Annotated in this window: 103 protein-coding genes, 5 tRNA genes and 1 pseudogene (1 of these 109 running past the window's edge); 60 read left to right on the top strand and 49 right to left on the bottom strand. The window is 60.7% G+C overall.

Annotated features, from left to right (window positions below; translation table 11 throughout):
- From lon to BM131_RS00500, 9 genes are all read left to right on the top strand, one after another.
- A protein-coding gene (lon, locus tag BM131_RS00540) for an endopeptidase La (protein WP_090184076.1) crosses the window boundary here: on the top strand, positions 1-738 show its 3' end. Its footprint begins 1,671 nt before the window's first position; 738 of the gene's 2,409 nt are visible here — the last part of the coding sequence; its start codon lies off the left edge, out of view; it ends in the stop codon at positions 736-738.
- 163 nt (positions 739-901) lie between these two features.
- On the top strand, positions 902-1,351 hold the full coding sequence (locus BM131_RS00535; protein WP_245754090.1) for an HU family DNA-binding protein: 450 nt from the start codon (positions 902-904) through the stop codon (positions 1,349-1,351).
- A gap of 12 nt (positions 1,352-1,363) precedes the next feature.
- A tRNA-Val gene (locus tag BM131_RS00530) sits at positions 1,364-1,438 on the top strand.
- A 55-nt stretch (positions 1,439-1,493) separates the two neighbouring features.
- A complete protein-coding gene (locus BM131_RS00525) occupies positions 1,494-2,054 on the top strand; it encodes a histidine phosphatase family protein (RefSeq protein ID WP_090184074.1) in 561 nt (186 codons plus the stop codon).
- A gap of 28 nt (positions 2,055-2,082) precedes the next feature.
- Positions 2,083-2,158: transfer RNA gene (locus BM131_RS00520), tRNA-Val, on the top strand.
- A gap of 443 nt (positions 2,159-2,601) precedes the next feature.
- Positions 2,602-3,825, top strand: a complete 1,224-nt coding sequence (locus BM131_RS00515; RefSeq protein WP_139222563.1) for a GAF domain-containing sensor histidine kinase — start codon at positions 2,602-2,604, stop codon at positions 3,823-3,825.
- A 216-nt stretch (positions 3,826-4,041) separates the two neighbouring features.
- Positions 4,042-5,628, top strand: a complete 1,587-nt coding sequence (locus tag BM131_RS00510; RefSeq protein WP_090184068.1) for an AMP-binding protein — start codon at positions 4,042-4,044, stop codon at positions 5,626-5,628.
- 192 nt (positions 5,629-5,820) lie between these two features.
- Positions 5,821-5,897 (top strand) — tRNA-Asp (locus BM131_RS00505).
- Positions 5,898-5,932: 35 nt separating this feature from the next.
- A tRNA-Asp gene (locus BM131_RS00500) sits at positions 5,933-6,009 on the top strand.
- Between the two features lie 207 nt (positions 6,010-6,216).
- Here BM131_RS00500 and BM131_RS00495 read toward each other — a convergent pair.
- Positions 6,217-7,599 (bottom strand): M20/M25/M40 family metallo-hydrolase, encoded by a 1,383-nt coding sequence (locus BM131_RS00495; protein ID WP_090184066.1) that lies wholly within the window; start codon positions 7,597-7,599, stop codon positions 6,217-6,219.
- A gap of 271 nt (positions 7,600-7,870) precedes the next feature.
- On the opposite strand from BM131_RS00495, the gene hemA reads away from it, so the two are divergent.
- The 3 genes from hemA (at position 7,871) to ispG (ending at position 11,640) form a co-directional block, all read left to right on the top strand.
- Entirely contained in the window at positions 7,871-9,094 is a 1,224-nt protein-coding gene (hemA, locus tag BM131_RS00490; protein WP_090184063.1) for a 5-aminolevulinate synthase, read from the top strand.
- A 128-nt stretch (positions 9,095-9,222) separates the two neighbouring features.
- Positions 9,223-10,437, top strand: coding sequence for a helix-turn-helix domain-containing protein (locus BM131_RS00485; RefSeq protein WP_090184060.1), 1,215 nt, complete (start codon positions 9,223-9,225; stop codon positions 10,435-10,437).
- 72 nt (positions 10,438-10,509) lie between these two features.
- The gene (ispG, locus tag BM131_RS00480) at positions 10,510-11,640 is read left to right on the top strand and encodes a flavodoxin-dependent (E)-4-hydroxy-3-methylbut-2-enyl-diphosphate synthase (RefSeq protein ID WP_090184056.1); all 1,131 of its coding nucleotides are present in this window, start codon (positions 10,510-10,512) and stop codon (positions 11,638-11,640) included.
- Between the two features lie 79 nt (positions 11,641-11,719).
- Here the strand turns inward: ispG and BM131_RS00475 are convergent, their stop codons facing one another.
- Together BM131_RS00475 and BM131_RS00470 are read right to left on the bottom strand one after the other, a co-directional pair.
- Positions 11,720-12,511 (bottom strand): MBL fold metallo-hydrolase, encoded by a 792-nt coding sequence (locus tag BM131_RS00475; protein WP_090184053.1) that lies wholly within the window; start codon positions 12,509-12,511, stop codon positions 11,720-11,722.
- Positions 12,512-12,581: 70 nt separating this feature from the next.
- Positions 12,582-13,310, bottom strand: a complete 729-nt coding sequence (locus tag BM131_RS00470) for a DsbA family protein (RefSeq protein WP_090184051.1) — start codon at positions 13,308-13,310, stop codon at positions 12,582-12,584.
- Positions 13,311-13,442: 132 nt separating this feature from the next.
- Between BM131_RS00470 and BM131_RS00465 the strand changes: the two genes are divergently transcribed.
- From BM131_RS00465 to BM131_RS00445, 5 genes are all read left to right on the top strand, one after another.
- Entirely contained in the window at positions 13,443-14,585 is a 1,143-nt protein-coding gene (locus BM131_RS00465) for a pyridoxal phosphate-dependent aminotransferase (protein ID WP_090184048.1), read from the top strand.
- The gene (locus tag BM131_RS00460; RefSeq protein WP_090184046.1) at positions 14,582-15,775 is read left to right on the top strand and encodes an N-acetylmuramoyl-L-alanine amidase; all 1,194 of its coding nucleotides are present in this window, start codon (positions 14,582-14,584) and stop codon (positions 15,773-15,775) included. The genes BM131_RS00465 and BM131_RS00460 overlap by 4 nt, the downstream gene beginning before the upstream one ends.
- 134 nt (positions 15,776-15,909) lie before the next feature.
- Complete coding sequence (locus tag BM131_RS00455) at positions 15,910-18,429, top strand: penicillin-binding protein 1A (protein WP_090184044.1); 2,520 nt, start codon at positions 15,910-15,912, stop codon at positions 18,427-18,429.
- 94 nt (positions 18,430-18,523) lie between these two features.
- Positions 18,524-19,651, top strand: coding sequence for a peptide chain release factor 2 (prfB, locus tag BM131_RS00450; RefSeq protein ID WP_090184041.1), 1,128 nt, complete (start codon positions 18,524-18,526; stop codon positions 19,649-19,651).
- A 45-nt stretch (positions 19,652-19,696) separates the two neighbouring features.
- Positions 19,697-21,082 (top strand): amidase, encoded by a 1,386-nt coding sequence (locus tag BM131_RS00445; RefSeq protein ID WP_090184573.1) that lies wholly within the window; start codon positions 19,697-19,699, stop codon positions 21,080-21,082.
- Here BM131_RS00445 and BM131_RS00440 read toward each other — a convergent pair.
- The 5 genes from BM131_RS00440 to bcp form a co-directional block, all read right to left on the bottom strand.
- Entirely contained in the window at positions 21,069-22,550 is a 1,482-nt protein-coding gene (locus BM131_RS00440; protein WP_245754089.1) for an MFS transporter, read from the bottom strand. The two genes, BM131_RS00445 and BM131_RS00440, sit on opposite strands and share 14 nt — an antisense overlap.
- A 2-nt stretch (positions 22,551-22,552) precedes the next feature.
- Entirely contained in the window at positions 22,553-23,077 is a 525-nt protein-coding gene (locus BM131_RS00435; protein WP_090184038.1) for a bactofilin family protein, read from the bottom strand.
- Entirely contained in the window at positions 23,067-24,377 is a 1,311-nt protein-coding gene (locus BM131_RS00430; RefSeq protein WP_090184036.1) for a M23 family metallopeptidase, read from the bottom strand. Before BM131_RS00430 ends, BM131_RS00435 begins: the two co-directional genes overlap by 11 nt.
- Positions 24,378-24,544: 167 nt before the next feature.
- Positions 24,545-25,354 carry a ferritin-like domain-containing protein gene (locus BM131_RS00425; protein WP_090184033.1) on the bottom strand — a complete coding sequence of 270 codons (810 nt, stop codon included), beginning with the start codon at positions 25,352-25,354 and terminating at the stop codon, positions 24,545-24,547.
- A 91-nt stretch (positions 25,355-25,445) separates the two neighbouring features.
- Positions 25,446-25,928: a thioredoxin-dependent thiol peroxidase gene (gene bcp, locus BM131_RS00420; protein WP_090184030.1), complete on the bottom strand. Its 483-nt coding sequence runs from the start codon at positions 25,926-25,928 to the stop codon at positions 25,446-25,448.
- A 94-nt stretch (positions 25,929-26,022) separates the two neighbouring features.
- Here bcp and BM131_RS00415 point away from each other — a divergent pair, with 94 nt between their 5' ends.
- From BM131_RS00415 to uvrA, 6 genes are all read left to right on the top strand, one after another.
- Positions 26,023-29,343 carry a YhdP family protein gene (locus BM131_RS00415; RefSeq protein ID WP_090184028.1) on the top strand — a complete coding sequence of 1,107 codons (3,321 nt, stop codon included), beginning with the start codon at positions 26,023-26,025 and terminating at the stop codon, positions 29,341-29,343.
- Entirely contained in the window at positions 29,340-30,398 is a 1,059-nt protein-coding gene (gene queA / locus BM131_RS00410; protein WP_090184026.1) for a tRNA preQ1(34) S-adenosylmethionine ribosyltransferase-isomerase QueA, read from the top strand. The genes BM131_RS00415 and queA overlap by 4 nt, the downstream gene beginning before the upstream one ends.
- A 92-nt stretch (positions 30,399-30,490) precedes the next feature.
- Positions 30,491-31,768 carry an MFS transporter gene (locus tag BM131_RS00405; RefSeq protein WP_090184023.1) on the top strand — a complete coding sequence of 426 codons (1,278 nt, stop codon included), beginning with the start codon at positions 30,491-30,493 and terminating at the stop codon, positions 31,766-31,768.
- 66 nt (positions 31,769-31,834) lie between these two features.
- The gene (locus tag BM131_RS00400; protein WP_090184020.1) at positions 31,835-32,416 is read left to right on the top strand and encodes a DUF924 family protein; all 582 of its coding nucleotides are present in this window, start codon (positions 31,835-31,837) and stop codon (positions 32,414-32,416) included.
- Between the two features lie 75 nt (positions 32,417-32,491).
- A complete protein-coding gene (gene lpdA / locus BM131_RS00395) occupies positions 32,492-33,892 on the top strand; it encodes a dihydrolipoyl dehydrogenase (RefSeq protein WP_090184018.1) in 1,401 nt (466 codons plus the stop codon).
- Positions 33,893-34,177: 285 nt separating this feature from the next.
- A complete protein-coding gene (uvrA, locus tag BM131_RS00390; protein WP_090184015.1) occupies positions 34,178-37,057 on the top strand; it encodes an excinuclease ABC subunit UvrA in 2,880 nt (959 codons plus the stop codon).
- A gap of 69 nt (positions 37,058-37,126) precedes the next feature.
- Here the strand turns inward: uvrA and BM131_RS00385 are convergent, their stop codons facing one another.
- The 5 genes from BM131_RS00385 to BM131_RS00360 all read right to left on the bottom strand — a co-directional run bounded on the left by BM131_RS00385 (position 37,127) and on the right by BM131_RS00360 (position 42,931).
- Positions 37,127-37,894 carry a hypothetical protein gene (locus BM131_RS00385; RefSeq protein ID WP_090184013.1) on the bottom strand — a complete coding sequence of 256 codons (768 nt, stop codon included), beginning with the start codon at positions 37,892-37,894 and terminating at the stop codon, positions 37,127-37,129.
- A gap of 174 nt (positions 37,895-38,068) precedes the next feature.
- Positions 38,069-38,938 carry a 3-hydroxyisobutyrate dehydrogenase gene (gene mmsB / locus BM131_RS00380; protein WP_090184010.1) on the bottom strand — a complete coding sequence of 290 codons (870 nt, stop codon included), beginning with the start codon at positions 38,936-38,938 and terminating at the stop codon, positions 38,069-38,071.
- Complete coding sequence (locus tag BM131_RS00375) at positions 38,935-39,975, bottom strand: enoyl-CoA hydratase/isomerase family protein (protein ID WP_090184008.1); 1,041 nt, start codon at positions 39,973-39,975, stop codon at positions 38,935-38,937. The genes mmsB and BM131_RS00375 overlap by 4 nt, the downstream gene beginning before the upstream one ends.
- On the bottom strand, positions 39,972-41,111 hold the full coding sequence (locus BM131_RS00370) for an acyl-CoA dehydrogenase family protein (protein WP_090184005.1): 1,140 nt from the start codon (positions 41,109-41,111) through the stop codon (positions 39,972-39,974). The genes BM131_RS00375 and BM131_RS00370 overlap by 4 nt, the downstream gene beginning before the upstream one ends.
- 320 nt (positions 41,112-41,431) lie before the next feature.
- A complete protein-coding gene (locus BM131_RS00360) occupies positions 41,432-42,931 on the bottom strand; it encodes a CoA-acylating methylmalonate-semialdehyde dehydrogenase (RefSeq protein ID WP_090183999.1) in 1,500 nt (499 codons plus the stop codon).
- Between the two features lie 97 nt (positions 42,932-43,028).
- Between BM131_RS00360 and BM131_RS00355 the strand changes: the two genes are divergently transcribed.
- The 3 genes from BM131_RS00355 to coaD all read left to right on the top strand — a co-directional run bounded on the left by BM131_RS00355 (position 43,029) and on the right by coaD (position 44,978).
- Positions 43,029-43,925 (top strand): LysR family transcriptional regulator, encoded by an 897-nt coding sequence (locus BM131_RS00355; RefSeq protein ID WP_090184567.1) that lies wholly within the window; start codon positions 43,029-43,031, stop codon positions 43,923-43,925.
- Positions 43,926-43,961: 36 nt separating this feature from the next.
- Positions 43,962-44,396, top strand: coding sequence for a CBS domain-containing protein (locus BM131_RS00350; RefSeq protein WP_090183998.1), 435 nt, complete (start codon positions 43,962-43,964; stop codon positions 44,394-44,396).
- Between the two features lie 84 nt (positions 44,397-44,480).
- Positions 44,481-44,978: a pantetheine-phosphate adenylyltransferase gene (gene coaD, locus BM131_RS00345; protein WP_090183995.1), complete on the top strand. Its 498-nt coding sequence runs from the start codon at positions 44,481-44,483 to the stop codon at positions 44,976-44,978.
- Positions 44,979-45,045: 67 nt separating this feature from the next.
- On the opposite strand, the gene BM131_RS20170 is transcribed toward coaD, so the two are convergent.
- From BM131_RS20170 to BM131_RS20165, 3 genes are all read right to left on the bottom strand, one after another.
- Entirely contained in the window at positions 45,046-45,204 is a 159-nt protein-coding gene (locus tag BM131_RS20170) for a hypothetical protein (RefSeq protein WP_175499112.1), read from the bottom strand.
- A gap of 225 nt (positions 45,205-45,429) precedes the next feature.
- A complete protein-coding gene (gap, locus tag BM131_RS00340; RefSeq protein WP_090183993.1) occupies positions 45,430-46,431 on the bottom strand; it encodes a type I glyceraldehyde-3-phosphate dehydrogenase in 1,002 nt (333 codons plus the stop codon).
- A 74-nt stretch (positions 46,432-46,505) separates the two neighbouring features.
- On the bottom strand, positions 46,506-46,649 hold the full coding sequence (locus tag BM131_RS20165) for a hypothetical protein (RefSeq protein WP_175499111.1): 144 nt from the start codon (positions 46,647-46,649) through the stop codon (positions 46,506-46,508).
- A gap of 127 nt (positions 46,650-46,776) precedes the next feature.
- Between BM131_RS20165 and BM131_RS00335 the strand changes: the two genes are divergently transcribed.
- The 3 genes from BM131_RS00335 to BM131_RS00325 are packed head-to-tail and all read left to right on the top strand — an operon-like array spanning position 46,777 to position 48,865.
- Positions 46,777-47,724: a DUF808 domain-containing protein gene (locus BM131_RS00335; RefSeq protein ID WP_090183990.1), complete on the top strand. Its 948-nt coding sequence runs from the start codon at positions 46,777-46,779 to the stop codon at positions 47,722-47,724.
- Positions 47,721-48,104, top strand: coding sequence for a DoxX family protein (locus BM131_RS00330; RefSeq protein ID WP_090183988.1), 384 nt, complete (start codon positions 47,721-47,723; stop codon positions 48,102-48,104). Before BM131_RS00335 ends, BM131_RS00330 begins: the two co-directional genes overlap by 4 nt.
- The gene (locus BM131_RS00325) at positions 48,101-48,865 is read left to right on the top strand and encodes a potassium channel family protein (RefSeq protein ID WP_090184564.1); all 765 of its coding nucleotides are present in this window, start codon (positions 48,101-48,103) and stop codon (positions 48,863-48,865) included. The genes BM131_RS00330 and BM131_RS00325 overlap by 4 nt, the downstream gene beginning before the upstream one ends.
- A gap of 168 nt (positions 48,866-49,033) precedes the next feature.
- Here BM131_RS00325 and tkt read toward each other — a convergent pair whose 3' ends face one another.
- On the bottom strand, positions 49,034-51,049 hold the full coding sequence (gene tkt, locus BM131_RS00320; RefSeq protein ID WP_090183986.1) for a transketolase: 2,016 nt from the start codon (positions 51,047-51,049) through the stop codon (positions 49,034-49,036).
- Between the two features lie 177 nt (positions 51,050-51,226).
- Here tkt and BM131_RS00315 point away from each other — a divergent pair, with 177 nt between their 5' ends.
- The 3 genes from BM131_RS00315 to BM131_RS00305 are packed head-to-tail and all read left to right on the top strand — an operon-like array spanning position 51,227 to position 52,476.
- Complete coding sequence (locus tag BM131_RS00315; RefSeq protein WP_090183983.1) at positions 51,227-51,703, top strand: hypothetical protein; 477 nt, start codon at positions 51,227-51,229, stop codon at positions 51,701-51,703.
- A 3-nt stretch (positions 51,704-51,706) separates the two neighbouring features.
- The gene (locus BM131_RS00310; protein ID WP_090183981.1) at positions 51,707-52,090 is read left to right on the top strand and encodes a cell division protein ZapA; all 384 of its coding nucleotides are present in this window, start codon (positions 51,707-51,709) and stop codon (positions 52,088-52,090) included.
- An 11-nt stretch (positions 52,091-52,101) separates the two neighbouring features.
- A complete protein-coding gene (locus tag BM131_RS00305) occupies positions 52,102-52,476 on the top strand; it encodes an MliC family protein (RefSeq protein ID WP_175499110.1) in 375 nt (124 codons plus the stop codon).
- A gap of 72 nt (positions 52,477-52,548) precedes the next feature.
- Here the strand turns inward: BM131_RS00305 and grxD are convergent, their stop codons facing one another.
- From grxD to BM131_RS00285, 4 genes are all read right to left on the bottom strand, one after another.
- A complete protein-coding gene (gene grxD / locus BM131_RS00300; protein ID WP_090183973.1) occupies positions 52,549-52,908 on the bottom strand; it encodes a Grx4 family monothiol glutaredoxin in 360 nt (119 codons plus the stop codon).
- Between the two features lie 81 nt (positions 52,909-52,989).
- Positions 52,990-53,226 carry a BolA/IbaG family iron-sulfur metabolism protein gene (locus BM131_RS00295; protein ID WP_090183970.1) on the bottom strand — a complete coding sequence of 79 codons (237 nt, stop codon included), beginning with the start codon at positions 53,224-53,226 and terminating at the stop codon, positions 52,990-52,992.
- A 131-nt stretch (positions 53,227-53,357) separates the two neighbouring features.
- On the bottom strand, positions 53,358-55,517 hold the full coding sequence (gene purL / locus BM131_RS00290) for a phosphoribosylformylglycinamidine synthase subunit PurL (RefSeq protein ID WP_090183967.1): 2,160 nt from the start codon (positions 55,515-55,517) through the stop codon (positions 53,358-53,360).
- Positions 55,518-55,843: 326 nt separating this feature from the next.
- Positions 55,844-56,764 (bottom strand): LysR family transcriptional regulator, encoded by a 921-nt coding sequence (locus BM131_RS00285; protein ID WP_090183965.1) that lies wholly within the window; start codon positions 56,762-56,764, stop codon positions 55,844-55,846.
- A gap of 159 nt (positions 56,765-56,923) precedes the next feature.
- Here BM131_RS00285 and BM131_RS00280 point away from each other — a divergent pair, with 159 nt between their 5' ends.
- The 12 genes from BM131_RS00280 (at position 56,924) to BM131_RS00225 (ending at position 69,525) form a co-directional block, all read left to right on the top strand.
- Positions 56,924-60,334, top strand: coding sequence for an indolepyruvate ferredoxin oxidoreductase family protein (locus tag BM131_RS00280; protein WP_090183962.1), 3,411 nt, complete (start codon positions 56,924-56,926; stop codon positions 60,332-60,334).
- Between the two features lie 78 nt (positions 60,335-60,412).
- Complete coding sequence (locus tag BM131_RS00275; RefSeq protein ID WP_090183960.1) at positions 60,413-61,339, top strand: lysophospholipid acyltransferase family protein; 927 nt, start codon at positions 60,413-60,415, stop codon at positions 61,337-61,339.
- Positions 61,290-62,102, top strand: a complete 813-nt coding sequence (gene murI, locus BM131_RS00270) for a glutamate racemase (RefSeq protein WP_090183957.1) — start codon at positions 61,290-61,292, stop codon at positions 62,100-62,102. Before BM131_RS00275 ends, murI begins: the two co-directional genes overlap by 50 nt.
- A gap of 63 nt (positions 62,103-62,165) precedes the next feature.
- A complete protein-coding gene (gene argC / locus BM131_RS00265) occupies positions 62,166-63,194 on the top strand; it encodes an N-acetyl-gamma-glutamyl-phosphate reductase (RefSeq protein WP_090183954.1) in 1,029 nt (342 codons plus the stop codon).
- Positions 63,191-63,649, top strand: coding sequence for a cytochrome c maturation protein CcmE (ccmE, locus tag BM131_RS00260; RefSeq protein WP_090183951.1), 459 nt, complete (start codon positions 63,191-63,193; stop codon positions 63,647-63,649). Before argC ends, ccmE begins: the two co-directional genes overlap by 4 nt.
- Positions 63,650-63,695: 46 nt before the next feature.
- Complete coding sequence (locus BM131_RS00255; RefSeq protein WP_090183949.1) at positions 63,696-64,307, top strand: holin-associated N-acetylmuramidase; 612 nt, start codon at positions 63,696-63,698, stop codon at positions 64,305-64,307.
- The gene (locus BM131_RS00250; protein WP_175499109.1) at positions 64,298-64,837 is read left to right on the top strand and encodes a holin family protein; all 540 of its coding nucleotides are present in this window, start codon (positions 64,298-64,300) and stop codon (positions 64,835-64,837) included. Before BM131_RS00255 ends, BM131_RS00250 begins: the two co-directional genes overlap by 10 nt.
- Before the next feature lie 4 nt (positions 64,838-64,841).
- A complete protein-coding gene (locus tag BM131_RS00245) occupies positions 64,842-65,030 on the top strand; it encodes a hemolysin XhlA family protein (protein ID WP_090183947.1) in 189 nt (62 codons plus the stop codon).
- A 71-nt stretch (positions 65,031-65,101) separates the two neighbouring features.
- Positions 65,102-67,069, top strand: coding sequence for a heme lyase CcmF/NrfE family subunit (locus BM131_RS00240; RefSeq protein WP_090183944.1), 1,968 nt, complete (start codon positions 65,102-65,104; stop codon positions 67,067-67,069).
- Complete coding sequence (locus BM131_RS00235) at positions 67,066-67,506, top strand: cytochrome c-type biogenesis protein (protein ID WP_090183941.1); 441 nt, start codon at positions 67,066-67,068, stop codon at positions 67,504-67,506. Before BM131_RS00240 ends, BM131_RS00235 begins: the two co-directional genes overlap by 4 nt.
- A 67-nt stretch (positions 67,507-67,573) precedes the next feature.
- A complete protein-coding gene (locus tag BM131_RS00230) occupies positions 67,574-68,350 on the top strand; it encodes an enoyl-CoA hydratase-related protein (RefSeq protein WP_090183939.1) in 777 nt (258 codons plus the stop codon).
- A gap of 65 nt (positions 68,351-68,415) precedes the next feature.
- On the top strand, positions 68,416-69,525 hold the full coding sequence (locus BM131_RS00225; protein WP_090183936.1) for an alkene reductase: 1,110 nt from the start codon (positions 68,416-68,418) through the stop codon (positions 69,523-69,525).
- Positions 69,526-69,573: 48 nt separating this feature from the next.
- Here the strand turns inward: BM131_RS00225 and BM131_RS00220 are convergent, their stop codons facing one another.
- From BM131_RS00220 to gltX, 3 genes are all read right to left on the bottom strand, one after another.
- Complete coding sequence (locus tag BM131_RS00220; RefSeq protein ID WP_090183933.1) at positions 69,574-70,101, bottom strand: DUF2087 domain-containing protein; 528 nt, start codon at positions 70,099-70,101, stop codon at positions 69,574-69,576.
- Between the two features lie 244 nt (positions 70,102-70,345).
- Complete coding sequence (locus tag BM131_RS00215) at positions 70,346-71,641, bottom strand: citrate synthase (RefSeq protein WP_090183931.1); 1,296 nt, start codon at positions 71,639-71,641, stop codon at positions 70,346-70,348.
- A 92-nt stretch (positions 71,642-71,733) separates the two neighbouring features.
- On the bottom strand, positions 71,734-73,137 hold the full coding sequence (gene gltX / locus BM131_RS00210) for a glutamate--tRNA ligase (protein ID WP_090183928.1): 1,404 nt from the start codon (positions 73,135-73,137) through the stop codon (positions 71,734-71,736).
- Between the two features lie 91 nt (positions 73,138-73,228).
- Here gltX and BM131_RS00205 point away from each other — a divergent pair, with 91 nt between their 5' ends.
- Positions 73,229-75,274, top strand: a complete 2,046-nt coding sequence (locus BM131_RS00205) for a ComEC/Rec2 family competence protein (RefSeq protein WP_090183925.1) — start codon at positions 73,229-73,231, stop codon at positions 75,272-75,274.
- Positions 75,275-75,284: 10 nt separating this feature from the next.
- Here BM131_RS00205 and lexA read toward each other — a convergent pair whose 3' ends face one another.
- The 7 genes from lexA to BM131_RS00170 form a co-directional block, all read right to left on the bottom strand.
- Positions 75,285-75,983: a transcriptional repressor LexA gene (gene lexA, locus BM131_RS00200; RefSeq protein WP_090183923.1), complete on the bottom strand. Its 699-nt coding sequence runs from the start codon at positions 75,981-75,983 to the stop codon at positions 75,285-75,287.
- 77 nt (positions 75,984-76,060) lie between these two features.
- Positions 76,061-77,233, bottom strand: coding sequence for a molybdopterin molybdotransferase MoeA (locus BM131_RS00195; protein ID WP_090183920.1), 1,173 nt, complete (start codon positions 77,231-77,233; stop codon positions 76,061-76,063).
- Positions 77,230-77,715, bottom strand: coding sequence for a cyclic pyranopterin monophosphate synthase MoaC (moaC, locus tag BM131_RS00190; RefSeq protein ID WP_090184559.1), 486 nt, complete (start codon positions 77,713-77,715; stop codon positions 77,230-77,232). The genes BM131_RS00195 and moaC overlap by 4 nt, the downstream gene beginning before the upstream one ends.
- Before the next feature lies 1 nt (position 77,716).
- A complete protein-coding gene (trpC, locus tag BM131_RS00185; protein ID WP_090183917.1) occupies positions 77,717-78,529 on the bottom strand; it encodes an indole-3-glycerol phosphate synthase TrpC in 813 nt (270 codons plus the stop codon).
- A complete protein-coding gene (locus tag BM131_RS00180) occupies positions 78,526-79,182 on the bottom strand; it encodes a uracil-DNA glycosylase (protein ID WP_090183914.1) in 657 nt (218 codons plus the stop codon). Before BM131_RS00180 ends, trpC begins: the two co-directional genes overlap by 4 nt.
- Complete coding sequence (gene trpD / locus BM131_RS00175) at positions 79,179-80,195, bottom strand: anthranilate phosphoribosyltransferase (protein WP_090183909.1); 1,017 nt, start codon at positions 80,193-80,195, stop codon at positions 79,179-79,181. The genes BM131_RS00180 and trpD overlap by 4 nt, the downstream gene beginning before the upstream one ends.
- The gene (locus BM131_RS00170; protein ID WP_090183907.1) at positions 80,192-80,773 is read right to left on the bottom strand and encodes an anthranilate synthase component II; all 582 of its coding nucleotides are present in this window, start codon (positions 80,771-80,773) and stop codon (positions 80,192-80,194) included. Before BM131_RS00170 ends, trpD begins: the two co-directional genes overlap by 4 nt.
- Before the next feature lie 168 nt (positions 80,774-80,941).
- Between BM131_RS00170 and BM131_RS00165 the strand changes: the two genes are divergently transcribed.
- From BM131_RS00165 to trpE, 4 genes are all read left to right on the top strand, one after another.
- Entirely contained in the window at positions 80,942-82,471 is a 1,530-nt protein-coding gene (locus BM131_RS00165) for a divergent polysaccharide deacetylase family protein (protein ID WP_090183904.1), read from the top strand.
- A gap of 10 nt (positions 82,472-82,481) precedes the next feature.
- A complete protein-coding gene (locus tag BM131_RS00160; RefSeq protein ID WP_090183902.1) occupies positions 82,482-83,660 on the top strand; it encodes an aminotransferase in 1,179 nt (392 codons plus the stop codon).
- Positions 83,661-83,750: 90 nt separating this feature from the next.
- Positions 83,751-85,592 (top strand): peptidyl-prolyl cis-trans isomerase, encoded by a 1,842-nt coding sequence (locus tag BM131_RS00155; RefSeq protein WP_090183899.1) that lies wholly within the window; start codon positions 83,751-83,753, stop codon positions 85,590-85,592.
- 42 nt (positions 85,593-85,634) lie between these two features.
- Positions 85,635-87,143 carry an anthranilate synthase component I gene (gene trpE / locus BM131_RS00150; protein WP_090183896.1) on the top strand — a complete coding sequence of 503 codons (1,509 nt, stop codon included), beginning with the start codon at positions 85,635-85,637 and terminating at the stop codon, positions 87,141-87,143.
- A 70-nt stretch (positions 87,144-87,213) separates the two neighbouring features.
- Here trpE and BM131_RS00145 read toward each other — a convergent pair whose 3' ends face one another.
- The 4 genes from BM131_RS00145 to fabI are packed head-to-tail and all read right to left on the bottom strand — an operon-like array spanning position 87,214 to position 89,693.
- Positions 87,214-87,711, bottom strand: coding sequence for a DUF2127 domain-containing protein (locus BM131_RS00145; protein WP_090183893.1), 498 nt, complete (start codon positions 87,709-87,711; stop codon positions 87,214-87,216).
- A 3-nt stretch (positions 87,712-87,714) separates the two neighbouring features.
- Entirely contained in the window at positions 87,715-88,260 is a 546-nt protein-coding gene (gene gpt, locus BM131_RS00140) for a xanthine phosphoribosyltransferase (protein ID WP_090183890.1), read from the bottom strand.
- Between the two features lie 15 nt (positions 88,261-88,275).
- Positions 88,276-88,890, bottom strand: a complete 615-nt coding sequence (locus BM131_RS00135; RefSeq protein ID WP_090183887.1) for a LysE family translocator — start codon at positions 88,888-88,890, stop codon at positions 88,276-88,278.
- A complete protein-coding gene (gene fabI, locus BM131_RS00130) occupies positions 88,887-89,693 on the bottom strand; it encodes an enoyl-ACP reductase FabI (RefSeq protein WP_090183885.1) in 807 nt (268 codons plus the stop codon). Before fabI ends, BM131_RS00135 begins: the two co-directional genes overlap by 4 nt.
- Before the next feature lie 138 nt (positions 89,694-89,831).
- Here fabI and pdxH point away from each other — a divergent pair, with 138 nt between their 5' ends.
- The 5 genes from pdxH (at position 89,832) to BM131_RS00105 (ending at position 95,822) form a co-directional block, all read left to right on the top strand.
- Complete coding sequence (gene pdxH, locus BM131_RS00125) at positions 89,832-90,443, top strand: pyridoxamine 5'-phosphate oxidase (RefSeq protein WP_090183882.1); 612 nt, start codon at positions 89,832-89,834, stop codon at positions 90,441-90,443.
- Positions 90,444-90,509: 66 nt separating this feature from the next.
- The gene (locus BM131_RS00120) at positions 90,510-91,034 is read left to right on the top strand and encodes a cold-shock protein (RefSeq protein WP_090183881.1); all 525 of its coding nucleotides are present in this window, start codon (positions 90,510-90,512) and stop codon (positions 91,032-91,034) included.
- Positions 91,010-91,498, top strand: coding sequence for a DUF192 domain-containing protein (locus tag BM131_RS00115; RefSeq protein WP_245754088.1), 489 nt, complete (start codon positions 91,010-91,012; stop codon positions 91,496-91,498). The genes BM131_RS00120 and BM131_RS00115 overlap by 25 nt, the downstream gene beginning before the upstream one ends.
- Before the next feature lie 48 nt (positions 91,499-91,546).
- Positions 91,547-91,623, top strand: a tRNA-Pro gene (locus BM131_RS00110).
- A 542-nt stretch (positions 91,624-92,165) separates the two neighbouring features.
- Positions 92,166-95,822, top strand: coding sequence for a vitamin B12-dependent ribonucleotide reductase (locus BM131_RS00105; RefSeq protein WP_090183878.1), 3,657 nt, complete (start codon positions 92,166-92,168; stop codon positions 95,820-95,822).
- 612 nt (positions 95,823-96,434) lie between these two features.
- Here BM131_RS00105 and BM131_RS00100 read toward each other — a convergent pair.
- From BM131_RS00100 to BM131_RS00090, 3 genes are all read right to left on the bottom strand, one after another.
- Positions 96,435-96,797 carry a response regulator gene (locus BM131_RS00100; protein WP_090183875.1) on the bottom strand — a complete coding sequence of 121 codons (363 nt, stop codon included), beginning with the start codon at positions 96,795-96,797 and terminating at the stop codon, positions 96,435-96,437.
- Complete coding sequence (locus tag BM131_RS00095; protein ID WP_090183872.1) at positions 96,790-97,842, bottom strand: HWE histidine kinase domain-containing protein; 1,053 nt, start codon at positions 97,840-97,842, stop codon at positions 96,790-96,792. Before BM131_RS00095 ends, BM131_RS00100 begins: the two co-directional genes overlap by 8 nt.
- Before the next feature lie 315 nt (positions 97,843-98,157).
- Positions 98,158-98,910: a lysophospholipid acyltransferase family protein gene (locus BM131_RS00090; RefSeq protein ID WP_245754087.1), complete on the bottom strand. Its 753-nt coding sequence runs from the start codon at positions 98,908-98,910 to the stop codon at positions 98,158-98,160.
- 635 nt (positions 98,911-99,545) lie between these two features.
- On the opposite strand from BM131_RS00090, the gene BM131_RS00085 reads away from it, so the two are divergent.
- Complete coding sequence (locus BM131_RS00085) at positions 99,546-100,022, top strand: cell wall hydrolase (protein ID WP_090183870.1); 477 nt, start codon at positions 99,546-99,548, stop codon at positions 100,020-100,022.
- A gap of 377 nt (positions 100,023-100,399) precedes the next feature.
- Here BM131_RS00085 and BM131_RS00080 read toward each other — a convergent pair whose 3' ends face one another.
- Both BM131_RS00080 and BM131_RS00075 read right to left on the bottom strand, forming a co-directional pair.
- Positions 100,400-101,602, bottom strand: a complete 1,203-nt coding sequence (locus tag BM131_RS00080; protein WP_245754086.1) for a PQQ-dependent sugar dehydrogenase — start codon at positions 101,600-101,602, stop codon at positions 100,400-100,402.
- Positions 101,603-101,831: 229 nt separating this feature from the next.
- The gene (locus tag BM131_RS00075; RefSeq protein ID WP_090183865.1) at positions 101,832-102,203 is read right to left on the bottom strand and encodes a c-type cytochrome; all 372 of its coding nucleotides are present in this window, start codon (positions 102,201-102,203) and stop codon (positions 101,832-101,834) included.
- A gap of 614 nt (positions 102,204-102,817) precedes the next feature.
- Between BM131_RS00075 and BM131_RS00065 the strand changes: the two genes are divergently transcribed.
- The 3 genes from BM131_RS00065 to BM131_RS00055 are packed head-to-tail and all read left to right on the top strand — an operon-like array spanning position 102,818 to position 105,598.
- Positions 102,818-103,690: a pyridoxal-phosphate dependent enzyme gene (locus BM131_RS00065; RefSeq protein WP_411914379.1), complete on the top strand. Its 873-nt coding sequence runs from the start codon at positions 102,818-102,820 to the stop codon at positions 103,688-103,690.
- Positions 103,683-104,849: a M24 family metallopeptidase gene (locus tag BM131_RS00060; protein WP_090183857.1), complete on the top strand. Its 1,167-nt coding sequence runs from the start codon at positions 103,683-103,685 to the stop codon at positions 104,847-104,849. The genes BM131_RS00065 and BM131_RS00060 overlap by 8 nt, the downstream gene beginning before the upstream one ends.
- A complete protein-coding gene (locus BM131_RS00055) occupies positions 104,846-105,598 on the top strand; it encodes a maleate cis-trans isomerase family protein (RefSeq protein WP_090183854.1) in 753 nt (250 codons plus the stop codon). The genes BM131_RS00060 and BM131_RS00055 overlap by 4 nt, the downstream gene beginning before the upstream one ends.
- Before the next feature lie 181 nt (positions 105,599-105,779).
- Here BM131_RS00055 and BM131_RS00050 read toward each other — a convergent pair whose 3' ends face one another.
- Positions 105,780-106,331 carry a 2OG-Fe(II) oxygenase gene (locus BM131_RS00050; RefSeq protein WP_090183852.1) on the bottom strand — a complete coding sequence of 184 codons (552 nt, stop codon included), beginning with the start codon at positions 106,329-106,331 and terminating at the stop codon, positions 105,780-105,782.
- Positions 106,332-107,212: 881 nt separating this feature from the next.
- Between BM131_RS00050 and BM131_RS00045 the strand changes: the two genes are divergently transcribed.
- Complete coding sequence (locus BM131_RS00045) at positions 107,213-108,430, top strand: MFS transporter (RefSeq protein ID WP_090183849.1); 1,218 nt, start codon at positions 107,213-107,215, stop codon at positions 108,428-108,430.
- A 136-nt stretch (positions 108,431-108,566) separates the two neighbouring features.
- On the opposite strand, the gene BM131_RS00040 is transcribed toward BM131_RS00045, so the two are convergent.
- From BM131_RS00040 to BM131_RS00015, 7 genes are all read right to left on the bottom strand, one after another.
- On the bottom strand, positions 108,567-109,070 hold the full coding sequence (locus tag BM131_RS00040) for an aggregation factor core (RefSeq protein WP_245754085.1): 504 nt from the start codon (positions 109,068-109,070) through the stop codon (positions 108,567-108,569).
- A 143-nt stretch (positions 109,071-109,213) separates the two neighbouring features.
- Positions 109,214-109,576, bottom strand: a complete 363-nt coding sequence (locus BM131_RS00035; RefSeq protein WP_090183846.1) for a VOC family protein — start codon at positions 109,574-109,576, stop codon at positions 109,214-109,216.
- Positions 109,569-109,808 (bottom strand): hypothetical protein, encoded by a 240-nt coding sequence (locus tag BM131_RS19885; RefSeq protein ID WP_139222562.1) that lies wholly within the window; start codon positions 109,806-109,808, stop codon positions 109,569-109,571. The genes BM131_RS00035 and BM131_RS19885 overlap by 8 nt, the downstream gene beginning before the upstream one ends.
- 991 nt (positions 109,809-110,799) lie before the next feature.
- Entirely contained in the window at positions 110,800-111,831 is a 1,032-nt protein-coding gene (locus tag BM131_RS00030; protein WP_090183844.1) for a Hint domain-containing protein, read from the bottom strand.
- 332 nt (positions 111,832-112,163) lie between these two features.
- Entirely contained in the window at positions 112,164-112,958 is a 795-nt protein-coding gene (locus tag BM131_RS00025) for an SDR family NAD(P)-dependent oxidoreductase (RefSeq protein WP_090183842.1), read from the bottom strand.
- Between the two features lie 176 nt (positions 112,959-113,134).
- A complete protein-coding gene (locus tag BM131_RS00020) occupies positions 113,135-113,437 on the bottom strand; it encodes a DUF1330 domain-containing protein (RefSeq protein ID WP_090183841.1) in 303 nt (100 codons plus the stop codon).
- A gap of 13 nt (positions 113,438-113,450) precedes the next feature.
- Complete coding sequence (locus BM131_RS00015) at positions 113,451-114,467, bottom strand: zinc-binding alcohol dehydrogenase family protein (RefSeq protein ID WP_090184548.1); 1,017 nt, start codon at positions 114,465-114,467, stop codon at positions 113,451-113,453.
- A 117-nt stretch (positions 114,468-114,584) separates the two neighbouring features.
- On the opposite strand from BM131_RS00015, the pseudogene BM131_RS00010 reads away from it, so the two are divergent.
- Positions 114,585-115,097 (top strand): annotated as a pseudogene (locus BM131_RS00010) (LysR family transcriptional regulator); the annotation flags it as partial.
- Here BM131_RS00010 and BM131_RS00005 read toward each other — a convergent pair.
- The coding region (locus tag BM131_RS00005) for a transposase (RefSeq protein ID WP_139222572.1) at positions 115,055-115,343 on the bottom strand (289 nt) is incomplete at its 5' end. The pseudogene BM131_RS00010 and the gene BM131_RS00005 sit on opposite strands and share 43 nt — an antisense overlap.

The following is a 115,343-nucleotide window of genomic DNA, read 5'->3' as shown; positions in this document are numbered from 1 at the left end:
GTCAAGAAAGAGGTCGAAGCCGTCGCTGTGACAGCCGACAACCTTGATGACTATCTGGGCGTGCGCAAGCATCGCTACGGGCTCGCGGAAAAGGACGATCAGATCGGTGTTGTGACCGGGCTGGCGTGGACCTCTGTCGGCGGTGAATTGCTGTCGATCGAAGCACTGCGTCTGCCGGGCAAGGGCCGGATGAAAACGACCGGCAAGCTGGGCGATGTGATGAAGGAATCCATCGAGGCGGCAAGCTCTTACGTGCGCTCCATCAGCCCCAGCATCGGGGTGAAACCGACGAAGTTCGACACGACGGACATCCACGTCCACGTGCCGGATGGTGCAACGCCCAAGGACGGGCCTAGCGCAGGTCTTGCGATGGTGACGTCCATCGTGTCGGTCCTGACGCAAATCCCGGTCCGCAAGGATATCGCCATGACCGGCGAGGTGTCTTTGCGCGGTAATGCGATGCCGATTGGCGGATTGAAGGAAAAATTGCTGGCCGCCCTGCGCGGCGGGATCAAGACCGTCCTGATCCCCGAGGAGAATGAAAAAGACCTCGTGGATATTCCCGATAACGTGAAGGAAGGTCTGACGATCATCCCGGTGTCCCATGTGTCGCAAGTGTTGAAGCACGCCCTTGTGCGTCAGCCGGACGCGATTGAATGGGACGAGGCGGCAGAAGAAGCCGCCGCCGCAGCCGCCCTTGTTGCCCGCAATCAGGGCGTCGGGGCCGGCGTTCACTAAGACGCGCCTAAACCTGTGAAAGGCGCGCCCCTGCGGCGCGCCTTTTGCATCTGAGGCATAGATTTGCCACGATTAATCGCTATTGATGAGGAAATACCGCCCTATGTGGCGGCCCCGGATTCGAAATGACACGATCCGGGTTCACGCCTTAGAAGGAAGCGACATGACCGATAAACCCACAAAATCTACTGACGGCACTGTTCAGCTCTCGGCCGCTGCGCCCAAGGTTCAGATCACGCCCGCAGCTGGTGCGAAGGCACCTGCGCCGCGCGTTGTGGGTGCGAACGTCGATATGCCCGCCGGCGAGTCGATCAAGAAATCCGCCTTTATTGACCGCGTCATCGCGCGCGGCGATTTGAAAAAGCGCGACGCTAAGCCCGCGATTGAAGCAGCCTTGGCTGAGCTGGCAGATCTGCTCGCTGCGGGCGAGGAATTGGTGCTGCCGCCCATGGGCAAGCTGAAGGCCGTCAAGGTCAAGGATTTGGGCGAGGGTGCGCAAATGATGACCCTTAAGCTGCGCACGATGAAAGACGGCGCAGGCCTTGGCGCTGGCAATGCGGGCGGTGCACAAAATGCAAAATCCGGGGTTGCAGATGCGGGCGACGACAGCTAAATCACGCCACACGGGTGATTAGCTCAGTGGTAGAGCGCTTCGTTCACATCGAAGATGTCAGGAGTTCAAATCTCTTATCACCCACCAGAATTTCGGGGTGTCACCGCAGGGTGGCACCCTTTTTCTTTGGGGGAATACGTCCATGCATGACCTATATATTCTGCGCCACGGCGAAACGACGTGGAACCGAGAGGGCCGGATGCAGGGGCACCTGAACGCCCCGCTGACCGATCTGGGGCAGGCGCAGGCAGCAGCGCAGGGCGCCGTGCTGGCGCAGCGCGATTTGCGCGGCTTTGCCTTTTATTCGTCGCCGCTGGCGCGTGCGGTGCAGACCGCCGGGTTGGCGCTGGGGGGCGTGGCGACAGAAATCCACACCGACGCCCGCCTGCGTGAAATCGATGTTGGCGCATGGCAAGGCAAGCTGCGCCACAGCTTTGCCGCACCAAACGCGGTCGAGGGGCCGGATGGCGATTTGTCGGTCTATGCCAGCGCGCCGGGCGAAGGCTTGGCCGGCGTCGCAGCGCGGGCGCGGGCGTTTTTGGCCGATCTGGACGGTCCAGCGGTGATCGTTTGCCACGGAATCATCAGTCGATTTTTGCGCTGCGCCGCGCTTGGACTGGACGATGCGGCCTGGGATACATTGCCGGGCGGGCAGGGGAATGTATTTTACTTGCACAAAGGCCGCGCAGAGGAGTTGCACTAGCGCAAAAACCGCCTTACATGGGCGCTGCGGGTGGTTAGCTCAGTTGGTAGAGCGTTTCGTTTACACCGAAAATGTCGGGGGTTCGAGCCCCTCACCACCCACCATAAAACCAAGGGCTTAGGCCGGGTTTTGTGGTTTTTCCCTGTGAAATCGTTACTGAAATCCCGGATCGCCATACTGCGTAACGTATATGCAGGATGCTGGCTTTAGACGTTTGGCGTTTGGTCTGCGTTTTAACACTGGCTTAGATGCGCCTTTCTGCGTTCTGACAGGTCTAGCTTTCAGATACGCTCAGTCGGCCGGGTCGGTATGTGACTGCGTTTGCGTCCGCGTGCGCGAACGCAGAATCAACAATCTGTCCAGCCTCAGGCACATCCGTCTTGTGCGATTAGACCTAAAAACCTGCTCTGCCGCATCTTCGCGCGCGTTAGCATAAGGTATTGTCCAGGCGGGTAAGCTCTGCCCTATTTCTGCCACACTTTCAACTTGAGGTGGTGTTGTGGGAATTTTCTCGCCCCGCTGGGGTGAGTCGGAGGGCGTTGGCACCTTGGCTAAAACATACTCCTTCGAAGCGCTTGGACTGTTGCATTGCGACATGGACGAAAGCTTTGTTAATATTTTAAATCTCGCGTCCTGCGCGTTGGACGCGCCCTTGGCGCATATCGCTGTGCTTGAAAAACAAGCGGGCCTTCAGTTTATTTCTGCGTCTATCGGCTCTTTATTCGCGCCAAATGAAAGATGCGAAATAGCGATAGAGGATACGATTTGTCAGTACGTCCAAGAGACCTGCGATACGGTGGTCATCCCTGATTTACTGGCCGATCCGCGAACGCGCGACAACGAGATGATTCAGCAAAATGGATTGCGGTCTTATATTGGCAGCCCAATCCATACGATGACCGGCAAGGTGATCGGCTCACTTTGCTGTATGGCGAAAACGCCGCGGGACTGGTCCGATAAGGACATCCAAATGCTTGAAAGCCTATCAAAGTGTGTTGATGATATCGTCATCGCGCGGACGCTCGCCTTGGAAGACCAAGCCGCGCGCAAGCAGTTGAAGGATATTGCCGCCGCGCGCGGGGCATATATTGCCCATGTCGGACACGAAATACGCACGCCTTTAACTGGAATTCTGGGATCTATCGGGATCCTGAAAGGTGTACCGCTCGACGAAAAGCCGGCGCGCCTTGTAAAGATCCTAGATAAATCGGCCCACAAGCTTCTTGAATTTGTAAATGATGTGCTTGATCTGGCCAGGCTGGATGCGGGGCCGTCAGATATAGCCGAGGAAGTGGCCCGCATCGGTGATTTCATGAAAGATCAACTGAAAGAATTTTCAATTCAGGCGGGGGAAAAAGGACTGACACTTCGTTTAGAAGATCGGCTTCAGAATGCCTGCTATCGGTTTGATGCGACCGCGCTTGCGCGCATCGTTCAGAACATCGTGTCGAACGCGGTAAAGTTTACGAACGTCGGGTCTATCGATGTGACCTTAGATCAGGATTCCTACGGGCAAGTCGTGATTGACGTGTCCGATACAGGAATTGGGATTGCCCCTGAATACCACAGCAAAATCTTTGAAGAGTTCGAGCAGGCGGACGAAGCGGCAGCGCGTCGGTTCGGTGGCACGGGTCTTGGAATGGCGATCGTGAAACGGACGGTTGATCGATTAAATGGCACAATCACGATCGACAGTGCGCGCGGGGTCGGGACAAAGATCTCGGTTTCTTTACCGCTCTCGACGGCTGGGGCGGATTGCGACGCTGCTTAGGCAGGAGTTGTTTTCAATTATCACCGTCGTCCGTGGTGCCGCTGAAAAGGTCCGGTGACTGGTGGGAGTAAAAATACGTGCGGAAGCAGCAGTTTCAGCTGGGCTAGATTTCGTTCGCCCCCCAAATGGTGGGGCTTCGCGCCCCGCACCATCCACCATATCCCCCCGCGGGCAATAGCGCTTGACCAGACTGCGCGCGCCGCGTGATGATCGGGGATGTTGACACTTTATCCCACCATCACTCAAACCCGTGCTGCCTTTGCGTGGGACATCCCCGCGCGCTTTAATATCGGCGTGGACTGCTGCGATAGGGTGGCGGCGAACGCGCCCGATTCTCCCGCGATTATCGACGCGCGAACTGGCTGCGTGACAAGCTTTGCCCAGCTGCGCGGTCTGTCGAACCAGCTGGCCCACGCGCTCTCGGGGCTGGCGGGGCAGGGCGACCGGATCGGGGTGTTGCTGCCGCAAAGGGTAGAGACGGCGGCGGCCCATATCGCGATCCTTAAGATGGGCGCGATCAGTATTCCACTGTTCAAACTGTTCGGGCCGGATGCGCTGCGCCACCGGCTTGGGGCGGCTGGGGCGAAGGTTGTGATTACTGACGCGCAGGGCGCGGCGCTGCTTGAACAGCTGCGTGGCGATCTGCCTGATCTTGTACGGGTGGTGTCGGTTGACGACGACTTTGCAGATTTCGTCGCAGGCCAGCCGCAGGTGTTTACGCCCTGTGATACCAGCCCCGACGATCCGGCGATCCTGATCTTTACTTCGGGCACGACGGGCCCGCCCAAGGGTGCCTTGCTGGGCCACCGCGTGCTGCTAGGCCATCTGCCGGGCGTCGAGATGAGCCACAATGGCTTTCCGCAGTCCGGCGACGTGATCTGGACGCCTGCGGACTGGGCCTGGATCGGCGGCTTGCTGGATGTGCTGCTGCCAGCGCTGCATCACGGTGTCCCCGTGGTGGCGAGCCGGTTTGATCGGTTCAGCGCAGATGCGGCCTATGACGTGATCCGGACGTACCGTGTGCGCAATACCTTCCTTCCGCCGACCGCGCTTAAGATCATGCGCCAGTCTGACCCGCCCGAGGGTATCGCACTCCGTTCTGTTGCAAGCGGCGGCGAAACCCTTGGCGCAGAGCTGATTGCATGGGGCCAGCGCGTGCTGGGCTGTACGATCAACGAATTCTACGGCCAGACAGAGTGCAACATGATCGTCAGCTCTTGCGCCGCCATAGCGCCGGCAGAGCCGGGGGTGATGGGCTTTGCTGTCCCCGGGCATGACGTGCAGATCATCGACGCCGCAGGTGCGCCCTGCGCGGCGGGGCAAGAGGGCGATATTGCCGTGCGCCAGCCCGATCCAGTGATGTTTCTGCGCTATTGGAACGATCCGGTGGCCACGGCGGCCAAGTTTCGCGCAGGCTGGCTGCTAACCGGCGACCGCGGCGTCGTAACGCCTTCTGGCCGGATCAAATTTGTGGGCCGGGACGATGACGTCATCAGCAGCGCCGGCTACCGGATTGGCCCGGCCGAGATTGAAGACTGCCTTCTGTCCCATCCGGCCGTGCAAATGGCCGGTGTGGTCGGCCAACCCGACGATCTGCGCGGGCAGATAATCGTCGCTTTCGTGCAGCTGGCGGCGGGGCACGCCGCGACCGATGATCTGTCAGAAGCCTTGCGCCATCACGTCCGCACCAATCTGGCTGCCCACGACACCCCGCGCCATATCCGTTTTGTAGGCAGCCTGCCGATGACCACGACAGGTAAACTGATCCGGGCCGAGCTGCGGCGCAGGTGTGCGGGGTCCTAATTTCTTCTGGTCCCTAAATACCTCGGGGGAGGCGCAGCCGGGGGCAGCGGCCCCACTGACGCCAGCCACACAATACCTGCCGCAAAATTTAATCGCGCCGCATCGCAATTTTTGTCCTTCCAGCGCTTGACGGGGTCGGGGGGCTTGCATAGAAGCGCGACACGTTCAGTGCAGATGCTGAACGGGTCAAAGGCGGTTGTAGCTCAGTTGGTTAGAGTACCGGCCTGTCACGCCGGGGGTCGCGGGTTCGAGCCCCGTCAACCGCGCCATTGACCCTGATTTGTCTGCTATGTCGTTGAAATGCGCGGTTGTAGCTCAGTTGGTTAGAGTACCGGCCTGTCACGCCGGGGGTCGCGGGTTCGAGCCCCGTCAACCGCGCCATTTCACCCTTTCGTAACAGTTTGATACGGTATCTGATTTTTCCAGCGAGAAGTCAGCCTTCGCCATATGCCGTCCGGGCGCGCTGCGGCGATACATATTTTTCTGCGAAAAATCAGGGGGCCAGCCCCCGTCCGCGCTGCGGACTCCCCCGAGGTATTTCCGACCAGAAGAAGGGCACGGCGCAGGGGGATGCGCCGTGCGTTTGGATCAGGCTGTCATGGCGCGCAGGATTCGCGCCCAGCTGCGGGTGCCTTTGTGGAACGACGACAGGTCGTATTTTTCATTTGGCGAATGGATCTGGTCATCATCTTTGCCAAAGCCGATCAGCATCGCGTCCATATCCAGATATTGCTTGAAGTAGGCCGCAATCGGGATCGAGCCGCCACACCCGACATAGGCCGCCGCTTGCGGCCATTCGTCCGACAGCGCGCTGCGGGCTTGGGTGAACGCGGGGTGATCCGTGCTCATCTGTCCAGCAGCTGAGGCACCGTGGCTGTGGAATTCCACGCGGCAGTCGGCGGGAATCATATCTTGCACCATCTTGCGAAAGCTTTCGCGGATCGCGTGGGGATCTTGGGTGCCGACAAGGCGAAAGCTGATCTTGGCGCTGGCCTGCGCAGGCAGCACGGTTTTAAAGCCGTCGCCAGTGTAGCCTGCGGTCATGCCGTTCACTTCGCAGGTGGGGCGGGACCAGATCATTTCCAGCGGACGGCGGCCCTGCTCGCCTGCGGGGATCTTGAGGCCGACTTCGCCCAAGAACGCTTCGGCGTCGAAGTTTAGATCGTCCCAGCTGGCCGCCAGCGCGTTCGACAGTTCCGGCACGCCGTCATAAAAGCCCGGCACCGTGATGCGGCCTGTGTCGTCGTGCAAGGACGCGATGACCTTGGCCAGCACGCGGGCAGGGTTCATGGCGATGCCGCCATACATGCCCGAATGCAGGTCCTTGGACGGGCCGTGGATCGTGACCTCTTCGCCCAAAAGACCGCGCAACTGGGTGATGATGGCGGGGGTTTCCTCGCCATACATGCCGGTATCGCAAATCAACGCGATGTCGGATTTCAGGATGTCGGCGTGGGATTTCAGGAAAGGGATCAGCGATGGAGAGCCGGATTCCTCTTCGCCTTCAAAGAACAGCGTGATGTTGGCGGGCAGGGTGCCGTGGACGGCTTTCCACGCGCGGCAGGCCTCGACGAAGGTCATCAGCTGGCCTTTGTCGTCGGACGATCCGCGGCCGCGAATAACCGGGCCTTTGGCGGTTTGTTCGATCGCGGGATCGAACGGGTCGCGGTCCCACAGGTTCAGCGGATCGACGGGCTGCACATCGTAGTGGCCGTAGAACAGCACGTTGGGACCTGTCCCGCCTGAATGAGCGACGACCATCGGGTGCCCGTCCGTGGGGTATTTGCGGGCTTCAAAGCCTATGGATTGCAGATCGTCTACCAGCCAGTCGGCGGCGCGGTCGCAATCGGATTTAAACGCAGGGTCGGTCGAGATGGACGGGATGCGCAGCAGGTCCAGCAGGCGGGCGGTTGCGGCATCCAGATCATCGTCGATCTTTTGCAAAACAGGGGCGAGGGTCGCGTCGGTCATGGGGGCAGGGCCTTAATTTAGACAAATTTGTGCCAAGGTTCTGCCCCTTTCCCGGTAAGGTCAAGCAGGTGACATCCCCTTGCGCAGCGCTTTGCGGGCGCGGCGGGGCACCTATTTGCGCTAGATCAAAGCGGCGACTTTTTAAGGCTTTAAGGTACGGTGACAACAGGTCGCGTGTTGATCGCCGGGCATTGGGCCTATATGCATGCGGAAATCAAGATACGTCCCGCTGCTGGTTGCCGGAGGTATCGCACTTTCGAAAGGATAACCGGTGAACTACGACGCAGCCCTCTCGACCGCGATCAATCGGCTTCATGACGAGGGGCGTTACCGTACCTTCATCGACATCGAGCGCACGCGGGGCCAGTTCCCCCATGCGGTCTGGAACAAGCCCGACGGCAGCAAGGCACCGGTCACGGTGTGGTGCGGCAACGATTATCTGGGCATGGGCCAGCACCCGGTTGTGCTGACGGCCATGCACGAGGCGCTGGACGCCACCGGTGCAGGCTCTGGCGGGACGCGCAACATTTCGGGCACCACGGTTTATCACAAGCAGCTAGAGGCCGAACTGGCCGATCTGCATGGCAAAGAGGCGGCGCTGCTGTTCACCAGCGCCTATATCGCCAATGACGCAACGCTGAGCACGCTGCCAAAGCTGTTCCCCGGTCTGATCATCTATTCCGACGCGCTGAACCACGCGTCCATGATTGAAGGCGTGCGCCGCAATGGCGGGGCCAAGCGGATTTTCCGCCACAACGATCTGGCGCATCTGCGCGAGCTTTTGGCCGCCGATGATCCCGAGACGCCCAAGCTGATCGCCTTCGAATCGATCTATTCGATGGATGGCGACTTTGGCCCCATCGGTGAAATCTGCGATCTGGCCGAAGAATTCGGTGCCCTGACCTATATCGACGAAGTCCATGCCGTCGGCATGTACGGCCCGCGCGGGGCAGGGGTGGCAGAGCGTGACGGCCTGATGGACCGGATCGACATCATCAACGGCACGCTGGCCAAGGCTTACGGCGTGATGGGCGGCTATATCGCGGCATCGGCTAAGATGTGTGACGCGGTGCGGTCCTATGCGCCGGGCTTTATCTTTACCACGTCCCTACCGCCTGCTGTGGCAGCGGGTGCGGCGGCCAGCGTCAAGCATCTGAAAACCGATCAGGGCCTGCGTGATGCGCAGCAAACACAGGCTAAGATCTTGAAATTGCGCCTTAAGGGGCTTGGCTTGCCGATCATTGATCACGGCAGCCATATCGTGCCGCTGATGGTGGGCGATCCCAAGCACACCAAGCTGATGTCCGATATGTTGTTGGACCGGTTCGGGATCTACGTGCAGCCGATCAATTTCCCGACCGTCCCGCGCGGCACAGAGCGGCTGCGCTTTACGCCCTCTCCCGTGCATGGGCCCAAGGAAATGGACGCCCTTGTGACCGCGTTGGATAACCTTTGGTCGCATTGTGCGCTGAATCGCGCCGATATGGCGGGCTAACTTTTCTGCAAGTGCACAACACAGAACCGTGTGATACATGGTGATTAATCAATCTTTAAGAGATGATTCGACTAAGGTGGGATCGTAATCTACGGTTGAACTCGGGGCAGGCACACGGCGGAACGATAATGATCGTAAAAAGCTTTCGGCGCGCAAAGGCGGTCGCGGACGTTGAAACTAAAGGTTTCGACGCTTTCGACATGCGTCTTGGTGATATGATGCGCGGCGAACGTGCGACGATGGGCAAAAGCCTGCTTGATGTGCAGCGCGAGCTGAAGATCAAGGCGGCCTATATTTCCGCGATCGAAAATGCTGACCCCTCGGCCTTTGATACACCCGGATTCATTGCCGGATATGTGCGGTCCTATGCGCGCTATCTGAAAATGGACCCCGATTCTGCGTTTGAAACATTTTGCCGCGAAAGCGGGTTCAGCACGGCGCACGGCATGTCCGCGGCGGCGTCGTCGGCCAAGCCTGCCAGATTTCAGGCGCAGCGCACACCGATGGGCAAGGATATCTTTTCCGCCTCGGCCACGCCCTTTATCCCCCATGGGGACCGCATGTTTTCTGGCATCGAACCGGGCGCTGTCGGATCGTTGCTGGTGCTGGTTGCCCTGATCGGCGGACTTGGCTACGGCGGCTATTCCGTCCTGCAAGAGGTGCAAAAAGTGCGTCTAGCCCCCGTGGATCAGACCCCCGTTGTGCTGTCTGACCTCGACCCTTTGGCGGGTGCATCGCAGATCGCAGACGCTGGCACCGACTCTCCTGATTTCGCCGCCCCCACGCCAGAGGCGCTGGACCGTTTGTATCGCCCGCAGGCGTTGGACGTCCCGGTGCTGGTCGCACGCGATGCGCCGATTTCGACATTGCTGCCGGGCACATCCAGCACGCTAGGCACGCTGGCCGTGGATCACAGCCTGCGTCAGGCGCTGGCCGATACGACCGCTGCGCCGCCGCTGCCGGGTGACGCTGCTGCGCAGCCTGCCATCCAAGTCAGCGAAGGCCCGGTGCCAGAGGTCCAGCTTGTCGCTGTGCGCCCTGCCTGGGTGCGCGTGCGCACGGCTGACAATTCAATTATCTTCGAAGGCATCATGAACGCCGGCGACACCTTTGCGCTGCCCGCGACAGAAGAGCCCGCGACCCTGCGCGTTGGCGAAAGCGGCGCGGTTTATTTCGCGGTCAACGGTCAGCACTACGGCCCCGCTGGCCCGAACGGCACTGTGACGTCGAACCTTGCGCTGTCCGTTGACAACCTGACGCAGAAATTTGCGGTGGCTGATCTGAACAGCGACGGCGACCTGCGCGCCATTGTGAACGTCGCAGAAGCCGTCGTCACCGAATAACCGCCGCAAGGCGGTTGCTGGCAGGCGGGCAAGGACCTAGTTAAGGGCAAAGTCCCTTTTCGAAAGACCGTCATGTCGGACCTGCATTCCATTCGCCCTTGGCGCCATATCGAACGCCGCAAAAGCCGCCAGATCATGGTGGGCAACGTCCCTGTTGGGGGCGGCGCGCCGATTACGGTGCAGACGATGACCAACACCCTGACCACCGACGTCAAAGGCACCATCGCGCAAATTCAGGCGGCGGTGGATGCGGGCTGCGATATTGTCCGCGTGTCGGTCCCGGACGAAGCCTCGGCCAAGGCGCTGAAGCTGATCGTGCCAGAGGTCAGCGTGCCAATCGTCGCGGACATCCATTTCCACTACAAACGCGGGATCGAGGCGGCAGAGGCGGGCGCGGCCTGTCTGCGGATCAACCCCGGCAACATCGGCGACGAAAAGCGCGTGAAAGAGGTCATCAAGGCCGCGCGCGATCACAACTGCAGCATCCGCATTGGCGTGAACGCCGGATCGCTGGAACGGCACCTGCTGGACAAATACGGCGAGCCGACGCCCGATGCGATGGTTGAAAGCGGCATGGATCATATTAAGATCCTGCAAGACAATGATTTCCACGAGTTTAAGATCAGCTGCAAAGCATCGGATGTTTTCATGGCTGCCGCCGCCTATCAGCAGCTGGCCGATCTGACCGACGCACCAATCCATCTGGGTATCACCGAAGCAGGGGGTCTGATTTCCGGCACCGTCAAATCCGCCATCGGCATGGGCAACCTGCTGTGGGCTGGCATCGGTGACACGATCCGCGTGTCCTTGTCCGCCGATCCCGTGCAAGAGGTCAAGATGGGGTTCGAGATCCTCAAATCCCTTGGCCTGCGCCACCGGGGCGTGAACATCATCTCTTGCCCGTCCTGCGCCCGCCAAGGCTTTGACGTGATCAAAACGGTTGAGGCGCTAGAGCTGCGGCTAGAGCATATCAAGACCCCGATGAGCCTTAGCATTATCGGCTGCGTTGTGAACGGCCCCGGCGAGGCGCTGATGACCGACGTGGGCTTTACCGGCGGCGGCAACGGGTCCGGCATGGTCTATCTGGCGGGCAAGCAAAGCCACAAGCTGGGCAATGACGCGATGATCGAACACATCGTCGAACAGGTTGAAAAGAAAGCGGCAGAGCTGGAAGCATCTAAGGTTAAGGCTGAAACCGCCTAATCCCTGCCAGTGTAGCAATTAAAAAAGGGGGCGCTGGTTTTCACCAGCGCCCCCTTTGTCGTTCTAAGTCTGACGCGACTTAGCCCGGCATCACGTCGCCTGCATACCACGGTGCGATGACCACGGTCGCTGTGTCGCCAACCAGTGCCGCGAACTCTTCTGGGTTCTGCGTGCCGCCATCTTGGCCGCGGTAGTGGTAGGGGTAGACGTATGTTGGCATGAATTCAGCCACGGCGGATGCGGCGGAGTCTTTGTCCATCGTGAAGGGCAGGTTCATGCTGATGAACGCCACGTCGATGTTTTCCAGCGCGCGCATTTCTGGCGTGTCTTCAGTGTCGCCAGAGACATAGACGCGCAGGCCGTCAAAGCTCAGGACATAGCCGTTGTCGCGGCCCTGCGGGTGATACTTCATCCGGTCTTCGGTAATGTTGTAGGCGGGGATCGCATCGATCGCCATGCCGTTGTATTCGCCGCTGACGCCATTGGCCATCTCGGTCGCTTTGGCCTTCAGATCGTCGGGCAGCATCGCAAAGACGGCAGGGTTGGTGATGATCTGTGTGTTTTCACCCACGATCGCCGCCAGCGTTTCGGCGTTGTAGTGATCGCCATGCTCGTGCGTGACAAGGATCAGGTCCGGTGTGCCGTGATCGGCATACAAGGACGCATCGCCAATCGGATCGACATACAAGGTGCCAACGGGCGTTGTCATGACGATGGACGCATGGTCGATCGGATAGACGGTGACGTCGCCAGCGTTGGTGGCATAGACGTCACCGGCATGGGCAGCAGCCATTGCGGCATAAGGCAGCAGCGTGACAGCGCCCGCTGCGGCAGCAGAGGTCGCAAGGAAGTGGCGGCGTGTGGTGGTCATGGGACTCTCCCGTTGGTTGGCGTTGTCGCTAACCTAGGACAAGTCCGCATGCCGACCAGTCAAATCGGCGTTAGCCGCGCAATTGATCCACAAGTTGCTGCATCTGATCGACCGGCACATAACCGCGCACCATCTGGTCCTGAATGACAAAGGTCGGTGTGCCAGAGATATCAAGCGCCTGGCCAAGCGCCCGGTTCGCTGTGATCCTGCGCGCAACCTCTGGGTCGCTCATCTTGGCGATGATGGCTTCGCCGTCCATATCAAGGCTATCGGCCAGACGGCTCAGGCTTTCTGCGGTGATCTCTCCGTTATAGTTCATCAGCGTCTCGTGGACCGCCTCGTAGGCGTCATCGCCGCCGATCATATGCGCCGCAATCGCGAACTGAGAGCCAAGCACCGACTGTTCGCCCAGGATCGGGAATTCTTTCACGATAAAGCGGATGTTGCCGTCGGCGGACAGCAGGCTTTCGACCTCTGGAAAGGCTTTTTTGCAGTATCCGCAGCGGTAATCCATGAATTCGACCACGGTGATATCGCCGTCCGGGTTGCCGCCGACCCAGCTGAACCCGTCGTTCAGCAGGGCGTCGGTTTGCGACACCAGCATATCCTGATCGGCTTGCGCGGCGGCGGCGTCTTCGCGCTGTTGCAGCACGCCGACGGCTTCCATGATCACCTCTGGATTGGCCATCAGATAGGCGCGCACCCGTTCGCCAAAGGCTGCGTCATCCTGCGTCTGTGCAAGCGCGGGCAGGGACAGCGACATGGTCAGGGCGGCGGCGGTTGTCAGCGTGCGGAACATGGGGGTCACTTTCTATCGGTTCGCATTGATTATGCGCAGATCGGGGCAGGACTGCCAAGGCGGCATGGCGCAGGCGGTTGACGCACCCCCGCCTTGGCGGGCACAAGTTGCCAAAAGCAGTAGGGGCATAAGATGCGCAGCTCAACCCGGGGGAATGTTGATCCCTTTATCGTGATGGACGTCATGGAAGCCGCCCGCGCCGCAGAGGACGCAGGCCGGTCGATCATTCACATGGAAGTCGGCCAGCCTGGCACTGGCGCACCCATCGCGGCGCTAGAGGCGCTCAAGGCTGATCTGGAAACGCCGCTGGGCTATACCGTCGGCCTTGGCCTGCCAGCGCTGCGCCGCCGCATCGCCCAGCATTACGGCGATATCTATGACGTCGATCTTGATCCGGGCCGGGTTGTGGTCACGGCCGGGGCCTCTGGCGCCTTTGTGCTGGCGTTTTCGGCGCTATTCGACAATGGCGAGCGGGTCGGGCTGGGGCTGCCCTGCTATCCCAGCTATCGCCAGATTCTAAAGGCAATGGGCTTGCAGCCGGTCGAGATTGAAACCCGCGCCCGCGGCCGCTATCAGCCGCAGCCCGAAGACATCGCCGCTCACGATCTGGCAGGTTTGATCGTTGCCTCCCCCGCGAACCCCACGGGCACTATGCTGAATAAGGGCGAGCTGACCGCGCTGGCCGACGCCTGCTCTTCCCGCGATGCGGCCTTGATCTCGGACGAGATTTATCACGGCATCGGTTACGGCACGCGGGCGGTTTCCGCGCTTGAGGTCACGCAGGACACCTATGTGATCAACAGCTTTTCCAAGTATTTCAGCATGACCGGCTGGCGTTGCGGCTGGATGGTTGTGCCGCAGGATCACGTTCGCACGGTGGAACGTCTGGCGCAGAACATGTTCATCTGCGCGTCCCACGCCAGCCAGCGCCTTGCGTTGCACGCGATGGATTGCCGGGACGAGCTGGACGCGAACCTGAGCGTCTACCAGGCGAACCGCACGCTGTTGCTGGACGGTCTGGCGCAGGCGGGCTTTGACACTATCGCGCCGCCGGACGGCGCGTTCTATATCTACGCCGATATCTCAGCCCATTCGGATGACAGCCGGGCCATGGCCGCCGATATTCTGGACAAGGCAGGCGTTGCTGTGACGCCGGGGCTGGATTTCGATCCGATCCACGGCCACCGCTGGCTGCGCTTTTCCTATGCCGGACGCACCGCCGACATGGCCGAAGGGCTAGAGCGTCTGCGCCGCTACATGGCCGCACGCGGATGATCCGTACACTGGCGCTTTGCCTGTTGCTGGCCGCACCTGCGGCGGCGCAGGATTTTTCAGCGCTTGCCCGTATTGATCCGGCGACCAGCCGGATCGCGGACGAAGGGCAGGGGCTGCGCGTCGACCTACAGCTAAGCCAGACCGTGCCGTACCGCGTGTTCACGCTGGCCGATCCGATGCGCGTGGTCGTCGACTTTCGCGAAATCGACTTTGGCGGCCTGATCCCCGAAGATTTGTGGCAATACGGGATCGCGACGGACGTCAGCTTTGGCCCATTGCGCCCCGGCTGGTCGCGTCTGATCGTGACCTTGGGCAGCCCGCTCGCCGTGGCGCAGGCGGGGCTGACGGTGGACGACCAAACCGGGGCTGCGCGGCTTAGTCTGCGTATGATGCCCACGGATGCGGCAAGCTTTGCCGCCAGCGCGGGCGCGCCGGATGCACCGGACACCCCTGATGTCAGCCTTGACGCGCCCATCCAGCGCAGCGGGCCGCTGGTTGTCGCCATCGACCCCGGCCACGGCGGCGTTGACCCCGGTGCCACGCGCGGCAAAATCCACGAGGCGGATTTGATGCTGCAACTGGGGATCGAGGTTGCCGAGGCGATCAACCGCAGCGGCACCCTGCGCGCCGTGCTGACCCGCAACGCCGACGACTTTGTCCCGCTTGAAGAACGCATGACCATCGCCCGCGCCGCTGGCGCTGGCGTCATGCTGTCGCTGCACGCGGATGCGCTGGACGATGATGTCACCCGCGGGGCCTCTGCCTATACCCTCAACGCCGAAGGGCAGGACCGCGCCGCGCAGCGCATGGCAGAGCGGCACGAGCGCGGCGATCTGCTGACCGGGCTCGACCTGACCGGGCAGGATGACCGCGTCGCCACCGTGTTGATGGATATGGCCCGCGCCGAAACCACGCCCGCGTCCCGCCGTCTGGCGGACGCGCTGATCACGGGTCTGCGCAGCACTGGCGCTGGCGTCAACAGCCGCCCGCGCCGTGAAGGACGCCTTGCCGTGCTGAACGCCGCCGACTTTCCGTCTGTCCTGCTCGAGGCTGGATTTCTGTCCAACGCCGCCGACCGCACCGCCTTGTCCACGCCGCAGGGCCGCGCGCCTATCGTGGCGGGCATCACCGCCGCCCTGCAAGATTGGGCCAAAGCCGAGGCTGCCCGCGCACCGCTCAAGCGGCAATAACGGATTATTAAGACGGCTGGCGCTAATGTGACCCCGATTTAGGGAGGTATTCACGCAAACTGCGCTGTTCTGCTTTTGACGCCAGCCGGGGGCCGCCCTATAAGCGGGCCAATCCGACAGAAGGGTCTTCGGCCATGCTCCGCTTTATCATGTCATTTTTCGGCGGCATCTTTTCGATGCTGTGCCTTGGGCTTGCTATGGCGGCGCTGGGTCTTGGCGGCATTTTCTATATGTATGGCCGCGACTTGCCATCCTATGACACGCTGGCGCAATACACGCCGAAAACCATTAGCCGGATTTATTCGGGCGAAGGGCAGATCATCGACGAATTCGCCGTCGAACGCCGTCTGTTCACCCCCGCCGAAGACATCCCCGACATGGTGAAACAAGCGTTCATCAGCGCCGAGGATAAGAATTTTTACACCCACGGCGGCTACGACGCAGGCGGTATGGCGGCCGCTTTGGTCGCAGCAGTCAAATCGCGCGGCGAAGACGTGCGCGGCGCATCGACCATCACCCAGCAGGTGATGAAGAACTTCCTGCTCGACGGTTCCCGCTCGGTCGAGCGTAAGATCAAGGAAATCATCCTCGCCACCCGGATCGAGGGGGCGATGCCCAAGGACAAGATCCTAGAGCTTTACCTGAACGAGATTTTTCTTGGCAAAAACAGCTATGGCGTCACTGCTGCCTCGCTGACCTATTTCAACAAATCCCTGTCAGATCTGACCGTGGAAGAGGCCGCTTATCTGGCCGTGCTGCCTAAGGCCCCGTCCGACTACGACCCGGTGCGCCAATACGACCGGTCCATCGCGCGGCGCGACTTTGTCCTGCGCGAAATGTGGGAAAACGGCTATATCGAGGACGCGGCCTACGAGACCGCAAAAGCCACGCCGCTGCGCACCGTGCAATCGGGGGACTACGAAAGCTTTCGGTCCGAACTGCCGCCGCGCGACTATTTCACCGACGAAATTCGCCGCCAGCTCAGCCAGAACTTCGGCGAGGATGAATTCTTTTCTGGCGGTCTTGCGATCCGCGCGACGGTTGACGCTGACCTGCAGGTCGAGGCTGCTCATGCGCTGCAGCGCGCGCTGGAAAGCTATGACCGCGGGCAGGGGACATGGCGCGGTACGGGCAAGACGATTGATGCGTCCTTGCTTGGCACCGAAGCCGATTGGCGCAAGGCCTTGGCCGAAACCGAAGTCCCCCGCGACATCACGCTGGAAAACGAATGGTTCCCCGCCGTTGTGCTAGAGGTTGGCGACGCCAACATGCGCGTCGGCATTGAGGGGGTCGAGGAAACCGAAGCCGAACCCCATACCGTACCGCGCGACGATATCGCCTGGATGAAGGGCAGCTTTGCCGACAATTTCACGGCCGGCGATGTCGTGCTGATCCGCCGCATGACGCAGGACAGCGACGGCGCGTTCATCCGCTGGACGCTGCGCCAAGTGCCGCAAGTGCAAGGTGCGTTCATGGCGATGGACGTGAACACGGGCCGCGTTTTGGCCATGCAGGGTGGCTTTTCCTATCAGGCGTCGGTGTTCAACCGCGCCACACAGGCAAAGCGTCAGCCAGGCTCTAGCTTTAAACCTTTTGTTTTCGCCGCCGCGCTAGATTCGGGTTATTCCCCCGCAACGGTCGTCGTCGACGCCCCGATTGAAATTAACACACCCCAAGGCGTCTGGCGCCCGCAGAACTATTCCAACAAATTCTACGGCCCGACCCCGCTGCGGACCGGTATTGAACAATCGCGCAACCTGATGACAGTGCGTTTGGCGCAAGAGGTCGGCATCGACATTGTCGCCAACTACGCCGAGAAATTCGGCGTCTACGATCACATGAACCGTGTGCTGGCCGCGTCCCTCGGCTCGGATGAGACGACATTGTTCAAGATGGTCGCCGCCTACGCCATGTTCGCCAATGGCGGCGAGCGGGTAGAACCGACCTTGGTCGACCGGGTGCAGGACCGCTATGGCAACACCGTTTATCGTCACGACCAGCGCGTCTGCGAAGACTGCCAACTGGCCAGCCTGCCCAGCGGTGAAGCCCCGCGCATCACCAGCAATCGCCAGCGCGTGATGAACGAAATCACGGCCTATCAGCTGACGTCCATGATGGAAGGCGTCGTTAAACGCGGCACCGCCAAGAACGCGATCAATCTGCCTGTGCCCATCGCGGGTAAAACCGGTACGACGAACGACGAAAAAGACGCGTGGTTTGTTGGCTTTTCGTCCAACATCGTCGCGGGCTGCTACATCGGTTTCGACAACCCGCGTCCTATGGGTAAATCGGCGTCCGGCGGCGGCATTTGTGCGCCGGTGTTCAACGCCTTTATGGGCAAGGCGATCAAGAAATACGGCGGCGGCGCGTTCCATGTGCCGGCCGACTGCCAATTCATCAACATCGACCGCTTTTCCGGCGCGCGTCTGGGTGATGGGGCCAGCGGCGACAACGTGATTGCTGAATGCTTCCGTCCGGGCGAAGAGCCGATCTTTGGCATCACCTTCGATGGTGGTTTCGCCATGGCGGCCGATTTGCCGCTGGTCGACGAAGTGCCCCGCGCTGCGCGTCAGGTCACCACCAGCAGGGGCGGCACCGCGACGGTCGGGCCCAAGGCCACCTTTGGCACGCTGTCCTCGGGCGGGCTTTACTAGCCATTCCCTTGCCGTAAGCGCGGCGGCGGGTTAGACCCGCCCCGCAGCCGCCCGTGTCTGGGCGATGCAATTTGCCCGTCGAAGGATCAAGCCCATGCGCGCCGAAACTCAGAACACCATCGAAGCGATCAAAAAGTCGCTGACCCTGCTGGCGCAGCGGCTGGATTATGACACCGCGCCGCACCGGCTCGAAGAATTTGACGCCCGCGTCGAAGACCCGACCCTGTGGGACGATCCCGCACACGCGCAAAAGCTGATGCGCGAACGGCAGATGCTGGTCGATTCGATGGGCAGCTATGAAGGTATCCGTCAGGAACTAGCCGACAACGTCGAGCTGATCGAGATGGGCGAAATGGAAGACGACGCCGAGATCGTGACAGAGGCCGAAGCCGCCCTTGCCGCGCTGAAAGTCAAAGCCGCTGAAAAAGAGCTGGAAGCGCTGCTGAACGGCGAGGCGGACGGCAACGATACCTTCCTTGAAATCAACGCCGGCGCTGGCGGCACCGAGTCGTGTGACTGGGCCAATATGCTGGCGCGGATGTATGTCCGCTGGGCAGAAAAGAAGGGCTATAAGGTCGAGCTGCAGTCCGAAAGCGCGGGCGAAGAAGTCGGCATCAAATCCGCCGCCTACAAAATTTCCGGCCCTAATGCTTACGGCTGGCTGAAATCCGAATCCGGCGTGCACCGCCTCGTCCGCATTTCGCCTTACGATTCTGCGGCCAAGCGGCACACGTCCTTTAGCTCTGTCTGGGTCTATCCCGTGGTGGACGACAATATCGAGATTGAAGTGCAGGACAAAGATATCCGCATCGACACCTACAGGTCGTCCGGCGCGGGCGGTCAGCACGTGAACACGACCGACTCGGCCGTGCGGATCACGCACCACCCCACGGGTATCGTCGTGACGTCGTCGGAAAAATCCCAGCACCAGAACCGAGATATCGCCATGAAGGCGCTGAAGTCGCGTCTGTATCAGATGGAACTGGATAAGCGGAACGCAGCCATCAACGAGGCGCATGACAACAAAGGTGACGCAGGCTGGGGCAACCAGATCCGGTCCTACGTGCTGCAGCCTTACCAGATGGTGAAAGACCTGCGTACCCGGTACGAGACGTCAGACACCTCTGGCGTGCTGGACGGCGATCTGGATGCGCTGATGGCGGCGACGCTGGCGATGGACGTCAGCGGCAAAAGCCGGGCAGAGGCGAACCTCGAGGACTAAAGACGCACGCTTGCCAGCGGGCAGGCGGCAGTGTCTGATACGGTCATGAATGATTTTCTTGACCAACCCGCCTTTGCCATTTCCGCAGCCTTGGACAAGGGCGATCTGACGGCGACCGCCTTGATGGCGGCGACGCTGGACCGGATCGCCGCGCGCAATCCCGACCTGAATGCTATCGTGTCCCTGCGGGATGCGGATGCTCTGATGCGCGATGCCGCAGCCGCAGACGCGGGCCCGCGCAAGGGCTGGCTGCACGGCATGCCGCTGGCGGTCAAGGATCTGTCAAACGCTGCGGGCTTGCCCACGACGATGGGATCGCCCGCGCTGAAGGACCGGATCGCACCCACCAGCGATATCATGGTGCAGCGGATGCAGGACGCTGGGGCTATTGTCATCGGCAAGACGAATACGCCTGAATTCGGCCTTGGCAGCCATACGTTTAACCCCGTCTTTGGCGCGACGCAGAATGCGCTGATGCCGGGGCACAGCGCGGGCGGCAGCTCTGGCGGGGCGGCGGTTGCGCTGGCGTCGGGGATGATCGCTGTCGCTGATGGGTCTGACATGATGGGCAGCTTGCGTAATCCAGCAGGCTGGAACGGCGTTTATGGCATGCGGCCCACATGGGGGCGTGTGCCGTCAGAGCCGCTTGGCGATTTGATGCTGCACCCTTTGTCGACCAATGGTCCCATGGCGCGCCATCCGCGTGATTTGGCGCTGCTGCTGGACACCATGGCCGGGCCTGATCCGCGCCAGCCGCATGGGCTCGATCACACCCCGTTGGCCCCACTGCTCGACACGGATTTGCGCGGGAAAAGGATTGGCTGGCTGGGCGATTGGGGCGGCGCCTACCCGGTAGAGGACGGCGTCGCGGATCACTGCGCCGCGCAGGTCGCACGCTTTACCGATCTGGGGTGCCATGTCACGGACGTCGCGCCGCCCTTCAGCGCGGCGGCGCTTTGGGACAGCTGGACCACGCTGCGCAGCTACGCTGTCGCAGCCTCCCTCGGTCCGCTTTACGACCAGCCAGCGATGCGCGCCGCGCTGAAGGATACCGCTATTTGGGAAATCGAGCGGGGACGGGCGCTAAGCGGCACCCAGATCCAGCGCGCTAGCCTGATCCGGTCCGACTGGTTCCGGGCCGCGGCGAAGCTATTCAATGACTTTGATGCCCTCGTGCTGCCCACAGCGCAATGCTGGCCGTTCCCGATTGACTGGGCTTATCCGCAGGATATCGCAGGGCAAAAGATGGACAGCTATCACCGCTGGATGGAGGTTGTCGTGCCCGTCAGCCTGATCGGCCTGCCATCCGTCGCCGTACCGTTGCCACTGTCAAAAGGGCGGCCCATGGGCCTGCAACTGATAGGGCGGTCGCGGGATGATCTGGGGTTATTGCAGCTGGCGACAGGCTGGCACGCGCTTAACGCCGCCTGATGCCGTAAGCGGCGGCCAGCGCGGCGATGGCGGCAAAGCCTGCTGCGACCCAGACGATGGCGGCAAAGGCGCTGCCCATTGCGGCCGTATGCGCATCCCCCGCCGCACGTTCGCCAAAGCTGGCAGGCCCGCCCGACAGGTTATAAGCGATCGTCGCGACAGAGCTCATGGCGGCCACGGCGGTTAGCCCGCCGATGCGGCTGATCGCGTTGTTGATGCCTGACGCGATGCCTGATTGCCCGTCACCCGCCGCGACCATAACAGCGGTGGATAGGGGGGCGACAACCATGCTCATGCCGAAGCCGACGATGCCCATGGCGGGCAGGACGCCGAACCAGAAATCCCGCCCGTCCACGACCAGCGCCAAGACCGCATAACCAATGGCCACCACGCAGGCCCCCACGGCGATCACCGGACCCGGCCCGCGCCGGTCTGCAAGCCGGCCAAAGCGGGTGGATAGCAGGGCGATGAAACCCGACAGCGGGCCAAAGGCAAAGATCGTCTTGAACTCTGACAGGCCCCAGCCAACGACGGTCAGCATGGGCAGGAAAAACAGGATCGCGCTCATCCCGAAATACAACAGGAACGTTGCAAGGTTCGCCGCGCTGAAGGCCGGGTTGGCAAACAGGCGTAGCGGCATCATCGGCTGCGGCGTGCGCCCTTCGTGCAGGATAAAGGCCGTCAGCGCGATCGCACCGGCGATGCCGGTCACAATGGTGATGCGGATGTCATTGGACGCCTCTAGGTGCGTCAGCGTCCACGCCAGCAGGCCGAGGCCCGCGACAGCCAGCGCTGCGCCTATGGCGTCAATCGGCTCTCCGCTCCGGCGGGCATCTTTGACGACGCCGCGCCGGACCAGGACTAGCGCAACGATGCCCAGCGGCAGGTTGATCGCAAAGATATAGCGCCAAGCGTCCTCTCCGAAGGTGGAGAGGATCAAGCCGCCAATCAGGGGCCCGGCGGCGGTGGTCAAGCCAGATGCTGCCGCCCACATGCCAATGGCGCGGCCCCGCACATCGCGCGGATAGGCGCGGCTGATCATGGCCAGCGCACCCGGAATCATCAGCGATGCGCCCACCCCCTGCGCCAGCCGCGCGGCGATCAGTGTGTCAGGGGTCGGGGCAAGGGCGCAGGCGAGCGAGGTCAGCAGGAACAGCCCCACGCCAAGGCTGAACACCCGCGCCAGACCAAAGCGGTCGCCGAATGCGCCGCCCGTCAGGATCAGCGCGGACAGGGCCACCATGTAAGCGTTGTTGATCCACGTGGCCTGATCCAGCGTCGCCCCCAGCGTGCTGCGGATCGCCGGGATCGCAATGCTGACGACGGTGCCATCAATGAACCCCATCGACGAGGCAAGCACCGCAGCCGCAAGGATCAGCGGGCGGCGGTGTTCCGTGCTAAAGTCCGGCACGAAAACGGGCCGCGCCTTTTCAGACGTGGCCCGCTGGGCTGTATCATGTTCGGGCAAGCTTAGCCCTTTGTGGGCTCTGCACCTGCGGCGCTGGCACCGCTGCTGCCTGTGGGCATCTTGGCCTTGCCGCCAGTGGTCAGCGGATCGTCCTGACGCTGCACGGAGCCTTCGAAGTGGGCACCCGATTCGATAGCGATCGTCTTGTGGATGATGTCACCTTCCACGCGGGCGGTGGATGTCAGACGTACCTTCAGACCGCGCACGCGGCCGATGATGCGGCCGTGGATCACGACGTCGTCGGCCATGACTTCACCCTTAACGGTGGCGCCTTCGCCGATGGTCAGCAGGTGGGCGCGGATGTCGCCATCGACCTGACCTTCGATCTGGATGTCGCCAGTCGTCTTCATATTACCAGTAACCAGCAGGTCTGCGGACAGAATCGACGCAGGCGGCTTGGCCTTGGGCGCGCTCGCTTTGAAGTCGCTGCTGCTGCCGCTTGGGGCCGGGATTGGCGACGTGGCAGGCTGAGCAGGCGTTTCAGTGGCCTTGGGACCAGGTTCGTTGATTTTGGATTTAGAAAACATCTTGTCCAGCTCTTATGTAATTCATCGGGTTTACGGGGTTGCCGCCGACACGCACCTCATAGTGAAGGTGTGGCCCGGTCGAGCGTCCAGAATTTCCCATATCACCAATCCGGTCCCCGCGCGAGACCCTTTGGCCGACCGACACGCGCATCGCGTTCAAATGTGCGTAGCGGGTTTCGATGCCAAACTCGTGCTGGATCTTGATCAGGCGGCCATAACCGGACGACCAGCCAGCGGATACGATGACGCCGTCGGCGGTGGCATAAACGGGGGTGCCGACAGGGGCAGCAAAATCGGTGCCCGCGTGCAGGCGGCCCCAACGCTGACCAAAGCCAGAGGTGAAGCGGAAAGAGGCTTTGACAGGCACGTCAAACGGCGCTTTTTCGGCAGCAATGCGGTACAGGTTGATCTCGTCCAGACGGCTTAGGATACCATTGGCGCGTGCTGCGTCCGGGTCAGGTCCGCCGCCCATGGTCGAAAACGACAGCGGCGTCAGCGGGCCGCCAGAGCCGGAATAGCCGCGGCGCACCTGGCTTAGCATGTTGTCGGGGTTCATGCCGGCGGCGCGGAACATCTTTTCCAGCGGCTCGACCGACACGGTCATCGCGTCTTCTAGCTGGCGAAAGATATCATCGTTGCGCTCGTGCAGCAGGCGCAGTTCGTTTTCGGTCTCTGCGGCATGATCCAGCGCGAATTGGGCGTCTTGGGCGATCTTGTCACGCTCTGCGGCAGTTTCCGCCAGCGCGGTCGCCAGCAAATCGACAGTGCCTTCTTGCACAGCGGTCTGGGCGGCGGGGGTGGGGGTGTCTGCACCTTCGGCGGTCAGTGCGGCCAGTTCGGTGGCCTGCGCCTTACGGGTCTGCATCGTGTCACGCAGCGTGGACTGCACAACCTCTAGCCCGGTCTCAAGCTCGCGGCGCTTGTCTTCGGTGGCCAGCAGGTCGGATTGCATCGTGGAAATCTGGGCAAGGGCGGCGCTGAACCGGGACTGGGCAGCGACAGCTTCGGCAGCGCGGGCATCACGTTCGGACGACAGGGCGTTCAAGCGCGCCTCATAGATCATCTGGTCGCGTTGTGCCTGGGCGCGAAAGTTGCCCGATCCAATGCTATCCATCAGCAGGATCGCGGTCGAAATAATCGTCCAGCCCACAATCGCCGTCGCAGCGGTCCAGCCAATCAGCTGATGCGACGGCCGCAAGCGGATAAAGCGGGTTTCTGTGTCGGACCGAAGAAAGAGTCGTTTTTCAGGAAATCGTGCTTCTAGGCGCGTATGAATGGCCTGCGTCAGTCGTGATCTCACTAGTATTATCCCTGTCCCGTCCCGTAACACCGCAGCAAGGTTCCACACCCTTTTGCCGCCGCGGTACCCGTCGTCTAGCCACCCTGCGGCGTGGGTGCAACATTTTTGAAAAATTATGGAACAATTTGCCGGGTTTGGGCGAGATCACGCCGAAACCCGGCGGCTCGTCACCGAGTCTCGCTCAGCGGCCAGTAAAAGTCCGGCGGAATGCCCGCTTCGGCCCTTTTTTCTTCGTTAAAAGGCGGCTTCAGACTGCCGTGAAAATAGCCCCGGACAAGCTTGTGAAACACAACAACGGGGTCCAAGTCATGGCGGCCACACAGAAAATGGAACCATTTGGACCCATAGGCGACGTGGTGGACCTCTTCGGCGTAAATCACCTCTAGGGCATCGACGACCTGCGAATCGCCTGCCTTGCGAAAGATTTCAATCATACCGGGAGTCACATCTAGCCCGCGCGCCTCTAGCACCATCGGCACCACGGCAAGCCGCCCCATAAAGTCGTCCTTGGTGTCTTCGGCGGCTTGCCACATGCCCGCATGGGCGGGCAGCGCGCCATAAAAGCTGCCATGCGCCTCAAGACAGTCGCACAGTAGGTTGAAATGCTTCGATTCTTCGTCGGCCGCTTTGACCCAGTCGTCAAAGAATCCAATCGGCAAGGGCACATCCGCAAAACGCGCAATGATATCCCAGTGCAGATCGACCGCATTCAGCTCGATATGCGCTACCGCATGCAGCATGGCGATCCGCCCCTCTGGGCTGCTGGGCTTGCGCCGCGGCACATCGCGCGGTTTTAGCAATTCTGGCTTGGCGGGCCGCGCCGGATGCAGCGGCGGCTGCGCTGTGCCCACCTCGGGCCGCGCGCCGCCTGTCCGCGCAGCGCGCCAAGCTGCCGCATGCGCATGTGACAACGCCGTCTTCGCCCGCCCGTCAGCTGTGCTCAAAACCTCGACCGCCATCTGTGCCAGCGATTTCATCGCGCGGTCCCCCTTCTTCTGGTCGAAAATACCTCGGGGGTATGGGGGCTGGCCCCCATGTCAGGCACCGCATCTAACATGGCCCAAAGCATCAAAGTGCGACTGCCGCCGCCAGCACCGCGTCCACATGCCCCGGCACCTTTACCTTATGCCAGACCTGCGCGATTTTGCCGCCCGGGCCGATCAGAAAGGTTGTACGCTGGATGCCGAAATACGTCTTTCCGTACATCTGCTTTTCCGCCCATACGCCATAGCGTTCGCAAACATCGCCGTGTTCGTCCGACAGCAATGCAATGCCCAGTTCGCGCTTGGCGACAAACTTGTCATGCTTGGCCACCGGGTCCTTTGATACGCCCAGCACAACCGCCCCGGCCGCCGCGAAATCGCCTGCCGCGGCGGTGAAATCCAGCGCCTCTGTCGTGCAGCCGGGGGTGTCGTCGCGTGGATAGAAGTACAGCACAACGCTGCGCCCGGCGTAGTCCGACAGGTTGACCTGCGCGCCGCCGTCGCGCGGCAGTGTGAAATCCGGGGCGGTATCGCCTTGGCTGGGGTGCGGGCTAGACTCTGATGGCATGGTATTCCTCGCGCGGGTTTGGGATATGCGTTTACTTGTTTCGTTTTAGCCTGTGGTGGGCAAAGATAAAGCCAAAGGCAGGCCAAGGCAGGATATGACGCAGACCGATCAGCCACCGCAGCCACCGCAGCCCCAGCGGCGCAAGCGCGGCGACCGCCGGGGCAAGGGGTTTCATGCCTTTCGCACCTTGCTGTTGCTTCTGGTACTGCCGGTCGTCTTTGCCGTGATCGCGCTGGTGATGATGTTCGACCGCGACATTACTGCGCCGTCTTGGGTGACGGATTTGGTGGCAGAGCGGGCCAGCACCATGCTTGGCGGGGGCAGCATCGACTTTGGCGATATCACGCTGCGCGTGGGGCCGGACCTGCATCCGCGTGTGCGATTGTATCAAATGCAGGTGGCCGATGCGGCGGGCACGCCGCTGGCGCAGATCGACACGGTTGATGCCACAATCAGCCCGCGCGGGCTTTTGTTCGACCGCGCCGCATTGGTGCAGAGCGTGGCCCTGTCTGGCACGGCGATTGACCTGACCCGCGATGCGCAGGGCCAGATGCGGCTCACATTTATGCTGCCGGAGGCGGGCAATGGCGCTTTGCTGGCGGACGGCCTTGTCGGGCTGGTGCGCCAGATCGACACGCTGCGTGACCGGCCAGTTCTGGCGGCGTTGGAAAGCCTGACGCTGGACGGCCTTGACGTCACCTACCGGGACGAGCGGGCAGACCGGACCTGGACCGCAACGGGCGGCAGCTTTGCCTTTGGCATCGACGCGCAGAATACAACGGCGACTGCGCAGTTGCAGGTTGCGGGCGATAGCGGTGTGTCGGGGCTTGGGCTGCGGCTGGACAGTCCGCGCGGCAGTGACGCCGCCGCGATTGCGATGACTATAACTGACGCGCAGGCCCGCGATCTGGCCAGCCAATCCGCTGCGCTGCGTTTCCTTGGTGCGCTTGATGCGCCGATGTCGGCCAGCCTGCGCACGGGGCTGAACGCGCAGGGCGAACTTGGCCCTTTGAACGCGACACTGACGATCGGTGCAGGCGCGTTGCAACCGGGTCCGCAAACCGCGCCGCTGCGCTTTGATGGCGTCACGGCCGCGCTTAGCTATGATCCGCAGGCGCAGCGGCTGGAATTTAGTAACGTCAGCATCGCGTCTGAATGGGGCAGCTTGCAGGCGCGGGGGCAGGCATTGGCCCGCGATTTTGATCGCGGCCTGCCGGATGCGCTGGTGGGGCAGTTTACCCTGACCGATATCGCGCTGAATCCCGCGGGGCTGTATCCGGCGCCGATCACGCTGGATCAGGCTGACATTGACCTGCGCCTGCGGCTTGACCCGTTCCGGCTGGATATGGGGCAGATCAGCCTGTCCGACCCGTCCTTGACCCTGACCGCCAGCGGCGCGCTGAATGCCACGCCGGACGGCTGGAATGCTGCCGTCGATCTGCAAAGCCCTGCGCTCAGCGCCGCGGACGTTCTGCGCCTGTGGCCTGATGGCATTCGCCCCGGCACGCGGCGCTGGTTCACCAATAATATCTTGGCCGGCGATCTGTCGGACGTCGTTGCAGGTTGGCGGATGCGCCCCGGCGAAAGGGCGACGCTCGCCGCAGGGTTTGCCTTTGACGGCGCCTCTGTCCGGTTCCTGAAACAAGAGCCGCCGATTGTGGATGGCGCGGGTTATGCCACCCTGGCGGATGACGCCTTCGTGCTGCGTTTGGACAAGGGCCAAGTCATCGCGCCGCAGGGCGGGGCGCTGGATGTGGCGGGATCGGTGCTGCAAATCCCCAATATCCGCATCAAATCGGCACCGATGGTGCTGGATGTCGCGACAAGTGGCAGCATCACCGGCACGCTGGCCATTTTGGACCAACCGCCGTTCCAATACCTGACCAAGGCGAACTTGCCCGTCACGCTGGCCGATGGGCGCGCTTCGGTGCACGCCCATGTGACCTTGCCGCTGAAGCCTAAGATTGCACCGGACGAGATTGCTTTTGACGCCACAGCAAACCTGTCCCGCGTGCGCAGCAGCACGCTGGTCAAAGGGCGGACCTTGGCGGCCAGCGATCTGGCAGTCAGCGTGGACCGCACGGGGATGCAGATCCGCGGCTCAGCAACGTTGGACGGTGTGCCGCTCAATGGTCAATTCGCGCAGGAATTTGGCCCAAGCCGGGGCCCCACACAGATCACGGGCCGCGTGAACATCACCCCGCAAGCGCTTGAAACCTTTGGTATTGCGCTGCCTGCGCGCACGGTCACCGGGGCTGGGACCGGGCAGCTTGCTGTGACGCTGGCCAAGGGCGCGGCCCCGCGCTTTACCCTGACGTCCGATCTGGTTGGGCTGGGCCTGTCGGTGCCCGCCATCGGCTATACCAAATCGCGCGGCAGTTCCGGCACGCTAGAGGTCAAAGGCACCCTTGGCGCCAATCCGGCGGTCGAGCGGTTGTCGCTGCGCGCGCCCGGTCTGCAGGCGACAGGTGCCGTCAGCCTGACCACTGGCAACCAGCTGGATGCCGCGCGCCTGTCCCGTGTCGTCGTCGGCGATTGGTTCGACGGCGCTGTCACCCTGCGCGGACGCGGCAGAGGCCGCGGCATCGGAGTCGAAGTGCTGGGCGGCGCGCTGAACCTGAGCCGCGCCAGCTTTGGCGGCAGCAGTGGCGGCGCGGGCGGCGGATCGGGGCAGGGCCTGCCGATTTCCGTCCGGCTGGACAGCTTGACCATCGCGCAAGGGCTGCAGCTGACCAGCTTTCGCGGCAATTTCGATACCACGGGCGGCTTTGGCGGCGACTTTACCGGTCTGTTCAACGGCCAAGCCGGGATCGCGGGCAGCGTGTCGCCATCGCGCGGGCGCAGCGCGGTGCGTATCCGGTCGGACGACGCGGGCGCGGTGCTGCGCGCGGGCAAGTTTTTGGACGGCGCATTTGGCGGAACGCTGGATCTGACCTTGGTGCCTGCGGGGGACGCGGGCACATTCGACGGCACGCTGGGCCTGCGGCAACTGCGGGTGCGCGACGCGCCCGCAATTGCCGAATTGCTGGACGCCATCAGCGTCGTGGGTCTGCTGCAACAGCTGGATGGGCAAGGCCTCGCCTTTGACGAGGTGGACGCCCAATTCCGCCTGACCCCCAGCCAGATCGTCGTGACGCAATCAAGCGCGGTGGGGCCGGGGCTTGGCATTTCGCTAGATGGAATCTACACGCTCGGCAGTCGGGCTGTGGATTTTCAGGGGGTGGTGTCCCCCTTCTATCTGCTGAACGGGATCGGCAGCTTTTTGACCCGCAAGGGCGAGGGGTTGATCGGGTTCAACTTTACGGTGCGCGGCACACCCGGTGCACCGCAAGTGGGGGTGAATCCGTTGTCGGTCTTTACCCCCGGCATGTTCCGCGAAATCTTTCGCCGCCCTGTGCCAGAGGTAAGTCCATGAAACTGTCCGATTTTGATTTCGACCTGCCGGAAGGCCTGATCGCAACCCGCCCCGCACGGCCGCGCACGTCGGCCCGGCTGTTGGTGGCGACCCCGGACAGCATCACCGATGCGGTGGTGTCCGATCTGGGCGACTGGCTGCGTCCCGGCGACCGGATGATCCTGAACGACACCAAGGTGATCCCCGCCCGCCTAGAAGGGCTGCGCCACCGCAGCGGCGAGGCAGGTGATACCGCCGCCCGGATCGAGGTGACGTTGCTGCAACCCACTCCGGATGCCCATTGGATGGCGCTGCTGAAGCCGCTGAAAAAGGTGCGCGACGGCGAAGAGATTGTGTTCGGCGATGATCTGCGCGCCACTGTGGTCGGGCGCAGCGATGGGCAGGCAGAGCTGCAATTCAACCTGACGGGCGACGACTTTGATGCAGCCCTGCTGCAGGTCGGCGCGATGCCGCTGCCCCCTTATATCGCGGCGCTGCGCCCGGCGGATGCGGCAGATAAGGAAGACTACCAAACCGCTTGGGCCCGCCATACCGGCGCTGTCGCAGCCCCCACCGCATCACTGCATTTCGATGCCGCATTGCTGGACCAACTGGCCGCAAAGGGTGTGCAGTTTACCCATGTGACGCTGCATGTCGGCGCAGGCACGTTCCTGCCGGTCAAGGTGGATGACGTCAGCGAGCATAAGATGCACAGCGAATGGGGGCAGGTGACGCAGGCCGCCGCTGACCAGATCAACGCAACACGCGCCGCAGGTGGGCGCATCATTCCCGTTGGCACCACCGCCCTACGTCTGATCGAAACCGCCGCAACCGATGATGGCGTTCAGGCGTGGGAGGGGCCGACGGATATCTTTATCACGCCCGGTTTCAAATTCCGCGCCGCTGATGCGCTGATGACCAACTTTCACCTGCCCAAATCGACGCTGATGATGTTGGTGAGCGCACTGATGGGGCAGTCGCGGATACGTGATGTTTACAAACACGCGATATCCAGCCGATACCGCTTCTTTTCCTATGGTGATGCTTCGCTTTTGCTGCCACAGGGCGACGCTTGAACAATAGCGACACAAGGTGTCGTTTTCAGTCCTGACATCGGCCCAAGTGGACCGATAGACGGCGACTAGATCTGGCCCGAAAGGCACCCGCGATGATACAAGTTCTTGGCAGCTCTTGGGCGCTTTTCCTTGGCATGTTCATGCTGATGATCGGCAACGGCCTGCAAGGTACCCTTCTTGGCCTGCGCGGAGAGATTGAGGGCTTTAGCACCCTGCAACTGTCGATCGTCATGTCGGGCTATTTCGTCGGCTTTCTTTTCGCGTCCAAAATGGCACCCGAAATGATCCGCCGCGTCGGTCACGTGCGGGTCTTTGCCGCGCTGGGGTCCACGATTTCCGCAGTGCTGATCATGTATCCGGTGCTGGCCGATCCGATCGCTTGGACGCTGGGCCGCGTTGTCATTGGCTTTTGTTTCTGCGGCGTTTACGTGACTGCCGAAAGCTGGCTGAACGATGCGTCCAGCAATGAGACCCGCGGCCAAGCGCTATCGCTTTATATGATCGTGCAGATGGCGGGCATCGTGACGGCCCAATTCATCATCACGCGCGGCGATGTATCAGGCTTTGTGCTGTTCATCGTGCCCTCTGTGCTGGTGTCGATGGCCTTTGCGCCCATCCTTTTGTCGATCAAACCAACGCCCGCCTTTGGCCGCACCAAGCCGATGAAAGTCGTGCAGTTGATCCGCACCTCGCCTTTGGCAGCGGTCGGTATGTTCCTGCTGGGCGGCGTGTTTTCGGCGCAGTTCGGCATGTCGGCGGTTTACGGTGCGCGGGCAGGTTTCAGCGTCGGAGAGATTTCTTTGTTCGTGTCGGCCATCTATCTGGCGGCGCTTGTGGCGCAGTATCCGATTGGCTGGATGTCAGACCGCCTTGACCGCCGCATCTTGATCATCGCGGTGGCGCTGATTGGCGGGGTCGGGTGCCTGGCCGGTGCGTTCTGGCCAGCGTCCTATACGCTCGCCGTGGTATCCGGCGCACTTGTCGGCGGCACGTCGAACCCGCTGTATGCGCTGCTGATCGCCTATACCAACGACTACTTGGAAAAAGAGGATATGGCCGCGGCATCCGGTGGTTTGCTGTTCATTAACGGTGTCGGTGCGATCATGGGTCCGCTGACGCTGGGCTATATGCTCGATACTATGGGGCCGCGCGGATATTGGGTGTTCCTTGGCGTGCTGATGTTTGCCGTCGGGATGTACGGTATATTTCGGATGACCCGCCGCAGCCGCGCCGATATCGGCAATGATAATGTGACCACCTATGCCAACTTCCCCATGACCACCTCGCCGATCTTGGCCGAGATGGCGCAAGAGGTCTATTTGGACGCCGAAGAAACAGGAGAGGCCGCACTGGCCGAACCTGCGGAATAACACTTGTCTTAGGGTCAACCGTCTGTTTGTCTGAGGCTAATCGCGCCAGACAAAAAGGGCCATATTGTGAAAACCGCTCAGGATGTGTTGGCCTTTTGGCTAGATGAATGTGGCCCTGCCGACTGGTATCGGCAGGATGATGCGCTGGATGCGCGCATCCGTGACCAGTTTTTGGCGACATGGAATCGCGCGGCGGATGGCCACCTTGGCCTTTGGCTGACCTGCCCAAGCGAGACGCTGGCCTATATCATTCTGACCGATCAGTTCCCGCGCAATATGTTCCGGGGTCAAGGCGACGCCTTTGCCACCGACGCGGTGGCGCGGGCGGCGGCCAAGATGGCAATTGATCGCGATTGGGATATGCAAATCGATGCGCCCGCGCGGCAATTCTTTTACCTGCCGCTGATGCATTCGGAAAACCTGACCGATCAGGACTGCGCCGTGCGCCTGTTCCACACCCGGATGCCGGATGCGGGCGGCAGTAATCTGACGCACGCCCGCGCGCACCGCGCGATTATTCGCGACTTTGGCCGTTTCCCCTATCGTAATGACGCGCTGGACCGCGCGACCACAGCGGCAGAGGCGCAGTTTTTATCGGGTGGCGGTTATGGCGCGGCGCTGCGCCAGTTGCAGGCCGCAGACGCCTGATTGCGACCTCTGGCCATTCGGCTTATAATAGTTCAGTATTAAACCAGTTTTCAACGGACCCGCAGGAGAGACCGCATGGCCGCCCAAAACTTTGATGTGATCGTGATTGGTGCCGGCCCCGGCGGCTATGTTGCAGCTATTCGTGCAGCGCAACTGGGCCAGAAGGTTGTGATCGTTGAACGTGAAAATCTGGGCGGCATCTGCCTGAACTGGGGCTGCATCCCGACAAAGGCGCTGCTGCGCTCGTCCGAGGTGTTCCACCTGATGCACCGCGCCAAGGAATTTGGCCTGTCGGTGGAAAAGCCGGACTTTGACCTGACCGCCGTCGTCGCGCGGTCGCGTAAAGTCGCAGGCCAGTTGTCGGGCGGCATCGGCCACCTGATGAAGAAAAACAAAATCTCTGTCGTGATGGGCGAGGCCAAAATCACCGCCAAGGGCAAGGTTTCGGTCAAGACCGAGAAGGGCAGCGAAGAGCTGACTGCGAAGAACATCGTTCTTGCCACCGGTGCCCGCGCGCGCAACCTGCCGGGACTAGAGGCCGACGGCGATCTGGTCTGGGCCTACCGCGATGCGCTGCAGGCCAAGCGGATGCCAAAGGATCTGCTGGTCATCGGATCGGGCGCGATTGGCATCGAATTTGCCAGCTTCTTTAACACGATGGGGTCGAATACGACCGTCGTCGAAGTTATGGACCGCATCCTGCCCGTCGAGGACGCCGAGATTTCTGCCTTTGCCAAGAAGCAGTTCGTCAAGCAGGGCATGACGATCATGGAAAAGGCCATCGTTAAGCAGCTGGACCGCGACCCTAAGGCGGGCAAGGTCACGGCGCATATCGAAGTTGGCGGCAAGATCGAAAAGAAGGTCTTTGATACCGTGATTTCTGCCGTGGGTATCGTCGGCAACGTCGAAAACCTTGGTCTGGAAGAACTGGGCGTCAAGATCGACCGCACCCATGTCGTGACCGATGAATACTGCCGGACCGGGGTCGAGGGGCTTTATGCCATCGGCGACATCGCCGGCGCGCCTTGGCTGGCGCATAAAGCGTCCCACGAAGGCGTCATGGTCGCAGAGCTGATCGCGGGCGGCCACCCGCATGCGGTGAAGCCCGAAAGCATCGCTGGCTGCACCTATTGCTATCCGCAGGTCGCGTCCGTCGGATACACCGAAGCGAAAGCAAAGGAGCTGGGTTTTGACGTCAAAGTCGGGAAATTCCCCTTCATCGGCAACGGCAAAGCGATCGCCTTGGGCGAGCCTGAGGGCATGATCAAGACGGTGTTCGACGCAAAAACCGGCGAGCTGCTGGGGGCCCACATGGTCGGCGCGGAAGTCACCGAGCTGATCCAAGGCTATGTGATCGGCCGCCAGCTAGAGACGACCGAAGAAGACCTGATGAACACGGTCTTCCCGCATCCAACGCTGTCCGAAATGATGCACGAAAGCGTGCTGGATGCTTACGGGCGTGTGATCCACATGTAAGCGTTTTAGGGCGAGGGTGCTGGGGGCGCTGCCCCCGGCCTGCGGCCTTCCCCCGGAATATTTGGGACGAGAAGAAGGAGGACTGTCTGCGCAAGCGGGCGGTCCTTTTTATTGCGCGGTGGAGGGGGCGCTGCCCCCGCCGCTGGCGCGGCCCCCCGGAGTATTTTGGGCAAGATGAAAGGGGAACGGGACCGAAATGGGGTATGTTCATCGTTTGTTCATTTTTGGGGCTGGCAATTGGGTTTTGGCTTGCTATCTGATGGGGGACACCGCCTTGGGGGCAAAATGGCCGAGCTGAAGAACATCGAAGTGCGCGGCGCGCGCGAACATAACCTGAAGAACATCGACGTGGATATTCCGCGCGACAAGCTGGTGGTGATCACCGGTCTGTCGGGGTCGGGCAAATCCTCGCTCGCGTTTGACACCATCTATGCCGAAGGGCAGCGGCGCTATGTGGAGTCGCTGTCGGCCTATGCGCGGCAGTTCCTTGATATGATGGAAAAGCCTGATGTGGATCACATCAGTGGCCTGTCGCCTGCGATTTCGATTGAGCAAAAGACGACGTCAAAGAACCCGCGCTCTACCGTTGGCACGATCACCGAAATTTACGACTATTTGCGTCTGCTGTTCGCGCGCGCTGGCACGCCGTATTCGCCGGCCACGGGCCTGCCGATTGAGGCGCAGCAGGTGCAGGATATGGTCGACCGCGTCATGGCGATGCCAGAGGGCACGCGCGGTTATATGTTGGCCCCGATCATTCGCGACCGCAAAGGCGAGTATCGCAAGGAATTCCTGGATCTGCGTAAGCAGGGTTTTCAGCGGGTCAAGGTGGACGGCCAATTTTATGAACTGGACGAGCCGCCAACGCTGGATAAGAAATTCCGCCATGACATCGACGTCGTGGTCGACCGTATCGTGGTGCGCGAGGGGCTAGAGACGCGGTTGGCGGACAGCTTCCGCACCGCGCTTGACCTTGCAGACGGCATCACCGTGCTGGAAATTGCCGCCCCTGCGGGGGAGGAGGGCGCGCCAGTGGTCGAGCCAGAGCGCGTGACCTTCTCCGAGAATTTCGCCTGTCCGGTGTCTGGATTTACCATTCCCGAAATCGAGCCGCGACTGTTTTCGTTCAACGCGCCCGTGGGCGCTTGCCCGGCCTGTGATGGCCTTGGGGTCGAGCTGTTCTTTGACGAGCAATTGGTCGTGCCGGATGTGACGCTGAAGATCGCTGATGGTGCGCTGGCACCTTGGCGCAAGGGCAAGAGTCCCTATTTCCTGCAGACGATCGAGGCGATTGCAAAGCACTACGGCTTTAACAAAAACGCGCGGTGGAAGGATCTTGATCCCAAGCACCAAGAGGTGTTTCTGCGCGGGTCTGGCAAAGAAGAGATCAAATTCCGTTATGATGAAGGCGGGCGGGTCTATCAGGTGTCGCGTCCGTTCGAGGGTGTCATTCCCAATATGGAACGCCGCTACCGCGAGACGGACAGCAATTGGATTCGCGAGGAATTCGAGGGATTTCAGAACAACCGCCCTTGCGGCACTTGCCACGGGTTCCGTCTGCGCGAAGAGGCGTTGGCGATCAAGATCGGCGGCTTGCACGTCGGCCATGTTGTGCAGATGTCGATTGCCGAAGCCTATGACTGGTGCCTTGCGGTGCCGGACCAGCTGAGCAAGCAGAAGAACGAGATCGCCAATGCGATCCTGAAGGAAATCCGCGAACGGCTAGGTTTCCTGAACAATGTCGGCCTGAATTACCTGACGATGGCGCGGAATGCGGGCACGTTGTCGGGGGGCGAAAGCCAGCGGATCAGGCTCGCCAGCCAGATCGGATCGGGCTTGCAAGGTGTGCTGTATGTGTTGGACGAACCTAGCATCGGTCTGCACCAGCGCGACAATGACCGCCTGCTGACGACGCTGAAAAACCTGCGTGATCAGGGCAATACGGTGATCGTCGTCGAACACGACGAAGAGGCGATCCGCGAGGCGGATTACGTCTTTGACATCGGGCCGGGGGCCGGGGTGCATGGCGGCAATGTCGTGGCCGAGGGGACACCGGCCGAGATTATGGCCAATGAAAACTCGATCACCGGGATGTATCTGACGGGCAAACGCGAAATCGCGGTGCCCGCCGTGCGGCGCAAGGGGAACGGTAAGAAGCTGACGGTGGTAAAAGCCACCGGCAACAACCTGCACGACGTTACCGCCGATTTTCCGCTGGGCAAATTCGTCTGCGTGACCGGCGTATCGGGCGGCGGCAAGTCCACGCTGACGATCGAGACGCTGTTCAAGAACGCCGCGATGAAGCTGAACGGTGCGCGGCAAGCGCCCGCACCCTGCGAGACGATCAAAGGGTTCGAGCATCTGGACAAGGTCATTGACATTGACCAGCGTGCCATTGGCCGCACGCCGCGGTCGAACCCCGCGACCTATACCGGTGCCTTTACCCCGATCCGCGACTGGTTCGCGGGCCTGCCAGAGGCGAAGACACGCGGCTATAAACCGGGGCGTTTTTCGTTCAACGTCAAGGGTGGGCGCTGCGAGGCCTGTCAGGGCGACGGCGTTATCAAGATCGAAATGCACTTTCTGCCCGACGTCTATGTCACCTGCGAAACCTGCAAGGGTCAGCGTTATAACCGAGAGACCCTTGAGGTCAAATTCAAGGGTAAGAGCATCGCCGATGTCCTTGATATGACTGTGGAAGACGCGCAGGAGTTCTTTCAGGCGGTGCCGTCTATCCGGACGAAGATGGACGCGCTGGTGCGGGTTGGTCTGGGCTATATCAAGGTCGGCCAGCAGGCGACGACCCTGTCCGGCGGCGAGGCGCAGCGCGTCAAGCTGAGCAAGGAGTTGGCGCGTCAGTCCACGGGCCGCACGCTTTACATCCTTGATGAGCCGACGACCGGTCTGCATTTCGAAGACGTGCGCAAACTGCTGGAAGTGCTGCACGAGCTGGTGGATCAGGGCAACTCGGTCATCGTGATCGAGCATAACCTTGATGTCATTAAGACGGCGGACCACCTGATCGATATCGGCCCCGAGGGCGGCGATGGCGGTGGGCGGATCGTGGCCGAGGGCACACCGGAAGAGGTCGCCGAAGTCGAAGAGAGCCACACAGGGCGATATCTAAAGCCGATGCTGCAGCCCAAGCGGGTCGCTGCGGAATAAAAAACCGCCGCTGCGTTTTGGCGCAGCGGCGGGATGCCTCCGGCGGAGGTATTTAGGACCAGAAGAAGGTCAGACCGCGCCCAAGATCCGGATCAGTTGCAGCAGGTCATAGCTTTGGTCGGGCAGGGCGATGATCTGGTTGTCGAGGACGGCGTAATTCTGACCATCGCCCAGTGCGGGCAGATTGTAGCGGTTGATGAGCTGCTCTTGCGTCAGGGCCGCATCGGGCAGGACCGTGATGCTGTCTGCAAGCGTTGGGCGGGCCGCCAGCGTATTGATCGTCATCAGCTTTTCGTAGTCTTCCGCGCTCAGCAAAACGGGGCGACCGTCGATCACGGCATAACGTTTGCCTTCAGGCTCTGCCGGCAGGTCGAAGATCTGGCGGATCTGGGCAGAGGTCAGCGCTGTGTCGCGCGGTGCATCTGGGGCGGGAACAGCTGGGGTATAGGCGGTCCAGCGGTCGTCAAAGACGCCGCGTAGCGCATCCTGATCATAGCCTGCCCAGTCCTGATAGGTGACACCCTTTTTCGCAAGGCCAGGTGGCACGCAGGGTGGGTCTTTTTTCGCAAGGCCCGGCGGGCAGTTGGCGATGGTCCGATAGTCGTCGTCTGTAAACTGCGCGGCGTCCATATCGGGGGTCAGATAGATCAGGCCGCTGGCTGCGGCGATGCCGGTTGCGATGCGGGCCAGATCAGCGTTGCCGCCTCGGGCATTATCATTGCCGCGCGCAGGTTCTGCGCGGTCATACTTTTTGCCGTTTCCGTTTCCGCGACCATTGCCATTGTTGCCATGCCCGTCGCCATGGTTTTTGGGCGGATTGCGCATTTCCGCCGCCATGGCCTTGGCCTTGGCCTTTACCCTTCGCCTCGGCCACGAATGGCATGGCTGTCAGGGCCGCGATGGCGGTGAATGTGACGATATTTTTCATCTGTCGGTCTTTCCAGTGATCCGGTTCACAGGAAAAACGCAAAGCCCGGCGCGCCGTTCCGTGCGCGCCGGACCTGTCGGCGGTTATCCGCGCTTGCGGGCGGAAAAGCGCGGCAGCATGGCGGAAAAATCGCGTCCTGCGCCATCCTCGCGGTTCACAAACTGATCGTAAAGCGCGCGCGCGGCTTCCCCCAGCGGGGTGTCGGCGTCTGCAGACTTGGCGGCCGCCTGCGCGAGGGTCAGGTCCTTGAGCATCAGATCAGCCGCAAAGCCCGGCTTGTAGTCGTTGTCCGCGGGGGAGGTTGGCCCGATGCCGGGGGCGGGGCAATAGGCGTTCATGCTCCAGCTGGAGCCGGACGATGTGCTGACCACGTCGAACATCGCTTGGCGATCTAGGCCAAGGCGGTCGGCCAGATTGAACGCCTCGCAGGTGGCGATCATGGTCACGCCAAGGATCATGTTGTTGCAGATTTTGGCCGCTTGGCCATTCCCTGCGGGGCCGCAATGGACAACTTTTTGGCCCATGATATCGAACAGCGGTTTGCAGATATCAAAGGCCTCTTGCGAACCGCCTGCCATGAAGGTGAGGGTACCGTTTGTTGCGCCGCCGATGCCGCCTGATACGGGGGCATCAATCGCCAATAGTCCAGCATCTTCAGCGGCTTGCGCGACGTTCCTCGCGCTGTCCACATCCACGGTGGAACAGTCCAGATGCACCGCGCCCGGTTTCATCGCGGCGTGAATTTCAGCGGCAACGCTGCTTAGAATTGCGCCGTTCGGTAGCATGGTGATCACGACGTCAGCGCCGCTTGCCGCCGCAGCTGCGCTATCCGCCATTGTCATGCCGTCTGGCTTGGCGTGGGTGTCGAAACCGGTCACGGCGTGGCCCGCTTTGATCAGGTTCGCGGCCATGGGCGCGCCCATGTTGCCAAGGCCGATGAATGCGATGTTCATAAAGAAGTCTCCGGGTATAGGGCGTCGGGGCCAAGGGGCGCGGTCAGGGCCGCGATGTCGTCTGCGGGCACGTCCCAACTGGTGTGTCGCCATTTTGGGCTGCGGTCGCGGTCAATGATCGCGGCGCGGATGCCTTCAAGCAGGTCGGACCCCTGCTGACTGCGAAACGTGTAGCGAAATTCGTGGGTCAGGGCCGTGTGAATGGTAGGGTCCGCACGCACCGCTCGCACGATCTGCAACGTGCAGGCCATAGAAAGGGGCGAGTTCCGCTCCATCAAATCAAGCGCATTGGTGATCGGCGCGGGCGGCACTGCTGCGGGTTGTTGGCGAATGCCGGGCAGATCACCCGCGGCAAAGACGTTGTCGATATCGCTGCGCCAAGCGGCCAGTTTGCTTTGCGGTGCGGGCAGGGCGGCGGCCTGCACGGCGCTGGCATCACCGTCTGTGCACAGGGCAGCGATCAGGTCCGGCCAAGCATCCTGCGGGATCATGACATCGGCAAACCCGGCATAGACCGCGTCCCCGGCGTCCATCCGGTATCCTGTCAGCCCAAGGAATTCGCCCAGCCGCCCCGGTGCGCGCGCCAAAAGCAGCGTAGAGCCGACGTCGGGCACCAGCCCAATGCCGCATTCGGGCAGGGCGACGCGGGTGCTGTCGTCCACAACGCGGTGGCTGCAATGGCCGCCGATGCCAACACCGCCGCCCATGACAAAGCCCTGCATCAGCGCGACGATCGGTTTGTCATAGCCTGCAATCATCGCGTTCAGGCGGTATTCATCGCGCCAAAACCGACGCGCAGGGCCATAATCGCCGGCGGTACCTGTGGCATAGATCTGCGCAATATCGCCGCCAGCGCAGAACGCTTTGGGGCCGGCGGCGTCGATGATGACAAGGGCTATGGCGTCGTCGCTGCGCCATTTCACCAGCGCATCTTCGATCTGGATCACCATGTCCCACGTCAGCGCGTTCAGCGCCTTTTCCCGCGTGAGGGTGATGCGGCCTGCGCGGCCTTCGGTGCGGATATCAACGTCGCTCATGCTGATACCATGTCGCGGGCGACGATCATGCGCATAATCTCGTTCGTGCCTTCTAGGATTTGGTGAACCCGCAAATCGCGGACGATTTTTTCGATCCCGTAGTCCGCCAGATAGCCGTAGCCGCCGTGGAGTTGCAGGCATTGATCGGCAACCTGTGACCCTGTTTCGGTCACGAGCTTTTTGGCCATGGCGCAAAAACGGGTCGCGTCAGGTGCGCCGGTGTCCAGCTTCCATGCGGCCTGCCGCAAAAAGATGCGCGCCGATTGCATGGCGATTTCCATATCGGCAAGGCGGAATTGCAACGCCTGAAACTGGTCAATGGATTTACCAAAGGCCTTGCGGTCGGCCATATAAGCGCGGGTTTGATCCAGCGCAGATTGCGCGGCCCCCAGCGAACAGGCGGCGATGTTAAGCCGTCCGCCGTCAAGGCCCTTCATCGCATATGTGAAACCTTTGCCCAGCTCACCTAGCAAGTCACCCGCAGGAATGTTGCAATCGTCCAACTGGACCTGCCGCGTGGGCTGACTGCGCCAGCCCATCTTATCCTCTAGCCCGCCAAAGCTGAGCCCGTCTGATCCATCCATCACGACAAAGGCGCTGATGCCTTTGGGCCCTGCGTCGCCGCTGCGGGCCATGACGATATAAGCGTCCGAATACCCCGCGCCAGAGATGAAGGCCTTGGTTCCCGTCAGGGCGTATCCCGCGTCCGTCGGCACCGCTTTCGTCTTTAGCGCGGCGGCGTCCGATCCGCTGGCCGGTTCGGTCAGGCAATAGGACAACACAGTGTCCATGCTTAGCGCGTCGGGCAGCAGCCGGGCCTTCATGTCGTCGCTGCCGAACTGGTCGATCATGCGCGCGCACATGTTGTGGATCGACAGGAAAGCGGCGACCGACGGGCAGGACATTGATAGCGCCTCGAATACCAGCGTGGCGTCTAGGCGGCTGAGGTCGGTGCCGCCGGACTCTTCGGACACATAAAGCCCGCCAAAGCCCAGCTCTGCCAGCTTGGGCCACAGATCGCGGGGAATGGTGCCGTCTTTTTCCCATTGCCGGGCGAAGGGCGCGATATGCTCTGCTCCGCAGGCCTGCGCCATGTCAAAAATCGCTGATTGCTCTTGGCTGAGTGCAAAATCCATCGTTCCCCCCGAGTTGCCGCGCGCGTGAATTGAACGTGCGTTCAGAAAAGGATGCCGAAGGGTCAGCGGTTTGTCAAAAAGATAAAGCCCGCATCCGAACTTGGGACGGATGCGGGCCGCACCGGGACAGGGGCTGCATTGGGGGCAACCCGGATCTGGCCGGATATCAGGCGGGTTTGGGGCCGCCTTTCGCAGATATTCACGGCGTCCGGGCAGAATGGTTTCACGCGGTTTAACAAAATGTTTGTCATTTCCCCTGAACGTGAAAAAGGCGCACCCAGTGAAGGGTGCGCCTTTGATTTAGTTTTATAAATGGGGGGTTAGTCCATTGGTTTGAAGTTCAGCGCAGCGCCGTCCTTGATGCCCGACGGCCAACGGGATGTGACCGTTTTGGTGCGGGTGTAGAACTTGAACGCATCCGGGCCGTGCTGGTTCAGGTCGCCAAAGACGGATTTCTTCCAGCCGCCAAAGGTGTGATAGGCCAGCGGCACGGGGATCGGCACGTTGATGCCGATCATGCCGACGTTGACACGGTTGGCAAAGTCGCGGGCGGCGTCGCCGTCGCGGGTATAGATCGCGGTGCCGTTGCCCATTTCGTGGTCCATGGCCAGCGCCAGCGCCTCTTCGTAGTCCTGCGCGCGGACAACGGACAGGACGGGGCCAAAGATTTCCTTTTGGTAGATGTCCATATCGGTGGTGACGCGGTCGAACAGGTGCGGTCCGACAAAGAAGCCTTCCTCGTAGCCTTGAAGGCTAAAGTCGCGGCCGTCGACGACCAGTTCTGCGCCTTGCGCAATGCCGGATTCAACCATCTTAAGGATGTTCGCCTTGGCCGCAGCGGTAACAACGGGGCCGTAGTCCACGTCATTGCCGCCAGTGTAGGGGCCGACCTTGAGCGCGTCGATGCGGGGCTTAAGCTTTTCGATCAGTTTGTCGGCTGTTTCCTCGCCCACGGGCACGGCGACGGAGATCGCCATGCAACGCTCGCCTGCTGCGCCGTAGCCTGCGCCGATCAGCGCGTCGGCAGCCTGATCCATGTCCGCGTCGGGCATGATGATCATGTGGTTCTTGGCACCGCCAAAGCACTGCACGCGCTTGCCCTGCGAACAACCGCGGCCATAGATATATTCGGCGATCGGGGTCGAGCCGACAAAGCCGATCGACTGGATCACGTCATGATCGATAATCGCATCAACAGCTTCTTTGTCACCGTTGACGACCTGCAGGATACCCTTGGGCAGACCGGCTTCTTCCATCAGTTCGGCTAACATCAGGGGGACCGACGGGTCACGCTCGGATGGCTTGAGGATGAAGGCGTTGCCGCAGGCGATGGCCGGGGCGAACATCCACATCGGGATCATGGCGGGGAAGTTGAACGGCGTGATGCCAGCGCAAACACCCAGTGCCTGACGCATGGAATACATGTCGATGCCGGGGCCAGCGCCGTCGGTGAATTCACCCTTCAGCAACTGCGGCGCACCGATGCAATATTCGACAACTTCAAGGCCACGCTGCACGTCGCCAGCGGCGTCGGGCAGGGTCTTGCCGTGCTCGCGCGACAGCGCCTCGGCCAGTTTGTCCATGTCGCGGTGCAGAAGTTCGACGAACTTCATCATCACGCGGGCGCGGCGCTGCGGGTTGACGGCGGCCCACTTCGGCTGGGCGGCAGCGGCGAATTGAACGGCTTGGTCCATCTCGGCAGCGTTGGCCAGCGGCACGCGGGCCTGCACTTCGCCAGTGGCAGGGTTAAAGACATCGGCAAAGCGGCCGGACGTGCCAGCAACATGGGCACCGTTCATGTAATGGGTCAGGTCTTGCATAGAATCCTCCTGTGATTGCCTGCACCTTAGTCTTGCGTTTTTGCGGGCAACAGGGCCAAGATGACAAAGTTGATTTGCAAAAATGCAAGGGTGCGGCGTGCAAAACTGGGATGACATGCGGGTGTTTTTGGCCGTGGCGCGGGCGGAAAGCCTGTCCGGCGCGGCCCCGGTGCTGCGCATGGACCCGGCTACGCTGGGCCGCCGCATCGCGCGGCTGGAGCAATCGGTCGGCGCGGCTTTGTTCGTGAAATCACCGCAGGGCTATGCGCTGACCGACCTTGGCGCGCGCATGGCAGAAGAGGCCGCACAGGCCGAGGCGGCGTTGCTGCGCGCCGCGGACCTTGGGCAAAGCCCCAGCAGCGGCCTTGCGGGGCAGATCCGCATCGGCGCGCCTGATGGCTGCGCGAACTACCTGCTGCCGCAGGTCTGCGCCGCGATCCAAGCGGCCAATCCCGAGCTTGAGGTGCAGATCCTGGCCTTGCCCCGCGTCGTGAACTTGTCACGGCGAGAGGCGGATATGGCCGTCACCGTTAGCCCGCCTGAGGCCGGGCGCCTGACCGTGCAAAAGATTGTCGATTATAAATTGCACCTTGCGCAGCATGTCGATCTGCCAGTTCCCACAGGGTTGTCAGACCTCAAGGGCAGGGCGGTTGTCGGGTATATCCCGGATATGATTTTCGATTCTGCGCTGGATTATCTGGGCGCGCTGGCCGCAAACGGGGTGCAGCTGGCCAGCAATTCGGTCAGCGTTCAGCTGCAAATGCTGCGGGCACGGGCGGGCATCGGCATCACGCATGATTTCGCGCTGCCCTTCGCGCCAGAGGTGCGCCGCGTACTGACGGAAGAGCTGTCACTGGTGCGCTCTTTCTACCTTGTGCGCCACACCGCCGACCGCCGATCTGACCGGTTGCAGCGCTTTGCAACGGCGCTGAGTGATGGCCTGCGGGCAGAGGTGCATCGTCTGGAATCATTGACAGGCACGCCTGCGGTCTGAAACGCTGGTAAAACGCGCTGTAACGGGAGGATAGCCATGCTTGTACAACAGATTCTCAGCTCCAAGGCCTCGGGAGAGATGTTTTGGGTGAAGCCGGGGGATCGCGTCTCTGATGCGGCCAAAATCATGTCGGACAATCGGATCGGCACCGTGATCGTCAGTGAAGATGGGAAAGCCCTGCTTGGCATTCTGTCGGAACGCGACATCGTACGCCAGATCGGCAAAGGCGGTGCCAATTGTCTGGACGATCAGGTGGACTCGTTGATGACCAGTAAAATCATTACCTGCACGCCGGTGGATCAGTCCGATGTCGTGCTGGAAATGATGACCAACGGCCGGTTCCGCCACCTACCTGTGATGAAAGACGGCGCGATGATTGGCCTGATTTCAATCGGTGACGTGGTAAAGGCACGGCTGTCGCAACTGGCGATGGAGAATAACGCCCTAGAGGGAATGATCGCCGGGCATTGACGCAGCGGTGCGCCGGGTCGGCCTTGCAACCTGCCGTGAAATGCGGTTCTGCTGCGGTTGCGACATAATCTTGCGAGGCCGACCATGCGTATTGGGCTGTATCCCGGCACCTTTGATCCCGTCACCCACGGGCATATTGATATCGTGCGGCGGGCCTGTTCGCTGGTCGATAAACTGGTGATCGGGGTCGCGATTAACCGCGACAAAGGACCGCTGTTTGATCTGGATGAACGGGTCGAGATGGTCCGGTCTGAGGTCGTGCCACTGGGCGAGCCGCTGGGCACAGAAATCATCGTGCATCCCTTTGAAAACCTGCTGATTCATTGCGCCAAGGACGTTGGCGCAGGCGTCATTATTCGCGGCCTGCGGGCCGTGGCTGACTTTGAATATGAATTTCAGATGGTGGGAATGAACCGGTCGCTGGATAACTCTGTCGAGACGGTTTTCCTGATGGCTGATGCCAAAAACCAAGCGATTGCCAGCAAGCTAGTCAAGGAAATCGCCCGTCTGGATGGCGATGTGTCCAAGTTCGTCACACCGACGGTCGACGCCGCTTTGCAGCGCAAATACGGCAAGGTCTGACCCGGACACGAAAAAGGCGGCAACTGCGCATGGCAGTCGCCGCCTTTAGGCGCGATTAATCATGTGATTAGCCGTAGACGGCTTGGCGTGCGATTTGCGCTGCGTTGTCGCGGTCGATGTTCAGGTCCAGCGCAACATCAAGCGGCATCGATTTGATCTCGTGCTTGGTGCGGGCGTAAACGGCACGCTTTGAAATCGTCTGGCGAATAGTGTCGATCAGGGTCATGTCATGCTCCTTTCGGGGGCGTGGTGGGTGTCTGTTCTGCTAACCTATTTAAAGATGCTGCAGCGCAGCACAACTGACACAACCGAAGACCCGCCTTGCGCCTTGTGCAAGGCAACTGTCATAAATTCGCCTTATTTACAGGCGCGCCGCACGGCACGCCCGGTGTTCAAACGCAAAAGGGCCGCCCAGAATGGACGGCCCTTCGCGCAACGCAAGATGCGTCTTTTAGATCAGTTTACCCATGGCGACAGCCGTGTCGGACATCCGGTTCGAGAAACCCCACTCGTTATCGTACCATGTCAGGATGCGAACCATGTTGCCCGAAAGCACTTTGGTCTGGTCCATGTGGAAGGTGGACGAGGCCGGGTCGTGGTTGAAGTCGGTGCTGACCATCGGCAGGTCTGTGTAGGCAAGAATGCCTTTCATCGGGCCATCAGCAGCGGCGCGGATCGCGTCGTTGATTTCCTCAATGGTGGTGTCGCGGCTGGATTCGAAGGTCAGGTCGACGACCGACACATTCGGGGTCGGCACGCGGATCGCGACGCCGTCCAGTTTGCCGTTCAGCTCTGGCAGAACAAGGCCAACAGCCTTGGCTGCGCCCGTGGACGTCGGGATCATCGACAGGGCAGCAGCGCGGCCACGGTACAGGTCTTTGTGCATCGTATCCAGCGTCGGCTGGTCGCCGGTGTAGCTGTGGATCGTTGTCATAAAGCCTTTGTTGATGCCGACAGTGTCGTTCAGCACCTTGGCGACAGGGGACAGGCAGTTCGTGGTGCAGGACGCGTTGGATACGATAATGTCGTCCTTGGTCAGAGTGCCCTCGTTGACGCCAAACACGATGGTCTTGTCAGCGTTCGCGCCGGGGGCGGAAATCAGAACCCGCTTAGAGCCGTTTTCAAGGTGCGCCTGGCAGGCTTCCTTGGACGTAAAGATACCGGTGCATTCCAGCACAACATCCACGTCGCCCCAAGGCAGGTCAGCAGGATTGCGCATCGCGGTGACGCGCATCGGCCCGCGGCCTGCGTCGATTGTGTCTTCGGTGGTGGTCACAGTGCCCGGAAAACGGCCATGGACCGAATCAAAGCGCAGCAGGTGGGCGTTGGTTTCAACCGGGCCCAGATCGTTGATCGCGATGACCTCGATATCGGTGCGGCCGGATTCGATGATCGCGCGCAGCACGTTGCGCCCGATACGTCCAAATCCGTTGATTGCGACTTTTACGGCCATGATGTCATCCTTTATTAAGTGACAGAAGTTGGCGCGAACATTGCAATTTTCGCGCAAAGGTCAAGAGCTGGACGTCATCGCCAAAAGGCGAGCCATTCCAGCATGTCATAGAATTTGCGCGCCAAAAATAGCGGTGCGTCCAGATCAAGCACGAAAAAATCCAGCGCAAAGAAAGCTGCGATAAAGGTTACAAGGCCAATGGCGAGCGCGTTTGTCATGGCGGCTGTGTAATCGCGAACGGCAGCGCTGCCTAGTCATGACCCGCAATCCAAGATAGCCAAAGGGTTGCGGGGTGCGCCTGTCGGCCTAGGTTCGCAAAGACGTGATCAAAAGAAGGAAGATATCATGAGCGGCTTGCTGGCCTTGCTGGACGACGTTGCAGCAATTGCAAAGGTGGCTGCGGCCAGCGTGGACGATGTGATCGGGCAGGCGGCCAAGGCCGGGTCCAAAGCCGCTGGCGCCGTGATCGACGATGCCGCCGTCAGTCCCAAATATGTGCATGGCTTCGCGCCTGCGCGCGAATTGCCTATCGTGTGGAAGATCGCGAAGGGGTCATTTTTCAACAAACTGGTCATCTTGCTGCCCATCGCGCTGTTGCTGTCGGCCTTTGCCCCTTGGGCGATTACGCCGCTGCTGATGCTGGGCGGCGCGTATTTATGTTTCGAGGGTGCGGAAAAGATCGTGCATGCCTTTTCGCACAGCGACGCCCATTCCAAAGCGACAGGCGATCCAGAGCATCTTGAGGAATCAAAAGTCCAAGGCGCGATCAAGACCGACTTTATCCTCAGCGCCGAGATCATGACGATCTCGCTCGCGGCGATCACGATCGATAATATCTGGGTGCAGGCTGCTGTGCTGGCTGTGGTCGGCATCGCGATCACTGTCGCAGTTTACGGCGCTGTCGCGGCCATTGTGAAGGCTGACGATCTGGGCCTGCTGATGGCAAATAGCGGCCGCCTTGGTGTGACCCGCGCCTTGGGGCGCGGCATTGTGCACTGGATGCCGACATTCCTGTTCGTGCTGACATGGGTCGGCACCGCCGCGATGCTGTGGGTCGGCGGGCAGATCATCGTTCACGGGCTGGGCCAACTGGGCTGGCACACGCCAGAGGAAATCATTCACGGCTGGGCTGTGACCGTTGGCCACATGGTGCCAGAAAACTACATGGGCGCAGCTGAATGGATCACGACGGCGTTTTGCGACGGCGTGCTTGGATTTATGCTGGGCTTGCTGATCATCCCGCTGGTGACCTATGTCATTGCGCCGCTTTACCGCACCCTGCGCCCCGCATGACCAATCTGGCGCTGCTTGGCGCACGCCTGCTGATCGGGGCCTTACTGATCGGCGGCGCTGTGCAAAAGGCGCTGTCCCCCGGTGATGCGGGCGGAATGCTGGTGGGGCTGGGCCTGCCTTTCGCACTGGTCTGGCCCGCGCTGATCTATGATGCGCTTGCCGGGCTGGCGCTTTGGCTCGGTGTCGCTGTGCGGCCCGTTGCCCTGTCAGCGGCGGCCTATTGTGCCCTCACCAGCTTTTTCCATCTCAATGTTTTCCAGGCGACAGGGGATGCATGGCAAATGACGATCTTTGTGAAAAACTGGGCCATTGCAGGGGGCTGCCTTGCCCTTATGGTGGCCGGCTCTGGCGCATGGGCGCTGCGGGCGGATCGGCCATGAAGGCTTTGGTGGCAGAACTCTATAGTGGCTCCTCTGATCGGGCGGTCAACTTCCGCTACGCCTTGGTGGCCTTCGATCTGATCACCGTGATCTTTGTCATCGTCACTTCGTTCTTCGAGCCGAGCACGCTGGTTCTAGCCCTCGATTTGACTTTCGGCGCGGTCATTCTCGCGGATTTCATCGCGCGGGGATGGATCGAGGATCAGCGCCTGCGCGCCTTGCTGCGTTTCACCACATGGGCCGATATTGCCGCGATCATCAGCTTCCTCGCGCCCATCGTGACGGGCCAAGCGCTCGCCTTCCTGCGCGTGCTGCGCACCCTACGCCTGCTGCGTAGCTACGAGCTGCTGTCCCGCTTGCGGCACGACAGCAAGTGGTTCCGCGAACGCGAGGATATCATCCTCGCTGTGACCAACCTGATCGTGTTCTTGTTCATCATGACGGGCCTAATCTACGCCAGCCAGGTCAACATCAACGACCAAATCAACAACTACGCCGACGCCTTTTACTTCACGGTCACGACGCTGACGACGACAGGCTTCGGCGATATCACACTCAATACGACATGGGGCCGGATGCTGGCCGTCGCGGTGATGATCTTCGGGGTCTCACTCTTCTTGCAAATGCTGCAAGTCCTATTCCGCCCGCCCAAAGTGCGCCACGAATGCCCGACCTGCGGCCTGATCCTGCATGACGCCGATGCGGTCCACTGCAAGCACTGCGGCGAGACTCTTCACATCCAGACCGAAGGCGCGATCTAGCTCTAACCTCTCCCTTCACGCCCCTTCTTCTGGTCAAAAATACCTCGGGGGTGCGGGGGCAGCGCCCCCGCGGATCGGCCCGGCGCAGCCGGGTCGATCCCCAAACCAACCCTACAAACGCAAAAGGGCGCGCCGCAGCACGCCCCCTCGCATCATGATCCGATAAAGTCAGAGCAGGTTTTTCGCCTGCGCCACCACGTTCTCAGCCGTGATACCGAACTTTTCGTACAGCACTTCTGCCGGGGCAGAGGCACCAAAGCCCTCCATACCGACAAAGGCCGCCTTCTTGGCATTGCCGCGCTCGCCCATCAGGATCATGTCCCAGGACTGGCGCACGCCAGCTTCAATGGCGACGCGCACGGGGCCTGCGGGCAGGACCTTGCGGCGGGTGGCTTCGTCCTGCGCCAGGAAGATATCCATGCAGGGCATGGACACAACGCGGGTGCCGATACCTTCGGCTTGCAGGGCGTCACGGGCCTTCAGCGCGATCTCAACCTCAGAGCCTGTGGCGATCAGGATGACCTGACGCTTGCCCTCGGCGTCTGCCAACACATAGCCGCCTTGGGCGGTCATGTTCTTGTTGGTGTGGGCCGTGCGTACGGTTGGCAGGTTCTGACGCGACAGGGCTAGCACAGACGGCGTGCCCGTGGCGGTCAAGGCCAGCTCCCACGCTTCTGCCGTCTCAACGCTATCCGCAGGACGGAAGACGTTGGTGTTCGGCGTGGCGCGCAGCATCGACAGATGCTCGACCGGCTGGTGGGTCGGGCCGTCTTCGCCAAGGCCGATGGAATCGTGCGTCATGACGTAGACCGCAGGCACGCCCATTAGGGCGGACAGGCGCATCGCGCCGCGGGCGTAGTCTGTAAAGCACATGAACGTGCCGCCGTAGGCGCGTGCGCCGCCGTGCAGCGCCATGCCGTTCATCGCAGCGGCCATGCCGTGCTCTCGGATACCGTAGTGGATGTAACGGCCCTTGCGGTTGTCCGGGGTGAACACGCCCATGTCGGCCGTCTTGGTGTTGTTGGACCCGGTCAAGTCAGCGGAGCCGCCGATGGTTTCGGGCATGATCGGGTTGATCACGGCCAATACGTTCTCGCTCGACTTGCGCGTCGCGACGGATTTGGCTTCTTCGCTGGCCTGCTTTTTGAAGGCGCGGATGGTGGATGCCAGCTTTTTCGGGGCCTCGCCGCCTTGGGCGCGGGCAAATTCAGCCTGCTTGGCCGCCGACAGCTTTTCGACGCGGGCCTGCCATTCGGCGTGTGCGGTCTTGCCGCGCTGCGCGGTGGCTTCCCACTGGGCTTTGACGTCGGCGGGGACTTCAAACGGGCCGGTGGTCCAGCCGTAAGCAGCCTTTGCGGCTTTCATCTGGTCTGCATCGGTCAGTGCGCCGTGACCCTTAGAGGTATCCTGCGCCGCGTGACCCAGTGCGATGTGGGTCTTGCAGGCGATCATGGACGGGCGCTTGTCGGCCTTGGCGGCCACGATAGCGGCCTCAATCTCGTCCGGGTTATGGCCGTCGATGGCCTGCACATGCCAGCCAGAGGCGGCAAAACGCTCCATCTGGTTGGTTTTGTCGGCGATGGACACTTTGCCATCGATGGTGATGTTGTTGTCGTCAAAGAACACGATCAGGTGGGACAGTTCCTGCATACCCGCAAGGCCGATCGCCTCTTGGCTGATGCCTTCCATCAGGCAGCCGTCGCCCGCCATGACGTAGGTGTTGTGGTTCACGATGGCCGTGCCCCAGGTCGCGCGCTGGATTTCTTCTGCGATAGCGAAACCGACAGAGTTCGCGATGCCCTGACCCAGCGGGCCGGTCGTGACTTCAATGCCGCGGCCATGGCCGAATTCGGGGTGGCCTGCGGTGCGTGCGCCCCACTTGCGGAAGTTCTTGATCTGCTCCAGCGGGAAATCTTCGTAGCCGGTCAGGTACAGCAGTGCGTACAGCAGCATCGACCCGTGGCCGGCAGACAGGATGAACCGATCGCGGTCGGCCCAATGCGGCGCGGCTGGGTCAAAGTTCAGATGGTTCGTGAACAGCACTGTCGCGACATCGGCCATGCCCATTGGCATGCCAGAGTGGCCGGAGTTCGCGGCAGCAACCGCGTCCAAAGTCAGAGCGCGGATAGCCGCGGCTTTCATCCAATGCTCGGGATGGGCGGTGCGCAGAGCGGTAAGATCCATGGGGCAGGTCCTGTTCAGGTGCGTTTGAAGCGGTTGAGAGTGTCATAACAGGGCAGAACCTAAGATCAAGCGGCGCCGAAACGACCTTGCGGCGTTTGTAGGGGCGTGGCGGATCGCTTAACCTTTGCGAAATCATACGATTCGCGCAGCTGCGCGAGGACGGGACAGGAACGCCGCATGGACGATATCAAAGCACTTGAGACGCGGATCACTGACGCGCTGGACCGGATCGCATGGCAATTGTCCAAGCCAAAAGCCGCGCCTGTTGTCGACGATGGCCCCAGCGTCGCCGATCTGACGGCGCAGCTGGACGCGGAACGCGGCGCAAATGCCCAGCTAGAAGAGCGCGTGGCGAAGCTGAAGTCGCGCCAAGACGGCCAGATCGTCGATCTGGAAAAGCGCAGCAGCGATCAGGCGGCGCAAATCGCGGCGCTGGATGCGCAATTGCAGCAGCTGCGCGGATCGAACGCTGACCTGACAGAAGTCTGCGCCAAATTGCGTGCCGCCGCCACGGACGGTGTCGCGGACGCCGAACTGATCAACCGCGCCCTGATGGCCGAAGTTGACGGGCTAACAGCGCAGCGCAGCGCCGAGGCCGCCGAAGTCGCGGCGATCTTGTCGGACCTGAAACCCTTGTTGCAGCAGGAGGCGTAAGCCATGCCACAGGTCGAAATCACGATCGGCAGTCGGTCCTTTGAGGTCGCGTGCCAAGAGGGCGAAGAGCAATATCTGGTCTCTGCCGCTAAGATGCTGGACGCAGAAGCCGCGCATTTGTCGGCCCAGATCGGCCGGATGCCCGAAGGTCGTATGCTGCTGATGGCAGGTTTGATGCTGGCGGATCGCACTGCCGGGCTAGAAGACCAAGTCCGCGAGCTAGAAGCAGAGCAGGCCAACCTGCGCGCCCATATCGCAGAAGCCGCCGCACGCCCCGCCGCCCGCATCGAAGTCCCTGTGATCCCGCAAGAGCTTCACGACGGCATGGCCGAAATCGCCGCCCGCGCCGAGGCGCTGGCCGAACAAGCGGAACAGGCAGAGGCCTGATCGCAAAGGGCGTGGCTTATGAAACGCGTATCGCAATGAAGATCGTTTATCTGGCTGCCGCTGCTTTGTGTGTCAGTGCAGGGCAGGGCGCACAGGCTGCCGTGACATCGACGCCGCGCTACATCTGTGAACGCGGCGTTGAAATCCCGGCGGTCTATATCAACACCGAAGACGACCGCGCGCCCGGCATCGCGGTGATTTATGTCGAAGGGCGGATGATCAATCTGCAGGCCACCGCAGAGGCCGCATCCGGCGTGCGCTATCGGTTCCCGAATGACGGGTCAGGCTATGTCTGGTGGACCCATCAGGGCACGGCCCAGCTGAAGTGGTATGATGCAGAACTGGGTGAAGAGATAACGCTCTACGCGGCCTGCGTGGAAAGCTAAGCTTTCTGAAAGAAAAAGGCCCCCGCTGATGTGGCGGGGGCCTTTTACGTAAGGGCTGTTGGCCCGAAGGCGTTATCCGTTGGCTTCGCGGATTTTGTCTGCAGCAGCCTGGTCGAAGGCGATGCCGTTTTCTTTTAGCAGCGTGTCCAATTCGCCGGACAGGGTCATCTCGGTGATGATGTCGCAGCCACCGACGAATTCGCCTTTGACGTAAAGCTGCGGGATTGTCGGCCAGTCGGAATAATCCTTGATGCCCTGACGGACGGTGTCATCGGCCAGCACGTTCACATCGGTGTATTCGATGCCCATGAAGTTCAGCACGCCAGCCACGCGGGACGAAAACCCGCACTGCGGCATGGTCTTGGTGCCTTTCATGAACAAGACGACGGTGTTGTTCGTGACGGTGTCTTTGATCTGATCGGAAGCGGTCATAGTGGTATCCTTTAAAATGCGGTGGCCTGCGCAGGCGCCGAATTTTGGGTGAAAATTCGGAAGCGATGTCGGGCTGGGGTGTTAGTCAGGCGCGCGGGTTGTCAGGGCGAGGGCGTGCAGTTCGCCTGCCGCGCCATCCATCTTGCCCTTGAGCGCAGCATAGACGGCGCGTTGCTGTTGCACACGGTTCTTGCCGGCAAAGCTGGCGTCGATCACTTCGGCTGCGAAATGGGCACCGTCGTCGCCTTGCACGGTGATTTTGGCGTCGGGAAAGCCTTCGCGCAGCAGGGTCTCGATCTCGTGGGCGGTGATGGCCATGGGGGCGTCCTTTGGTCGGGTTAGCTTAACTTATGAACGTGACGGCGCAGGGGCAAGGGGGCCCCTTTGGGGTGGATTGCCTTTGCAAGATCCCCTCCGGGGGGAGTATTTTTGGCAAGATGAATACGCTTTTAGGCGACAGCGTCGGCAAAGGCGCTGCGGTAAAGGTCGACAAGGGGGGCGAGCGGCGTGCTGCTGGCACCAAAGGTGATCTTGTCGCCGCCCGCTTTGCCGACAAGCGTGATTGGCAGGCCTGCGTGGGCGGCGGCGGTCAGAAGCGCCTCTGCCTGATCGAAGGACGCTGCGATTAGGTAGCGGGCCTGATCCTCGGCGAACAGTTGGGCGGTGTCGTCGGTGTCCAGCGTGACGCCGATGCCAGCGGTCTCCGCCATTTCGAACGCCGCAAGCGCGAGGCCGCCGTCAGCGAGGTCGGTGCAGGCGGTGATATTGGCAATGTTCGCGCGGATGAAGTCGCCGTGGGCGGCCTCTGCCACCAGATCGACGGGGGGCGCGTCGCCCTCATTGCGGCCAAGGTGTTCGGCCAGCAGGGCGGTCTGGCCCATGTGGCCCGGCGTATCGCCCAGCAGCAGCAGGGTGTGGCCGTCGGCCAGCGTGCCGCGGATGATCTGGGTGATGTCGGCGATCAGGCCAACCGCGCCGATGGTGGGCGTGGGCAGGATGCCGGTACCGTCGGTTTCGTTGTAAAGCGACACGTTGCCGGACACGATGGGCATGTCGAGCGCGGTGACCGCTTGGCCGATCCCGTCGATGGCCCCGACGAACTGGCCCATGATGCGGGGCTTTTCAGGGTTGCCGAAGTTCATGTTGTCGGTCGTGGCCAGCGGCTTGGCCCCGACGGCGGTCAGGTTGCGATAGGCTTCGGCGACGGCCTGCTTGCCGCCCTCGACGGGGTTGGCGAAGACATAGCGCGGCGTCACGTCAGAGGTGAAGGCCAGCGCCTTTGTCGTGCCGTGGATACGGGTGATGCCCGCGCCCGCACCGGGGATGCGCAGGGTGTCGCCCATGACCTGGCTGTCGTATTGCTCGTACACCCAGGACTTTGCCGCATAGTTCGGGCTGCCGATCAGGGACCGCAGGCCGGCGATGGGGTCGATGGCGGGGATGTCACCCACGGGGGCGGCAGCGGGCGTTGGTTCCCACGGGCGGTCATATTCGGGGGCAGAAGAGGCGAGCTTGGACAGCGGCAGGTCGGCTTTGACTTCGCCGTTGTGCAGGATCAGGAAGCGGTCTTCTGCGATGGTCTCGCCCACGATGGCGAAATCGAGGTCCCATTTGACAAAGACGGCGCGCGCTTCGGCCTCAAGCTCTGGCTTGAGGACCATAAGCATGCGTTCCTGACTTTCGGACAGCATCATCTCATACGCGGTCATCGCAAGTTCGCGCTGCGGTACGTCCTCTAGGTTCAGGCGGATGCCAAGGCCGCCCTTGTCGCCCATTTCCACGGCAGAGCAGGTCAGGCCAGCGGCGCCCATGTCCTGAATGGAAATCACAGCGCCGGTTGCCATCAGTTCCAGCGTGGCTTCCATCAGGCGTTTTTCGGTGAAGGGATCGCCGACCTGCACGGTGGGGCGCTTGTCCTCGATCGTGTCGTCAAATTCGGCCGAGGCCATGGTTGCGCCGCCGACGCCGTCGCGTCCGGTTTTCGCGCCAAGGTACACGACTGGCATGCCGACACCGGAGGCGGCGGAGTAGAATATCTTGTCCGCATCCGCGAGGCCTGCGGCAAAGGCGTTCACAAGGCAGTTGCCGTTGTAGGACGCGTCAAAGCGCACTTCGCCGCCAACCGTTGGGACGCCAAAGGCATTGCCGTAACCGCCAACGCCCGCGACGACGCCGTTGACCAGCTGGCGGGTCTTGGGGTGGCTGGGCAGGCCAAAGGACAGCGAATTCATCGCAGCGATGGGCCGCGCGCCCATGGTGAAGACATCGCGCAGGATGCCGCCGACGCCGGTGGCAGCCCCTTGGTAGGGTTCGATGTAGGACGGGTGGTTGTGGCTTTCCATCTTAAAGACGACAGCCTGACCGTCGCCGATATCGACGACGCCTGCGTTTTCACCGGGGCCGCAGATGACCTGCGGGCCGGTGGTGGGCAGGGTGCGCAGCCACTTTTTAGAGGACTTGTAGGAACAATGCTCGTTCCACATGGCCGAAAAGATGCCCAGTTCGGTAAAATTCGGCGCGCGTCCGATGATCGACAGGATGCTTTCGTACTCGTCAGGCTTAAGCCCGTGTGCGGCAATCAGGTCTGGCGTGATAATCGGATCTTGCATGGCGTCCCCCGGCAATAGCGTTGGGCTGCTTTTAGGCGAGGACGGCCGTAAGGGAAAGGCCTGCGCGCAATGCGGTGCGTTAAGTCTGCAGGGGGGCTGTTGTTATGCCTGCCAATAGGCTGCGGGCAAAAAAGTGCCGGGCACAAAGGCCCGGCGAAGTCCAACAGGGAGGTGAGGAGACGGACAAAGTGTCGCGTCGCCTCACCAATTCAGATAGAGCCGCGAAATTAAGCAATCAAGAAAAAATCTTAATAAATATTGCATTCCGGCTATGCACTGTGCGCATGACGCCACAACTTTAGCGTGAGATAGGGGCGGCTAGCGGTTTATTTGGACGGCGCGCGCGGCTCTGTCAGGTTGCGAACGCTCTTGCGATGCTCGAAAATCTCGTCTTGCACAAAGTCGCGGAACGCCATGATACGGCGCGATTGCCGTAGCTCTTCGGGGTAAGCGAGGAATACGGGGACTTCGCCGCTCTCGATCTCTGGTAGGCAGCGGACAAGGTGCGGGAAATCTTCGGTCACGTAGTCGGGCAGCACGCCAACACCAAGGTTGTTGATCACGCCCTGCAGCACGCCGAAATAGTTATTCACCGTAAAGATCGACTGCACATCGTGGCTAAGCAGATGGTGAATTAATGTCGATCCTGCGGTGACTTGGGTCGATGTCAGCGCTTGGCAGATCAGGCGGTGGCCCTTAATTTCGTCGATGCGGTCCAGCGGCGGGCGCGTGTCCAGATATTCCTGCGTCGCATAAAGCCGCATGCGGATGTTCATCAAACGCTTGCGGATCAGATCGGCCTGCGACGGCTCCTTCATGCGGATGGCGACGTCAGCCTCGCGCATGGGCAGGTCAAGCACGCGTTCCTCTAGCATCAGGTCGATTTTGATGTCGGGATACAGTTCGTACAGTTTTGGCAGACGCGGCGCGAGCCACAGCGTGCCAAAGCCCGTCGTCGTGGTGACGCGCAATTCGCCGAACACTTCTTCTTCGCTATCGCGGATACGGGCGGAGGCGGTTTCAAGGCGGCGGTTCATCGATTTGGTGGCGTCGAACAGCAACTCGCCCTGTTCGGTAAGAATCAGTCCACGCGCATGGCGGTGGAAAAGGGTAGTATTTAGCGACTCTTCGAGTGCGCGAATCTGTCGGCTGACCGCAGATTGCGACAGATGCAGCACATCGCCCGCATGGGTTAATGACCCTGCGTCAGCGACGGCGTGAAAGATTCGCAATTTATCCCAGTCCATCTAGTTCCCATGGCGAAAATGTTAGCGTTAAGCAATGCAACTTTATTACTTATGAATCTTCACAAATCAATGAAGGCTGGGGGGGAATATATCGCTTTGTAGGTCATAATTTATGACCTAAGCTGCATTCATCCGCAAATTGCGCATAGGAGGTGCACGATGAGCCGGGATAAGATCTCACTCAATGACCGTTTTGATCTGGATGTCAGTCCAGTGCTTTTGAATGGCACGCAGGCGCTGGTGCGCCTGATGCTGATGCAGCGTGCCCGCGATGCGCGCGCGGGGCTGAATACTGCAGGCTATGTCACCGGCTATCGCGGCTCGCCGCTGGGCGCGGTGGATATGCAGATGACCAAGGCCGCCAAGGCGCTAACCGCCGGGCAGGTAACGTTCCAGCCGGGTCTGAACGAAGACCTTGCCGCGACCGCCCTGTGGGGCAGCCAGCAGGCAGAGCTGCGCGGAGAGGGCAAATACGACGGCGTCTTTGGTCTGTGGTATGGCAAAGGCCCGGGCGTGGACCGGTCCGGCGACGTGATGCGTCACGCGAACATGGCAGGCACGTCGCCTCATGGCGGTGTCATCATGGCAATGGGGGACGACCACACAGGCGAAAGCAGCACAACCTTGCACCAGTCCGACTGGGCGATGGTCGATGCCTATATGCCGATTGTCAGCCCGGCGGGTGTGCAAGAGGTGATGGACTACGGCCTATATGCCTGGGCGCTGTCGCGTTATGCGGGCGTCTGGGTCGGCCTGAAGACGATGAAGGACACGATCGAGGTCACATCCGTCGTGGACGGCGACCCGCATCGGCTCGATTTCGTCACCCCTGATATGCCGCTGCCAAAGGACGGGTTGAACATTCGTCTGGTGGATACGCCCGTGCTGCAAGAGGCGCGGATGATTGACCATAAGCGGTTTGCCGCAGAAGCGTTTTCCCGCGCCAATAAGATGGACCAGCGCAAGTGGGGCAAGCCGGGGGCCAAGATCGGCTTTGTTGCGGCGGGCAAGAACTGGCTTGATCTGGTGCACGCCCTATCCCTGCTGGGGATCGACGAGGCCGAGGCCGCGCGACTGGGGATCACCACCTATAAGGTGGGACAAGTCTGGCCGCTGGATATGGCCAGCTTTCATGAGTGGGCAAAGGGACTCGATCTGGTGGTCGTGGTCGAAGAAAAGCGCAAGCTGATTGAAGTGCAGGTCAAAGAGGCGCTGTTCGACGACACCAACACCCGCGTCTATGGCTGGCACAAGGGGGATGAACACTCTGAAGGGCGGCGCGAAGAAGTGTTCCCGACCCGCTATGCCCTAGACCCGATCTGGATCGCGGAAAAGCTGGGCGGGATATTGACCGAAGAAGGCTGCGGATCGTCCGGTGTCACCGCAGGGCTGGCGCAATTGGCCGAGGCACGCCGCGCAGACAATGTGCCGGAACTGGCGGCGCGGTTGCCCTACTTTTGCTCGGGCTGCCCGCACAACTCTAGCACCAAGGTGCCAGAGGGATCGCGCGCCTACGCGGGGATCGGCTGCCACTACATGGTGCAGTGGATGGACCGGGACACGGTGGGCTTTACCCAGATGGGCGGCGAAGGCGCGAACTGGGTGGGGGAAGCCCCGTTCAGCAAGACCGGCCATGTGTTCCAGAACCTAGGGGACGGCACCTATAACCACTCTGGCGTGCAAGCGATCCGCTTTGCGCTGATGGCGGGGACAACGATCACCTATAAGATCCTGTTCAACGACGCCGTCGCCATGACGGGCGGGCAGGGCAATGACGGCGGGCTGACCGCTGACCAGATCGTCAGAGAGCTTGTCGCTATGGGCGTGAAAGACGTCCGGGCGGTCTATGACGAGAAGGAAGACATCGACGCTGGCATGTTCCCCAAGGGTGTGCCGATGTCGGAGCGGGCAGAGCTGCCGCGCGTACAGGCGGAACTGGCCAAAGTGCAGGGCGTGTCGGCGCTGGTCTATATCCAGACCTGCGCCGCAGAAAAACGCAGACGCCGCAAGCGGGGCCAGTTCCCCGACCCGGACAAGCGCGTCTTCATCAATACCGACGTCTGCGAAGGCTGCGGCGATTGCGGGGTGCAGTCCAACTGCGTGTCCATCGTGCCGGTTGAAACGGAACTCGGCCGCAAGCGGGCGATTGACCAGTCGTCCTGCAACAAAGACTTTAGCTGTCTCAAGGGCTTTTGCCCGTCCTTTGTCACGGTAGAGGGCGCACAGCTGAAAAAGGCTGCCACCGCGCAGGTCGAACTGCCCGATATGCCGGAACCAATGCTGCCCACGATCCATGGCACGCATAATGTCGTCATCACGGGCGTCGGCGGCACGGGCGTTGTGACCATCGGTGCCGTGCTTGCCATGGCCGCCCATCTGGACGGCAAAGGCGCTGGCATGATGGAAATGGCCGGCCTCGCCCAGAAGGGCGGCGCAGTGCATATCCATTGCCGTATCGCAGAACGTCCCGCAGACATTAGCGCGATCCGCGTTGCCACGGGCGAATGCGATGCGCTGATTGGCGGCGATTTGGTGGTGAGCGCAGGGGCCAAGACCATCGGTCTGATGAAAACGGGCCGCACCAAGGGCGTCGTGAACGCGCATGAGATCATCACCGGTGATTTCACCCGCGACACGGAATTCCAACTGCCGACAGAGCAGCTGAAACTGTCGCTATCCGCCCGCCTGCGCGATGACGTGCAGCTGTTCGATGCGACCGAACTGGCCAAAGCCACCATGGGGGACAGTATCTATTCCAACATGATGGTCTTCGGCGCGGCATGGCAGATGGGCGCGATCCCGATCAGCGGCGCCGCGATCCGCGAGGCGATTGCGCTGAACGGCGCGGCGGTCGACCGGAATCTGCGTGCCTTTGAATTGGGGCGCTGGGCCGTACTGCACCCTGCGCAGGTAGAGGATCTGTTAACCCCCACCGTGATAGCCTTGCCAAAGTCACTGAACGAAAGGATCGCGTTTCGCGAAGCCCATTTGACGGCCTATCAGAACAAGCGCCTCGCCAAACGCTACCGCGCCATGGTCGACCGCTTCGATGATCCCGCCCTGCGGGAGGCTGTCGCCAAAGGCTATCACAAGCTGCTGGCCTATAAGGACGAATACGAGGTTGCGCGCCTGTTGCAGGATAGCGCTGCCAAAGCCCGCGAGGCCTTTGATGGCGATATCAAGGTCAGCTATCACCTTGCCCCGCCGATGCTGTCCAAAGAGGGCGCGGATGGTCGTCCGATGAAGCGCACCTTTGGTGCAGGTATGGGGCGGATGTTCCCGTGGCTGGCCAAACTGAAGGTGTTGCGCGGCACGCCGCTTGATCCTTTCGGCTATACCGCTGAACGCCGCATGGAACGCGCCCTGATCACGCAATACGAACGTGACATGGCGGCGCTGGGCACAAACGCGGCGCAGAACCCCGATGCTGCTGTCGCGCTGGCCGCCTTGCCGCTGACGATCAGGGGGTTCGGGCCTGTGAAGGCTGCGAACGCGGCTAAGGCTGAAAAAGAACGTGAAGTCTTGCTGTCCCGCCTGCGCGATGGGCCATCCAAGATCGCCGCAGAGTAGCAGGGCTTCATAAAACCTTTACCGCACCGTGCAACCCTATCCCCGGATTAGGGTACACGGTGCGGGACGCTGGCAGACATGGATAAAACGGCAACGAAAGAGATCAGTTATGCCAGTTCTGCCAAAGGGCGGGGCGGGCGCACGCTGATCCGCTTGCTGGAAAACGCAACCGGGCGGCCCAAACTGCTGCGCCGGGTGCAAGGCTATGACGCGCAGGTCGGGCAGGGCGGCGATTTGTGGGATGTGCTGTCGGACCGCTTTGGCCTGCCAGTGGATGTCATCGGCGGGGCGCTGGGCCATATCCCGCAATCCGGCCCGCTGGTTGTGGTCGCGAACCACCCTTACGGCATCCTAGACGGTCTGACCTTGGGGCGGATGCTGTCCCAGCGCCGGGGCGGTGATTTTCGTATTCTGGCCAACAGCGTCTTTAACCGCGCAGAGGATATGAACCGCTTTATCCTGCCGATCAGCTTTGACGAAACCCGCGCCGCCGCCGCGCAGAATATCGCCACACGCCGCACCGCGCTGGATTATCTGGCAGGGGGCGGCGCAATTGGCGTCTTTCCCGGCGGCACCGTGTCCACCAGTGCCAGCCCGCTGTCCCAGCCGCTTGATCCGGTTTGGCGCAATTTCACCGCTAAGATGATCGCCGCCACCGGGGCCACCGTCGTGCTAGTGTTCTTTGACGGCGCGAACAGCCGCTTGTTTCAGGTGGCCAGCCATTTGAACACCTCTCTGCGCCTTGGTCTGCTGATCCGCGAATTTCGCACAAAAGTGGATCGCCCCGTGCGGGTTGTGATCGGCAAACCCATCGATCCGGCAAAACTGGACGCTTTACGCCACAACCCCAAAGCATGCATGGATTTCCTGCGCCATCAGACTTATGCTCTGTCCCCAAGGCCCATCGATGCGAACAAGCTGGGTCACGAATTCGAGGCTAAGCATAGGGTGCGCCATGGCGGTGGGAATTTTCGACAGCGGTTTGGGCGGCTTGACCGTTTATGACGCGGTGGCCAAGCGGCTGCCGGACTTGCCGCTGGTCTATCTGGGCGACAATGCGAATGCGCCTTACGGCGTGCGCGATTCCGATGACATCTACAACCTGACGACGGCCGCCACGCAGCGGCTGTTCGATGCGGGCTGCGATCTGGTGATCCTGGCCTGCAACACCGCCAGCGCCGCCGCCCTGCGCCGGATGCAAGAAGGCTGGGTGCCCCCGGGCAAGCGCGTGCTTGGCGTTTTTGTCCCCCTGATCGAGGCGCTGACCGAACGCGAATGGGGCGACAACTCTCCGCCCCGCGAAGTCGCAGTGAAACATGTCGCCTTGTTCGCGACCCCCGCCACCGTGCGCAGCCGCGCCTTCCAGCGCGAGCTGGCGTTTCGCGCTGTCGGCGTGGACGTGGAGGCGCAGGCCTGCGGCGGCGTCGTTGACGCGATCGAGGACGGTGATTTCATCCTTGCCGAAGCGCTGGTGCGGTCCCATGTCGATGCGCTGAAACGCAAGATGCCCGAACCCGACGCCGCGATGCTGGGCTGCACCCATTATCCGCTGATGGCAGAGGTGTTTCAGGACGCGCTGGGCGCGGATGTGAAAGTCTTCTCTCAGGCGAACCTCGTGGCGGAAAGTCTTGCGCATTATCTGGACCGACGACCCGAAATGGTTGGTAAGGGCACGCAGTCGCAGTTCCTGACCACGGGCGATCCGAAAAAGGTATCGTCCCGCGCGACGCAATTCCTCAAACACAGTATCACCTTCACTGCGGCCTGATGGCGCGGGCGTTGCACACGCCCCGCCTCGGCCCTAAATATGACCCTAAGGGGGACCGACCACATGACCTATAACGTCGCCATTCTGGGCGCTTCTGGCTACACTGGCGCTGAACTTGTGCGTCTGATCGCCACCCATCCATCGATGCAGATCGTCGGGCTGTCCGGCAATTCCAAGGCAGGGATGGCCATGGCCGATGTGTTCCCGCACCTGCGCCATCTGGACCTGCCGGTCCTGACCACGATCGAGGATATGGACTTTGACGGCGTCGATCTGGTGTTCTGCGCGCTGCCCCATGCGACGTCGCAACTGGTGATCAAGGACCTGCCTAAGCATCTGAAGATCGTCGATTTGTCCGCCGACTTCCGCCTGCGCGATCCGGCTGATTATGAAAAATGGTACGGCAAGCCCCATGCGGCGCTCGAAATGCAGGCAGAGGCCGTCTACGGCCTGACCGAATTTTACCGCGACGACATCAAAGGTGCGCGGCTTGTCGCTGGCACCGGCTGCAACGCGGCCACTGGCCAATACGCGCTGCGCCCGCTGATCGCGGCGGGGGTCATCGACCTTGATGATATCATCATCGACCTGCTTGCCGCTGTGTCCGGCGCTGGCCGGTCGCTGAAGGAAAACTTGCTGCACGCCGAACTGTCCGAAGGCGCGCACGCCTATTCCGCGGGTGGCACCCACCGGCACTTGGGCGAGTTCGATCAGGAGTTTTCCAAACTCGCTGGCCGCCCCGTCCACGTCCAGTTCACGCCCCATCTGATCCCCGCGAACCGCGGCATCCTTGCGACGGTATATGTCAAAGGCGACGCGCAGGTGGTTTATGACACGTTGGTTGCGGCCTATAAGGACGAGCCTTTTATCATCATGCTGCCCATGGGCCAGCACCCGTCGATCAAGCACATCCGCGCCAGCAACTTCTGCCACATCGGCGTGGTCAAAGACCGCATCGATGGGCGCTGCCAAGTGATCGCGACGCTGGATAACCTGACCAAAGGGTCCAGCGGGCAGGCGTTGCAGAACGCCAACCTGATGCTGGGTCTGCCAGAGACGGAGGGGCTAATGTTGGCCCCCGTCTTTCCGTGAGGGGCCTAAAGAAAAAGCGCCGGGTGCAGGTGCTGGCGCTGTCCGGCGTCTGCATCGCCGCGGTGCTGGGCCTGCTGGCCTTGCTGCCGGACGAGTCGTTCCAATTCTTCCGCTCGCCCTCTGAAGTCGCGGCTGATCCGCCGCGCGAGACAGAGCTGTTCCGCATCGGCGGTCTGGTCGAGGACGGGTCCATGATACGCGGCGTGGGCACAGAGGTGACGTTCAAAGTCACCGACGGCGGCGCGTCGATCCCCGTCAGCTATACCGGGATCTTGCCGGACCTATTTGCCGAAGGGCAAGGCATGGTCGGCCAGGGGCGTTACATTAACGGCACCTTTCAGGCTGTTGAAATCCTTGCGAAACATGACGAATCCTACATGCCAAAAGAGGTCGTGGATGCGTTGAAGGAACAAGGTATCTATGTGGCACCGGACGATGCGGTCGCGACCAATTAACCACAGATAGGCACGCTTCCCTTTGCAATCAAAGCAGGGGAACGGCATGCAAAGTGTCCAGCAGATCGCCGCCGACATCGTGCGGCGCGAAGGTGGCTTCGTCAACGATCCGAATGATCCGGGCGGGGCCACAAACCATGGCGTCACAATCCATACGATGCGCCGGTTGGGGCTTGATCTGACCGGCGACGGGCGGGTGGATACGGACGATGTGCGCCAGTTAACCATCGCGCAGGCGCAGGGCATCTTTATCCAACATTATTTCGATGGGCCCGGGATCGCACGGCTGCCCGGCCCGTTGCAGGCCAGCGTGTTCGACATGTATGTCAATGCCGGCAATCAAGCCGTCAAGATTTTACAACGTCTTTTCAATCAGATGCGCATCGAAGTTACAGTGGACGGCGTGATCGGGCCGCAGACTGCCCAAGCTGCGGCGCAGGCGATTGCGGCGGCCCCTGACCATCTGGTGGATGCCTACGGCATTGCGCGGCGCAACTATTACTACGGCCTTGCGGACACGCGGCCCGCCAGTCGGCGCTATGCCAGGCGCAAGGATGGGGGCAAAGGGGGATGGATCACGCGCGCAGAGGAATTCATGGCAGAGCGCTATCGTCTGACGGACGCTGCGCACCGGGCGAGGGTTGCAGCATGGGCATGATGGGCAAGGTTTTGGGCTGGTTTTTCGGGGGCGGTGGCACCCTTGTGCAGACGGTCGAAGCATTTCGCGAAAACAGCGAAAACGGCGCAGCCCGGCAGTCGGACGAAAAGCAGGCGGCGCTCGCCCAGTTTGCGGCAGAATTCCAAGGCGGACGCCCTGGTGTTTTCGACCGCGCTATCGACGGGCTGAACCGTTTGCCGCGCCCGATGCTGGCGCTGGGAACGCTGGGATTGTTTGTGGCGGCCATGGCCGATCCCGTGTGGTTTTCCAGCCGCATGGTGGGCGTTGCCCTGATACCAGAGCCGCTTTGGTGGTTAATGGGGGCGATTGTCAGCTTTTATTTCGGCGCGCGGTATCAGGTGAAAGGACAGGACTTTCAACGCTCTGCGGCGCAAACGGTCTTGATGGCGCAGGCTTTGACCGCCGAGCGATCACAAGAACCGGCAAAGCCAGCGCCGGCAGCCCCAGAGGGGGCATTTACCGATAATGCCGCATTGGCCGAGTGGTGGGGGCAATCGCGTGCAAAATGACTGGATGGACGAAATCGAGAAGCGTCTTATCGATTTGGAAACACATAACGCCGTAAACTGTGTGCACCGCGCAAATGTCGCGGATCGTCTTTTGGCGATAGAGGATATGCTGAAATGGCTAGTGCGCCTGATCATTGGTGCACTGATTGTGGGCGGGATTACCTATGTGATGCAGGGCGGTTTCCGGGTCTGAGACAATGCGGCGCACGCTGATTTGTGCGCCGCCCCGTATCCTAGCACGCCGGGATACGGTATAGCTTTGGGATGTTAATAGAACTCGCACACTTCGCCCTGATTCTTGCCTTTATCGTCGCCATTGCGCAGATGATCGTGCCCATGATTGGTGCCCAAAAAGGGTGGGCGGGCTGGATGGCATTTGCCGACCCCGCCGCCAACAGTCAGTTGATCCTGACAGGCTTTAGTTTTGCCGTATTGATGCATGCCTTTATCGTGTCCGACTTCAGCGTCGCGCTGGTCTATGGCAACAGCCACACGGACAAGCCGCTGCTGTATAAAATCAGCGGCGTCTGGGGCAACCACGAAGGATCAATGCTGCTGTGGGTGCTGATTTTGGCGCTGTTTGGGGCCAGCGCGGTCTGGTTTGGCGGCAACCTGCCCGTAACACTGAAGGCGCGCGTTTTGGCGGTGCAAGCCAGCGTTTCGGTCGCGTTTTATGCCTTTATCCTGTTCACCTCGAACCCATTTACGCGGCTGGCGCAGGCCCCGCTGAACGGGCGCGACCTGAACCCGCTGTTGCAGGACCCCGGTTTGGCATTCCATCCGCCGTTTTTGTATTTGGGCTACGTCGGGCTCAGCATGACGTTCAGCTTTGCCGTCGCCGCCTTGATCGAGGGGCGCGTTGATGCTGCTTGGGGGCGCTGGGTGCGGCCTTGGACGTTGGCGGCATGGGTTTTTCTGACAGTCGGCATCGCGCTGGGGTCCTGGTGGGCCTATTACGAATTAGGATGGGGCGGCTTCTGGTTCTGGGATCCCGTTGAAAACGCGAGCTTTATGCCGTGGTTGATTTCGGCGGCGTTGCTGCATTCCGCAATCGTGGTGGAAAAGCGCGAGACGTTGAAAAGCTGGACGATCCTGCTGGCGATCTTGGCGTTCGGCTTTTCGCTGCTGGGCACGTTTATCGTGCGGTCGGGCGTGCTGACGTCCGTCCATGCATTTGCCAATGATCCAGAGCGGGGCGTGTTTATCCTCCTGATCTTGGGCGTCTTCCTGGGCGGCTCGTTAACGCTTTATGCGGCCCGCGCAGGTGTGATGCAGGCGCAGGGCGCATTTGGCACGGTCAGCCGCGAAAGCGCGCTGGTGCTTAATAATATCCTACTCGCCGTCAGCGCTTTCGTCGTGTTTATCGGCACGATCTGGCCGCTTGTGGCAGAGCTGGCCTTTGGCCGCACACTGTCCGTCGGGCCGCCATTCTTTGACGCGGCGTTTACACCTTTCATGGTATTGCTGGCCATCGTGCTGCCGCTGGGGTCGCTGCTGGCGTGGAAACGCGGCAACTTGAACCGTGCGCGGTTGCCGCTGGCGGGGCTGGCTATTTTTGCGATGGCGATGGCTGGGTTGTTTTATGCGATCTACGCGGGTCGCTCGCTGCTTGGGCCTGCGGGCGTGCTGCTGGGCGTCTGGGTTGTGGGCGGCGCGACGCTTGACCTTTGGCTGCGGTCTGGACGTGGCAACATTGTCGAACGACTGGGCCGGATCCTGCGCCTACCGCGCGGCGACTGGGGTAAGACGGTTGCGCATGCGGGGATGGGTGTGACGATCTTTGGCGTCGCGGCGATGACCGCGTGGCAGCAAGAAGATATTCGCGTCGTCCAGATCGGCGACACATTCGAGGTGGGCGCATATAGCTTTACCCTTGATGACGTCGAACAGGTGGCCGGGCCGAACTATGCCTCGACTATGGCGACAGTGACGTCGCAGCGCGGCGATGGTCGCCCGTTTGTTCTGACACCGGAAAAACGGTTCTATCAGGTGGCGCAGATGGCTACGACTGAGGCTGCGATCACGAATGGCATCCTGCGCGATTTGTATGTCGTGATTGGCGATCCGCAGACGAACGGCGGCTATGCGATGCGCGTTTATATTAAACCATTTGCCAATTGGATTTGGGGCGGGGCGATGTTGATGGCGATTGGCGGGGTCATATCGTTAACGGATCGGCGGTTGCGGTTTGCTGTCGGCGCAAAACGTGCGGCGCAGGTGCCTGCCGAATGAAGCGTCTGATCCTGATCTTTCTGCTGCTGGCCGGGCCTGTCTTTGCGGTGCAGCCGTCGGAAATCTTATCTGATCCGGCGCTGGAATCGCGCGCGCGCGAGATTTCCGCCGGCTTGCGGTGCCCCGTTTGCCAAAACGAAAGCATCGACGAATCCAACGCGCCGATTAGCCACGAATTGCGGGTTTTGCTGCGTGAACGGCTGGTCGCGGGCGATACAGACGAACAGGTCGTGGATTTTCTGGTCGCGCGCTTTGGCGAGTTCATTTTGCTTAACCCGGACCGGCAGGGCGCGAACCTGATCCTGTGGGCCGCGGCCCCGGCGATGCTGTTGATCGCCTTGCTTGTTGGCTGGCTTACGATCCGCCGCCGCGCCCCGGCGGAACAGCAGCTGACCGAGGCCGAGCAGGCCGAGTTGGAGCGGATATTGCACTCGTGACGTGCGGTTTCGCTTTTACTTAAGGGCGGCCTCGCTACTCTGACGCAAACGTCAAAGGAGCAGGCCCATGGAATATAGTGCAATCACGGTTGATGCGCGCGACGATGTTGTCACGATCACGCTGAACCGCCCCGAAAAGATGAACGCGCTGAGCACGCAGATGCGGGCCGAAGTGACGCATGCCTTTAAGGCGGCCCCTGATATGGGGCGCGTGGCGGTTTTGACGGGTGCGGGGCGGGCGTTCTGTTCTGGCCAAGACCTAAGCGATCGGTCCAGCGGTGCGGTGTTGGATTTGGAACGCACGCTGCGGGACGAATATGTGCCGATGCTGCGGGCGATTATCGACTGCCCGATCCCCACAATTGCGGCTGTGAACGGCCCGGCGGCGGGCGCGGGTGCGAACCTTGCACTGGTGGCTGATGTGGTCATGGCCTCAACCGATGCGTATTTTGTGCAGGCCTTTGCCCGCATTGGCCTGATCCCTGACGCGGGCGGCACCTGGTTCTTGCCACGCCAGATTGGCCTTGCGCGGGCCATGGGGGCAGCGCTGTTTACGGATAAGATCACGGCCCAGCAGGCCGCCGACTGGGGCATGATCTATGAGGTGGCCGAGGCTGCTGATTTCGAAGGTCATTGGCGCGGCCGGGCGTTGCAATTGGCAACCGGCCCAACGCAAACCTACGGCCATATCAAAGCGGCGCTGCGTGCGTCCTTCGATAACTCGCTCGAGCAGCAGCTAGAACTGGAAGCGAAGCTGCAGGGCAAATGCGGTCTGACCCGTGATTTCACCGAAGGCGTCGTCGCGTTCATGGAAAAACGCCCTGCCGCGTTTCAGGGACGTTAAGGCTAAGGGGAACAACGGGCGGCCGCTGACGTTCTCTTGCGAACCTTATTTCGCAGGAGCGTGCAATGACCACTCAGACCGTCACCCGCAACGACCCGTTGTTTCAGCCCGTCAAAATGGGCAACATCGCCTTGGAAAACCGCGTACTTATGGCCCCGCTGACCCGCAACCGGGCGCAGCCCGATGGTGTGCCCGGCGATTTGGCGGCCACTTATTACCGCCAGCGCAGCAGTGCCGGCGTGATATTCACCGAGGCGACTCAGATTTCCGCGATGGGCAAAGGGTATTTGGACACGCCCGGTATCCACACAGAGCAGCAAGCGCATGCGTGGAAAGAGATCACGGATGCTGTCCACGCCGAGGGCGGCAAGATTATCATCCAGCTCTGGCATGTGGGCCGGATCAGCCATGTGTCCTTGCTGCCGGACGGTGCCCAGCCCGTGTCATCGACGGACAAGGCGGCGGACGGCCAGACCTTTACCGCCAACGGGTTCGAGGACTGCTCTAAACCCGTTGCGCTGACCATTGAGGGCATCAAAGCCACGGTGGAAGATTACCGCGAGGCGGCGCGTCTGGCGAAAGTAGCCGGCTTTGACGGGATCGAAGTGCACGCGGCCAACGGCTATCTGATCGACCAGTTTTTGCAGGACGGCGTGAACGATCGCACCGACGCTTACGGCGGTGACATTCACAACCGAATGCGTTTCCTGACCGAAGTGCTGGACGCGGTCGCGGACCATTTCAAACCTTCCGAAACAGGTGTGCGTCTGTCGCCGCTTGGGCAGGCCAATGATATGTCTGACAGCGATCCAGAAGGGCATTTTTCGGAAATCTACAAAATGCTGAACGGTTATCAGCTGGCATTTTTGCACGTCGTCGAAGCCTTTCCCGGAAGCGATGACAGCGCAGGGCGCGATCTGCTGGCACGGATGCGGGGCCACTATAACGGCTTTTACATCGCGAACGGCGGATATGACGCAAAGCTTGCGCGAGAGGCGATTGAAAGCGGCCACGCCGAGGCGGTGACCTTTGGCCGCGACTTTATCGCGAACCCCGATCTGCCAAAGCGCTTTGCACTGGATGCAAAGCTGAATGAGCCGGATCAAAGCACATTCTACGGCGGCGGGGCAAAGGGTTACACCGATTACCCCACGCTGGAAGAGGTGGAGGCATAAGCCCCCTTAACTTTGAAACGCCCCGGCCGTGACGGGGCGTTTCGCGTTTTACACCTTCGACATGGCGCGTTCGGACAGGGCCTTAATCACAGCGCGTTCCTCGGCGTCGGGGCTGCGGCCAATCCGGCGATAGGTTGCGCCATCGACCGTGCGCGTGGCCATTTTATGCTCGATCAGGCAGCGGCGCAGCAGCACATGATCGCCAAAGACCTCATTGGCCTTTAGGACCGCGTTAACTTCGTTTTCAGTCATATCGGCGCGGTCCGGCAGACGGGTCCAGAACCACGCCAGACAAAGCCGCTGCACGCTGGTTTTCAGGGGCCACCGCGTCATGCGGGCAGAATCGTCAAAGACGGCAAGCGCCCCTTTCACCCGGTTCAACGCCTGTTTGTCGAGGGCGGGCAGGGGCGGCGGCTGGCTGGCTTTCAGGTGTTGATGATTGCGATAACCTGCGGCCTGCGCGATCAGGCCAAGGGCCTGCGTCTGCGTGACATCGCTGCTGGGCCAATGGCCGCGCAGTTGGGTCGCAAATTGCGAAAGATCGTCGATCACAAGCGGGATCGGGGACCGGGACATGGTTCCTCCAGTTCTTGACGCATGGGATGGGTCGAGAGCCGCCCTTGTCGATCGCAGCGTCACTGGCTGAACGGTCAAAGGTTGTATGACAGGTTTAGCATGGCCTTGCGGCCGGCGGCGTCTGGGCATCCTGTCGCCCATGCTGCCTTGATAGGCGCAAGGCGGGCGATCAGGCAAGGTAGAATGTACGAAAAAAGCCACGACCTTTCGGCCGTGGCTTTGATTTTCGTCCGGAAAACGGGACTTAGCGCTTTTCGATATCGACGTAATCGCGCTCTGTCTCGCCCATATAGAGCTGACGGGGACGGCCGATTTTCAGCTGCGGATCGGACAGCTGTTCCTGCCACTGCGACACCCAGCCGATGGTGCGGGACACGGCAAAGATCGGCGTGAACATCGAAGTGGGGAAGCCCATCGCCTCTAGGATGATGCCCGAATAGAAGTCGACGTTCGGGAACAGCTTCTTCTCGGAGAAGTACGGATCCTCCAGCGCGGCTTTTTCCAGCGCCTTGGCGACCTTCAACGTCTCGTTGTTCTCGATACCAAGCAGGTCCAGAACCTCGTCTGCGGATTCCTTCATCACGGTCGCGCGCGGGTCGAAGTTTTTGTAAACGCGGTGACCAAAGCCCATCAGACGGAACGGATCGTTCTTGTCTTTGGCCTTTGCAATGAATTCAGGAATGCGGTCCACGGTGCCGATTTCGCGCAGCATTTCCAAGCAGGCTTGGTTCGCACCGCCGTGGGCAGGGCCCCACAGGCAGGCGATGCCAGCGGCGACGCAGGCAAACGGGTTCGCACCCGAAGACGACGCCAGACGCACGGTCGAGGTGGATGCGTTCTGCTCGTGGTCGGCATGCAGGGTAAAGATGCGGTCCATGGCGCGGGCCAGGATCGGATCGACGTTATACTGCTGTGCCGGCACGCTGAAACACATGTGCAAGAAGTTCGACGCGTAATCCAGATCGTTGCGCGGATACACGAACGGCTGGCCGACGTGGTACTTAAACGCGCTGGCAGCAATCGTTGGCATCTTGGCGATCAGACGGAACGCGGCGATTTCGCGCTGCTTTGGATCGTGGATGTCGGTGCTGTCGTGATAGAACGCGGACATCGCGCCAACAACGCCAACCATGATCGCCATCGGGTGCGCATCGCGGCGGAAACCGCGGAAGAACATCATCATCTGCTCGTGCAGCATCGTGTGGTGCGTGACCAGATATTCGAACTCTTCCAGCTGCTCTGCGTTAGGCAGTTCGCCGTTCAGCAGCAGATAGCAGACTTCAAGGTAGTGGGAATGTTCTGCAAGCTGATCAATGGGATAGCCGCGGTGCTGCAGCTCGCCTTTGTCGCCGTCGATAAAGGTAATCGTGCTTTCCGTCGACGCTGTGGACGTGAAGCCGGGATCGTAGGTGAACACTCCCGCTTGCGCGTAAAGCTTGCGAATATCGATAACGTCTGGACCAGCGGTCGGCGTCAAAATTGGCAAGTCATAGGTCTGCCCGTCAATGGTCAGCGTCGCAGTCTTGGAAGTGTCGGCCATGTGAGTCCCTTATGTCTACGACGACCGTTATGGCGCCGCGTATCTTCAGTTTTCTGCCTGTGTGACGCAAAAGCGTAACTGAAACGTAACGATCAGGCAGAGACGGCCCGTAGCCGAGACAAGGTTTCATCCCGTCCAAGGACCAGCATCATGTCGAAGACACTAGGAGAGACCGACCGACCGGCAAGGGCAGCGCGAAGCGGTCCTGCAAGCTTGCCCAGTTTTGTATCCCGGGCGGTCGCAAAGGCGGCAACAGCCTCCTCCAGCGTTGTACGGTCCCAATTAACATTTTGCAGGTGCGGCGTCAATTCCGTGAAATATTGCTGCGCTGTGGCATCCAACAGGCCGGCCGCTTTTTCGTCCGGCACGATGGGGGTGTCAGCCAGAACAAAGTGCGCCTTTTCAATGACATCGGGGAATGTTTTGGCGCGCTCTTTCAGGTGCGGCATGGCGGCCAGCATGTCCTTTTGCTGACGTTCGGTTAGCGGCAAAGCGCCCGTCGCCGTCAGATAGGATTCCAATTCTTGCAGCAGTGCAGCATCGTCCATCACGGCCATATGTTGCCCGCAGATATGCTCTAGCTTTTTCAGATCAAACCGGGCGGGGGATTTGCCGATGCCGTCCAGATCAAACCACTCTTGCGCCTGCGCATCGGTGAAAAACTCGTCGTCGCCGTGGCTCCACCCCAAGCGCGCAAGGTAGTTGCGCATGCCAGCGGCGGGGAAGCCCATTTTTTGGTAGTCGGCGGCGGCGGTTGCGCCGTGACGCTTGGACAGCTTTTTGCCATCCGCGCCAAAGATCAGCGGGATGTGGGACAGCACGGGCTTGGGCCAGCCCATGGCGTCGTAAATCATGTTCTGGCGGAAGGCGTTCGACAAATGGTCATCGCCGCGAATGACATGGGTCACGCCCATATCGTGATCGTCCACCACCACGGCCAGCATATAGACCGGCGTGCCGTCGGACCGCAGCAGGATCATGTCGTCCAGCTGGTCATTCGACCAGGTCACATCGCCCTGCACTGCGTCAGTCAAAGTGGTCGATCCGTCGCGCGGTGCCTTCAGGCGCACGGCATGGGGGGCGTCTGGGTGATCCGACTCTGCCACATCGCGCCAAGGCGAGCGGAACAGCGTGGATTCCTTATTCTCGCGGGCATTTTCGCGAAAGACTTCGATTTCTTCTGGCGTGCTAAAGCATTTGAACGCCTTGCCAGCGGTCAGCATCTGATGCGCAACCTCGGCGTGGCGATCCGCGCGGGTGGCTTGGCTGATCGGCTCGCCGTCCCAATCCAGCCCCAGCCAGCGCAGACCGTCTAGGATGATCTGGGTGTTCTCGGGATTGGACCGCGCGACGTCCGTATCCTCGATCCGCAGCAGGAACGTGCCGCCGTGGCCGCGTGCATAAAGCCAGTTGAACAGCGCCGTGCGCGCCCCGCCGATGTGCAGCGCGCCGGTTGGGGATGGGGCAAAGCGGGTCACGGGGGGCGTTGGGGACATGGAAATTAACCTTTGATAAACCTTGAGAGCGCAGGGTCAGCGCGTTGGATGTCGGGATAGGCAAAGCGGGGGGCAGAAACAAGTGCAAGCGATGCTGCGCGATGCCTTGCTGGCGCAGCGGGGCGGGCTGATTGGCTGGTTGCCGGTCTGCCTGAGTATCGGCATCGGGACATATTTCGCCCTGCGCTTTGAACCGGGACCGGTGATCTGGTGGTCGGTTGCGGCGCTGGGGCTTGCGCTGGTGATCGCGGCACGTGTCGTTGCGGTGGCCCTGCGGCCCGTGTGCCTTGGCCTTGCGCTGATCTGCGCGGGGGCGGGATTGGCCAAACTGGAAACCCTGCGCATGACGGCCCCTGTGCTGGGCTTTCGCTACTACGGCCCCGTGGAAGGGCGCGTCGTCAATATTGACCGCTCCAGCTCTGACGCGGTGCGGCTGACGCTTGACCGGGTGCGACTGGACCGCATGGACCCCGCCCGCACGCCCGGTCGGGTCCGCGTGTCGCTTCATGGGGACCAGCCATTGCAAAACTGGCGGCCAGGAGATGTCTTGATCCTGACCGCCCATCTGTCGCCCCCCGCAGGCCCGGCAGAACCCGGCGGCTTTGATTTCCGCCGTTTTGCGTGGTTCGAAGGGCTGGGCGCCGTTGGCTATACCCGCACTCCGGTTTTGCGCCTGACAGACCCCGCCGGCGGCTGGCCCCTGCGGGTATTCACAACGCGGATGGCAATTTCGCGCGCTGTGCAGGCCCATCTCCCGGGAGAGGTCGGTGCCTTTGCTGCCGCTGTCGTGACTGGCGATCGATCAGGTATGGGGCAAGGCAGCCTGTCGGCGCTGCGCGCGTCCAATCTGGCACATTTGCTGGCGATCTCTGGCCTACATATGGGGCTGCTGACCGGGTTTATCTTTATGGTGATCCGCAGCGGCTTGTCACTTTGGCCTGCACTTGCGCTGCGGCTACCGGTGAAAAAGATCGCAGCCGTCTGCGCCTTGATCGCGGGGGCAGGGTATCTGCTGCTCTCGGGCGGGAATGTTGCGACCGAACGGGCCTATATCATGGTCGCGGTCATGTTGGTTGCCGTGCTTTTGGACCGCCGCGCGCTGACCTTGCGGGGCGTGGCCTTGGCCGCGACGCTGGTGCTGGTTTTGCATCCAGAGGCGCTGACCGGGCCGGGGTTCCAGATGTCCTTTGCTGCCACCACGGCGCTGGTCGTCGTGTTCCGCCTTTTGCGAGGTATCCACTTGGGGCCGCGCTGGTTCAAGCCAGTGGCCTCGGTCATCATATCTTCTGCCGTTGCGGGTGCGGCGACGGCCCCCTTTGCGGCCGCGCATTTCAACCAGATTTCGCACTATGGGTTGATCGCTAATCTGGTCAGCGTGCCGCTGATGGGCATTCTGGTCATGCCCGCCGCCGTGCTTGCGGCCTGCCTTGCCCCCTTTGGTCTGGCGGGGGCGGGCCTGTGGCTGATGGGGCTTGGCCTGCGCTGGATCTTGTTGGTCGCGAACACGGTGGCGGGGTGGGACGGCGCGCTGAGCCATGTGAAATCGCCGGGACCATGGGTGCTGCCTTGCCTGACGCTGGGCCTGCTGTGGCTGATCCTGTGGCAGGGGCGGGCCCGGCTGGCCGGGACGATTGGTATTGCGGCGGCTTTGGTCCTGTGGATCCAGACCCCAAGGCCTGCGGTGCTGATTGCGGACAGTGGCGGGTTGGTCGGGGCGATGGGGCCAGACGGGCGCGCCTTGTCCACGGCCACCGGCGACGGGTTCGTCGCGGGTATCTGGCTCGAGAATGACGGAGGCCCAGTCCCGCAAGACGTCGCAGCCAATCGCCCCGGTCTGATCCCGGCGCCACGCGGCGCAACAGTACAGATGGGTCAGCACAATATAACGCTGGTGCGGGGCAAGACCGCGCTGGCGCAAATGCAGGGATGCGGCGGCGCTGATATCCTGATCAGCAATCAGACAGACGCTGGACTGCGCCCCTGTCTGGTGCTGGATGTCGCGGCTTTGCGCAAGACGGGGGCCATCGCACTGGACTTGGACGATGCAGGCCGCCTGATCGTCACGACCGCAAGTCAGATCACAGGGCGCAGACCTTGGGTCGAAACCGCGCCTATGATCATCGCACCGCTGGAATAGCCGCGCAGACCTAGTAGGTGCGGATCAGCCCGACCAAGCGGCCTTGCACCTTGACCTGATCGTCGCGGTAAATCCGCGTCTCGTAAGCTGGGTTCGCAGCCTCAAGAGAGATGGAGGAGCCATTACGCCGGAACGTCTTAAGCGTCGCTTCTTGGTCTTCGACCAGTGCCACAACGATATCGCCGTTATTCGCAGTCGTGGTTTCACGGATCACAACAACGTCGCCGTCATTGATCCCGGCCTCGATCATCGAATCGCCGCGCACTTCTAGGGCATAGTGTTCGCCCCGGCCCAGCATCGACTGCGGTACGGCAACGGAGTGGGACACTTCTGAAATAGCGGCAATTGGCACACCAGCGGCAATACGGCCCATGACGTTCAATTCCACCGCTGCGATGGTGATCACAGGCTGGGCTGCGGCGGGCAGGCTGTCGGGGCGGTCGCCGTCGATCACCTTGGGGCTAAAGCCGCCGCGTGCATGTTTTTCCGCCATAGCATCGGGCAGTTTGACGATTTCCAAGGCACGCGCCCGGTGGGCAAGGCGGCGGATAAAGCCGCGTTCCTCAAGGGCTGTAATCAGGCGGTGGATGCCCGATTTGGATTTCAGATCCAGCGCTTCCTTCATCTCGTCAAAGCTGGGCGGGACGCCGTCGCGTTGCACACGGGTATGGATGAAATTCAGAAGGTCGAGCTGTTTCTTGGTCAGCATGTCGGGCCTAACAATCAGGGGGCGCGGAAATGCGCTTCACCTTATGTTCTGCACATGTTCCCCTTTTGTGTCAAGTCTTAGATCGCGATAATCTCGATCCGGTCACCGGGCAGGCGGGGTCCGTCGCCGGGCGCGCGCACAGCCAGCGCGTTGGCCTGTGATAGCACGGACAGCAGCGCGGAATCTTGCCGTTCGAACACCGTGACCTGACCTGAATCAACACGGGCGCGCATGTAGTGTTCGCGCGGCCCGTTGTCGGTCAGCGGCTGCGTCAGCTCGGCCTTGGTGCGCGGCGCGGGCCCGGCGGGAAGGCCGAGCATGACGCGCAGGACTGGCAGGATGAAGATATGCCCGCAAACCATTGCAGACACAGGATTTCCGGGTAGTCCGATCATGGCCGCATCGCCGATGCGTCCCGCCATCAGCGGCTTGCCTGGGCGCATTGCGACCTTGTAAAACGCCCGGTCCATGCCCTGCGCGCTGGCCGCAGCGCCAACCAGATCGTGATCGCCCACGGATGCGCCGCCGATGGTGACGATCAGGTCCGCCCCGCGTGCCAATTCAAACGCCAGCGCAAGGCTTTCGTGCGTATCCTTGGCGATCGGCAGCATCCGTGTGATTGCGCCATGTTGGGCCAGCAAGGCCGCAAGACCATAGCTGTTCGAGGCGATGATTTGATCGGGGCCGGGGGCCTCTCCGGGCTGCACCAGCTCGTCGCCCGTGGCGATGATCGCGACCACAGGTTTGCGCGTCACGGGGACGGCGGCGATGTTCATGGACGCCATCAGGGCGATGTCATTGGGGCCAATCAGACGCGGCGCATCCAATGTGCTGCCTGCGGCGAAATCGTTGCCAGCGGGGCGCACGTAGGGGTTTGTATCAAGGTTGTCCTTCAGCGTGATCACATCACCGCTGCGGTCCACATCCTCTTGAATAATAACGCGGTCAGTGCCGGCCGGCAGGGGTGCGCCGGTGAAGATACGCACGGCTTGGCCTGCGGCCACAGTGCCATCGAAGCGGTGCCCAGCAGCGGATTCGCCGATAACGGTAAAACGCGCGCCCGGCGCGGCCTGCGCGGCTGCCACGGCGTAGCCATCCATGGCAGAGGCGGCAAAGGGCGGCTGGCTGCGCTGCGCAGCCACGCTGCGGGCCAGCACACGGCCATGGGCTTCGCGCAGCGGGACGTCTTCGACGTCCAAAGGCGAGACGAGGGCGAAAAGCGCGTCCAGCGCCTGCGCGACGCTGATCATGCGGCGGTAAAGCGGCCGGACTTGCCGCCGTCTTTTAATGTGACGCGGATGCCGCCGATAACCATATCCTTTTGCACGGCTTTCACCATGTCGTGCACAGTCAGCGCGGCAACCGACACGGCTGTCAGGGCCTCCATCTCGACCCCGGTTTGGCCGGTGGTCTTAACCGTTGCGCTGATGCGCACACCGGGCAGGTCTGGATCACAGGTCAGGTCGAGCGATACCTTGGTAATCGGCAGCGGGTGGCATAGCGGGATCAGATCGGCGCAGCGTTTCGCGCCCATGATGCCCGCCAGACGGGCGGTGCCCAACACGTCGCCCTTGGCGGCGCGGCCTTCCATGACCAGCGCCAGCGTGTCCGCCGTCATGGTGATATGCCCCTCGGCCACGGCGATGCGGGACGTGACGGGCTTGTCCGACACGTCGACCATATGTGCGCGGCCTTGGTCGTCAAAGTGGGACAGGGTGTTATCGGCGGCCATCTTAAAAGCCACCGGGATTGACGGGGCTGGACAGCAAGGCCTTTGTCGCGGCCGCAACATCGTCTTGCCGCATCAGGCTTTCGCCGATCAGGAAACAGCGCGCGCCATAGCGGGCCAAGTCGCCCAGATCGTCAGGGCCGGTCAGGCCGCTTTCCGACACGATGGTTTTGCCGACAGGGACATGCTTGGACAGGCTGCGCGTGACATCAAGGCTGGTTTCAAAGCTGCGCAGATCGCGGTTGTTGATGCCCAGCAGGACGGCGTCGAGTTGGGCGGCGCGGTCAAGCTCTTCGCGGTCGTGGACTTCGACCAGAACGTCCATATTCCAAGCGGCGGCGGCCTCTTCCAGCTCTTTCGCCTGCGCGTCGGACACGCTGGCCATGATGATCAGGATCGCGTCCGCGCCCCAGGCGCGGGCCTGTGCGACTTGGTAGGGGTCATACATGAAATCTTTGCGCAGCACGGGCAGTTCGCACGCCTCGCGGGCCGCGATCAGGTATTCGGGTGCCCCTTGAAAGGACGGCGCGTCGGTCAGCACTGACAGGCAGGCTGCGCCGCCGTCCTCGTAGGCGGCGGCAATCGCGGCGGGATCAAAGTCGGCGCGGATCAAACCCTTTGACGGGCTGGCCTTTTTCACCTCTGCGATCAGGCCGTAGCCATCGCGAGCGGCGGCTTGCAGTGCTTTGGTAAAGCCGCGCACGGGGCTGGCGTCCCGGGCCTGCGCCTCGATCGCCTCTTGCGGGATCGCCTCCTTGGCGGCGGCGATCTCCTCTAGTTTATAGGCTTTGATCTTGTCGAGGATGGTATCGGTCATTTGGTGCCTGCCCAGTCGATTGGTGCTTGTCCCCGCTGTGTAAGCCACGCGTTGACGGTTGAAAATGGCCGCGCGCCGAAAAAGCCGCGGCGGGCGGACAGTGGCGACGGGTGTGCGGTTTGGATCACAAGGTCAGCAGGGCGATCTGGCGCAAATCCGTGGGCATGTGCGCCCCACAGCAGATAGGCGCGAGGGCGGTCGCCAAGGCGGGCGATGACCTGCCGCGTGAGGCGGTCCCAGCCAAGGCGGGCATGACCGCCAGCCTTGCCCTGCGGCACGCTCAGCGCAGTGTTCAGCAAAAGCACACCTTGATCTGCCCAATCGGACAGGTCCGTTTGTTCGCGTGATACATGAAGATCGCTCTGTAACTCTTTGAAAATGTTTCCAAGACTATCTAGCCTTCCGCCGAAATCCTGCGGGATTGAAAAAGCCAAGCCATCCGCCTTGCCCGGCGTGTGATAGGGGTCTTGGCCTAGGATCACGACCTTTGTGGCGTCTGGCTGGGTGCGTTCCAATGCGGCGAACATCGCGCTGGGGGGCGGCAGGATAGGCCGGGGATCAACGTCGATCGCGGCGGCGATCTGCGCGCCCTCATTCTGCCAGAACGGCAGGTCGGCCCAAGCGCCAAGGCGGGACAGATCGAAGCCTGTCACTTGGCCGATGTGATACGCGCGACGGCGTCCACGGCGGCCTTGGCGTTGCCGCTGTCGATGCTTTCAGCCGCCATGGCTGCGCCGTCTTTCAGCGTTGCGGCCTTGCCTGCGACGTGCAGGGCTGCGGCGGCGTTGAGCAAGGTCGCGTCGCGGTAGGCGCTCGCCTCGCCCTCCAGCAAGGCGCGGAAGGCAGCTGCGTTATCCTCTGGCGTGCCGCCGACGATGGCGGCGAAGTCGTGGACGGGCAGGCCTGCATCCTCTGGATGGACTTCGCGTTCGGTGATGGCGCCGTCTTTCAGCGCGGCCACCCAGCTGATGCCAGAAATTGCCAGCTCGTCCGTGCCGTCCGATCCGTGGACCAGCCATGCCGCGTCAGAGCCGAGGTTGAGCAGCACCTCTGCCATGGGGCGGATCAGGTCGCGGCGATAGGTGCCGGTTAGTTGGCGTTTGACGCCCGCAGGATTTGTCAGTGGTCCCAAAATGTTAAAGATCGTTCTTGCACCAAGTTCTGCGCGCACCGGGCCGACGTGGGCCATGGCGGGGTGGAACATCGGGGCCATCATGAAACCGATCCCGGCCTCGTTCATGCAGCGCTCAACCACATCTGCGCCGACCATGACATTGACGCCCATGGCGGTTTGCACATCGGCGGTGCCGGATTTGGACGAAAGGTTGCGGTTGCCGTGCTTGGCGACGGGCTGTCCCGCGCCAGCGACGACATAGGCGGTCGCGGTCGAGATATTCAGCGTATGCTTGCCGTCGCCCCCGGTGCCGACGATATCCATCGCATCCGCAGGCGCACGCACGGGCACGCATTTGGCCCGCATCACGGCGGCGGCGGCGGCGTATTCGTCCACCGTTTCGCCGCGGGTGCGCAGGGCCATCAGAAAGCCGCCGATTTGGGCGGGGGTCGCGTCACCGGCGAACAGGATGGCAAAGGCTGCCTCGGCCTGTGCGCGGGTTAGCGGGCCGTCGGCGGCGGCGTTGATCAGCGGCTTGAGTGCGTCGCTCATGCCGGGACCGCCGCGATATCAAGGAAGTTTTGCAACAACTGGTGGCCGTGTTCGGACCGGATGCTTTCGGGGTGAAATTGCACGCCTTGGATCGGCAGCGTGCGGTGCTGCAGGCCCATGATGGTCCCGTCGGTTAGCTCTGCCGTGACTTCAAGGTCTGCAGGCAGGGTGGCGCGGTCCACGACAAGGCTGTGATAGCGGGTGGCCAGAAACGGATTGGGCAGGCCGCGAAACACGCCTTGGTTGGTGTGATGCATCTCGCCCATCTTGCCGTGCACAATTTCATGGCAGCGCACGATATTGCCGCCAAAGGCCTCTCCAATCGTTTGGTGGCCAAGGCAGACGCCCAGCAGCGGGGTGCGGGTTTCGGCAGCAGCGTGCGTCAGGGCCAGGCAGATGCCAGCCTGCGCAGGTGCTTTGGGGCCGGGGGACAGCACGATGGCAGAGGGTTTCAGCGCCATTGCGGCCTGCACGTCGATCGCGTCATTGCGGTGCACGACCACATCCGCGCCCAGATCGCCCAGATAATGGACCAGATTATAGGTGAAACTGTCGTAGTTATCGATAAGCAGGATCATGCGGGTGCCGGTCTTGGGTGAATTAGGGGCTACCGAAGCCCGGACGGGTCACGGTATAGTTGCCCTCGATATGGGGCAGGACGCAGGCAGGCGTCAAGGCCGCTGGCCGAATCCGGCAGGGGTACGGCCACCAAACGGGCAGACAAGACAGGCAAGGGCAGTATACTTATGGCATTTCTGAAAGGCGCCTTCTGGGGTGTAGTCATCGGCGGGGCCGGTGCGGCCGTTGTGTCGGTCATGGCGCCGCAGCCCGCTGGCGTGACGCCGCCGCAGGCACCCTTGGTCGTGCTGGACGACGCGCCGCAGATGGCGCCTGCAAATACGGATGCCCTGCCGCAGGTCGCCGGGGTGGATGCGCCCACAGCGCCTGCGCCCGTGGATGCCTTGACCGCGCCGGATGCCGCGCCCGATGATGCGCCCGGCGCTGAAAATGATGCACTGGCCGCGCCCTTGGCCGCTGATGCGCCTGCTGCGCCCGTGGCCCCTGATGTGCCCGTGGCGGCTTTGGCGACAGAGCCAAGCGGCGATGAGCCCGTGTTTCCCAACCCGCAAAGCATGCCGCCGCAACTGCCCGACGCCGAGGCTGATATTATCGTCGATGCCACCGCCGATACGCCGGTGATCGTGGTGACGCCGGACGCTGACGCGCCTTTGATCATCGTCGAAGAAGAACCTGCGCCAGAGGCTGTTGCCGAGCTGCCGGAAGCGCCACAGGCTGAGATGCCTGAGGTTGCTGACACCGCCGAAGCCGAGGCCGCGCCTGAAATCGCGCCAGAGGATATGCCTGCGCAGATCGAGGCTGCACCAGAGGCGCAAAGCGCTGAAGCCGCGCCGCTTGTGATCGACACGCCGCCCGCAGCGCAGCCTGCGCCAAAGGCCGACCTGCCTGCGGTCGTGACGATTATCGACACGCCCTCTACCGGATTGCCCGGCGGCACCGGCAACGTCGTCATCCGTCGCCCCGGCTTAGATCAGGCAGAGCCTGAGGTGGTCGATCCCGCGCCAGAGCCAGAGGTCACGGATGCGATGCCTGCCTTGATCCGCTACGGCGCGTTTTTCGATAACGCGGCTGACCTTCCGCTGATGTCGGTGGTGTTGATCGACGACGGCATCATGTCCGACGGCGCGCGCGCCTTGGCGGATGTGCCGTTTCCGGTCACCGTGTTGCTGGACCCTTCGGCGGTGGGCGCGTCCGAACGCATGGAAGCCTATGCCGCGGCGGGGATCGAAATCGGCGCGTTGGTGTCCTTGCCCGACGGCGGCACCAGCAATGACGCCGCGATTGCGCTAGAGGGTACATTTGATGCGCTGCCCCGCGCAGTGGTGCTGGTCGCGACCGAAGATCACCCGATCCCGTCCCAAAGCGATATCACCGGACGGATCATGGATGCGCTGTCAGATGACGGACGCGGTCTGCTGATGCCGGACGGCGGGCTGAATTCGACTTTGCGCGCGGCAGCGGCTGCGGACGTGCGCGCCGCCACGATTTATCGTGATCTGGACGGTAACGGGCAGGACGCGCGGGTCATTCGCCGCTTTATCGATCAAGCGGCGTTCCGGGCGCGGCAACAGCCGGGTGTCGTGCTGCTCGGCCGGATCCGGCCAGAGACGATTTCGGCGCTGATCTTGTGGGGCACGGCGAACCGGGCAGGGCAGGTGGCGCTGGCACCGCTGTCCACCACGCTCTTGGCACAATAGGATGACCACTATGCGCAAGCTGCCCCGGACCGAGATGACGTTTTCCCCCCCGGTGATGGAGGCGCGGCGCTGGCTGGACGGTGTCACGCATCCGGCAGATCGGCCTTTGATTAACGTCTCGCAGGCAGCGCCCGTTGATGCGCCGCCGCAACCGATGCTAGAGGCGATGGCGCAGATCGTGCTGACCGATCCGTCCGCGCATCTGTATGGCCCGGTGCTGGGTTTGCCAGACTTGCGGGCAGAGGTCGCGGCGCGGTGGTCGCGCGATTATGCAGGCACGGTGACGCCTGCGCAGGTGGCGATCACCTCTGGCTGCAACCAAGCCTTTGCCGCCGCGATTTCAACGCTATGCGCTGAAGGGGACGAGGTGATCCTGCCGGTGCCTTATTATTTCAACCACGCGATGTGGCTGGATATGGCGGGCGCTGTGACCGTGCCGCTGCAGGCGGGCGCGGGGCTGATCCCAAGCGCTGCGGATGCTGAAGCGCTGATCACCGAGCGCACCCGCGCGATCGTCTTGGTAAGCCCCAATAACCCCGGCGGCGTGGAATATCCCGCAGCGACGCTGTCTGCGTTCCGCGATCTGTGCCGCAGCAGGGGCATCGCGCTGATCGTGGACGAGACCTATCGCGATTTCGATGCACGCAGCGGTGTCGTGCACGATCTGTTCACCGACCCCGATTGGGACGACACGCTGATCCAGCTTTACAGCTTTTCCAAAGCCTACCGCCTGACAGGCCACCGCGTTGGCGCGATCACGGCGTCGCAGGCGCGTCTGGCAGAGGTGGAAAAGTTTCTGGATACGGTCGCGATCTGCCCCAACCAGCTGGGTCAGCGCGCTGCGCTTTGGGGAATGCGGAACCTAGATCAGTGGCTGGCAGGAGAGCGGGACGAGATCCTTGACCGCCGCGCTGCGATCATCGACCATTTCCCGCAACTGGCTGAAAAGGGATGGAAAATTTTGGGCTGCGGGGCCTATTTCGCCTATCTACAGCATCCCTTTGACATCGCCTCGGACGATCTGGCGCAGCGGCTGGTGGCGGGCGCGGGTATCTTATGCCTGCCCGGCACGATGTTCCGCCCGGCCTCCGATCCGGCTGGCCCGCGCGAGCTGCGCATCGCCTTTGCCAATATCGACCGCGCCGGTGTCGCGGAATTGTTCGGCCGGCTGGCTGCTTACACCCCCTGACACGCCGCGCGGCCCTTGCACGTAGGCGGGCAGCAACTTATGCAGTCGCGACGATTAACGTGACGTATCACGCGAGGGGGCCCGCAGATCATGGCTGAGAAAAAGCGCACACCGATTGCTGTTTGGATCATTATGATCCTGATCATGGGCGGCCTTTTGGGCTTTGGCACTGGTGGCTTCACCAGCGGCATCAGCCGGATTGGCACCGCCGGGGACAAAGAAATCTCAGTCGCGTCCTATCAATCGGCGCTGAACGAACAGCTGCGCAGCCTAGATGCGCAGGTCGGGTCCCGCGTGACGTTCCAACAGGCCCAGGCCATCGGGCTTGACCGTTCGGTGCTGGCGCAGGTCGTCACGCAGCGCACGCTGGATAACGAGGCGGCCGAGCTTGGCGTGTCCGTTGGCGATACCCGCGTGCGCGACGAGGTGCTGTCTAACCCAGCGTTCCAGTCGCTGTCCGGCAGCTTTGACCGCACCGTGTATAGCAACGCCCTGCGCAACGTTGGCCTGTCAGAGGCCGCGTATGAAACCAGCATCCGCGATGAGCTGTCGCGCACCTTGCTGCAAGGTGCTGTCGTCGGCGGCATCCCTGCCGCCCCGGTTTATGCCGAAACTGTCACCGCCTTTTTGGGCGAGACGCGGGATATTGAAACCGCGCCCGTGACCGCCGCAATTCTGACGACACCAGTGCCCGGCCCGACGGACACAGACTTGCAGGCCTTCTATGACGAAAACCCTGACATGTTCACCGCGCCCGAAGCACGCCAGATCACCTATGCGATGCTGACGCCTGCGATGCTGGCGGACAAAGTCACCATCGACGACGCGCAGGTGCAGGACCTGTATGGCCAGCGCATCGACACCTTTAGCCAGCCAGAGCGCCGCCTTGTCGAGCGTCTGGTTTTCGGCACGGTCGAAGAGGCGGATGCCGCCTTGGCCCGTTTGACTGCAGAAGAACTGGATTTTGACGCTCTGGTGACAGAGCGCGGCCTGTCGCTTAGCGACGTTGATCTTGGCGATGTTGCCATCGAAGATTTGGGCACTGCAGGCGAGGCTGTCTTTGCCGCCAGCGCTGGCGATGTGGTCGGCCCGCAAGATACTAACCTTGGCCCGGCGCTGTTCCGCGTGAACGCCGTGCTGGCCGCAGAAGAGACAACCTTTGAAGAGGCCGCACCAGAGCTGCGCGACGAGCTGGCGACCGACCAAGCCCGCCGCGTTATTCAGGCCGACGCAGAGACGATCAACGATCTGATCGCAGGCGGCGCAACGCTGGAAGACCTTGCCGAGCGGACCGAACTTGAACTGCAGACCATCGACTACACCGCTGGCAGCACCGAAGGCCCCGCCGCCTATGAAGCCTTTCGCACGGCGGCCACGGCCGCGACCGAGGGCGCATACCCCGAGCTGGTCGACCTGGACGACGGCGGTATCTTTGCCCTGCGTCTGGACTCGGTGACGCCGCCTGCGGTGCAGCCGCTGGACGACGTCCGCGCCCGGCTAGAGGACGCATGGCGCGCTGCCGCCGAAAAGACTGCTGTGTTAGAGCAGGCGCAGGCCATCGCAAACGACGTCGCCTCTGACACCGATCTCAGCGCGCTGGCGCTGACGCCCACGCCCAGTGCAAACCTGACGCGCGGCAGCTTTGTTGCGGACACGCCAGAGGGCTTTATGCGCACCGTGTTCGAGATGGCACCGGGCGAAACCCGCGTGCTGCCGACCGAAGCGGGCGCGATCATTGTGCGCCTGAATGAGGTCAAGCCAGCCGATCTGGCGTCAGAGCGTCTGACAGCGCAGGCGGCGGATATCACAAGCCAAGCCTCTGCCGGGATTGCGCAGGATGTGTTTGACGCCTTCGCCGAAGCCGTGCGCGCGCGCACCGATGTGAGCATCGATCAGGCCGCCGTGAACGCCGTCAACGCGCAGATGCAGTAAGCCAAAACCCCAAGACCGACCCAAGCAAGGACCACCCCTGATATGGCGCTTTTGCCCGATTTCGACAGTTTCGCGCGCGGCTTTGATAACGGCGAAAATCAGGTGGTCTGGACGCGGTTGGCCGCTGATCTGGACACGCCGGTGTCCTTGATGCTGAAGCTGGGGGATGCGGGGCTGAACACCTTCATGCTGGAAAGCGTGACGGGCGGGGAAGTGCGCGGGCGGTATTCGATCATCGGGATGAACCCCGATCTTATCTGGGAATGTCGCGGCACCGTCAGCCGGACGAACCGCAATGCACGCTACGATTCCGAAGCCTATGTCGCGGACGAGGCTGACCCGCTGGCGGCCCTGCGCGGGTTGATCGCGGAAAGCCGGATTGATCTGCCAGCGGGGCTGCCTGCGGCCAGCGCGGGCCTGTTTGGTTATCTGGGCTATGACATGATCCGTCTGGTGGAACGCCTGCCGAACGTGAATCCGGACCCGCTGGGGCTGCCGGATGCGATGATGCTGCGCCCTTCCGTCGTGGCGGTGCTGGACGGCGTCAAAGGTGACGTGATCTTGGTCGCACCAGCTTGGGCTGGCGGGGGCCTAAGTGCGCGCGCCGCCTATGCCCAAGCGGCAGAGCGGGTGCGCGATGCAGAGCGCGCGTTGGAGCGCACGGTACCGTCCACCCACACGCTGTCCGACCCGTCGCCCATTGCAGCGCCGGTATCGAATTTCAGCCATGACGGCTATCTGGCGGCGGTTGAGACGGCGAAGGAATATATCCGCGCTGGCGATATCTTTCAGGTGGTCCCCAGCCAGCGCTGGACGCAGGATTTTCCAGAGCCGCCCTTTGCGCTGTATCGCAGCCTGCGGCGCACCAACCCGTCGCCGTTTATGTTCTTCTTCAACTTTGGCGGCTTTCAGGTCATTGGTGCTTCGCCAGAGATCCTTGTGCGGGTCTTCGGCAGTGAAGTGACGATCCGGCCGATCGCTGGCACGCGGCCAAGGGGTGCGACGCCCGAGGAAGATACCGCCCTAGAGGCTGATCTGCTGGCAGACCAAAAAGAGCTGGCAGAGCATCTGATGCTGCTTGATCTGGGCCGCAACGATACCGGAAAGGTGTCGAAAGTTGGCACCGTGCGCCCGACCGAACAGTTCATCGTCGAGCGCTATTCCCATGTGATGCATATCGTATCGAACGTGGTGGGCGAACTGCGTGATGATCAAGACGCGCTGTCCGCGTTCTTTGCCGGGATGCCTGCGGGCACCGTGTCAGGCGCGCCAAAGGTGCGCGCGATGGAGATCATCGACGAGCTGGAGCCGGAAAAACGCGGCGTCTATGGTGGCGGCTGCGGGTACTTTTCCGCCAATGGCGATATGGACATGTGCATCGCCCTGCGCACCGCTGTGGTGAAGGACGAGAAGCTGTATATTCAGGCCGGCGGCGGCGTTGTTTATGACAGCGACCCGGAAGCGGAATACCAAGAGACCGTCCATAAATCCAACGCGATCCGCAAGGCGGCTGCGGATGCGGCGATGTTCGCGGGCAAAGGCAACCGCTGAGGCGGGTCGCAGCGGCGGGATGCCTCTTAGGTGCATTTGGCTGCGCCAAATCACCGGGGCGGGAGTATTTTTAGAAAAGCGAGGACTTGGCGGCGGCCGCGCCTTTTGTCAGGCGGTGTTCGAGGATCACGATGGTGATCACGAAGATGTCGAGCGCGGTCAGCAGCAGTAGGGCGGGATCGTGGGTGTGCAGCCAGTCCCATGTCTGGAAGCCAACAAACGCCATGAGCGTCGCTACCGAGAACGGGTAGGCGATGCGGGATTTCAGCAGCAGGGCGATCACCACCACGAAGTGAATGATACCGTGGCCGAGCAGGTAGATGATGTAAAAATGCTCTGCCGCGGGGTTGATGGCGTGGGCCCAGTGCATCACCGCTTTGGCGAAGCGGTCGGTGGGGTCTTGCGCCAGTTCGCTGCGGGTCAGGGCATCAGCGGTGCGGGCGATGGCGTCGGCGGGCATGATCGCAAGGAACAGCCCGCCAATAACCTGCGCTATGCCGAGCATAGCTTTCCCAAGCAGTGACAGACGAAACGTCCATTCGATCAGCCACGCCCGGCGGTGCGTCAATTTTTAGTCCTTGCCGCGGTAGGGTTCGACGTATTGCAGCGCCATGTCCCATGGGAAAAAGATCCAAGTGTCTTGGCTGACTTCGGTGATGAAAGTATCGACCTGCGGGCGGCCCTTTGGCTTGGCGTAGACCGTGGCAAAGTGGGCGTTGGGGTAGAGGCCGCGCACGACTTCAAGGGTGCGGCCAGAATCGACCAGATCGTCGACGATCAGGATGCCTGTGCCGTCGCCCATAATATCCGCATCGGGGGACTTGAGGACTTTCGCCTCGGACTGGGCTTGGTGGTCGTAGGATTTAATGCTGATCGTATCCACGGTGCGGATGTCGAGTTCGCGGGCAACGATCATTGCAGGCGCCATGCCGCCGCGCGTAATGGCGACGACGGCGCGCCACCCGCCGTTATCGGGGCCGTGGCCATCAAGGCGCCATGCCAGCGCGCGGCTGTCGCGGTGCAACTGGTCCCAGCTGATGTGAAAGCCTTTTTCATGGGGCAGGCGGCTGGGGTCTTTGATCGGGGCATTGGTGATGGTGGCGTCGATGGGGGGCATGGCAGGGCCTTTCATTTACGTAAGTGCGATTTTGAGGCCCAGAAGGGCGAGGAGGGTGCCGAAGCCCCGGTCGATCCACGCCTTAGCGCGGGCATAGGCGGCACGGGGGCGCGGCAGAGAGAACACGCGGGCAACGATCAGGTACCACAGCGTTTCGTTCAGAAGGACCGCGAGCAGGATCGCGGCTTTCCAGCCGAGCGGTGTGGCGGCGGGGACAAGGTTCACGAAGACCGCGCCAAAAAAGATCGCAGGCTTGGGGTTGCTAGCGAAGGTCACAAAGCCAAAGCGCACAGCGGCAAAGGCCGAGCGGGGCGGCGTATCTGTTTGCGGCGCAGGCATTGGCGTTGCCGCGTGACGCCACATTTGCACCGCCAGATAGATCAAGAAGGCCGCGCCGACGAATTTAAGCGCAAGAAAGAGCGCAGGCAGCACAGAGAACACCAGCGCGAGCCCGGCCATCGCCGCCCCGGCCCAGAGCACCGCGCCAAGGCCGAAGCCAAGCGCCAATGCGGCGGCGACCCGGAAACCTTCGGCCGCAGCCACACGCAGGGCCACCACAAAAGAGGGGCCCGGTGAGATGGCGGCGGCCAGATGGATCAGGACGATCGACGCAAAGGCGGCGAGGGTCATTCCTTGGTCACGTCCGGGGCGTCGACCGCCTTCATGCCGACAACGTGGTAGCCGGCGTCGACGTGCAGCACTTCGCCTGTGACCGCAGAGCCAAGGTCAGACAGCAGGTAAAGCGCTGATTTGCCGACCTCTTCTTGGGTTACGGTGCGGCGCAGGGGCGCGTTGTATTCGTTCCATTTCATGATCAGGCGGAAGTCGCCGATACCGGACGCGGCCAGCGTCTTGATCGTGCCAGCTGAAATCGCGTTGACGCGAATGCCGTCCTTGCCAAGATCCTCTGCCATGTAGCGCACAGAGGCTTCCAAAGCGGCCTTGGCCACGCCCATGACGTTGTAATGCGGCATGACCTTTTCCGCGCCGTAGTACGTCAGCGTGAGGGCAGAGCCGCCGTCGGTCATCATTTCAGCGGCGCGTTTCACAACGGCGGTGAAAGAATAGACCGAGATATCCATCGAGGTCAGGAAGTTCTGGCGCGAGGTGTCGACGTAGCGGCCGCGCAGCTCGTTCTTGTCGGAAAAGCCGATGGCGTGGACGATGAAGTCCATCGTGCCCCATTCGGCCTTGAGGCTTTCGAATAGCGCGTCAATCGACGCCTCGTCGCCCACGTCGCAGGGCAACACTAGGCTGGAGCCGACAGAGGCGGCCAGCGGATCGACCCGCTTTTTCAGCGCATCGCCTTGATAAGAAAAGGCAAGTTCAGCGCCAGCGTCGGACAGCGACTTTGCGATGCCCCATGCGATGGACTTGTCATTGGCAAGGCCCATTATCAGGCCGCGCTTTCCTGCCATTAGTTGCGACGTCATGATGGTGTGCCCCCGGCTTGCGATATGTTGATATGGGGTTTAGGCGATGCTGGCACCCGCATCAAGCGCCGCTGCGCGGACACGGACTTGTGAGCGGGCGGCTCTTAACCTAGAACAGGTATTGGAGAGGCACCTCACATGACTGATAGAACAGGTATTTTTGCAGCAGACGATCCCTTCGCCCTTGCGCGGACGTGGTTGGCCGAGGCGCGAGAGGCCGAGGTGAATGACCCTGATGCGGTGGCACTGGCCACGGTTGATGCAGCAGGGATGCCGAATGTGCGCGTCGTGCTGATGCGCCAGATCGAAGACAACGGCTTTGTGTTCTTCACCAATTACGACAGCGCCAAGGGCCGCGAGATGGCCGGCAGCGGCAACGCGGCCTTTGTCATGCACTGGAAATCTTTGCGGCGGCAAATCCGTGTGCGCGGCCGGGTAGAACGTGAAGATGGCGCATTGGCTGACGCCTATTATGCTGCGCGTCCCGTGGACAGCCGGTTGGGGGCGTGGGCATCGGCGCAGTCAAATCCACTGCAAAGCCGGCAAGTTTTAATGGACAAGCTGGACCATATGCGTAGCGTTCATGGTGAAGATCCGCAGCGCCCGGCCTTTTGGGGCGGGATTCGGATTATTCCGCAGGAAATCGAGTTCTGGGCCGATGGCGCGAACCGCCTGCATGATCGGTTCCGCTGGACCCGGCCCGCGCGCGGCATACCCGGCGATTGGACTGTCACGCGACTGTCGCCTTAATCGCGGCCGGGCGGCGCGCAGGAAATCCCTCTGGTCTGACCGAGGAATAAAAAAGAGTATGACGGCATGGAAAGCGAAGACACAGCGATCACGGTGACCGGCAAGGTAAAGTGGTTCGATCCTGGTAAGGGCTTCGGGTTCGTATTGCGCGACGGCGGCGGGGACGACGTGCTGTTGCACGCGAATGTCCTGCGCAACTTTGGCCAAGGGTCTGTTGTCGAAGGCGCGGCGATCGAAATGATTGTCGTGACCACGCCGCGCGGCTGTCAGGCCGACCGCATCCTGTCGATCACGCCGCCTGATCACGCCTCGCTTGTGCCGCTGGCCGATATGGAGGCCGTGACTGCCGAAGATATCGCCCGCTGCCCGCTAGAGCCTGCCCGCATTAAGTGGTTCGACAAGGCCAAGGGCTTTGGTTTCGCAAACGTGTTTGGCAGCGACGACGATATATTCGTACATGTCGAAGTGTTGCGGCGCAGCGGTCTGTCCGACCTTGCGACCGGAGAAGCGATCGCGATGCGGGTTATGCCCGGCAAACGCGGGCGCATGGCAATCGAGGTGTTAACGTGGGACGCAGGACTAAAACTTTAACCTATCAGCTGGCGACAGTGCTGGCGGTCGGCCTTGTCGCAGGCGCGGCAAGTGCGCAATGCGCGCCGGATACGGTGACCGTGCGCGGTGATTTCGGACAGGCGCGATTCGCCGTCGATGTCGCGGATGATCCGGCTGAACGCGGGCAGGGGCTGATGCATGTCGAACAGATGCCGACGATGACGGGGATGCTGTTTGTCTATGAGGCACCCCAGACCGCCAGCTTTTGGATGCGCAATACACTGATTCCCCTTGATATGATTTTTGCCAGCGCGGATGGTACAGTGCAGACCGTGCACGCGAAGGCCATTCCGCTGGACGAGACGCCGATTCTAGGCGGTGATGACATCCAATATGTGCTCGAAATCAACGGCGGCCTTGCGGCGCGCCTTGGAATCGCGCCCGGCGCGGTCTTGCAGCACCCCTCTATCGGTCCAAATGCAGCTTTACCCTGCAGATCGTAATTTAGTGCTTTTCAATGCCGCGCGCTGATACTATGAGGGGCGCAGGTTCGGGGCGTAGCGCAGCCTGGTAGCGCATCTGTTTTGGGAACAGAGGGTCGTAGGTTCGAATCCTATCGCCCCGACCACTTTCACCACATTGTTTGATCTATAAAACACCCCTCGGGGGGCCGCATTTTGCGTCGCTTATGTTTTAAGCGGCGGATGAATGGGCCGGTCTGCGGCAGGGTGCCGCTGCGTGACCTACGCGCCACAGGCTGCGATTCGCGCTGGCGTCATATCGACCGGCGCCCATTTGCACAGCTTCGTCCGGTAACCCTGCGCTACTTCAACGCTTTTTCCAGGTACGCCTGTGGATGGGTCTGTGGACAGATCCGTCTACGATATGTGGCAAGGCTTTCGGCCTGAATGGTCAACATAAAAATACAAATCTTTTGTGAATAAAGCCGTTGACCCTCTTGGTCCGGATACGTCAGGTTGTGCGAGCCGGGCCTATAGCCACTATATGTGGTGGCGCGTGAAGGATTGAACATAGAAGCATAGATCGGGTTGCGCGGTATTTTAACGCGCCCGGGCATGCCCGGCCTTCATCGGCAATCAGAGCAGTCCCCGCGTGGCGGGGCGGCAGGGACATTCAGCGCCGCATAGACGGCGACCGGAAGGGACAGACATGAAGATTGATCGCACGTTCACGCGCAAGGGTGCTGACGCCTATGCAGACATCGCATTTCGCAGCGCCACATCAGAGATTCGCAATCCCGATGGCACGGTCGTCTTCAAACTGGAAAACTGCGAGATTCCCGCAGAATGGAGCCAGGTCGCATCTGATGTGATCGCGCAGAAATACTTTCGCAAAGCGGGCGTGCCGTCTGCAGTCGTGCGGGTTAAGGAAAAAGGCGTGCCGTCTTTCCTATGGCGGTCGGAGCCTGCGGAAGGTGCGACATTCGGCGGAGAGACGAGCGCCAAGCAGGTGTTTGACCGTCTGGCGGGCGCTTGGACCTATTGGGGCTGGAAGGGCGGCTATTTCACCAAAGAAGCCGACGCGCAGGCCTATTTCGACGAAATGCGCCATATGCTGGCCACCCAGCGCGCTGCGCCAAACAGCCCGCAGTGGTTCAACACCGGCCTGCACTGGGCCTACGGTATCGATGGCCCGGCGCAGGGACATTATTACGTCGATTATCAAACGCAAAAGCTGACGAAATCCGCCAGCAGCTATGAACACCCGCAGCCGCATGCCTGCTTTATCCAGTCCGTTGGTGACGATCTGGTTAACGAAGGTGGCATTATGGACCTGTGGGTCCGCGAGGCGCGCTTGTTCAAGTATGGCTCTGGCACTGGCACCAACTTTTCCAGCCTGCGCGGCGAGGGCGAGAGCCTGTCGGGTGGCGGTAAATCCTCTGGCCTGATGGGGTTTCTTAAGATTGGCGACCGCGCTGCGGGTGCGATCAAATCTGGCGGCACCACGCGCCGCGCGGCCAAGATGGTCATCGTCGACGCCGACCACCCTGACATCGAACAGTTCATCAACTGGAAAGTCATCGAAGAGCAAAAAGTTGCCTCGATTGTTGCCGGTTCAAAGATGCACGCGCGTTACCTGAACGCCATCTTTGCCGCGATCAAGGCATGGGACGGCAGCGCCGATGACGCCTATGATCCCAAGGCGAACGCCACGCTTGCGACCGCTATCAAAGAGGCAAAACGCTCTGCGATCCCAGAGACTTACATCAAGCGCGTGCTGGACTACGCCAAGCAGGGCCACACCAGCATCGAATTCCCGACCTATGACACCGACTGGGATTCGGAAGCCTATTCCAGCGTCTCTGGCCAGAACTCCAACAACTCTATCCGGGTGACGGACGCCTTCCTGAAGGCTGTCGAGGCTGACGGTGACTGGAAGTTGATCAACCGCCGCAACGGCGAGGTCGCCAAGATCATTAAGGCCCGCGATTTGTGGGAACAAGTTGGCCATGCCGCATGGGCCTGCGCCGATCCGGGCATCCAGTATCACGACACGGTTAACGCTTGGCATACCTGCCCAGAGGATGGTGCCATTCGGGGATCGAACCCGTGCTCTGAATACATGTTCTTGGACGATACCGCCTGCAATCTGGCGTCATTGAACCTGCTGACCTTCTACACGGACGGCCAGTTTCAGGCCGAGGATTACATCCACGCTTGCCGTTTATGGACCGTGACGCTGGAAATCAGCGTGATGATGGCGCAGTTCCCGTCCAAGGAAATCGCCCAGCGGTCCTATGATTTCCGCACGCTGGGTCTGGGCTATGCCAATATCGGCGGTCTGCTGATGAACATGGGCTTTGGCTATGACAGCCGCGAAGGCCGCGCCATGGGGGCTGCGCTGACGGCGATCCTGTCGGGCGTTGCCTATGCGACCTCGGCCGAGATGGCGGGCGAACTGGGTGCCTTCCCAGGGTACAAGCGCAACGCCGACCACATGCTGCGCGTCATCCGCAACCACCGTACCGCCGCGCAGGGCAAGTCTGACGGCTTTGAGGCGCTGGACATTAAACCCGTGCCGCTGGACCAAGCAGGCTGCCCCGATCAGCGGCTAGTCGCTATGGCGACTGGTGCCTGGGACGAGGCGCTGCGCCTTGGTGAACAACACGGATACCGCAACGCGCAGGTGTCCGTCATTGCGCCGACGGGCACCATCGGTCTGGTGATGGACTGCGATACGACAGGGATCGAGCCGGACTTTGCGCTGGTGAAGTTTAAGAAGCTCGCAGGCGGCGGCTATTTCAAGATCATCAACCAGTCGGTGCCCGCGGCGCTGACGAAACTGGGCTATGGCTCTGCCCAGATTGAAGAAATCATCGCCTATGCCGTGGGTCATGGCAGCATGGGGCAGGCGCCTGCGATCAACCATACATCCTTGATCGGGCACGGCTTTGGTCAGGCAGAATTGGACAAGATCGAAGGCGCGCTGAAGGCTGCTTTCGACATCCGCTTTGTGTTCAACCAGTGGACGCTGGGCGAGGATTTCTGCGCCAAGACGCTGGGGATTCCAGCTGAAAAGCTGAACGATCCGTCTTTCGATCTGCTGCGCCACCTTGGCTATTCCAAGGCCGACATCGACGCGGCCAACGCCCATGTTTGCGGCACCATGACGCTAGAAGGCGCGCCGTTCCTGAAGGCAGAGCACTACAACGTCTTTGATTGTGCCAACCCCTGCGGTAAAATTGGCAAGCGTTATCTGTCGGTTGACAGCCACATCTACATGATGGCGGCGGCGCAGTCCTTCATCTCGGGCGCGATTTCCAAGACGATCAACATGCCTAACGACGCCACGATCGAGGACTGCCAGAAAGCATACGAACTGTCTTGGTCGCTGGGGATCAAGGCCAACGCGCTGTACCGCGATGGATCGAAGCTGTCGCAGCCATTGGCTTCGGCTTTGGTCGAGGATGACGACGAGGCGGCAGAGATCCTGACCACCGGATCGAACCACGAAAAGGCCGCCGTGCTGGCCGAAAAGATCGTGGAAAAGATCATCATTAAGGAAATCGCAAAGTCTCAGCGCGATAAACTGCCAGAACGGCGCAAGGGCTACACGCAAAAGGCCATTGTCGGCGGTCACAAGGTTTATCTGCGCACGGGGGAATATCAGGACGGCAAGCTAGGCGAAATCTTTATCGATATGCATAAAGAGGGCGCAGGTTTCCGCGCCATGATGAACAACTTTGCCATCGCGGTTTCGGTCGGCCTGCAATACGGCGTCCCGCTGGAAGAGTTCGTCGACGCCTTTACGTTTACCAAGTTCGAGCCTGCTGGCGGCGTGCAGGGCAACGACAGCATTAAGAACGCGACGTCCATTCTGGACTACATCTTCCGCGAACTGGCGGTCAGCTATTTGGATCGCACCGATCTGGCGCATGTGAAGCCCGAAGGCGCAGCCTTTGACGACATCGGACGCGGCGTGGAAGAGGGCGTCACCAACGTCGCCACCCCGTCAGAGGCCGCTGCCAGCCGTTCGCTGGAAGTGCTGCGGCAGATCAGCTCTACCGGGTATCTGCGCAAGCGGATGCCGCAGGATCTGGTCGTCCTACAGGGCGGCATGTCTGGCCTGACGGTTGGGGCGGATGTGGCGCAAAGCGTGACGGGCACCGTCGCTGTCAGCCAATCGACCACGACGGCTATCGCGTCCGGTACGATGACGACCAGCGGCAGCCTGACCCTGCGCGACAAGGCAAAGATGCAAGGCTACGAGGGGGATCCCTGCGGCGAATGCCAGAACTACACGCTGGTCCGCAACGGGACCTGCATGAAGTGCAACACCTGCGGTGGCACCAGCGGCTGTAGCTGATTGCCGGAGGCGTTGGTTGGTGTGGCGGGCATCGTTCTTTCCAAGGACGTGCAACGTCGACCAAAGTTGGTCCTACGAAAGCTGTAGGGCCTTAAAATACAGTCTCCGAGGCGCGTTGCGTGTCTCGGAGCAAAAGTAACCAATTCGAAGAAGGTGGTGTTAGGGTTTCGATCCGTGACACGGCTACGCGACTTGTAAGAGTTGTCGTCAATCGGGCAGCAGATTCAGCGATCCCTCGGAATGGCTGAACGGTGATGTTGTGATTGCACCGTTAAATGGCAGGCGTCAGGCACTTGGCCATGAGCAACATTTTCAGCAAGTTGCGGCGTGATACCGCGTGGACTGGAAGCCGCGGGCCGAAGATCAGCACGGGCGAATTGCGGACCTTCGCTACGCGCGTGAAAATTGAACACCCATCCTAATAACAGACATTGGCTGCCGGGCCGTGTGGCGATCCTCTTGCCGGCCAGATCGAAGAAAACCGGCACTGGATATGCATCGCAAATATCGAGCCCGCATGCCTTGCGGCCATTTTTTCATGTGGAAGTGGTTACTAGTTTTACGCCTAAAGACCCGGCGGCTCACCCCACATACTGGATTGCGCTTGGCCTTTTACGACAGAAGCTGTGTGAGTGCGGCGGTCAAATCTGCGTCGCGGAACGGTTTGTAAAGGACCGCATGATCCCCAAATCCTTCCCTCATATCGGATTTGCTATTTCCGGTGCAGAAGATGAAGGGGATGCCCCGTTCCAGCAGAGCATCAGCTACGAGATTGCTGTCTTCTCCACCCAAATTCATGTCTAGCGTGGCCGCATCAAACGACTCGGATTCGATCAAAGAAATCGCTTTGGCAACCGTGCTGGCGCCACTGACGTCCCGGCATCCGAGATCTGCCAGGATATCCTCCATCAAAAAGAGGATCAGCGACTCGTCCTCAACGACGAGGACACGACGACCAGATAACAGATCACTCATCGTCGGAAACGGGTGCAGGAATGTCCATCGTGCAGACAACGCCTTTGGCGCGATAGTCTAGCGCCACAGTGCCACCCAATTCATGTGCGAGGCCCCGCTCGATCACTTGAGATCCAAAGCCCTTGCGCGTCGGTGGTGTCACAGCCGGTCCATCCTTTTCCGTCCAGATCAGATGCAGCCGCCGACCCGTCGGTGACGGCGCGACTGTCCACTCAATCCGGATCACTCCATTTTCGTTCGAGAATGCGCCATACTTCACAGCATTGGTGGCTAACTCGTTGAAGGCGATGCCAAGCGCCAATGCCGACTTTGGTCCAAAGCGGATATTATCGCCGGTAATCTCGACGCGGCGCGCCCGCTCTTCATCCGCTCCGAATGGCTCTAGCGCGTCATTGATCACATCTAAAAGCCCGGCGCTGCGCCACTTTTCGCGGGTCAGTAGGTCGTGCGACCGGGCAAGTGCATACAGGCGGGTCTCAACGGCTTTCCGCATTGCTTTGGGGTCGGCGTTCGCTCGCGCCGCCTGCGAGACGATCGATTGCACCGTCGCGAGGGTGTTCTTAACGCGGTGGTTCAGTTCATCGATAAGCATGCGCGATTGAGCCTGCTCGTTCTTGTATGCGGTAAGATCCACGAAGGAGGCAAAGTTCTGGATAATATCACCATCGTCGTCCCGGATCGGACTGACGAAGAGGGCGGCCCAAAATTCGCTGCCATCCTTACGGCGGTAAAGGATCTCGCTGTCGGTGTCAGAGTGGTGCTCGAACTCCTCGCGGATCAGGGCCAGTGCATCTTCATCCGCGATATTGGCCATGAGAAAGTTAAAGCTCTGGCCCAAGACCTCCTCGCGTTCGTAACCTGTCATGTTGAGAAAAGCGTCGTTGGCAAAGATGATCGGATTGGCCGTCTCGCAGGCGTCCGTAAACACCATCGCCATCCGTGTCGTCTCGGCAGCGACGACAAAGGGTCCTAAGTCGTCCTGAAATCTTTCGATTTCGCCCTCAGCGGTTTCCTGATCCTCTGATTTGTTGACGATTTTCGGCATATGAGCACCCTTTTGAAGACCATGCGACGTTACCGAGTGCATTTCCGGGTTAACGCATCATGACATATTTCTTAGGTCATCGCAAACAGGCGGTCCCATGCGGGCTGCACGAAGGGCTCGCACCAGACCACATCTTTGGGCAGCAGCGCGCCCAAACTGACGCGGCATGCTTTTTATCGACCTGCAAGAGGAGTGTACTGCGCGTCCGGGACTGACCGTGTCGTCGCACCTACTCCTCTTAAGGCTTAGATGCTGACGGAAACCACGTCCGGCCAGAGGTTGCCATTCTTCGTCGAATGCACCTGTTGCGACAGGCTATGGCAATATCGACCGTTCTGCCTCCATCTGCGCTTCGGCCTTTTGAACAAACAGTTCGGCCGACATCCCAGGTGGTATCGGAGCGAGATACGAGACTGTGATTGTCCCACCACGCTTGCTTGATCCGCTAGGTCCCCAGAATTTGCCGGAGTTCACCAAGACGGGCAGCACGGGTGCCCCCAGCTTTGAATACAGCAGTTCCACCCCACGCTTGAACGCGATTGGCTCGCTCTCATCCATACGTGTCCCTTGTGGGAAAACCAGAACCGAGCGGCCGGAGGCAATCGCTTCATGACTCTGTTTCAGCATCGCCTTTAGTGCCTTGGACCCGCTTTCACGATCGATGATGATCATCGGTGATTTTCGCAGATACCACCCGATTATCGGGATCCGCAGAAGTTCGTGCTTCGCGACAATTGCGACGTCCGGGAAAAGAACAAGGGCTGCGAGTGTTTCCCAAGTGGATTGATGATTGCAGACGATAAGACAGGGTTCGTCCGGAATCAGGTCGCGACCCTTTTCGGCATAGTCCAGCCCGACGATATGCTTCAGCCCGAACAAGATTCCGCGCACCCAAAGACGAGTTGCAGCCCGAATTGGTTTTTGCGGCGAGCCAGACAACCAAAAGACCAGCACCCCCAAAGCGAACAAAGCGGTCCAGCCAGCAAGGAACCCGTCGAACAGAAACGATTTCAATTTTATCGCATTCATAAGAGATTTAATCCGCATCTGATGGGTGGGAGAGGTCAAGTCGCGCCGCAAGAGGTGGAAGATTAAACTAACATTTGCAACGAACGATAGGAATGAAGGTGAGACAAAGTGCATGTCGGAAAGTGCTGCTCTGAGACGGTAAAGTGACGCTTCATGACGATCAATGCCGTAACGACATCAAGCTGGATTGTCCGCCGATCGGCTGATCGACGTTTCGGTTGACGACATGCTGCGCGATCCATGAACGTCGGCGTATGAGGATGTGGGTTCGCTTAGACTATCACCTCGCGATATACGAACGGGGATTAGTTTGGGCATGCTTCGGAGCTTGAGTGAACGTAAAAATTACCGAAAAGGGGGCGATACACGCTCGTTATATGCCCGCGGTTGGCAAATTTACCCTGCATGCCTTTGGCGGTAAATTTGTGAAAACTAGTAAAGCGGTTTCAATGTCTTTAGGTATTATAAAGTGACTGAAGGACGTTACGGGAAAGGTGCATCGGCGTGATGCTGACCAGTTTGGCGCGAAGCGCTATGGCTCGCCTCGCCTTTCGGCCTTCGATCTACTTGGGACCAACGGCCCACCAGCCCGCTAGCGCCCTTGGCAAGACAACTGCGACGCCACCAAGCTTTAGGAGCGACCAAAAGTGATACGTCAAAAGGTCAGATTTCAGATGATCATTTCGGTCGCCGCATTGGCGGCACTGACGGGTTGTGGCATTTTCCCGCGTCATACCGAACGCGACTGTATGGAACGAGCGATGTATTTCGAGTCGAACCGGTCGAGCCGGGACGGCATGATCGCAGTGGGCAGCGTGGTCATGAACCGCGTCAATTCCAGCAGCTACCCCGACACGGTCTGTGGTGTCGTCGCGCAGAAAAATCAGTTTGCACCCGGGATCATGTCACGCAAAATGGACGGGCGATCTGCTGCGATTGTCCGCGAGGCAGCAGTTTCGGTTCTAAAAGGTGAACGGCACCCGATGATCGCGCGGGCGCAGTTTTTCCACGCCGCAACATACCACGCGCCCTACAACAACATTCATTACGTTCTTTCGACAGGCGGCAATGCCTTCTACGAAAAACGGCCATCCGAACGCGTCACGCAGTCAACACCCTTACCCCAGATCGAGGGTATCACGGGGCGATAGGGCCACCGAAGGTGGGGGCGGCGCGTCTTCGCAACAGGATTGAAAACGAGCGTTGCGAACACGGTAACCCGCCCGCAACCTATGTGTGTTTGTCTTTGTTGAAGGGGCAGTCAGTGTAGAATGACATTCGTCTTCGGCGACAGCCGTGCAGTCTAGGTCATGAGCTTTTCAGACAGTCGCGCCCGGATACAATCATTCTTGGACGAAATATCACTGCGCAAAACCTCAGCAATGTGGGGTGTGTAAGCAGCATCGAAGCGCCGCCTTGCTAACGGGCCATACTATGTTTGGGTGGATGGCCAGCTTTTCCCGTTTTTTGCTGCGCTTCACTGAGAGAACTAGGCCGCGCTGTCGGAGAAGCGCGGCCTAGTGCAGTATCAGCTGCCTGGTGTCAGCTTGTAGATGGTGCCCTCATCAACGGATGTATAAAGACTACCGTTCGGTCCAAGGACAACCGAGCGGAAACGCCCGGCCTCCATTGGCAGGGTCATCTCGGTCACGTCCTCGACCGAAAGTGTGCCATCGTCCTCATAGAACTGGATGACGTCGATCCGCTGTCCAAGCGGCGTGCCGCCAAAACCGATCCCCATGATGCCGACAACCATCGCACCGTTCCAGTCGCCCCACTGCTCACCTTCGAGGAAGGCCGCTGACGACGTGCCCTGCGACCAGCCGTTGTTTTCCCATACAGGTGGCATGGCGTCGGGGTATGTTGCGAAGTCTGTCATCGGCATAAAGGCGGCCCGCTCGTAACGGTTCATACCCTCGTTCTGATTTGGACTGTATCCGCAATACCCGTCCGGGCAGTCGCCGCGGCCTGCCATATTGGCGCGTGGGTCCCAGCCACCGTTGCCACCATTCACCAGCACAGTGATCTCATCCGAATGCCAAGGGCCATGCTCTGCGATGACGGCCTGTCCGGTTTCAGGGTGAAACGCGATGCCCTGCACGTTGCGGTGGCCATAGGTATAGGTGCGCGGGTCAAATCCTTCGGGTGGGCTGTTGTCAGGGTGAGCCTGCCCATCTGTATCCATCCGCAAAACTTTGGACCCCATCAGTGTCGGGCTTTGCGGGATCTCCTCGTTGTGGTTGTCACCTGTCGTGAGCCACAGCGCGCCGTCTGGACCAAAGCGAACGCGTCCGCCGTTGTGCGCACCGGGACCACCGAAGGGATGATCCGACGCTTCCATTTTGTACGGCACATCATCCACGATGTCGGTCCGGTCCGCGACGCTCGTAAAGTCCTCGTTAAGGGTGAACCGCATCAGCCGGTTCGTATGAGGCGCGGACATGTTCGAGGTCGCATAGACGTAGATCCGACGGTTATTATCGAAGTCGGGATCAAAAGCGACGCCCATCATCCCGGCCTGTCCCTCGCAAAAAAGGTCAGCGCCATTTTCTGCGTAGCCTTCCGTCTCGCCCACGCCATATAGCGCATTGACGGTGCCATCGGGCATGCGCACAGACAGGCCACTGCATTTCTCGGTGAATAGCATCGTGCCATCATCCAAGAACGCCATATCCCACGGATTTTCTAACCCCTCCAGCACGACCTCCTGCTGAAGACTAGTTGTGTTCATCCCGCTTTGCGCAAGCGCAGGCGTTACGAATATGGATGTTCCTATGAGCAACGATGTAAAAAATGGACGTGATAAAGTCATGATTTCCTCCCAGATTTCAATGAAGCAGAGGTATGACGTCGCACTGGTTGTCCGCTGACACACCTGGCCGTTCCACAATCCTAGCAGGGTCTGAACGTGAATCAAGTAAACCCGCGGTTCAGTTAATTAGCCCCGAGGGCTGCGGAGTTCATTCAAAAGCGGTTGTGACGTAGACTGCAAGGCTCGCGATCTCTAGGTCCGAGAGGCCTTTTGCGTTCTGGATCATCAAGACTGAGTTGGGTCCGATCCGCTCTCCTGCGCGATAGGTTTCAAGCTTTTCAACAATGTATTCCGGTGTCTTGTCGGATAGCTTCGGATAGCTCGCGACGCCCTGCGCTTTGTTGCCATGACACCCACGGCAGCTTCGCGTGAATATCGACTTCGCAGCGTCCAAGTCCACATCTTCGGCCATGACCGCGGGCGCTTCGGTTTGTTCAGCTTCCGTTGCGGCGTGACTTTCAGCCGAGGCGACAGAACCGTAAAAACCCGTGATTACGGCAAGCGCGTAAATTCTTAACATCTGCAGTTCCTCCCAAAACAGCTCCTCCTACAACCTTAGCTTGCCTGCGCCACGCGTCTAGTGGGTAGCGCAATGACAGTGCCGCGTTCAGGCTTCAGTCCGCACGTGGGCCGATTACGGGCGCTTCACGACCAGTCCGGCGCTATTTCAGCATTAGCTAGATCATGCTCTGTCGGCAGTGTTTGGAATTTTGATGGCAGCGCTGACAGCGCACTATCGTCGAAGCGAAGTCCGAGGTGCCGCACCGCAATTCGCGCAACAAGGTGGGCTTGGTCTTTATCAGGCCGCCTTTCGTTTGAAAGCTTTGCGGCAAGGCGCGGACACCTCGTTACGGATCTACAGATGGCGATGATCTGGAGAAATGTCTCGTTACCGCTATTAAAGCTGCCAACTCTGTGCCCTGATACATGCGAGCGAAGCAGCATTAACGACGAGGGGGATGCGTGACACAGGTATTTGTAAATCCATATCGGGGTCGCGGTCTACCCGATCTTCAGCCAACGCCTGGCGCGCGTGCGCGTGCGGTCGCCTCCCTTCTGGCGCAGTGTCCGAGGCATGAACAGACGCCGCTGCGCGACGTTCCCGCTCTTGCTGAAATGGCGGGTGCCGCGCGCGTGACGATCAAGGACGAACGCGGTCGCATGGGTCTTGGCAGTTTCAAAGCGCTGGGGGCCGCCTATGCCATCGCGCGTGAAGCTGCTGCCGCTGGCGGTGCATTACCAACAGCCTTGACCGGACGCACCTATGTGACTGCCAGCGCTGGCAATCACGGCCTGTCAGTGGCTGCTGGCGCGCGCATTTTTGGTGCAGCGGCAGTCATCTATTTGGCGGACACCGTGCCCGAAAGCTTTGCCGCGCGGTTGCGGGGGATGGGTGCGCAGGTCGTGCGTGCGGGCGCAGATTACGAGGCGAGCATGGTTGCGGCGGGTCATTCGGCCAAGGCGCAGGGTTGGACGCTGCTGTCGGACGGGTCCTGGCCGGGATATGTCGACCTGCCGTTTCGGGTGATGGAAGGCTACCGACAGATCGCGACGGAAATCGTGGGCCAGATGACCGACCGGCCGACCCATGTCCTGCTGCAGGCTGGCGTCGGCGGCCTTGCCGCGGCGGTTGCGGCGGAACTGCGCCTTGCATGGGGTGACGGCCCCCAGATGATCGTGGTCGAACCCGAAGCGGCCCCGGCGCTGATTGACAGCATCCGTGCGGGGCGGGTCGTTGTGACATCCGGGCCCGTCTCTGCGATGGGACGGCTGGACTGCAAAACGCCGTCCATGCTGGCGTTGGCGGATCTGGCACGCGACGCCGATGGCTTTGTCACCTTGACGGAGGAAGAGGCGGCGACAGGGGCCGAAGCCGTCGCCGCCGCCGGATTACCATCGACACCATCAGGTGCGGCCGGTGTAGCGGCACTGTTGGCAGGGTTGGACGGGATCAATGCCGAAAGCCACGTGCTTTGCATCCTCAGCGAAGGGCCGGAAAATGCCTGACGGTTCGATGATCTTTCCGGCGGATGAATATCGCCGCCGGATCAAGGCGCTTCAGGCCGAAATGGCAATCGGCGGGATGGATGTCCTGCTTTTGACGTCACCCGCGGATATTTTCTACACCACAGGGTTTTTGACACGGTTCTGGGAAAGCCCCGCGCGGCCATGGTTCATCGTGGTGCCAGCGACGGGCGATCCGATTGCGATCATCCCGACGATTGGTGCCGCGCTCATGGGGCGCTGCTGGATCACGGACATCAGGACCTGGCGAGCCCCTGATCCGGTTGATGACGGTGTCAGCCTTCTGGCCGAGGCGTTGATCACATCCGTCCCTGCCGCGGGCAGGATCGGCCTGCCAATGGGGTTGGAAACGCATCTACGCATGCCGCTCGCGGATTACCTGCGCGTGCAGGACCTTGTCGCACCGCGGCAGTTTATCGACGGAACCGCCGCCGTCTGCCGGGTCAGAGAGATCAAGTCCGAGGCTGAAATCGACAAGATTCGCGCGACCTGTGACGTGGCCAATGCCGCCTTTGATCGCGTACGGGATTTCGCACAACTTGGCACGCCGCTGATCGACGTATTCCGCGACTTTCAGGTGGCCCTGCTGCAGGCAGGGGCCGACTGGGTCAGCTATGTCGCAGGGGCTGCGGGGCAGGGTGGATATGGGGATGTTATCTCGCCCGCCGACGACCGGCCCTTGCAGTTAGGCGACGTGCTGATGCTGGATACGGGTGCCGTGCGAGACGGCTATTTTTGCGATTTCGACCGCAACTTTGCGATTGGCCCGCCCAGCGATGCGGTGCGCCGCGCGCATGACGCGCTGTATACCGCGACCGATGTGACACTCACGGCGCTGCGCCCCGGTATGCTGGCCCGGGATGCGCACCGGATCATGGCAGAGGCCCTGACACGGGCGGGTGCGGTGGCAAGCGGCGGCAGGTTGGGCCACGGTCTTGGGGTGACCTTGACCGAATGGCCGTCGCTGACCCCGCTGGACACAACAGAGCTACGCGAGGGGATGGTGCTGACACTGGAACCGAGCGTAGACATCGCCCCTGGACTGATCATGGTGCACGAGGAGAATATCGTGTTGCGGGCGCATGGACCCGAATTGCTTTCACGCCGTGCGCCTGCCGCATTGCCAGTGATCTTGCCATGAAGCAGATTAACTTTGATCTGACAGGTCCCATTGGCAGCAAGGCCACTTTCGGGCTGATCGTGCTTCAGGCCGACGAAACGCTAGAGCAGGACTTTCGCCGCCTTTTTCCCGACCGCGACATTGCGATCCACATCAGCCGTATTCCGTCCGGCGACGCCTTAACGACCGATACGATCGCCGCAATGAAGGCTGACCTACCGCGTGCGGCGAAGCTTTTTCCGCGGGCTGCTTTGTTCGATGTCGTGGGCTACGGCTGCACATCCGGCACAACCCTGATCGGTGCCGCAGCGGTGGCGGACATGGTGCGCCAGGGCGTTGTGGCACCCGTTGTCACTGATCCCCTGACGGCGGCTTTGGCCGCTTTGAAAGCGCTTGGCGTTCTGCGGATAGGTCTGGTGACGCCCTACGTCGCGACCGTCGCCGGCCCCGTGCGCGACGCTTTCGGCACCGCAGGGTTTACGGTGGTCGATACCGTGACGTTTGGCGAGGAGGAGGAGGCGAAGGTGGCCCGGATTGCGCCGGCTTCGATCATGGCTGCGGCCCGCGCCGCGTCGATCGGGGCAGAAGCGATCTTTCTGTCCTGCACCAATCTGCGCACGCTCGACATCATCGCCCCACTGGAATCGGAACTCGGCATCCCGGTGCTGAGCAGCAATCAGGTTCTGGCCTGGCATATGGCGCAGGCGGCCGGGGCACCCTTGGCAGCCGACGCGCCCGGACGGCTGTTCGAAGTGTCGGCGCGTAAATAGCACCCAGCACTCTGCGTCTGCCTGTGCATGTCGATGACGGCCGGTGCACAGTCTATGCGTTATCGCCCCGGCCTCTTTGCGCCGGACGAACAGCATTGCATCCAATTCTGCGACTGGTTCATGACCTATTCGACGTAAGGTAGCGCTACCGCAACATCAGCAATGGCAGCTAAAGGCCGTTTCAGCGGAATGCAGGACCGTGCGCCCAAACAGTCATCGAATGCCGTATACCACTTTTAACCGGCGTCACCTGATGAAGCGTGAAACTGGGGAAAATGCTAACACACCCCTGAGCGCGACCAGCTGTCAGAATTTGTGCGCCCGGCATGACCTCCAAGTCACCGCCTTCATAGGTATCGGCACCGCTCAATTGCAGCACCAGAGTGAGCTTTCGTTTTCCGGAGGCAGGACCGCTACCAATATCGGAATGCCATACGAAGTGGCCGCTATCTGAGGACTTGTAGATCGCCACCTGCGGGCTTTCGGCAAACTCGCGCAGATCGAATTCAAAATGATCCCTGTTTGATTTGCGAACCAGCTCGATCAAGCGGTCCATCACCCACTCCATACCAACCACGTCATCTGTCCAGACCAACTCAGATTTGCGAAGATTGTGATCTTTATTGCTGCCGACGAGGAGGGCTTCATTGGTTGGCGATTGGGAAATCATCGAAATAATCAGCTCACATTCACTTTTAGTAAACGCATCAGGCATCGCATGTATTGAAAGCATTCCGTCCACCTTTTCGAATTTTCAATGAGTCAATTTTCGCAAGAGCGCTCGATTGCGAAGAACAATTTAGCAAGAAGACGCGCGATCCAACTGACAGACACCCAATCAATTACTGGATCGAAAACGATCTTTTCGATGCGCCCTTAGACCTAGCTATTCGAAACTGGACTAAAGCTTCATTTGCTTGTCGAACAGTCTGACGACCCTCGCGTGAAGGCAGTAACCGCAGTATTTGGCCGTTTTGGCGAAGCCGCTGAGACAGCGCATTACCGTGCGGTGACAGCCCAGACGGGATACGACTTAGTGCACTTGTCAGAGCCGCGCCCACAACGCGGAATTGCCAGATTCAATTATGCAGAAATATTAGCCGACAAGCCAGCAGCGCAGGCCGACGAAGATGCGTTCCTGAACCCGCATAGCTGACCCTTGTTTCGACACAGTACAGGAGTCGCTATCGGTGCGCCATAGACGATAGTATTTGGCGGGTTCCACAATTGATCGCAAATTCAGGTGGTAAAGCCTTTTCAAACCGAATTTTCAACGACGGGCGGCGGCCGTTGCTTTGTCAGCGCAGCGGTAGTCTGACCTTACAAATTCTGAACAGCACGCAGGATCCTTGCAAACTGGTGCGTTGATGTATGGAGGCGCTCGTGGAACCGCACAAATAGCTGGTAAGTTTGGTGTTTGCATAAGGAATCCTCCGATCCGCCATACCCTTCCACAGTGACAACCTGACGTTGACGCAGCATCATATCATGAGATGCTGAGGCGCGGCGAACCGCATCAAAAGGCCCATTCTGACCGATGCTGTGGTCCGCACCAATGGCTGCTCCGCTTCGACCGCAAACATCAGCCTATGAGGAAAAGCTTGGACCTGGCCATTGAAACGCACTGAACGCTTTTCCCTCTACGTTGCGCTGACGGCTTTGACCGCTCTGGCCATCGACGGCGTGCTGCCTGTGATGCCCATGATACAGGCTGACCTCGCAATTGCGCCTCCGTTTTCCGGCGCACAGATCATCACCGTTTTCGTATTGGGAATGGCCATAGGTGAGCTGCTGATTGGCCCATTTAGCGACGCGGCGGGACGGCGTCCTGCCGTCATCGCGGGTCTTATCGTCTTTGTCGTCGGCACAATTCTCGCTGCCACGGCGGATAGCTTTGCCGCCGTGGTATTCGGACGCTTCATTCAGGGCGCAGGCGTTGCGGGACCAAAGATCGGCACACGCGCGATGATCCGCGACCGCTATGCGGGAACTGATATGGCGCAGGTCATGTCGGTCATTTTCACTTTGTTGATCCTCGTTCCGATGATTGCGCCAGCTGTCGGTGCTGTCATTGCGGCAACATTTGGCTGGCGCGGCGTATTCTGGGCTTATCTGGTGCTGGCGGCCGGGCTCGGTGGCTGGCTATGGACCCGTCACCCCGAGACGCTGCCTATCGAAAAGAGGATACCTCTGCAATTTCGGCGCTTGGCACGAAACACCCGGACGGTGCTGTGTCGCCCCGACGTGACGCCCGTCATCATAGCCACGGGCTTTATCTTTGGTGCGCAGCTTACCTATTTTGCTGTGGCGGCAGAGTTGTTCGGCGCGATCTACGGTCTCTCGACTGCGATGCCCGGATTTTTTGCCATTCTCGCGACGGGAACCGGTGCCGCGCTCCTTCTGAACGTGAGGTGCGTTGGTCGCACCGGCATGGAGGCTCCGATCCTTGCAGGTGTTGTGTTGCTGGGCGTGTCAGGGGCCGCGCTTCTGGGTGCGGCAGCACTGACTCAGGGGCACCCACCATTGGCGGTCATGCTCGGTCTGGGTTGGCTGGGTTTCTTCGCCCTCGGCCTCCTGTTCGGCAACCTCAATGCGTTAGCGATGCGCCCGCTCGGTGATCTCGCGGGCCTAAGCTCCACCATCATTGCGTCGATCTCTAGTCTTGTGGCCGTTATCTTTGCCACGACAGTGGAGGCGATGGCAGCAGGTCCCGTCTGGGCTATTGCATGGGCTTTCGCACTTGCTGCGCTGCTATCTGCAGTCCTAATTATCCGCGCAATTCCGGTCAGTTCGCGCAGGGAAATCTTTCGCGCGTTCCACATCTTTAGATGATCTGACAGGCAATATCCTAAATGAGGGCCCAGCAGGAATGCCGGCTTTGCGGTGAGGTGCGGAGGTCCGAAACTCAAAAATGGTTGCCGAAAGCCGCGTTTAATCTGCCAGTTCTAGCGTGAGGATTGGTAAAATTCTATGAACACACAGGGGTGATAAGAGAGGCTTCGGCGTTTGACGAAAACGAGGCGCGCGTTGACGTGTTTTCAACCGTCAACGCGACTGCGGCCCCCTCAATCTCAGAGCCAGATACTGTGATTTCGCGCCCACCAGCAGTGTCATCCACGTCGATCGTAAACGCGATACGCTCGTCTGGACCAAGTGCACCAATATTTAAGACAAGTTTGTTGTCGCCGTCCTTAACAGTCGGAAGCATAGTCAACGCCGCCTTTCCCGCGACAAGCTCAAGCGGCTGAAATACTTCAACGCCTGCGCCAGTGCTGGTCACATCAAAGATCAGACCCGAAGCTGATCCAGACAGATCCAATTCCAACGTTGCGGCAGTAAGCGTGCACGCCCCAGTATTGTGAAATGTGAATTGGTCTTTGGGTGCGCCTTCGTCGAAGCTAACGACGACATCTGCGAACGCAGGGCTCGATAAAATGAGCACGGTGGCAGCGAGAAAAAGCTTCTGCGTCAATCTCTTGGTCCATCTTCTTTGCGATCGTCTGATCATCTGTTCGGATACTGACTGATCTTGACTTCAAATACTACGTTGACCCTACCTCAAAAACGAAGTTTTTCGAAAGAGCTATGAAGACCTGCAGCTGCTGATGTAGCCGATCATCGCAATAGTTCGAGCAGCTCAATCCGGTTTTCGAACGGATCATCAATATAGATCCGGCGAATGGTCGGCAAATCGATATCACGTCGATACGCCACTTTCCGATTTTGAAGATGCTGAATAGCTTCATCGAGTGACGCGACGCCGAAAGCAGGGTGGGCCTTTTTTGCTGGAATGAATGGTTCCTCGACGCCCAAATGCAGATCAATGCCAGCACGGGTGAACCAAACGCCGCCGCGGTCTTTCAGAATGTCAGGTTTTTCGACTTCTTCGAAACCCAAGACGTCAACGTAGAATGCTCGCGCCCTATCTTCCCCATTCACCGGCATCGCCAGTTGAACGTGGTGCATAAATTCAATCATAAGCAGCGGCTCCTGAGGCTTTTATACAAAGCATATCGCACAGGGTGATGTTGCCAAGGCAGGCAGTCGCATTTGCCGCGCCCCTAAAGAACTTAAAAAGATTGTTTGTTGTCCGCTCGGCAAGGTCTGGTGTACGGGCAATGCTGCTGCTGTCCACAGCCGGCTCTATCATTTGACCGGTGTCTTTAAGCCATAAATAATGCGCAAATCTCTCGTCTGTTGCCCGAACCATGGCACAGTTCCGCCAAGCGGCTTGATCGATGTACAAAACGGCTGCAACATCAACCGGTCGGCGTTCTAATTGAAGAATGTCCGTTTAAGGATGATCGGATAAACGGAAAATCTGACTGGATGGCCTGGCTGGAATGGAACCCGCCGTTTAGGGTTTGCGATTTTTCTATGTCCGCTGGGCACCGTTTAAGACGGAATATAAAACATTACGCCAATTAGAGGCCGCGATCATGCAATACTATCAAGCTTGGTTTAATACGCGTGATATGCGCGCTGATACGCCGTTTGATCACATCGGCTAGGTGTCTTGTCCCGGCATTTGGTGGATCGGATTTGGGATGAAACGATCTGGCTCTGAAATCCAGATTTCTACGAGTGGGTGCGTTCAACGGGTGGCGATATCAATCCTGGTCCGATCCGTGATCTGTTGCGCGGACATATCCTGCAGACAACAGCCGTTGACTTAGGTGACATGGTGCTTGGGCAAGAAGTTACTGAGCGGCGCATACACTCAGCCTATTCTCTCTTTATCGCGACAACGTTGCACCTTAAGAGGCACCGCAAAATACTTATCAGGCTTGGAATTGCCCCGGACAATTGTGGCGACCTCGACTATAACCGTTTGGTATTTCCCGTTACGGATACAGAACGGATTTGCCGTGACCTTATGTCTGCTGTTCCTCTCTCTGATCGGTCGCGAGAGTTCGGCTACACTAGGTCGTAGGCCCAGAGCCTATGCCACGGTGGCGCAATTAATCCAATTGCGACGCCGGGCGGCGGTATCGGCCCGATAGACTTCGCACTCACTGAAATCGCCGTTTTCTTAAATGGATTTCCGGTCTTCCAGAAATGGAACCGGCGGATAATGTGGATATGACGCGCGCTGTCTTGATAGGGGCTGTCCGCTACCCGTTTTAATTTTATAAAGACAATCAGTTAGTCGCTACAGCGCTGCTTTTTGCAACACGTCATCGACGCCACGGGGAGTTCAGTTAAGCCGCTTCCATCTGCTGCGCGAGTGCGCTGCGTATGACCTGCGTCTCGTACCCTCTGAGGACGGGCCGCGCTGTTGATCCGTAATTTTCGAAACCATCAGCCAGACTCGGAAATATATCCACGATTTTAGCGCGGTCATCATCTGACAACAAAAGTTCACCCTGCTTGGCCGGATGGAAGCTTTCAACATCGACCCCGTTACAATTCAGGATTTCATGACGGTCGAAAAGGATATGGAAGTATTCGACATATCCCCCCGCGCTTTGGGTGATCGGTGCATCGCCCACAAGATGTTTTGCCGCGGCAAGGCATTCGGAATTGCCAAAGTGCAATTCGTTCAAAGTATCGCGCAGCAGGACTCTATGTTGGGGTGATAGCTCGAAGGTTTTATGGCACCCAAACACACCCTTTGGGATTTGTATTGGCGCATTTTTTCCGCGGGCAATTAGCCTTTTCGATCCGATCCACCGAATGGGCTGCGGCCCATGATCGAGCGTTTCAACCAAATCGCCAACTGCAAGTTCCTCAACCGATCGCATGCCGTTTGGGGTTTCAAGCATGCAGCCGCGCGTGAAACAGACATAGTCAGCATAGGTAAATACGGGCTCGCCCGCGACCTGTGCGTCGGGCTGATTGTCGAAGTTTATAATTTCGTATGCGCGCCCTTCGACCAAAGGGTATTCTGACAACGTGTAGGTAAAGCTTTGTTTGCCCTGTTTGCCGTTAAGCAGAATGTCCTCGAAAGTGACGTCATCGATCGGGTCATAAATGGTCCAACCTGCGTCCGCATTCACCGAGATGTCTTGGTATGTCACGGTTCCGTCGACCGTTATCGTTGCCGTCGCCGTTTCTTGGCTGCCACCAACATTGTCATCCAGCGTCAATCCGTCGACGCCTGTTTCATTGTCGGTAATGACTGCGGTGCCGGTGCTTCCGGTGAGGGGGGAGTAAGTGAAAACTCCCGGCGCGGAATCGAAACCGCTGGCGTAAGGGCTCTCGAGGTAAACATTGAAGGTGTAATCTGCCATTGCTTATACCCCTAGAACGTTGGTCTTGAGGAGATTTATTGCTCTAGTTTAGGTATATTTTGAGGCAAATCGGGCGCGAATTAAGGTAATTTTGTGGCAACCTTTGGGATGGGGACGCTGCGGGCCCCTGTAATCTTTGGTCTTTGAGTGCAAAAAAAACTTATACCCAATGGCTTTTTCAGGGCCGTGTCGTGTTAGGGTCCGTTGTCTTTTCTGTCGGCGAAGAGTGTTTGCCGGCCACGTCTGTATCGGATTTTGTGCAGACTTATCGTGCAGTGCCCATCAGGCACATTGGGCTCTAACCGGACTTTGCTACATACATCTCACGGCGTTCAGCGAAGCGCTAAAAACGGCTTCAACATCTTATCCACGGCACCGGCAACCGTTGCGCAAAGCGCTTCAGGATAGCGGGGACCGAAGCGGCGTGCATCGTTGTCAAAGTAGCGGCCTGTGGCATCTGCGAATGCGTCAGAAAGGGCGGCGCGTGTCAGGATGTCGACGCCGATGTTCAGATCGTTCCCTGACATGCCAAACCCTTCGCGCACCATCTTTGTCGCTAAAAGAGAGCCGGGATTGACCGCGATAGAGGCGGGGCCCGCGGGATGCTGCGCTGCGAAGTGCTGGCTCCAGAGTGTGATGGCAAGCTTGCTTTGCGCATAGGCGTCCATGTCTTGCATCGGGCGTGCGCCAGCTAATGCCTGCAGGTCCACCGGGGCCTGCGCGGCAGAGGATAGGTGGATGATGCGGCCGCCCAATGGAACCGTGGGCAGCAGTTTCAAGGTCAAAAGGGCAGGGGCCAAGGTGTTGACGACAAAACGGACGTCTAACCCGTCGTCGGTGATGGTATGGTCTGTTTTGAAGACGCCAGCGTTGTTGACCAGCACATCAATCCGCGGGTGCGATGCTGCTATCTGGTCCGCCATTGCCGCCACTTGCGACAGGTCCGAAAGGTCGGCCAATGCGGTCGTGATGTCGGCCCCCGTCTTGCGCAGGGCCTCTGCCGTGGTGGCAAGTTTGCCCGTGCTTCGGCCATGAATGATCAAGTCATGGCCCTGCTTGGCAAGTGCCTCGGCCGCCGCGCGACCAATACCGTCTGTCGCACCGGTGATAAGAATGATCTTTTTCATGATGAGGCCTTAGCTGGATGCGGGCAGCACGTCGCGTGCAAGCCGGAAAAGAAGTGTGTCGATACGGGCGCGGTTCAAGCGCACATTGACGGCACCGTGGTGTACGCGGATGTCACCGAATGCCGCCCCAAGATGGATTGGCTGCGGGCCGCCCCTTAGGGGACAGCCCGCATGGCTTAGGCTAAATCGTCTTGCCCCTTGATCAGCCAGTGAAAGCTGTCTGACCCCGCCTGCCGCGCGTCCAGATGCGGTGCATACTCTGGGTCCTGCATGAACGCTTTGGCCGCGTCCTCGGAAGGCCATTCGATCAGGATACGCAGGGCGGCGCCGCGCTGAGGCCCTTCAAGCTGTTCGTGGCTCGACGTGCGCGCCAGATATTTGCCGCCGTGGCGTGCAATCACCTTGTTGGTGGCTGGCAGATAGTCGGGGATCCAATCGTCCTTCAGGGGCGTGACTTCAAGAATTGAATAGGCCGTCATTGGTGTTTCTCCTTTACGCTTCATTGGACAGGCCGGGCAGGACCTGCTTGCCGATCACACGGCCCGTTTCCTGACGTTTGTGTGCTGCGGTCAGGGTTTCGACCGTCAACACATCGGCGCGTTCAGTCACTGTGGATGCCAATGTGCCGTCGTCTAGCATGTCGGCGACACGGTTCAGCAGATCGCGCTGCACCGCGATGTCGGCGGTGCCGAACATCGACCGTGTGAACATAAACTCCCACGAAATGCTTAGCGCTTTGAACTTGGCAGGTCCGATGTTCAGGTTGTCGGGATCGTCGATCAGCGCGACATGGCCGCGCGGCGCAATCAGGTCCACGATGGCAGCCCAGTGCTGGTCGGTCGCCGTCAGCGCAGCCACATAGGTCGGCGCAAGGCCAAGGTCGCGCACTTGCGCAGCAAGGTCACCGCGGTGGTCGACCACATGATCGGCGCCCATCTTGCGCACCCAATCTTGCGTCTCGGGTCGAGAGGCGGTCGCGATGACGGTCAACTTGGTCAGCCGTTTGGCCAACTGGATCAGGATGGAGCCGACACCGCCAGCGCCGCCAATGACCAGCAGGCTTTGCCCTGCGCCGCCGCCTTCGGTCAGGCGAAAGCTGTCAAACAGCATTTCCCACGCCGTGATCGTCGTCAGCGGCATGCCCGCAGCTTCGGTGAAATCCAGCGACGCAGGCTTGCGCCCGGCGATGCGTTCATCAACCGCGTGAAATTCAGCGTTGGTGCCGGCGCGGGTCACGTCGCCAGCGTAAAATACCGCGTCGCCAACGGTGTAGCCCGTCACCTCTGCGCCGGTTTCCACAACCACGCCGGCCGCGTCAAAGCCAAGGATGCCCGGCCCGCCCTCTGGCGCGCGATTGGCGCGCAGTTTCACATCGACCGGGTTGACCGAGATGCCTTTGACGGCAACCAAAAGGTCGCGCGGTCCGACCTGCGGGCGATCCAGATCAATCATTTGCAGTGCGCCGCTGCCATCCACGGGGCCGGTCTGCGTATATCCAATAGCTTTCATGTCTGCGATCCTAAGGTTTGTGCGTTGATGCTTCATACCAAAATACACCTTTGAAAAGCAGAAGAAACGGCGCATATCGGACTTCAGAATTCCGATTTTAGATATAATGAGGGCTGGATGGACACCGATAGCTTGCGTCTGTTTGTGGCCGCTGCCGAACGCCTGAACATCTCGGCCGCGGGGCGTAGCCTTGGGCTTGCCCCTGCGATGGCCAGTGCGCGTCTGGCAAAATTAGAGCACGAGCTGGGCGCAGAATTGCTGCACCGCACCACCCGCAAGGTGTCGTTGTCGCAAGAGGGCGAGGCATTTCTGCCCTATGCCAGAGAGATCCTTGCGCAGTCCGAGGCAGGGCGCGCAGCCCTTGGCCTGAACGCGGCAGAGCCGTCGGGCACATTGCGGTTCGCCGCGCCCAGCAGTTTCGCCCAATTGCACATCATGCCGTTGCTGCCTGCCTTCCATGCGAAATACCCAAAAATCACGCTGGATTTGCGCCTATCCGATACGCGTTTTGATCTGATCGAAGGCAGTTTCGACCTTGCGCTGCGCAGCGCGCCCTTAGAGTCTGATTCAAAACTAACTGCACCTTCTCAATCCCTTGCGAGATGCCGTGTGACGCGTCTGATGTGTGCGATGAGGATCCAAGCCTCTGCGCTTGCGATGGATTTTTCCCAATCTTTCGATAGGCGGCGACATCGGTTCAGCCAGGCGAAGGTGCGCTCGACGACCCACCGTCGCGGCAGCACTTCAAAGCCCTCCGCGGTGTCAGAGCGTTTGACGATCTGGACGGTCCATCGGCCGAGGGCCTTTAGCGCGTCCCGCAGTTTGGGCCCTGCATACCCGCCATCCGCAAATACATGTCGCAATGATGGATAGCGC

The sequence above is a fragment of the Loktanella salsilacus genome, assembly GCF_900114485.1.
Classification (GTDB): domain Bacteria; phylum Pseudomonadota; class Alphaproteobacteria; order Rhodobacterales; family Rhodobacteraceae; genus Loktanella; species Loktanella salsilacus.
This window is presented reverse-complemented; position numbering and strand designations above follow the sequence as displayed.

What these genes read in the sequence shown, in the direction of transcription:
- BM131_RS00215 (WP_090183931.1), bottom strand. Translation starts at nt 71,641, where the DNA reads ATGGCCGACACTTCCAAGACTGCGACGCTGACCATTGACGGGCAGACC.
- BM131_RS00035 (WP_090183846.1), bottom strand. Translation starts at nt 109,576, where the DNA reads ATGATTGAATTTATGCACCACGTTCAACTGGCGATGCCGGTGAATGGG.
- BM131_RS00350 (WP_090183998.1), top strand. Translation starts at nt 43,962, where the DNA reads ATGCTTGTACAACAGATTCTCAGCTCCAAGGCCTCGGGAGAGATGTTT.
- argC (WP_090183954.1), top strand. Translation starts at nt 62,166, where the DNA reads ATGACCTATAACGTCGCCATTCTGGGCGCTTCTGGCTACACTGGCGCT.
- BM131_RS00445 (WP_090184573.1), top strand. Translation starts at nt 19,697, where the DNA reads ATGAATGATTTTCTTGACCAACCCGCCTTTGCCATTTCCGCAGCCTTG.
- BM131_RS00485 (WP_090184060.1), top strand. Translation starts at nt 9,223, where the DNA reads ATGATCGTAAAAAGCTTTCGGCGCGCAAAGGCGGTCGCGGACGTTGAA.
- BM131_RS00195 (WP_090183920.1), bottom strand. Translation starts at nt 77,233, where the DNA reads ATGATCAGCGTCGCGCAGGCGCTGGACGCGCTTTTCGCCCTCGTCTCG.
- BM131_RS00295 (WP_090183970.1), bottom strand. Translation starts at nt 53,226, where the DNA reads ATGGCCATCACCGCCCACGAGATCGAGACCCTGCTGCGCGAAGGCTTT.
- BM131_RS00330 (WP_090183988.1), top strand. Translation starts at nt 47,721, where the DNA reads ATGACCAATCTGGCGCTGCTTGGCGCACGCCTGCTGATCGGGGCCTTA.
- BM131_RS00095 (WP_090183872.1), bottom strand. Translation starts at nt 97,842, where the DNA reads ATGCCGAAAATCGTCAACAAATCAGAGGATCAGGAAACCGCTGAGGGC.
- BM131_RS20165 (WP_175499111.1), bottom strand. Translation starts at nt 46,649, where the DNA reads ATGACAAACGCGCTCGCCATTGGCCTTGTAACCTTTATCGCAGCTTTC.
- BM131_RS00015 (WP_090184548.1), bottom strand. Translation starts at nt 114,467, where the DNA reads ATGAAAGCTATTGGATATACGCAGACCGGCCCCGTGGATGGCAGCGGC.
- BM131_RS00325 (WP_090184564.1), top strand. Translation starts at nt 48,101, where the DNA reads ATGAAGGCTTTGGTGGCAGAACTCTATAGTGGCTCCTCTGATCGGGCG.
- BM131_RS20170 (WP_175499112.1), bottom strand. Translation starts at nt 45,204, where the DNA reads ATGACCCTGATCGACACTATTCGCCAGACGATTTCAAAGCGTGCCGTT.
- BM131_RS00525 (WP_090184074.1), top strand. Translation starts at nt 1,494, where the DNA reads ATGCATGACCTATATATTCTGCGCCACGGCGAAACGACGTGGAACCGA.
- BM131_RS00255 (WP_090183949.1), top strand. Translation starts at nt 63,696, where the DNA reads ATGCAAAGTGTCCAGCAGATCGCCGCCGACATCGTGCGGCGCGAAGGT.
- BM131_RS00435 (WP_090184038.1), bottom strand. Translation starts at nt 23,077, where the DNA reads ATGTTTTCTAAATCCAAAATCAACGAACCTGGTCCCAAGGCCACTGAA.
- BM131_RS00285 (WP_090183965.1), bottom strand. Translation starts at nt 56,764, where the DNA reads ATGGACTGGGATAAATTGCGAATCTTTCACGCCGTCGCTGACGCAGGG.
- BM131_RS00205 (WP_090183925.1), top strand. Translation starts at nt 73,229, where the DNA reads ATGCTGCGCGATGCCTTGCTGGCGCAGCGGGGCGGGCTGATTGGCTGG.
- fabI (WP_090183885.1), bottom strand. Translation starts at nt 89,693, where the DNA reads ATGACGTCGCAACTAATGGCAGGAAAGCGCGGCCTGATAATGGGCCTT.
- BM131_RS00050 (WP_090183852.1), bottom strand. Translation starts at nt 106,331, where the DNA reads ATGCTTTCAATACATGCGATGCCTGATGCGTTTACTAAAAGTGAATGT.
- gltX (WP_090183928.1), bottom strand. Translation starts at nt 73,137, where the DNA reads ATGTCCCCAACGCCCCCCGTGACCCGCTTTGCCCCATCCCCAACCGGC.
- BM131_RS00120 (WP_090183881.1), top strand. Translation starts at nt 90,510, where the DNA reads ATGGAAAGCGAAGACACAGCGATCACGGTGACCGGCAAGGTAAAGTGG.
- BM131_RS00170 (WP_090183907.1), bottom strand. Translation starts at nt 80,773, where the DNA reads ATGATCCTGCTTATCGATAACTACGACAGTTTCACCTATAATCTGGTC.
- BM131_RS00155 (WP_090183899.1), top strand. Translation starts at nt 83,751, where the DNA reads ATGGCTGAGAAAAAGCGCACACCGATTGCTGTTTGGATCATTATGATC.
- BM131_RS00465 (WP_090184048.1), top strand. Translation starts at nt 13,443, where the DNA reads ATGCGCAGCTCAACCCGGGGGAATGTTGATCCCTTTATCGTGATGGAC.
- BM131_RS00135 (WP_090183887.1), bottom strand. Translation starts at nt 88,890, where the DNA reads ATGACCCTCGCCGCCTTTGCGTCGATCGTCCTGATCCATCTGGCCGCC.
- BM131_RS00030 (WP_090183844.1), bottom strand. Translation starts at nt 111,831, where the DNA reads ATGGCAGATTACACCTTCAATGTTTACCTCGAGAGCCCTTACGCCAGC.
- BM131_RS00415 (WP_090184028.1), top strand. Translation starts at nt 26,023, where the DNA reads ATGACGCAGACCGATCAGCCACCGCAGCCACCGCAGCCCCAGCGGCGC.
- uvrA (WP_090184015.1), top strand. Translation starts at nt 34,178, where the DNA reads ATGGCCGAGCTGAAGAACATCGAAGTGCGCGGCGCGCGCGAACATAAC.
- lpdA (WP_090184018.1), top strand. Translation starts at nt 32,492, where the DNA reads ATGGCCGCCCAAAACTTTGATGTGATCGTGATTGGTGCCGGCCCCGGC.
- BM131_RS19885 (WP_139222562.1), bottom strand. Translation starts at nt 109,808, where the DNA reads ATGGTTCGGGCAACAGACGAGAGATTTGCGCATTATTTATGGCTTAAA.
- lexA (WP_090183923.1), bottom strand. Translation starts at nt 75,983, where the DNA reads ATGCTGACCAAGAAACAGCTCGACCTTCTGAATTTCATCCATACCCGT.
- BM131_RS00385 (WP_090184013.1), bottom strand. Translation starts at nt 37,894, where the DNA reads ATGGCGGCGGAAATGCGCAATCCGCCCAAAAACCATGGCGACGGGCAT.
- BM131_RS00220 (WP_090183933.1), bottom strand. Translation starts at nt 70,101, where the DNA reads ATGTCCCGGTCCCCGATCCCGCTTGTGATCGACGATCTTTCGCAATTT.
- BM131_RS00495 (WP_090184066.1), bottom strand. Translation starts at nt 7,599, where the DNA reads ATGACCGACGCGACCCTCGCCCCTGTTTTGCAAAAGATCGACGATGAT.
- BM131_RS00375 (WP_090184008.1), bottom strand. Translation starts at nt 39,975, where the DNA reads ATGAGCGACGTTGATATCCGCACCGAAGGCCGCGCAGGCCGCATCACC.
- BM131_RS00335 (WP_090183990.1), top strand. Translation starts at nt 46,777, where the DNA reads ATGAGCGGCTTGCTGGCCTTGCTGGACGACGTTGCAGCAATTGCAAAG.
- bcp (WP_090184030.1), bottom strand. Translation starts at nt 25,928, where the DNA reads ATGCCATCAGAGTCTAGCCCGCACCCCAGCCAAGGCGATACCGCCCCG.
- BM131_RS00160 (WP_090183902.1), top strand. Translation starts at nt 82,482, where the DNA reads ATGCGCAAGCTGCCCCGGACCGAGATGACGTTTTCCCCCCCGGTGATG.
- BM131_RS00250 (WP_175499109.1), top strand. Translation starts at nt 64,298, where the DNA reads ATGGGCATGATGGGCAAGGTTTTGGGCTGGTTTTTCGGGGGCGGTGGC.
- grxD (WP_090183973.1), bottom strand. Translation starts at nt 52,908, where the DNA reads ATGACCGCTTCCGATCAGATCAAAGACACCGTCACGAACAACACCGTC.
- moaC (WP_090184559.1), bottom strand. Translation starts at nt 77,715, where the DNA reads ATGGCCGCCGATAACACCCTGTCCCACTTTGACGACCAAGGCCGCGCA.
- BM131_RS00310 (WP_090183981.1), top strand. Translation starts at nt 51,707, where the DNA reads ATGCCACAGGTCGAAATCACGATCGGCAGTCGGTCCTTTGAGGTCGCG.
- BM131_RS00225 (WP_090183936.1), top strand. Translation starts at nt 68,416, where the DNA reads ATGACCACTCAGACCGTCACCCGCAACGACCCGTTGTTTCAGCCCGTC.
- BM131_RS00235 (WP_090183941.1), top strand. Translation starts at nt 67,066, where the DNA reads ATGAAGCGTCTGATCCTGATCTTTCTGCTGCTGGCCGGGCCTGTCTTT.
- pdxH (WP_090183882.1), top strand. Translation starts at nt 89,832, where the DNA reads ATGACTGATAGAACAGGTATTTTTGCAGCAGACGATCCCTTCGCCCTT.
- BM131_RS00510 (WP_090184068.1), top strand. Translation starts at nt 4,042, where the DNA reads ATGTTGACACTTTATCCCACCATCACTCAAACCCGTGCTGCCTTTGCG.
- BM131_RS00470 (WP_090184051.1), bottom strand. Translation starts at nt 13,310, where the DNA reads ATGTTCCGCACGCTGACAACCGCCGCCGCCCTGACCATGTCGCTGTCC.
- BM131_RS00315 (WP_090183983.1), top strand. Translation starts at nt 51,227, where the DNA reads ATGGACGATATCAAAGCACTTGAGACGCGGATCACTGACGCGCTGGAC.
- trpD (WP_090183909.1), bottom strand. Translation starts at nt 80,195, where the DNA reads ATGAGCGACGCACTCAAGCCGCTGATCAACGCCGCCGCCGACGGCCCG.
- purL (WP_090183967.1), bottom strand. Translation starts at nt 55,517, where the DNA reads ATGCAAGATCCGATTATCACGCCAGACCTGATTGCCGCACACGGGCTT.
- gpt (WP_090183890.1), bottom strand. Translation starts at nt 88,260, where the DNA reads ATGCCCCCCATCGACGCCACCATCACCAATGCCCCGATCAAAGACCCC.
- trpE (WP_090183896.1), top strand. Translation starts at nt 85,635, where the DNA reads ATGGCGCTTTTGCCCGATTTCGACAGTTTCGCGCGCGGCTTTGATAAC.
- gap (WP_090183993.1), bottom strand. Translation starts at nt 46,431, where the DNA reads ATGGCCGTAAAAGTCGCAATCAACGGATTTGGACGTATCGGGCGCAAC.
- BM131_RS00025 (WP_090183842.1), bottom strand. Translation starts at nt 112,958, where the DNA reads ATGAAAAAGATCATTCTTATCACCGGTGCGACAGACGGTATTGGTCGC.
- BM131_RS00085 (WP_090183870.1), top strand. Translation starts at nt 99,546, where the DNA reads ATGATCATTTCGGTCGCCGCATTGGCGGCACTGACGGGTTGTGGCATT.
- BM131_RS00245 (WP_090183947.1), top strand. Translation starts at nt 64,842, where the DNA reads ATGGACGAAATCGAGAAGCGTCTTATCGATTTGGAAACACATAACGCC.
- queA (WP_090184026.1), top strand. Translation starts at nt 29,340, where the DNA reads ATGAAACTGTCCGATTTTGATTTCGACCTGCCGGAAGGCCTGATCGCA.
- BM131_RS00075 (WP_090183865.1), bottom strand. Translation starts at nt 102,203, where the DNA reads ATGTTAAGAATTTACGCGCTTGCCGTAATCACGGGTTTTTACGGTTCT.
- trpC (WP_090183917.1), bottom strand. Translation starts at nt 78,529, where the DNA reads ATGACCGATACCATCCTCGACAAGATCAAAGCCTATAAACTAGAGGAG.
- ispG (WP_090184056.1), top strand. Translation starts at nt 10,510, where the DNA reads ATGTCGGACCTGCATTCCATTCGCCCTTGGCGCCATATCGAACGCCGC.
- coaD (WP_090183995.1), top strand. Translation starts at nt 44,481, where the DNA reads ATGCGTATTGGGCTGTATCCCGGCACCTTTGATCCCGTCACCCACGGG.
- BM131_RS00060 (WP_090183857.1), top strand. Translation starts at nt 103,683, where the DNA reads ATGCCTGACGGTTCGATGATCTTTCCGGCGGATGAATATCGCCGCCGG.
- BM131_RS00080 (WP_245754086.1), bottom strand. Translation starts at nt 101,602, where the DNA reads ATGAACACAACTAGTCTTCAGCAGGAGGTCGTGCTGGAGGGGTTAGAA.
- BM131_RS00535 (WP_245754090.1), top strand. Translation starts at nt 902, where the DNA reads ATGACCGATAAACCCACAAAATCTACTGACGGCACTGTTCAGCTCTCG.
- BM131_RS00370 (WP_090184005.1), bottom strand. Translation starts at nt 41,111, where the DNA reads ATGGATTTTGCACTCAGCCAAGAGCAATCAGCGATTTTTGACATGGCG.
- BM131_RS00405 (WP_090184023.1), top strand. Translation starts at nt 30,491, where the DNA reads ATGATACAAGTTCTTGGCAGCTCTTGGGCGCTTTTCCTTGGCATGTTC.
- BM131_RS00240 (WP_090183944.1), top strand. Translation starts at nt 65,102, where the DNA reads ATGTTAATAGAACTCGCACACTTCGCCCTGATTCTTGCCTTTATCGTC.
- BM131_RS00105 (WP_090183878.1), top strand. Translation starts at nt 92,166, where the DNA reads ATGAAGATTGATCGCACGTTCACGCGCAAGGGTGCTGACGCCTATGCA.
- BM131_RS00275 (WP_090183960.1), top strand. Translation starts at nt 60,413, where the DNA reads ATGGATAAAACGGCAACGAAAGAGATCAGTTATGCCAGTTCTGCCAAA.
- BM131_RS00280 (WP_090183962.1), top strand. Translation starts at nt 56,924, where the DNA reads ATGAGCCGGGATAAGATCTCACTCAATGACCGTTTTGATCTGGATGTC.
- BM131_RS00360 (WP_090183999.1), bottom strand. Translation starts at nt 42,931, where the DNA reads ATGCAAGACCTGACCCATTACATGAACGGTGCCCATGTTGCTGGCACG.
- BM131_RS00230 (WP_090183939.1), top strand. Translation starts at nt 67,574, where the DNA reads ATGGAATATAGTGCAATCACGGTTGATGCGCGCGACGATGTTGTCACG.
- BM131_RS00460 (WP_090184046.1), top strand. Translation starts at nt 14,582, where the DNA reads ATGATCCGTACACTGGCGCTTTGCCTGTTGCTGGCCGCACCTGCGGCG.
- BM131_RS00425 (WP_090184033.1), bottom strand. Translation starts at nt 25,354, where the DNA reads ATGAAATCGCTGGCACAGATGGCGGTCGAGGTTTTGAGCACAGCTGAC.
- BM131_RS00020 (WP_090183841.1), bottom strand. Translation starts at nt 113,437, where the DNA reads ATGACGGCCTATTCAATTCTTGAAGTCACGCCCCTGAAGGACGATTGG.
- BM131_RS00455 (WP_090184044.1), top strand. Translation starts at nt 15,910, where the DNA reads ATGCTCCGCTTTATCATGTCATTTTTCGGCGGCATCTTTTCGATGCTG.
- prfB (WP_090184041.1), top strand. Translation starts at nt 18,524, where the DNA reads ATGCGCGCCGAAACTCAGAACACCATCGAAGCGATCAAAAAGTCGCTG.
- BM131_RS00475 (WP_090184053.1), bottom strand. Translation starts at nt 12,511, where the DNA reads ATGACCACCACACGCCGCCACTTCCTTGCGACCTCTGCTGCCGCAGCG.
- tkt (WP_090183986.1), bottom strand. Translation starts at nt 51,049, where the DNA reads ATGGATCTTACCGCTCTGCGCACCGCCCATCCCGAGCATTGGATGAAA.
- BM131_RS00055 (WP_090183854.1), top strand. Translation starts at nt 104,846, where the DNA reads ATGAAGCAGATTAACTTTGATCTGACAGGTCCCATTGGCAGCAAGGCC.
- BM131_RS00165 (WP_090183904.1), top strand. Translation starts at nt 80,942, where the DNA reads ATGGCATTTCTGAAAGGCGCCTTCTGGGGTGTAGTCATCGGCGGGGCC.
- murI (WP_090183957.1), top strand. Translation starts at nt 61,290, where the DNA reads ATGGCGGTGGGAATTTTCGACAGCGGTTTGGGCGGCTTGACCGTTTAT.
- BM131_RS00100 (WP_090183875.1), bottom strand. Translation starts at nt 96,797, where the DNA reads ATGAGTGATCTGTTATCTGGTCGTCGTGTCCTCGTCGTTGAGGACGAG.
- mmsB (WP_090184010.1), bottom strand. Translation starts at nt 38,938, where the DNA reads ATGAACATCGCATTCATCGGCCTTGGCAACATGGGCGCGCCCATGGCC.